At 67.4% G+C, this 113,228-nt stretch carries 108 protein-coding genes and 1 tRNA gene (2 of these 109 running past the window's edge); 70 read left to right on the forward strand and 39 right to left on the reverse strand.

The features are described from left to right. From V5F89_RS09910 to V5F89_RS09925, 4 genes are all read left to right on the forward strand, one after another. Window positions 1–704 carry the 3' portion of a class II 3-deoxy-7-phosphoheptulonate synthase gene (locus V5F89_RS09910; protein WP_338445489.1) on the forward strand. It extends 670 nt beyond the left edge of the window, so the window shows 704 of its 1,374 coding nt (coding positions 671–1,374); its start codon lies beyond the left edge, outside the window; the stop codon is at window positions 702–704. A gap of 1,053 nt (window positions 705–1,757) precedes the next feature. Continuing rightward, window positions 1,758–3,032 carry an ergothioneine biosynthesis protein EgtB gene (gene egtB, locus V5F89_RS09915; protein WP_425334347.1) on the forward strand — a complete coding sequence of 425 codons (1,275 nt, stop codon included), beginning with the start codon at window positions 1,758–1,760 and terminating at the stop codon, window positions 3,030–3,032. After that, window positions 3,032–4,018, forward strand: a complete 987-nt coding sequence (gene egtD, locus V5F89_RS09920; protein WP_338445490.1) for an L-histidine N(alpha)-methyltransferase — start codon at window positions 3,032–3,034, stop codon at window positions 4,016–4,018. Before egtB ends, egtD begins: the two co-directional genes overlap by 1 nt. Window positions 4,019–4,036: 18 nt before the next feature. Next, window positions 4,037–4,747, forward strand: a complete 711-nt coding sequence (locus tag V5F89_RS09925; protein ID WP_338445491.1) for a retropepsin-like aspartic protease family protein — start codon at window positions 4,037–4,039, stop codon at window positions 4,745–4,747. Between the two features lie 29 nt (window positions 4,748–4,776). Here V5F89_RS09925 and V5F89_RS09930 read toward each other — a convergent pair whose 3' ends face one another. The 9 genes from V5F89_RS09930 to V5F89_RS09970 form a co-directional block, all read right to left on the reverse strand. Then, window positions 4,777–5,157 (reverse strand): MerC domain-containing protein, encoded by a 381-nt coding sequence (locus V5F89_RS09930; protein ID WP_338445492.1) that lies wholly within the window; start codon window positions 5,155–5,157, stop codon window positions 4,777–4,779. A gap of 232 nt (window positions 5,158–5,389) precedes the next feature. Beyond that, window positions 5,390–6,646 (reverse strand): dicarboxylate/amino acid:cation symporter, encoded by a 1,257-nt coding sequence (locus V5F89_RS09935; RefSeq protein WP_338445493.1) that lies wholly within the window; start codon window positions 6,644–6,646, stop codon window positions 5,390–5,392. A 218-nt stretch (window positions 6,647–6,864) separates the two neighbouring features. Next, on the reverse strand, window positions 6,865–7,410 hold the full coding sequence (gene mobA / locus V5F89_RS09940) for a molybdenum cofactor guanylyltransferase (RefSeq protein WP_338445494.1): 546 nt from the start codon (window positions 7,408–7,410) through the stop codon (window positions 6,865–6,867). Window positions 7,411–7,416: 6 nt separating this feature from the next. Next, window positions 7,417–8,697: a molybdopterin molybdotransferase MoeA gene (locus tag V5F89_RS09945; RefSeq protein WP_338445495.1), complete on the reverse strand. Its 1,281-nt coding sequence runs from the start codon at window positions 8,695–8,697 to the stop codon at window positions 7,417–7,419. Further along, window positions 8,694–9,485 carry a uroporphyrinogen-III C-methyltransferase gene (gene cobA, locus V5F89_RS09950; protein WP_338445496.1) on the reverse strand — a complete coding sequence of 264 codons (792 nt, stop codon included), beginning with the start codon at window positions 9,483–9,485 and terminating at the stop codon, window positions 8,694–8,696. Before cobA ends, V5F89_RS09945 begins: the two co-directional genes overlap by 4 nt. Continuing rightward, window positions 9,482–12,046: a nitrate reductase gene (locus V5F89_RS09955; protein ID WP_338445497.1), complete on the reverse strand. Its 2,565-nt coding sequence runs from the start codon at window positions 12,044–12,046 to the stop codon at window positions 9,482–9,484. Before V5F89_RS09955 ends, cobA begins: the two co-directional genes overlap by 4 nt. Before the next feature lie 6 nt (window positions 12,047–12,052). Further along, the gene (gene nirD, locus V5F89_RS09960; RefSeq protein ID WP_338447556.1) at window positions 12,053–12,424 is read right to left on the reverse strand and encodes a nitrite reductase small subunit NirD; all 372 of its coding nucleotides are present in this window, start codon (window positions 12,422–12,424) and stop codon (window positions 12,053–12,055) included. Beyond that, window positions 12,424–14,910, reverse strand: coding sequence for a nitrite reductase large subunit NirB (gene nirB / locus V5F89_RS09965; protein WP_338445498.1), 2,487 nt, complete (start codon window positions 14,908–14,910; stop codon window positions 12,424–12,426). Before nirB ends, nirD begins: the two co-directional genes overlap by 1 nt. 292 nt (window positions 14,911–15,202) lie before the next feature. After that, complete coding sequence (locus tag V5F89_RS09970) at window positions 15,203–16,456, reverse strand: nitrate/nitrite transporter (RefSeq protein WP_338445499.1); 1,254 nt, start codon at window positions 16,454–16,456, stop codon at window positions 15,203–15,205. 98 nt (window positions 16,457–16,554) lie between these two features. Here V5F89_RS09970 and V5F89_RS09975 point away from each other — a divergent pair, with 98 nt between their 5' ends. Then, complete coding sequence (locus tag V5F89_RS09975) at window positions 16,555–18,243, forward strand: bifunctional protein-serine/threonine kinase/phosphatase (RefSeq protein ID WP_338445500.1); 1,689 nt, start codon at window positions 16,555–16,557, stop codon at window positions 18,241–18,243. Between the two features lie 446 nt (window positions 18,244–18,689). Here V5F89_RS09975 and V5F89_RS09980 read toward each other — a convergent pair. Then, window positions 18,690–18,764, reverse strand: a tRNA-Gln gene (locus V5F89_RS09980). Between the two features lie 67 nt (window positions 18,765–18,831). Then, on the reverse strand, window positions 18,832–19,677 hold the full coding sequence (yghU, locus tag V5F89_RS09985; RefSeq protein WP_338445501.1) for a glutathione-dependent disulfide-bond oxidoreductase: 846 nt from the start codon (window positions 19,675–19,677) through the stop codon (window positions 18,832–18,834). A gap of 96 nt (window positions 19,678–19,773) precedes the next feature. Between yghU and V5F89_RS09990 the strand changes: the two genes are divergently transcribed. From V5F89_RS09990 to V5F89_RS10005, 4 genes are read left to right on the forward strand one after another with little or no spacing between them, the layout of a single operon-like run. After that, window positions 19,774–19,968 carry a hypothetical protein gene (locus V5F89_RS09990; RefSeq protein ID WP_338445502.1) on the forward strand — a complete coding sequence of 65 codons (195 nt, stop codon included), beginning with the start codon at window positions 19,774–19,776 and terminating at the stop codon, window positions 19,966–19,968. Beyond that, complete coding sequence (locus tag V5F89_RS09995; protein WP_338445503.1) at window positions 19,965–20,480, forward strand: CinA family protein; 516 nt, start codon at window positions 19,965–19,967, stop codon at window positions 20,478–20,480. The genes V5F89_RS09990 and V5F89_RS09995 overlap by 4 nt, the downstream gene beginning before the upstream one ends. Then, on the forward strand, window positions 20,477–22,546 hold the full coding sequence (locus tag V5F89_RS10000) for an NAD(+) synthase (protein WP_338445504.1): 2,070 nt from the start codon (window positions 20,477–20,479) through the stop codon (window positions 22,544–22,546). Before V5F89_RS09995 ends, V5F89_RS10000 begins: the two co-directional genes overlap by 4 nt. A gap of 3 nt (window positions 22,547–22,549) precedes the next feature. Continuing rightward, window positions 22,550–23,437, forward strand: coding sequence for a DMT family transporter (locus V5F89_RS10005; RefSeq protein WP_338445505.1), 888 nt, complete (start codon window positions 22,550–22,552; stop codon window positions 23,435–23,437). A 15-nt stretch (window positions 23,438–23,452) separates the two neighbouring features. Here the strand turns inward: V5F89_RS10005 and V5F89_RS10010 are convergent, their stop codons facing one another. Continuing rightward, window positions 23,453–24,550 (reverse strand): branched-chain amino acid aminotransferase, encoded by a 1,098-nt coding sequence (locus V5F89_RS10010; RefSeq protein ID WP_338445506.1) that lies wholly within the window; start codon window positions 24,548–24,550, stop codon window positions 23,453–23,455. A gap of 488 nt (window positions 24,551–25,038) precedes the next feature. Further along, window positions 25,039–25,572 carry a hypothetical protein gene (locus V5F89_RS10015; protein WP_338445507.1) on the reverse strand — a complete coding sequence of 178 codons (534 nt, stop codon included), beginning with the start codon at window positions 25,570–25,572 and terminating at the stop codon, window positions 25,039–25,041. A gap of 54 nt (window positions 25,573–25,626) precedes the next feature. Here V5F89_RS10015 and V5F89_RS10020 point away from each other — a divergent pair, with 54 nt between their 5' ends. From V5F89_RS10020 to V5F89_RS10045, 6 genes are all read left to right on the forward strand, one after another. Beyond that, window positions 25,627–26,364, forward strand: a complete 738-nt coding sequence (locus tag V5F89_RS10020) for a TlyA family RNA methyltransferase (RefSeq protein WP_338445508.1) — start codon at window positions 25,627–25,629, stop codon at window positions 26,362–26,364. Between the two features lie 112 nt (window positions 26,365–26,476). Continuing rightward, the gene (locus V5F89_RS10025; protein ID WP_338445509.1) at window positions 26,477–27,028 is read left to right on the forward strand and encodes a TspO/MBR family protein; all 552 of its coding nucleotides are present in this window, start codon (window positions 26,477–26,479) and stop codon (window positions 27,026–27,028) included. Window positions 27,029–27,089: 61 nt separating this feature from the next. Beyond that, on the forward strand, window positions 27,090–27,341 hold the full coding sequence (locus V5F89_RS10030) for an accessory factor UbiK family protein (RefSeq protein ID WP_129523991.1): 252 nt from the start codon (window positions 27,090–27,092) through the stop codon (window positions 27,339–27,341). Window positions 27,342–27,371: 30 nt separating this feature from the next. Beyond that, a complete protein-coding gene (recO, locus tag V5F89_RS10035; RefSeq protein WP_338445510.1) occupies window positions 27,372–27,974 on the forward strand; it encodes a DNA repair protein RecO in 603 nt (200 codons plus the stop codon). Next, window positions 27,971–29,029: a 3-isopropylmalate dehydrogenase gene (gene leuB / locus V5F89_RS10040; protein ID WP_338445511.1), complete on the forward strand. Its 1,059-nt coding sequence runs from the start codon at window positions 27,971–27,973 to the stop codon at window positions 29,027–29,029. The genes recO and leuB overlap by 4 nt, the downstream gene beginning before the upstream one ends. Next, entirely contained in the window at window positions 29,026–30,117 is a 1,092-nt protein-coding gene (locus V5F89_RS10045) for a glycosyltransferase family 2 protein (protein WP_338445512.1), read from the forward strand. Before leuB ends, V5F89_RS10045 begins: the two co-directional genes overlap by 4 nt. A gap of 3 nt (window positions 30,118–30,120) precedes the next feature. On the opposite strand, the gene V5F89_RS10050 is transcribed toward V5F89_RS10045, so the two are convergent. Next, entirely contained in the window at window positions 30,121–31,392 is a 1,272-nt protein-coding gene (locus V5F89_RS10050; RefSeq protein WP_338445513.1) for a phospholipid carrier-dependent glycosyltransferase, read from the reverse strand. Window positions 31,393–31,470: 78 nt separating this feature from the next. On the opposite strand from V5F89_RS10050, the gene V5F89_RS10055 reads away from it, so the two are divergent. The 5 genes from V5F89_RS10055 (at window position 31,471) to V5F89_RS10075 (ending at window position 34,373) form a co-directional block, all read left to right on the forward strand. Further along, the gene (locus tag V5F89_RS10055) at window positions 31,471–31,767 is read left to right on the forward strand and encodes a hypothetical protein (protein WP_338445514.1); all 297 of its coding nucleotides are present in this window, start codon (window positions 31,471–31,473) and stop codon (window positions 31,765–31,767) included. A 155-nt stretch (window positions 31,768–31,922) separates the two neighbouring features. After that, window positions 31,923–32,150: a hypothetical protein gene (locus V5F89_RS10060; RefSeq protein ID WP_338445515.1), complete on the forward strand. Its 228-nt coding sequence runs from the start codon at window positions 31,923–31,925 to the stop codon at window positions 32,148–32,150. A gap of 114 nt (window positions 32,151–32,264) precedes the next feature. Further along, complete coding sequence (locus V5F89_RS10065) at window positions 32,265–33,470, forward strand: trans-sulfuration enzyme family protein (RefSeq protein WP_338445516.1); 1,206 nt, start codon at window positions 32,265–32,267, stop codon at window positions 33,468–33,470. A gap of 64 nt (window positions 33,471–33,534) precedes the next feature. Then, the gene (gene apaG / locus V5F89_RS10070) at window positions 33,535–33,933 is read left to right on the forward strand and encodes a Co2+/Mg2+ efflux protein ApaG (RefSeq protein ID WP_338445517.1); all 399 of its coding nucleotides are present in this window, start codon (window positions 33,535–33,537) and stop codon (window positions 33,931–33,933) included. A gap of 116 nt (window positions 33,934–34,049) precedes the next feature. Continuing rightward, complete coding sequence (locus V5F89_RS10075) at window positions 34,050–34,373, forward strand: HNH endonuclease (RefSeq protein ID WP_338445518.1); 324 nt, start codon at window positions 34,050–34,052, stop codon at window positions 34,371–34,373. Between the two features lie 21 nt (window positions 34,374–34,394). Here V5F89_RS10075 and V5F89_RS10080 read toward each other — a convergent pair whose 3' ends face one another. The 8 genes from V5F89_RS10080 to V5F89_RS10115 all read right to left on the reverse strand — a co-directional run bounded on the left by V5F89_RS10080 (window position 34,395) and on the right by V5F89_RS10115 (window position 42,192). Beyond that, window positions 34,395–34,958, reverse strand: a complete 564-nt coding sequence (locus tag V5F89_RS10080) for an SAM-dependent methyltransferase (RefSeq protein WP_338445519.1) — start codon at window positions 34,956–34,958, stop codon at window positions 34,395–34,397. 137 nt (window positions 34,959–35,095) lie between these two features. Beyond that, entirely contained in the window at window positions 35,096–35,353 is a 258-nt protein-coding gene (locus tag V5F89_RS10085; protein WP_338445520.1) for an ATP synthase F1 subunit epsilon, read from the reverse strand. Between the two features lie 147 nt (window positions 35,354–35,500). Beyond that, complete coding sequence (gene atpD / locus V5F89_RS10090; RefSeq protein ID WP_338445521.1) at window positions 35,501–36,958, reverse strand: F0F1 ATP synthase subunit beta; 1,458 nt, start codon at window positions 36,956–36,958, stop codon at window positions 35,501–35,503. Window positions 36,959–36,980: 22 nt separating this feature from the next. Next, window positions 36,981–37,331 (reverse strand): hypothetical protein, encoded by a 351-nt coding sequence (locus tag V5F89_RS10095; protein ID WP_338445522.1) that lies wholly within the window; start codon window positions 37,329–37,331, stop codon window positions 36,981–36,983. Between the two features lie 23 nt (window positions 37,332–37,354). Continuing rightward, window positions 37,355–38,233: a F0F1 ATP synthase subunit gamma gene (locus V5F89_RS10100; RefSeq protein WP_338445523.1), complete on the reverse strand. Its 879-nt coding sequence runs from the start codon at window positions 38,231–38,233 to the stop codon at window positions 37,355–37,357. A gap of 138 nt (window positions 38,234–38,371) precedes the next feature. Further along, the gene (atpA, locus tag V5F89_RS10105) at window positions 38,372–39,901 is read right to left on the reverse strand and encodes a F0F1 ATP synthase subunit alpha (RefSeq protein WP_338445524.1); all 1,530 of its coding nucleotides are present in this window, start codon (window positions 39,899–39,901) and stop codon (window positions 38,372–38,374) included. Between the two features lie 29 nt (window positions 39,902–39,930). Beyond that, window positions 39,931–40,485, reverse strand: a complete 555-nt coding sequence (locus tag V5F89_RS10110) for a F0F1 ATP synthase subunit delta (protein ID WP_338445525.1) — start codon at window positions 40,483–40,485, stop codon at window positions 39,931–39,933. Window positions 40,486–40,650: 165 nt separating this feature from the next. Next, window positions 40,651–42,192 carry a serine protease gene (locus tag V5F89_RS10115; RefSeq protein ID WP_338445526.1) on the reverse strand — a complete coding sequence of 514 codons (1,542 nt, stop codon included), beginning with the start codon at window positions 42,190–42,192 and terminating at the stop codon, window positions 40,651–40,653. A 102-nt stretch (window positions 42,193–42,294) separates the two neighbouring features. Between V5F89_RS10115 and ada the strand changes: the two genes are divergently transcribed. Both ada and V5F89_RS10125 read left to right on the forward strand, forming a co-directional pair. Then, window positions 42,295–43,347, forward strand: a complete 1,053-nt coding sequence (gene ada / locus V5F89_RS10120; protein WP_338445527.1) for a bifunctional DNA-binding transcriptional regulator/O6-methylguanine-DNA methyltransferase Ada — start codon at window positions 42,295–42,297, stop codon at window positions 43,345–43,347. Then, the gene (locus V5F89_RS10125) at window positions 43,344–44,114 is read left to right on the forward strand and encodes an isocitrate lyase/phosphoenolpyruvate mutase family protein (RefSeq protein WP_338445528.1); all 771 of its coding nucleotides are present in this window, start codon (window positions 43,344–43,346) and stop codon (window positions 44,112–44,114) included. The genes ada and V5F89_RS10125 overlap by 4 nt, the downstream gene beginning before the upstream one ends. Before the next feature lie 8 nt (window positions 44,115–44,122). Here the strand turns inward: V5F89_RS10125 and V5F89_RS10130 are convergent, their stop codons facing one another. Both V5F89_RS10130 and V5F89_RS10135 read right to left on the reverse strand, forming a co-directional pair. After that, window positions 44,123–44,749 carry a glutathione S-transferase gene (locus V5F89_RS10130; RefSeq protein ID WP_338445529.1) on the reverse strand — a complete coding sequence of 209 codons (627 nt, stop codon included), beginning with the start codon at window positions 44,747–44,749 and terminating at the stop codon, window positions 44,123–44,125. 11 nt (window positions 44,750–44,760) lie between these two features. Then, window positions 44,761–46,926 (reverse strand): primosomal protein N', encoded by a 2,166-nt coding sequence (locus V5F89_RS10135; protein ID WP_338445530.1) that lies wholly within the window; start codon window positions 46,924–46,926, stop codon window positions 44,761–44,763. 150 nt (window positions 46,927–47,076) lie between these two features. Here V5F89_RS10135 and fsa point away from each other — a divergent pair, with 150 nt between their 5' ends. From fsa to V5F89_RS10175, 8 genes are all read left to right on the forward strand, one after another. After that, entirely contained in the window at window positions 47,077–47,730 is a 654-nt protein-coding gene (gene fsa / locus V5F89_RS10140; protein WP_338445531.1) for a fructose-6-phosphate aldolase, read from the forward strand. 103 nt (window positions 47,731–47,833) lie between these two features. Continuing rightward, window positions 47,834–49,654, forward strand: coding sequence for a cobaltochelatase subunit CobT (gene cobT, locus V5F89_RS10145; RefSeq protein ID WP_338445532.1), 1,821 nt, complete (start codon window positions 47,834–47,836; stop codon window positions 49,652–49,654). 37 nt (window positions 49,655–49,691) lie between these two features. Continuing rightward, window positions 49,692–49,976, forward strand: a complete 285-nt coding sequence (locus tag V5F89_RS10150) for a ribbon-helix-helix domain-containing protein (protein ID WP_338445533.1) — start codon at window positions 49,692–49,694, stop codon at window positions 49,974–49,976. Next, window positions 49,973–50,272, forward strand: coding sequence for a type II toxin-antitoxin system RelE/ParE family toxin (locus V5F89_RS10155; protein WP_338445534.1), 300 nt, complete (start codon window positions 49,973–49,975; stop codon window positions 50,270–50,272). Before V5F89_RS10150 ends, V5F89_RS10155 begins: the two co-directional genes overlap by 4 nt. Then, window positions 50,269–50,946 carry a nitroreductase gene (locus V5F89_RS10160; RefSeq protein WP_338445535.1) on the forward strand — a complete coding sequence of 226 codons (678 nt, stop codon included), beginning with the start codon at window positions 50,269–50,271 and terminating at the stop codon, window positions 50,944–50,946. Before V5F89_RS10155 ends, V5F89_RS10160 begins: the two co-directional genes overlap by 4 nt. 34 nt (window positions 50,947–50,980) lie before the next feature. Continuing rightward, window positions 50,981–52,453 (forward strand): cysteine--tRNA ligase, encoded by a 1,473-nt coding sequence (gene cysS, locus V5F89_RS10165; protein ID WP_338445536.1) that lies wholly within the window; start codon window positions 50,981–50,983, stop codon window positions 52,451–52,453. 117 nt (window positions 52,454–52,570) lie between these two features. Beyond that, the gene (locus V5F89_RS10170) at window positions 52,571–53,509 is read left to right on the forward strand and encodes a D-2-hydroxyacid dehydrogenase (protein WP_338445537.1); all 939 of its coding nucleotides are present in this window, start codon (window positions 52,571–52,573) and stop codon (window positions 53,507–53,509) included. 57 nt (window positions 53,510–53,566) lie between these two features. Then, window positions 53,567–55,006 (forward strand): aldehyde dehydrogenase family protein, encoded by a 1,440-nt coding sequence (locus V5F89_RS10175; RefSeq protein WP_338445538.1) that lies wholly within the window; start codon window positions 53,567–53,569, stop codon window positions 55,004–55,006. 71 nt (window positions 55,007–55,077) lie between these two features. On the opposite strand, the gene V5F89_RS10180 is transcribed toward V5F89_RS10175, so the two are convergent. Further along, window positions 55,078–55,452: a hypothetical protein gene (locus tag V5F89_RS10180; protein ID WP_338445539.1), complete on the reverse strand. Its 375-nt coding sequence runs from the start codon at window positions 55,450–55,452 to the stop codon at window positions 55,078–55,080. Beyond that, complete coding sequence (locus V5F89_RS10185) at window positions 55,442–55,642, reverse strand: hypothetical protein (protein WP_338445540.1); 201 nt, start codon at window positions 55,640–55,642, stop codon at window positions 55,442–55,444. Before V5F89_RS10185 ends, V5F89_RS10180 begins: the two co-directional genes overlap by 11 nt. Window positions 55,643–55,779: 137 nt before the next feature. Here V5F89_RS10185 and V5F89_RS10190 point away from each other — a divergent pair, with 137 nt between their 5' ends. Together V5F89_RS10190 and V5F89_RS10195 are read left to right on the forward strand one after the other, a co-directional pair. Further along, complete coding sequence (locus tag V5F89_RS10190) at window positions 55,780–56,415, forward strand: S24 family peptidase (RefSeq protein ID WP_338445541.1); 636 nt, start codon at window positions 55,780–55,782, stop codon at window positions 56,413–56,415. A gap of 258 nt (window positions 56,416–56,673) precedes the next feature. Next, window positions 56,674–57,315 carry an MBL fold metallo-hydrolase gene (locus V5F89_RS10195; RefSeq protein ID WP_425334383.1) on the forward strand — a complete coding sequence of 214 codons (642 nt, stop codon included), beginning with the start codon at window positions 56,674–56,676 and terminating at the stop codon, window positions 57,313–57,315. 130 nt (window positions 57,316–57,445) lie between these two features. Here the strand turns inward: V5F89_RS10195 and V5F89_RS10200 are convergent, their stop codons facing one another. Then, window positions 57,446–57,838, reverse strand: coding sequence for an MAPEG family protein (locus V5F89_RS10200; protein WP_338445543.1), 393 nt, complete (start codon window positions 57,836–57,838; stop codon window positions 57,446–57,448). 241 nt (window positions 57,839–58,079) lie between these two features. Here V5F89_RS10200 and rpmF point away from each other — a divergent pair, with 241 nt between their 5' ends. The 5 genes from rpmF to V5F89_RS10225 all read left to right on the forward strand — a co-directional run bounded on the left by rpmF (window position 58,080) and on the right by V5F89_RS10225 (window position 61,101). Next, window positions 58,080–58,259: a 50S ribosomal protein L32 gene (gene rpmF, locus V5F89_RS10205; protein ID WP_047806539.1), complete on the forward strand. Its 180-nt coding sequence runs from the start codon at window positions 58,080–58,082 to the stop codon at window positions 58,257–58,259. A 19-nt stretch (window positions 58,260–58,278) separates the two neighbouring features. Further along, window positions 58,279–59,337 (forward strand): phosphate acyltransferase PlsX, encoded by a 1,059-nt coding sequence (gene plsX / locus V5F89_RS10210; RefSeq protein ID WP_338445544.1) that lies wholly within the window; start codon window positions 58,279–58,281, stop codon window positions 59,335–59,337. Next, window positions 59,334–60,299: a beta-ketoacyl-ACP synthase III gene (locus V5F89_RS10215; RefSeq protein ID WP_338445545.1), complete on the forward strand. Its 966-nt coding sequence runs from the start codon at window positions 59,334–59,336 to the stop codon at window positions 60,297–60,299. The genes plsX and V5F89_RS10215 overlap by 4 nt, the downstream gene beginning before the upstream one ends. A 117-nt stretch (window positions 60,300–60,416) precedes the next feature. Then, complete coding sequence (locus V5F89_RS10220; protein WP_338445546.1) at window positions 60,417–60,713, forward strand: integration host factor subunit alpha; 297 nt, start codon at window positions 60,417–60,419, stop codon at window positions 60,711–60,713. A gap of 4 nt (window positions 60,714–60,717) precedes the next feature. Then, window positions 60,718–61,101 (forward strand): MerR family transcriptional regulator, encoded by a 384-nt coding sequence (locus tag V5F89_RS10225; RefSeq protein ID WP_338445547.1) that lies wholly within the window; start codon window positions 60,718–60,720, stop codon window positions 61,099–61,101. Between the two features lie 46 nt (window positions 61,102–61,147). On the opposite strand, the gene V5F89_RS10230 is transcribed toward V5F89_RS10225, so the two are convergent. After that, window positions 61,148–61,600, reverse strand: a complete 453-nt coding sequence (locus V5F89_RS10230) for an Lrp/AsnC family transcriptional regulator (RefSeq protein WP_338447557.1) — start codon at window positions 61,598–61,600, stop codon at window positions 61,148–61,150. Between the two features lie 72 nt (window positions 61,601–61,672). Here V5F89_RS10230 and V5F89_RS10235 point away from each other — a divergent pair, with 72 nt between their 5' ends. Next, complete coding sequence (locus V5F89_RS10235; protein WP_338445548.1) at window positions 61,673–62,275, forward strand: LysE family translocator; 603 nt, start codon at window positions 61,673–61,675, stop codon at window positions 62,273–62,275. Between the two features lie 12 nt (window positions 62,276–62,287). Here V5F89_RS10235 and V5F89_RS10240 read toward each other — a convergent pair whose 3' ends face one another. The 4 genes from V5F89_RS10240 to V5F89_RS10255 all read right to left on the reverse strand — a co-directional run bounded on the left by V5F89_RS10240 (window position 62,288) and on the right by V5F89_RS10255 (window position 67,795). Beyond that, on the reverse strand, window positions 62,288–65,707 hold the full coding sequence (locus V5F89_RS10240; RefSeq protein WP_338445549.1) for a chromosome segregation SMC family protein: 3,420 nt from the start codon (window positions 65,705–65,707) through the stop codon (window positions 62,288–62,290). Between the two features lie 33 nt (window positions 65,708–65,740). Beyond that, window positions 65,741–66,490 carry a thioredoxin domain-containing protein gene (locus V5F89_RS10245; RefSeq protein WP_338445550.1) on the reverse strand — a complete coding sequence of 250 codons (750 nt, stop codon included), beginning with the start codon at window positions 66,488–66,490 and terminating at the stop codon, window positions 65,741–65,743. A gap of 94 nt (window positions 66,491–66,584) precedes the next feature. Further along, entirely contained in the window at window positions 66,585–67,262 is a 678-nt protein-coding gene (locus V5F89_RS10250) for a thioredoxin domain-containing protein (protein WP_338445551.1), read from the reverse strand. Then, window positions 67,259–67,795, reverse strand: a complete 537-nt coding sequence (locus V5F89_RS10255) for a DUF721 domain-containing protein (RefSeq protein WP_338445552.1) — start codon at window positions 67,793–67,795, stop codon at window positions 67,259–67,261. Before V5F89_RS10255 ends, V5F89_RS10250 begins: the two co-directional genes overlap by 4 nt. A 29-nt stretch (window positions 67,796–67,824) precedes the next feature. Here V5F89_RS10255 and mutY point away from each other — a divergent pair, with 29 nt between their 5' ends. After that, window positions 67,825–68,883: an A/G-specific adenine glycosylase gene (gene mutY / locus V5F89_RS10260; RefSeq protein ID WP_425334348.1), complete on the forward strand. Its 1,059-nt coding sequence runs from the start codon at window positions 67,825–67,827 to the stop codon at window positions 68,881–68,883. 108 nt (window positions 68,884–68,991) lie between these two features. Here the strand turns inward: mutY and V5F89_RS10265 are convergent, their stop codons facing one another. Then, entirely contained in the window at window positions 68,992–69,213 is a 222-nt protein-coding gene (locus V5F89_RS10265) for a hypothetical protein (protein ID WP_338445554.1), read from the reverse strand. 104 nt (window positions 69,214–69,317) lie between these two features. Between V5F89_RS10265 and V5F89_RS10270 the strand changes: the two genes are divergently transcribed. The 8 genes from V5F89_RS10270 (at window position 69,318) to V5F89_RS10305 (ending at window position 81,933) form a co-directional block, all read left to right on the forward strand. Continuing rightward, window positions 69,318–70,637: a serine hydrolase domain-containing protein gene (locus tag V5F89_RS10270; RefSeq protein ID WP_338445555.1), complete on the forward strand. Its 1,320-nt coding sequence runs from the start codon at window positions 69,318–69,320 to the stop codon at window positions 70,635–70,637. Next, complete coding sequence (gene nudC / locus V5F89_RS10275) at window positions 70,634–71,548, forward strand: NAD(+) diphosphatase (protein ID WP_425334384.1); 915 nt, start codon at window positions 70,634–70,636, stop codon at window positions 71,546–71,548. Before V5F89_RS10270 ends, nudC begins: the two co-directional genes overlap by 4 nt. After that, window positions 71,545–72,213 (forward strand): DsbA family oxidoreductase, encoded by a 669-nt coding sequence (locus V5F89_RS10280; protein ID WP_338445556.1) that lies wholly within the window; start codon window positions 71,545–71,547, stop codon window positions 72,211–72,213. The genes nudC and V5F89_RS10280 overlap by 4 nt, the downstream gene beginning before the upstream one ends. Before the next feature lie 517 nt (window positions 72,214–72,730). Next, on the forward strand, window positions 72,731–73,279 hold the full coding sequence (locus V5F89_RS10285; RefSeq protein WP_338445557.1) for a DUF4019 domain-containing protein: 549 nt from the start codon (window positions 72,731–72,733) through the stop codon (window positions 73,277–73,279). 63 nt (window positions 73,280–73,342) lie between these two features. Then, the gene (locus tag V5F89_RS10290; RefSeq protein WP_338445558.1) at window positions 73,343–79,945 is read left to right on the forward strand and encodes a YadA-like family protein; all 6,603 of its coding nucleotides are present in this window, start codon (window positions 73,343–73,345) and stop codon (window positions 79,943–79,945) included. A gap of 50 nt (window positions 79,946–79,995) precedes the next feature. Further along, window positions 79,996–80,820, forward strand: a complete 825-nt coding sequence (bamE, locus tag V5F89_RS10295) for an outer membrane protein assembly factor BamE domain-containing protein (protein ID WP_338445559.1) — start codon at window positions 79,996–79,998, stop codon at window positions 80,818–80,820. Beyond that, window positions 80,817–81,323 (forward strand): DUF4019 domain-containing protein, encoded by a 507-nt coding sequence (locus V5F89_RS10300; protein ID WP_338445560.1) that lies wholly within the window; start codon window positions 80,817–80,819, stop codon window positions 81,321–81,323. Before bamE ends, V5F89_RS10300 begins: the two co-directional genes overlap by 4 nt. Before the next feature lie 259 nt (window positions 81,324–81,582). Next, entirely contained in the window at window positions 81,583–81,933 is a 351-nt protein-coding gene (locus tag V5F89_RS10305; protein ID WP_338445561.1) for a hypothetical protein, read from the forward strand. A gap of 3 nt (window positions 81,934–81,936) precedes the next feature. On the opposite strand, the gene V5F89_RS10310 is transcribed toward V5F89_RS10305, so the two are convergent. From V5F89_RS10310 to V5F89_RS10320, 3 genes are read right to left on the reverse strand one after another with little or no spacing between them, the layout of a single operon-like run. Then, window positions 81,937–84,147 (reverse strand): CHASE2 domain-containing protein, encoded by a 2,211-nt coding sequence (locus tag V5F89_RS10310; protein ID WP_338445562.1) that lies wholly within the window; start codon window positions 84,145–84,147, stop codon window positions 81,937–81,939. A 3-nt stretch (window positions 84,148–84,150) separates the two neighbouring features. Continuing rightward, the gene (locus V5F89_RS10315) at window positions 84,151–85,383 is read right to left on the reverse strand and encodes a FecR domain-containing protein (protein WP_338445563.1); all 1,233 of its coding nucleotides are present in this window, start codon (window positions 85,381–85,383) and stop codon (window positions 84,151–84,153) included. Between the two features lie 53 nt (window positions 85,384–85,436). Further along, window positions 85,437–86,084, reverse strand: a complete 648-nt coding sequence (locus tag V5F89_RS10320; protein WP_338445564.1) for a response regulator transcription factor — start codon at window positions 86,082–86,084, stop codon at window positions 85,437–85,439. Here V5F89_RS10320 and V5F89_RS10325 point away from each other — a divergent pair. After that, on the forward strand, window positions 86,067–86,213 hold the full coding sequence (locus V5F89_RS10325; RefSeq protein WP_338445565.1) for a hypothetical protein: 147 nt from the start codon (window positions 86,067–86,069) through the stop codon (window positions 86,211–86,213). The genes V5F89_RS10320 and V5F89_RS10325 overlap by 18 nt on opposite strands. 452 nt (window positions 86,214–86,665) lie before the next feature. Here V5F89_RS10325 and V5F89_RS10330 read toward each other — a convergent pair whose 3' ends face one another. Further along, entirely contained in the window at window positions 86,666–87,826 is a 1,161-nt protein-coding gene (locus V5F89_RS10330) for a helix-turn-helix transcriptional regulator (protein ID WP_338445566.1), read from the reverse strand. Next, entirely contained in the window at window positions 87,823–88,578 is a 756-nt protein-coding gene (locus V5F89_RS10335; protein WP_338445567.1) for an SDR family oxidoreductase, read from the reverse strand. Before V5F89_RS10335 ends, V5F89_RS10330 begins: the two co-directional genes overlap by 4 nt. Before the next feature lie 138 nt (window positions 88,579–88,716). On the opposite strand from V5F89_RS10335, the gene V5F89_RS10340 reads away from it, so the two are divergent. From V5F89_RS10340 to V5F89_RS10445, 22 genes are all read left to right on the forward strand, one after another. Beyond that, the gene (locus tag V5F89_RS10340; protein ID WP_338445568.1) at window positions 88,717–89,601 is read left to right on the forward strand and encodes a CoA transferase subunit A; all 885 of its coding nucleotides are present in this window, start codon (window positions 88,717–88,719) and stop codon (window positions 89,599–89,601) included. After that, a complete protein-coding gene (locus V5F89_RS10345; RefSeq protein WP_338445569.1) occupies window positions 89,601–90,392 on the forward strand; it encodes a ketoacid CoA transferase in 792 nt (263 codons plus the stop codon). The genes V5F89_RS10340 and V5F89_RS10345 overlap by 1 nt, the downstream gene beginning before the upstream one ends. Next, window positions 90,389–91,300, forward strand: a complete 912-nt coding sequence (locus V5F89_RS10350) for an enoyl-CoA hydratase (RefSeq protein ID WP_338445570.1) — start codon at window positions 90,389–90,391, stop codon at window positions 91,298–91,300. Before V5F89_RS10345 ends, V5F89_RS10350 begins: the two co-directional genes overlap by 4 nt. 3 nt (window positions 91,301–91,303) lie before the next feature. Further along, the gene (locus V5F89_RS10355) at window positions 91,304–92,392 is read left to right on the forward strand and encodes a nitronate monooxygenase (RefSeq protein ID WP_338445571.1); all 1,089 of its coding nucleotides are present in this window, start codon (window positions 91,304–91,306) and stop codon (window positions 92,390–92,392) included. After that, the gene (locus V5F89_RS10360; RefSeq protein WP_338445572.1) at window positions 92,392–93,141 is read left to right on the forward strand and encodes an enoyl-CoA hydratase family protein; all 750 of its coding nucleotides are present in this window, start codon (window positions 92,392–92,394) and stop codon (window positions 93,139–93,141) included. Before V5F89_RS10355 ends, V5F89_RS10360 begins: the two co-directional genes overlap by 1 nt. Continuing rightward, a complete protein-coding gene (locus V5F89_RS10365; protein WP_338445573.1) occupies window positions 93,141–94,304 on the forward strand; it encodes an acyl-CoA dehydrogenase family protein in 1,164 nt (387 codons plus the stop codon). The genes V5F89_RS10360 and V5F89_RS10365 overlap by 1 nt, the downstream gene beginning before the upstream one ends. Beyond that, complete coding sequence (locus V5F89_RS10370) at window positions 94,304–95,236, forward strand: acyl-CoA dehydrogenase family protein (protein WP_338445574.1); 933 nt, start codon at window positions 94,304–94,306, stop codon at window positions 95,234–95,236. Before V5F89_RS10365 ends, V5F89_RS10370 begins: the two co-directional genes overlap by 1 nt. 7 nt (window positions 95,237–95,243) lie before the next feature. Beyond that, on the forward strand, window positions 95,244–96,395 hold the full coding sequence (locus tag V5F89_RS10375; RefSeq protein ID WP_338445575.1) for an acetyl-CoA C-acetyltransferase: 1,152 nt from the start codon (window positions 95,244–95,246) through the stop codon (window positions 96,393–96,395). Window positions 96,396–96,398: 3 nt separating this feature from the next. Continuing rightward, a complete protein-coding gene (locus tag V5F89_RS10380) occupies window positions 96,399–97,301 on the forward strand; it encodes an SDR family oxidoreductase (protein WP_338445576.1) in 903 nt (300 codons plus the stop codon). A 1-nt stretch (window position 97,302) separates the two neighbouring features. Further along, on the forward strand, window positions 97,303–98,313 hold the full coding sequence (locus tag V5F89_RS10385) for an acyl-CoA dehydrogenase family protein (RefSeq protein ID WP_338445577.1): 1,011 nt from the start codon (window positions 97,303–97,305) through the stop codon (window positions 98,311–98,313). After that, a complete protein-coding gene (locus tag V5F89_RS10390; RefSeq protein WP_338445578.1) occupies window positions 98,310–99,488 on the forward strand; it encodes an acyl-CoA dehydrogenase family protein in 1,179 nt (392 codons plus the stop codon). Before V5F89_RS10385 ends, V5F89_RS10390 begins: the two co-directional genes overlap by 4 nt. Continuing rightward, window positions 99,485–100,267 (forward strand): SDR family oxidoreductase, encoded by a 783-nt coding sequence (locus V5F89_RS10395; RefSeq protein WP_338445579.1) that lies wholly within the window; start codon window positions 99,485–99,487, stop codon window positions 100,265–100,267. The genes V5F89_RS10390 and V5F89_RS10395 overlap by 4 nt, the downstream gene beginning before the upstream one ends. After that, window positions 100,264–100,743, forward strand: a complete 480-nt coding sequence (locus tag V5F89_RS10400; RefSeq protein ID WP_338445580.1) for a MaoC family dehydratase — start codon at window positions 100,264–100,266, stop codon at window positions 100,741–100,743. The genes V5F89_RS10395 and V5F89_RS10400 overlap by 4 nt, the downstream gene beginning before the upstream one ends. Next, window positions 100,740–102,278 carry a FadD3 family acyl-CoA ligase gene (locus tag V5F89_RS10405; RefSeq protein WP_338445581.1) on the forward strand — a complete coding sequence of 513 codons (1,539 nt, stop codon included), beginning with the start codon at window positions 100,740–100,742 and terminating at the stop codon, window positions 102,276–102,278. The genes V5F89_RS10400 and V5F89_RS10405 overlap by 4 nt, the downstream gene beginning before the upstream one ends. Before the next feature lie 146 nt (window positions 102,279–102,424). Beyond that, window positions 102,425–104,773 (forward strand): TonB-dependent receptor, encoded by a 2,349-nt coding sequence (locus tag V5F89_RS10410; RefSeq protein WP_338445582.1) that lies wholly within the window; start codon window positions 102,425–102,427, stop codon window positions 104,771–104,773. 28 nt (window positions 104,774–104,801) lie between these two features. After that, window positions 104,802–106,025 (forward strand): MFS transporter, encoded by a 1,224-nt coding sequence (locus V5F89_RS10415; protein ID WP_338447559.1) that lies wholly within the window; start codon window positions 104,802–104,804, stop codon window positions 106,023–106,025. Window positions 106,026–106,142: 117 nt separating this feature from the next. Then, the gene (locus tag V5F89_RS10420) at window positions 106,143–107,336 is read left to right on the forward strand and encodes an amidohydrolase family protein (protein ID WP_338445583.1); all 1,194 of its coding nucleotides are present in this window, start codon (window positions 106,143–106,145) and stop codon (window positions 107,334–107,336) included. 75 nt (window positions 107,337–107,411) lie between these two features. Further along, window positions 107,412–108,317 carry a LysR family transcriptional regulator gene (locus V5F89_RS10425; protein WP_338445584.1) on the forward strand — a complete coding sequence of 302 codons (906 nt, stop codon included), beginning with the start codon at window positions 107,412–107,414 and terminating at the stop codon, window positions 108,315–108,317. A gap of 175 nt (window positions 108,318–108,492) precedes the next feature. Further along, entirely contained in the window at window positions 108,493–109,479 is a 987-nt protein-coding gene (locus V5F89_RS10430; RefSeq protein WP_338445585.1) for a Rieske 2Fe-2S domain-containing protein, read from the forward strand. A gap of 50 nt (window positions 109,480–109,529) precedes the next feature. Beyond that, entirely contained in the window at window positions 109,530–110,330 is an 801-nt protein-coding gene (locus tag V5F89_RS10435; protein WP_338445586.1) for an acetoacetate decarboxylase family protein, read from the forward strand. Continuing rightward, window positions 110,330–111,199 (forward strand): SDR family NAD(P)-dependent oxidoreductase, encoded by an 870-nt coding sequence (locus tag V5F89_RS10440; RefSeq protein WP_338445587.1) that lies wholly within the window; start codon window positions 110,330–110,332, stop codon window positions 111,197–111,199. Before V5F89_RS10435 ends, V5F89_RS10440 begins: the two co-directional genes overlap by 1 nt. Next, a complete protein-coding gene (locus V5F89_RS10445; RefSeq protein WP_338445588.1) occupies window positions 111,193–112,551 on the forward strand; it encodes an MFS transporter in 1,359 nt (452 codons plus the stop codon). The genes V5F89_RS10440 and V5F89_RS10445 overlap by 7 nt, the downstream gene beginning before the upstream one ends. A gap of 58 nt (window positions 112,552–112,609) precedes the next feature. Here V5F89_RS10445 and V5F89_RS10450 read toward each other — a convergent pair whose 3' ends face one another. Further along, a protein-coding gene (locus tag V5F89_RS10450; protein ID WP_338445589.1) for a CpaF family protein crosses the window boundary here: on the reverse strand, window positions 112,610–113,228 show its 3' end. It continues 893 nt past the right edge of the window; 619 of the gene's 1,512 nt are visible here — the last part of the coding sequence; its start codon lies beyond the right edge, outside the window; the stop codon is at window positions 112,610–112,612.

Consider the following 113,228-nt stretch of genomic DNA (forward strand, 5'->3'; position numbering starts at 1 on the left):
CGCAGCTCCAGGGCACCAGTTTCTACACCAGTCACGAGGCGCTGCTGCTGCCTTACGAACAGGCGATGACGCGGCAGGATTCGCTGACCGGCGACTGGTACGACACCAGCGCGCACATGGTCTGGATCGGCGACCGCACCCGGTTCGAAGGCAGCGCGCATGTCGAATTCGTCCGCGGAATCGGCAACCCGCTGGGCCTAAAATGCGGGCCGAGCCTCGAGCCGGACGTGCTGCTGGGTCTCCTCGACACGCTCAATCCCGCGCGCGAGCCGGGGCGGATCACGCTGATCAGCCGGTTCGGGCACGACAAGGTGGAAGCCGGTTTACCCCGGCTGGTGCGCGCCGTGGCACGCGAAGGACACCCGGTGGTGTGGAGCTGCGACCCGATGCACGGCAACGTCATCAAGTCCGAAAGCGGCTTCAAGACTCGCCCCTTCGATCGCATTCTGAGCGAGGTGAAGGGCTTCTTCGCGGTCCATCGTGCCGAAGGGACTCACGCGGGCGGCATTCATATCGAAATGACCGGGCAGGACGTGACCGAATGCACCGGCGGCGCGATCGCGATCACCGACGAGGCGCTGGGCGACCGCTACCACACCCACTGCGACCCGCGCCTCAACGCCGCGCAGTCGCTCGAACTCGCGTTCCTGCTGGCGGACATGATCCGGCTGGAGACCGGCAGCCGCCAGGCCGACGCGGCCTAGAGTCGTTTTCAGCAAGGCCGAAGCGGCACCGGCCCGGCCGGTATCCGGCGGGCATTGGCTGTTATGGTTTGCGCGTATGGGAAGGCATCCGGCGGCGAGCCCGGACAGTAACGCCTTGGAAGTGCCGGGAGTTTTTCCGGCAAGGGAACCGCGCGGCCGGCGCAGCACCAGAGTGTGCGCACGAATGGGGCAGGCGGGCGGGGATTTGTCCTGTCTGCGAACGGCCGGTGTACGCCCATCCCGCGGCGCGTCCGGCTCGGCTCTGTTCCCGTCGATCGGCAGGCCGGGGGGCAAGAGCTCGCGCACAGTCCCGTCCGGCCTTGCGGCTGATCCGCCGCACCACCGTTGCCCGCTCCGCCGTTCGGGGAGAGCCCGCCCGAAGAAGGGGGCAGGGTGCCCGAGGGCGCGTGGGCGCACATCCGATCGCGGGCTTCCGGCTGCGGTTCGGGTCGAGCTCGACGGTCTGACCATGACCGCCCGCCCACGCGCACCTGCGCCGGCCGCGTCGCCGCCCGGCCACTGTGGGCAGCCGGACAGCGAAGGAGGGAGGCAAGCCGGTCTCGCCCGCTCCCGGTCCTTGTTGCCCCTGTGAGGTGCAAGGGCGGGCATCACATAACCTAAATGGTTATGAATGTCAAGATGGAAAACCACCGGTGCATCTTCTTCGCCGCCGATCCCCTGCGCAGGCAGGGGTCTCAAGCCGCTGGCGCTCCGCCCGATAGCCTGAGACCCCCGCCTGCGCGGGGGATCGGAAGGGGTGGTCACGAGCCGCTGGCGCTTCGCCCGATAGCACGGACCCCTGCCTGCGCAGGGGATCGGAATGGGTGGTCTCGGGCCGCTGACGCTCCGCCCGATAGCATGAGACCCCCGCCTTCGCGGGGGATCGGAGGGGGTGGCCTCGGGCCGCTGGCGCTTCGCCCGATAGCCCGAGACCCCTGCCTTCGCAGGGGATCGGAGGGGGGGCGGAAGTGGTTCGGGTCAGCACCCACCCCCTTTTATTCGCAACCCAATTGCGCCATCATCGTTGCGGACTGGAAGCGACAGGAGAGTCCCGTGCCCCAGCCCGAGACGGTCCGTGTCCCCGAAGGATCGGGGCTGGCCGACGATTTCCGCCGCACGCGCCGGCTTACCGCAGCGCTTGCGGAGCCGCTTTCGGAAGCCGATGCGACGATCCAGTCGATGGAAGACGCCTCGCCCGCCAAGTGGCATCTGGCGCACACGACCTGGTTTTTCGAAACTTTCCTCCTGCGCGATCACCTGCCCGACTATCGCCTCTATCGCGAAGACTGGCCGTTCCTGTTCAATTCCTATTACGAGGCCGAAGGGGCGCGGATCGCGCGGTTCGATCGGGGAATGCTGTCGCGCCCGACCGTGGCCGAGATTCGCGAATGGCGCGACCATGTCGACGCGGCGATGGAGCCCCTGCTCGACGATCCGGCCTGCGCCGCGCTGATCGCGCTGGGCATCGCGCACGAGCAGCAGCATCAGGAACTGTTGCTGACCGACATCAAGCATGCGCTGTTCCAGAACCCGCTCGGCCCCGCGATGTGGGACGAAACCGCCCCCGCGCCGCAGCGCGCCGCAGCGCATGACGGCGACTGGCACCGCCACCCCGGCGGAATCGCGCTGATCGGCCACGATGGCAACGGCTTCGCGTTCGACAACGAGGGGCCGCGCCATCGCGTGCTGCTGGAGCCGTTCGCGCTGTCGCAGCGGCTGGTGACCAACGCGCAGTGGGACGCCTTCGTCGCCGACGGCGGCTATCGCGACGCGCGCCTCTGGCTGTCGGACGGATGGGCCTGGGTGAACGAGCACGGCATTTCCGCGCCGCTGTACTGGCGAGAGGGCGAAGCGTTCACCCATGCCGGCTGGCAGGAACGCGATCCCGATGCGCCGGTAACCCACATCTCCTATTACGAGGCCGATGCTTTCGCGACCTGGGCCGGGGCGCGCCTGCCGACCGAGTTCGAGTGGGAAGCGATCGCGCGCGGCCAGCACGCCGAGAGCGCGCCGGCGCACGATCCGGCAGGCGGCAACCAGCTCGACCATCCCGATCGCTGGGCGGCGCCCCCGCTGCCGCTGGGATCGGACGCGCTGTTCGGCGATTGCTGGCAGTTCACCCGTTCGGCCTATCTCCCCTATCCCCGTTTCGCGCCGTGCGAGGGGGCGGTGGGCGAATACAACGGCAAGTTCATGTCCGGCCAGTTCGTGCTGAAAGGCGCGAGCTGTGCCACGGTGCGCGGGCATTCGCGCGCCAGCTATCGCAACTTCTTCTACCCGCACCAGCGCTGGCAGTTCACCGGCCTGCGGCTCGCAAAGGATATCTGATGGCTGCCGACGCAGGCTTGACGCTGGTCGATCTCGACAGCGACGGGGTGGACCGCGCCTTTCGCGGCGACGTGCTCGACGGGCTGCGCCAGCCGCAGAAGGCGATTCCCGCGCGCTGGCTTTACGACGAGGCCGGGTCCGAGTTGTTCGAGGATATCACCCGGCTGGAGGAATATTATCCCACCCGCGCGGAGACCGAGATCCTGCGCGACCGCGGGGCCGAATTCGCGGCCGAGATCGGGCCGGGCCGCGCGGTGGTGGAATTCGGCAGCGGCAGCTCGGTCAAGACGCCGCTCCTGCTCGAAGCGATCGCGCCTGCCGCCTATGTCCCGCTCGACATCTCGGGCGATTTCCTGCGTGCGGCGGCGCGCGATCTCGCCGACAAGTTCCCCGGCCTGCCGGTCTATCCGGTGGAGGCGGACTTCATGCGCGAAGTCGCGCTGCCCGACGCGGTGGCCGACAGCCCCAAGCTCGGCTTCTTCCCCGGCTCGACCATCGGCAACATGGTCCCGCGCACCGCGGTCAACCTGCTGCGCACGATGCGCGCGACGCTGGGCGCGGATTCGAAGCTGCTGATCGGGATGGACCTGATCAAGGACCCCGCCGTGCTGGAGGCCGCTTACGACGATGCGGCCGGGGTGACCGCGCAGTTCAACCTCAACCTCGCGCGCCGCATCAACCGCGAGCTGGGCGGGACGATCCCGGTGGACGATTTGCGCCACGTCGCGCGCTGGAACGACGATTTCGCGCGAGTCGAAATGCACCTGGAGGCGCAGCGCGCGCTGACTTTCACCGTCGCCGGCGAGACGTTCACGCTCGCCCGGGGCGAGACGATCCATACCGAAAACAGCCACAAGTTCTCGCGCCGCAGCGCCAATGCCCTGCTGCTGGCCGGGGAGTGGACGCCGGTGCGGCGGTGGAAGGATTCCGAAGGGCGCTTCTCGCTGATCCTGGCCGAAGCGACCATTCCCCGCGCCGCGCCCTGACGTCGGGGCTTCGTTTGCATGGAACCGCGCGCCGATAGGCCCTATATCCTGCGCGTGGACCTCAATTCCCTCTTCGATGCCATTGCCGGCGTCATTGCCGACATCCCGCGATCCGGCCTGCTGATGGCGACGGTCGCCGCCTTGCTTGCCGGCTGGGCCGGTTCGATCATGGCCCGGCGCAATATGGCGCTGGGCGTGTTCGTTCGCCGGGTGAGCACGCTGGCGCTGATCGGCATTCTGGGGATGCTCGTGCTCCAGCTCTCGCGCTTCGACCCGCGGATCGAGCTGGCGGTGCCGCAGGTGGGCCTGCCCGAGCAAGTCGTGGAAGGGGCGGAAACGCGCATCCCGCTGGCGCCCGACGGGCATTTCTGGCTCCGCGCCGATGTCAACGGGCAGCCGGTCGCCTTCATGGTCGATACCGGCGCCACGCTGACCGCCGTGTCCGCCACCGTGGCCGAGCGGATCGGGCTGGAGCCGCGGCCGGGCGGAATCCCGGTGCGGCTCAACACCGCCAACGGGACGATCTCCGCCCGCATCGCGACGATCGAGGAAATGCGCTTCGGCAATGTCGCGGCGCGCGGGCTCGACGCGGTGATCGCGCCCAACCTGGGCGAAACCAGCGTGATCGGGATGAACCTGCTTTCGCGGCTGAAATCGTGGCGGGTGGAGGACAACACGCTGATCCTGGTGCCCAACCATCCGCAACCCGCGGTCGAATTCGCCAGCTAGCCCGGTTCAGACCGCGCCGGCCCGCACTCTCAGGCGTGGCGCGCCAGTCGCCAGTTGAGCGCGTGGCCGATGGCGAGTGCGATGGCGCCGGGCACTGTCAGAACGGTTTCGACAACCTCGTCCGGCGCGGCAAGCGCCCCCAGCGCCAGCAGCGCGAGGCCGAGCAGCGCGATCAGCACGGGCCGCGCGCGGCGGTGCCGGCGATAGCCGCCGGCAAGGGCGAAGGCGCTGGTCGGGACGGCGAAGGCCAGGGCCCCGACGTGGAAGCTTTCGGGAAACGCCAGCCAGGCGCCCAGCGTCGGCAGCAGGACCAGCAGCGCGGGGAGGACCAGGCAATGGACCAGGCACACGGCCGAAGCGCCGATGGCCAACCCGTCGAACAGGCGCTGGTGTCGGGAAATCGCGGGCATCCTTTACTCTCTTTGCAAGACGCAGCGCGCCGGGGCGCCGCCGATCGGGGGCGTGATCGATGATATAATGTATCATTTGATCGGCTGCAAGGGGCGGCTGCAAGGGACGGGCCGTGGTTATCGCGCGCGATCTGCAGCAGGCGACGATGGCGCTGCTGCGCCGCGCACGAAGGACGTGCCCCCTTCGCCGGGCCTGCCGGCGAAGGGCCTGGCTTCAACCGTGCCGCGGCTCCTATTCGGTGGGTAGCGCGTTGTAGGTGTCGCGGTCGATCTCGCCCTCCCACACGGCGACCACGGTCGCCACGGCCAGGTCGCCGGTGATGTTGGCGACGGTGCGCATCATGTCGAGAATGCGGTCGAACGGCAGGATGAAGCCGACCACGATGGCGGTTTGCGCCGCGCTCATCCCGATCACGTTCAGCACCGCGGCCATCAGGAACAGCGAGGCCGAAGGGACCGAGGCGGTGCCGACCGAAACGAGCGTGGTGGTGAGGCCGATCAGCAGATAATCGAACAGGTCGAGCGGGACGCCGAAGGCTTGCGCCGCGAAGATCGAGATCAGTGCGACATAGAGCGCGGTGCCGTCCATATTGATCGTCGCGCCCAGCGGCAGCACGGAGGATGCGACCGGTGGCTGGATGCCCAGGTTGTGCTCCGCCGCCGAAAGGCTGGCGGGCAGGGTGGCCGAGCTGGACGAGGTCGAATAGGCGACCAGCTGCGGTTCGCGCACCCCGCGATAGAACGGCAGGACCGGCAGGCGGGCGAGGAACTTCACGATCGCGCCGTGCACGATCAGCATGTGCAGGAAGCATCCCAGATAGACCGCGACCGCCAGCAGGAAGACGTTGAGGAACGTGCTCGGCCCCACGGTGCCCATGACCCAGGCGACCAGCGCGAAGACGCCGAAGGGGGCGAATTCCATGACGATGCCGGTCACTTTCAGCATCGTTTCCGATCCCGCCTCGAATATCCGGGCCAGCGGCTGCCCGCGTTCCGCGGCCATGATCAGCCCGGCGCCGACCATGATCGCGAAGAAAATCACTGCCAGCACGTTGCCTTCGGCAAAGGCGGCGAAGGGGTTTTCCGGCACGATGCCCAGCAGGCGGTCGGCCAGCGATCCGGCCTCTTCCAGCGTGGTCGCCTCGGCCCCCGAAAGATCGATCCCGACGCCGGGGCGGAACAGCAGCGCCAGCCCGATCCCGATCACGATCGCGCCGAATGTGGTCATCAGGTACAGCGCGATCGCCTTGCTGCCGATCGATCCGAGCCGTTTCGGATCCTTCATCGCGATCACGCCCGAAACCAGCGTGACGAAGACCAGCGGCACGATCAGCATACGGATCATGCGGATGAACAGGTCGCCGATCCACCGGATCTGTTCGGCGGCTTCGCCAAGCACGAGCCCGGCGATGGCGCCGAGAACGAGCGCGGCGAGAATGCGTTTCCACAGGACGATGGCGAACCATCGGCTGGCGATCGAGCGTATCATGTAAAAAGGTCCTCCCCGGGGCGCTGTGCAATGGATCGCGGCCGGCCAGCGCGCCGGTCTCGCGCGTGCGTTATCGAATGCCAGCGTTCCGATGACAAACGGGAATCGCTTTCCCTGTGGAAGAGCGCGTGGAAACAGAGCGATACGGCCATCGAACAGAGGCGAAATGGCAACATTGCAACGGCCTTGCGAGGGATTCGGAGCCGACGCACCGGTTTTCAGCACAGCGGGCCGAGCGCCTTTCGGCGTGCTTCGGCCAGGTCGCACGGGCGATTGATGTTCACCGGCAAAGTGTCGCAAGCGACGCGGACCGCCCCGGCTTGGGCAATCCACGACCGGAACGATCGCTCCCCGGATGCGAGGTGATCGACCAGCGCGTCGGCCAGGCGGGTCGGCCAGAATCCCGCCGCGTGCTGACCGTCGAGGATTGCAGGCGCATTCGGGCCGAGCCGCCGGGCCAGATCGTCGGGCAGGGGATGGAGATCGACCGGAACGCACAGCACGTTGGCGAACCTTTCCTCGCGCGCGTGCAGCAGGGCGGCGGCCAGGCCGCCCAGCGGGCCGAGGCCCGGGTGCGGGACATCGGGCAATGCGGGCAGAGCGGCATGGTCGCGCCCGCAGACGACGATTGCGTCCACCTGCCCGGCCAGCGCGTCGGCGGCACGATCCAGCAGGCTGCGCCCGCCGATCGTGGCCGCCGCCTTGTCGCTGCCGAAACGGCGCGATCGCCCGCCGGCCAGGATGGCCCCGAGAATCGCCGCCACCGGCCGTCAGATCCTGAGAGTTTCGACCGTCGCCCCGGCGGAAGCTTGCGGAGCCCCCGGCGCGCGGCGAACGAGATGGGTGGCGCGTGCGATCGCGCGCTGGCCCGATGCCTCCTGCCGCCGTGCGAGATCGACGCGCCCGCCATCGAGCGAGGCGAGGAGGAAGGCTTCGCGCGAGCCATTGGCGGGAACGGCGCGTGCCAGAGGCAGGGCGGTCCACTCCTCCCCGGCCGCGGCAGTGGCGCAACCCTGCAAACGCCCGATCAGCGGCGGCAGGAAGAGCCGGGCGACGGTCAGCGCCGCGGTGGGATTGCCCGGCAGCCCCACGATCGGCCGTTCGTTCAGTCGCGCACACCAGACCGGTTTGCCCGGTTTCATGGCCACCCCGGCGAAGACCGTGCGCGCCCCGGCGCCTGCCGCGGCCTGGCGGGCGAAGTCGCGATCCCCGCGCGAGGCGCCGCCGGTAATCACGACGGCATCGATCTGTTCCGCCTCCCCGCGTGGGCCAAGGCGAGCGGCCAGCGCGCGTTCGATGGCGTGCCGCGCATCGGGCAAGTGGACGATTGCAGCCACCGTTGCGCCGGCTGCCGCGAGCATTGCCACGACCGCGGGGGTTACGCTGTCGGGAATGGCGTGGGGATGCGAATGGGCCGCCCCTGTGGCCAGCAGCTCGTCGCCCGTCGCCAGGATTGCAACGCGTGGCCGGCGCCGGACGACGACTTCGCGCTGGCCCGAAGCGACGGCGGTCACCAGCGCCATGGGGCTCAGCCGCATTCCGGCCGCCAGCACGGCGTCGCCGGCGGCGAAGTCGGACGCGCGGCGCCGGATATGGGGCTTGTCGGCGGGCGAGACAGTCAGTGCCACGCCGCGGTCGGCGCGCACTGCCTGCTCGTCGATCACGACCCGTGCGGCGTTGGCGGGCAGGGCGGCCCCGGTCGTGACCCGGCAGGCACCGCCCGGGGTCAGGGGCGGCGGGGGCGGCTCTCCGGGAAGCGAGCGCCCCTCTATCCGGAAGATCCGCCGCCCGCCGGGCACGGTCGCGGCGATCGCGAACCCGTCCATCGCCGCGAGATCGCGGGCCGGCGTGTCCCGCATGGCAAGGACCGGCTCGGCAAGGACCCGGCCGGCAGCGTCTTCCGGGCGGAGCCGCTCCACTCCCGCGACTGGCCCGAAGCCGTCGATAAGCGCGCGCGCTTCGGCGAACGACAGGGCGGGCGAGGCGCAGCCGGGCCGGGGCCGCGCGTCTGCGGCGAGCGGTGCGGCGATGGTCGGTGCGGCGGCGGTCACGGGGCGCCTGCGGCGAGCGGGCGCTCGCTCGCCAGGTCGGGGCCGGACTGCGGCACCCTGGCTGCTTCCAGAGCCGGTCCGATCAGGATCACGGCGGGGCCATGGCCCAGCACCGACCGGGCGGCGATCGGCAGCAGGTCGAGCCGGCTATGGAATCGGCGCTCGCCGGGCAGGCTGGCGTTTTCCACCAGGGCGACCGGGGTTGCCGGGTCGAGTCCCGCCGCGATCAGCTGGTGCGCGATATGCCCCGCCATTGCCTTGCCCATGTAGATCGCCAGCGTGGCTTGGGGATCGGCCAGGGCTTTCCAGTCGATGTCCGCCCCTTCCCCGGCGCAGGCATGTGCGGTCATGAATGTCAGCGCCCGGGCCTCTCCCCGCAGCGTCAGCGGGACGGCGAGGCTCGCCGCGGCGGCCGAGGCTGCGGTAATCCCCGGACAGATGCGCACCGGAATGCCCGCCGCCCGGCACGCCGCGAGTTCCTCGGCCGTTCGGGCGAAAATTGCCGGATCGCCGCCTTTCAGGCGCACGACTCGTTGTCCGGCCAGCGCGGCGGCCACGATCATCCGGTCGATCGCCGCCTGGCTCCGCGAATGGCGGCCGGCGCGCTTGCCCACCGGAACCAGCCGGGCACCCGGGCCGACCAGTTCCAGGACGCCGGGGCCGACCAGCGCATCGTGAAAGACAACGTCGGCCAGGGCGAGCACCCGTTCCGCCTTGCGCGTCAGAAGGTCGGGATCGCCGGGGCCGGCCCCGACCAGCCATACGGTGTGCGGCTTGAAGTCGGTCATATGGCAGGCTCCATCGTGGGGCGGGATTCCAGCATCCGGGCAATTACGGGGCGACAACTGCCGCAGTTCGTCCCGGCCCTGGTCGCGGCGCCGACGGCGCCGGTGTCGCGGGCGCCGGCAGCGATCGCGGCGGCAATCTGCCGTTCGCCGACATCATGGCACAGGCAGACCAGCGGCCCGTTGTCGGGCGCGGGGACGGCGGGACGCCCGGCAAGCCACTCGGCCCCCGTGCCAGGCGTGCCGAGCCGATCGGCGATCCAGTCGCGCGAGGGCAGGGTGCCGCGGCGAGTCACGAACAGCGCGGCGGCCAGCGCCCCCGCGTCGTCGGGCACGGCAATTCTTCGCATACCGCGTTCGCGGTCGGCCGCTTCTATCCGGGGACCGGGGGGCAACAGGGCATCGCAGTCGACCGCGCCGAATCCTGCGAGTTCGGTCAGCCATCCGTGTGCGACCCGCGAGCGGACCCAATAGGGCGCCTGCGGTGTCACGGGCTCGCGCGAGGCGAGAAATGCGCGCCAGTCCGGCACCACTGGCGCAACGCGAGCGGGCGTGTTCTTGAACCCCGGCTGCCCGGACAGCGGATCTGTGGCCGGCTGGACCAGTTTCCCGGTCCGCCCGCCTCCGGCCAGCATATCGGTCCAGTGCATGGGGACGAAGATTTCGCCCGGTCGCTGGCTCTCGCTGGTCGCGATGCGGAACAGCTCTGCGCCGAATGGCGTCTCGATTCGCCCCAGGCCCCCTTCGACCAGACCGTAGCGGCGGGCGTCGACGGGGTGCATTTCCAGTATCGGCTCGCGTCGATGGTGCGAAAGCCGGGGGCTGAGACCGGTGCGGGTCATCGTGTGCCACTGGTCGCGATAGCGGCCGGTGTTGAGGCGGAGCGGGAACCCGGGATCGGGCGCCCGGGCGGCAGGCGGGCTCACGGCGACGATCCGCGCCTTGCCGTCGGCGGTGGGAAAGCGGTGGGCGAGGGGGTGCCGCCCACCCCATTGAAACGGCTGCATTTCGTTATAGCGGCGATCGCTGCATCCGGCCCAGTCGGCCAGATCCAGACGTTTCCCGTGCTGGCGCGCGAGCCGGGTCATTGCGGCATATTCGCGGAACACTTCGGCGGGCGAGGCCCATGCGAAGGCATCCCGCCAGCCCATGCGCGCGGCGACATCGGCGACGATGCGCCAGTCGGCCCGGGCTTCGCCGGGGGGTGGAAAGAGGCGGCGCTGGCGGCTGACCCGGCGTTCCGAATTGGTGACCGTGCCGTCCTTCTCCCCCCAGGCCAGCGCCGGCAGGCGGACATGGGCCAGGCGCGCGGTGTCGGTCTGCGCGATCACGTCCGACACGACGACGTGGGGGCAGCGCGCCAGCGCCTCGCGCACGAACCCGGCATCGGGCATCGAAACCGCGGGGTTGGTCGCCATTATCCAGAGGAACCTGACTTCGCCCGAATGGACCGCGCGAAACAGGTCCACCGCTTTCAGGCCCGGTTCGCGGCAGAGCCGGTCGGTGCCCCAGAAGCGGGCGACCGAGGCGCGCTCGGCAGCCGAGAAGCCGAGATGGCAGGCAAGCGTGCTGGCAAGCCCGCCGACTTCGCGCCCTCCCATGGCGTTGGGCTGACCGGTGATCGAGAAAGGCCCTGCGCCGGGCCGGTTGATGCGGCCGGTCGCGAGGTGGAGATTGATGATCGCATTGCCCTTGTCGGTGCCGCCGACCGACTGGTTGGCGCCCTGGCTGAACATCGTGATCGCGCGCGGGCTGGCGGCGAACAGGTCGGCGAGCTGCATGAAAAGCGTGCGATCGATGCCGGGATCGCGGTTGAGATCGTCCCAGAAGCCGGACGGCACCGAACAGCGGCTGCGCAGGAAAGCCTCGTCGAGCGCACCGCGGCGGCGCATCTCGGCGAGCAGCGCGGTGAACAGCGCCGTGTCGCCGTCGGGCGCGAGCGGGACGTGGAGGTCCGCCTGTTCGGCGGTTTCCGTCCGTCGCGGATCGATCACCACCAGTTTCGTGCCGCGCCGTTCGCGCGCCGCCTCCATCCGCTGCCACACGACGGGGTGGCACCAGGCCGTGTTCGATCCGACCAGCAGGATCAGATCGGCCTCGGCGATATCGTCATAGGAGCAGGGAACCACGTCTTCGCCCCACGCGCGATTGTGCGCGGCGACAGCGCTGGCCATGCACAGGCGCGAATTGGTATCGATGTTCGCGCTGCCGACGAAGCCCTTCATCAGCTTGTTGGCGACATAGTAATCTTCGGTCAGCAACTGGCCGGAAACGTAGAACGCCACGCTGTCCGGCCCGTGCCGTTCGATGCAGTCGCGCATATGCGCAGCGACCCGATCGAGCGCCTCGTTCCACGAGACGCGCGCGTCGCCGATCATGGGGTGCAGCAGGCGCCCTTCGAGGCCGACAGTCTCGCCCAGATGGGTGCCCTTGGAACAGAGCCGGCCGCCATTGGCCGGGTGGTCGTCGTCGCCCGCGATGGCGACCGAACGCGGGCCAGTGACTTCTGCGCGAATGCCGCAGCCGACCCCGCAGTAGGCACAAGTCGTGCGAACCGGGTCCATCGGGATTCAGGCCGCCTGCGGTTCGGCTGCCGGACCGTCCGCCGGTCGCGGCGCCACCACGGCTTCGCGCAGAAGATAGATCCGTCCGCAATCGATCTTGAGCGGGATGGTCGGGACGCAGCCTTCGTCGTCACCCAGGACCTGGCCGCTTTTCAGCGAGATGCGCCAGTTGTGCAGCGGGCAGGTGACGCTGTCGCCGTGGACGATGCCCTGGCTGAGCGGCCCCTGCCGGTGCGGGCACTTGTTGACGAGCGCGTAGAACTCGCCGCGCATCGTATGAAAAACCGCGATTTCCTCGCCGCCGATCACCGGCAACGTGGCCGCCATGCCCGCCTCGATCTGCGTCGTCGGGCCCAGGTCGAGCCATTTCGCTTCCATCATGCGTACTCCTTTCCGGCGGGGACGACGGTGGCGAGGTGGCCGTGCAGGTCGCGCCGCTCGCCGGCTGCGCGCTTCGCCCATGGGTCGTCCTGCATAAAGCGCTGCGAATGGCGGAACCGTGCCGCCAGCCGCCGCACCGCGTCGGGATCGTCGAACAGCTGCGCCTTGATCCAGTCGAGCCCCTTGCGCTCGAGCCAGGGGGCGGTCCGTTCGAGGTAATGCGCATCCTCGCGGTAAAGCTGGATGAAGGCGGCGCAGTGCTCCAGCGCCGCTTCCTCGGTTTCGACCTTGCACAGCAAGTCGGTGGCGCGGACTTTCATGCCGCCGTTGCCGCCGACGTGCAGTTCGTAGCCGCTGTCGACGCAGACCACGCCGAAGTCCTTGATCGTCGCCTCGGCGCAGTTGCGCGGACAGCCGCTGACCGCGATCTTGAACTTGTGCGGCATCCAGCTGCCCCAGGTCATCTGTTCGATCCTGATGCCAAGGCCGGTCGAATCCTGCGTGCCGAAGCGGCACCATTCGCTGCCGACGCAGGTCTTCACCGTGCGCAGCGATTTGCCATAGGCGTGGCCGGAGACCATGCCCGCGGCGTTCAGGTCGGCCCAGACGGCGGGCAGGTCTTCCTTGCGAATGCCGAAAATGTCGAGCCGCTGGCCGCCGGTGACCTTGACCATGCGGGCATCGTATTTCTCGACCACGTCGGCGATCGCGCGCAGTTCCTTCGGATTCGTAACGCCGCCCCACATCCGCGGGACAACCGAGTAGGTTCCGTCCTTCTGGATATTGGCGTGCAGGCGCTCGTTGACGAACCGGCTTTTCTGGTCGTCCTCGTACTCGCCCGGCCAGGCGCACAGCAGGTAATAGTTCAGCGCCGGGCGGCACGCGGCGCAGCCGTCGGGCGTGGTCCAGTGCAGTTCCTGCATGACCTGCGGGATCGCTTTCAGTTCCTTCTCCAGGATCAGGCGGCGCACGTCGTCGTGCGTGAAGCTGGTGCATTTGCACATGCTGGCCGGCCCGCTTTCGACTTCGCCGCCCAGTGTCAGCGACAGGAGGCTTGCGACGAGATCGGTGCACGAACCGCAGCTCGCGCTCGCCTTGCATTGCGAGCGCACGGCATCGAGGCTGTGCGCGCCGGCATCGATGCACCGGACGACCTGGCCTTTGGAAACGCCGTTGCAGCCGCAGATTTCTGCGTCGTCCGAAAGGGCGGCAACGGCGGCATTAGGGTCGGCAAGGGCGCCTCCGCTGGCAAAGGCCTGGCCGAAGATCAGCCCTTCGCGGATGTCCGAGACATCCTCCTCCTTCCTCAGCAGGTCGAAATACCAGCTGCCGTCCGCCGTATCGCCGTACAGCACAGCGCCGATCAGCTTGTTGTCTTTCAGAACCACGCGTTTGTAGACCCCGCGCGCGCCATCGCGCATCACGATGTCCTCGCAATCTTCCCCACCCGAGAAATCGCCGGCGGAAAACACGTCGATGCCGGAAACCTTGAGCTTGGTGGACGTGACCGAGCCGGCATAACCGGTGGACGCGCCGGTCAGGTGATCGGCCAGAGCGCGGCACATCTCCCACAGCGGGGCGACGAGGCCGTAACAGGTTCCGCGATGCTGAACGCATTCGCCGACCGCCAGAACGTCCGGGTCGGAAGTGACCATGTGGTCGTCGACCACGATGCCGCGCTCGCATTCGATCCCGGCGGTCCTGGCCAGTATCGTCGCCGGGCGGATGCCGACCGCCATGACCACGATGTCGGCGGGGATCTCGCGCCCGTCCTTCAAACGCACGGCGCCGACGTGGCCGTCTTTCTCGACGATTTCCTCGGTATCCGCGCCGGTCAGGATCGTCTGCCCGCGCCGCTCCAGCTCCTGCTTCAGCAGCCAGCCGGCCGCTTCGTCGAGCTGCCGCTCCATCAGCGTCGGCATGAGGTGGACGACAGTGACTTTCATGCCGCGCAGCGAAAGGCCGTGCGCCGCCTCCAGCCCCAGCAGCCCGCCGCCGATCACGACCGCGTTACCGCCGCGTTCCGCAGCGGCGAGCATTCTGTCGACATCGTCGAGATCGCGGAACGTCACCACGCCCGGCAGGTCGCGGCCCGGCACCGGGATGATGAACGGGTCGGAGCCGGTCGCAATCAACAGCTTGTCGTAAGGCGTGACGCGACCGGAGCGGCTGACCACCGTCTTGCGCGCGCGATCGATGTGATCGATCGGGTCGCCGGAAACCAGCGCGATGCCGTTTTCTTCATACCATTCGGCGGTATTGAGCACGATCTCGTCGAACGTCTTCTCGCCGGCGAGCACGGGCGAGAGCATGATACGGTTGTAATTCACCCGCGGTTCGGCGCCGAAGATCGTGATCTCGTAACGATCGCGGTCGCGCTCGAGGATTTCCTCCACCGCGCGGCAGCCGGCCATGCCATTGCCGATTACCACGAGCTTTTCGCGCGCCGGGATCATGTCCTTCAGCCGGGTCTGTGCGTTCATCTCTGCCTCCGCGGGGTCGAGCCCCGATTGCGCACGCAAAAAAGCCGCCAGGTCCTGCCCAAAGGCGAGACTGGCGGCGTCGTTGCCACGTTTTTGCGATTCTTCGTTCGAAAGCGACCGGAATCGTCCGGCGTTGGACGGGTACGCTTGTCGTCGTGCCGGCTAGATAACCGATCCCGGGGGAGCCCGGCAAGACCTTTTTGCGCTGCAGCATGGGCCTGTTGCAACCGCGCGGCCGGTTTGCTGCCGGCTCCGGCCGATCGTGTTGCAAGGGGGCGGGGGCCGTTCGCAATCAGATGCGCACGCCCTGCACCGCCGCGCCCCATGTTGTGCGCCAGCGGCTTTTCACGGCCGTCAGCCCGAGCAGGGCGATGAGGGCGATCGCGGCAAAGACAAGAAAGCCCAGTTGCGGACTGCCGGCATATTGCTTGGCCAGGCCGAGCGAGCTGGCGAGGAAGAAGCCGCCGATCCCGCCGCCGCAGCCGACCAGCCCGGTCATGACCCCGATTTCCTTGCGGAAGCGCTGCGGAACGAGCTGGAACACCGCCCCGTTGCCGGTCCCGAACGACAACATCGCGACCACGAAGAGACCGAGAGCGAGTGCCAGCGATGCCGGCCCGGTGCTGATCGCGACGAGCGCGCCGGCGGCGATGGCATAGACTGCGGTCAGCGTGCGGATTCCGCCAAACCGGTCTGCCAGAGCGCCACCCAGCGGCCGCACGAGCGAGCCGGCAAAGACACAGCCTGCGGCGCAGTATCCGGCCTGCACCGCAGTCAGACCGAACTGATCGACGAAATAGATCGAAAGCGAGGCTGCAAGTCCCACGAAGCCGCCGAACGTGACCCCGTAAAACAGCATGAACCACCATGCGTCGCGGTCGCCCAGCGGCTGGAGATAGGCCGAAAGGCGCATCGGGGCAGGCTGTTCGGGGGAATCCTTGGCCATCGCGAGATAGAACGCGAGAACGATGGCCAGCGGGATGCACGCCAGTCCGAGCACGCCTGTCCAGCCGACGGCGACGGCCAGCGCGGGGGCGAAGAGCGAGGCGATGACCGTGCCCGAATTGCCCATGCCGGCAACCCCCATGGCCTTGCCCTGGTGTTCTGGCGGGTACCAGCGGCTGGCGAGGGGCAGTGCAACCGCGAAGCTGGCACCGGCGAAGCCGAGCACCAGCCCGAGCGCGATCGTTCCCGAGAACGATCCGACCCCCAGCAGCCAAGCCGCCAGCAGGCCGGCGATGACGATCACCTGCCCGATTGCGCCGGTCTTCTTGGGCCCGATGCGGTCGCCGAGAAAACCCATCGGAATGCGCAGAAGCGCCCCGGCCAGAGTGGGGACGGCGACCATGAACCCTTTCTGCGCCGCGTTGAGGCCCAGGTCCGCCGCGACGAGCGGGGCCAGCGGGCCGAGTATGACCCAGACCATGAAGGCGAGATCGAAATAGAGGAAGGCCGCAACCAGCGTGGGCCAATGACCCGATTGCCAGAAACCGGCTTTGCCCGTTCGCGAGGAAGGGCCGTCGGAGGAAGCGAAACTTGCCATCATGCTGTCCTTTCGATGCTTGACGTGGGGCCCCCGCGGGAGAAGCTCGCGCGGGCGGGCGCAGCGCGCACGTGCACGTGAGAGGCGGGGGAAACCGGGCAATGCGGAATCGGAACGAACTGGTGTTCGCGGCGGGCTTTGCCAGCGAGGCCGGCCGGCGCGAGCAAAACGAGGATTTCGGCGCGGTCTATCTCGGCACGCCGCTGGAGCGCGCGCGCCACGGTGCCGTGGCCGCCGTGGCCGACGGGGTGAGCGAGGGGCGGGGCGGGGGGGAGGCCGCGGAACTCGCGGTCAGCGCTCTGATCGAAGGATTTTACGCCATGCCCGAAACGCTCGGCGCGGCGCGGGCGATGGAAAGGCCGATGGCCGCTTACAACCGGTGGCTGCATTCCCAGAGCCGCGGAGAAACCATGCGCGGGGCAGCGACGACGTTCACGGCCTTGGCGCTGCGCGGCCGCCGGGCGGATATCGTTCACGTCGGAGACAGTCGCGCTTGGCGTTTTGCTGGCGAACGCTTGGTGCAGCTGACGACAGACCACGTTCGGCCGGAGCCGGACCTGCGCCATGTCCTGATCCGGGCGATAGGCCTCGAACCGGAACTGCGCCTCGACCATCTTGCCATCGAACTGGCGGAACACGACCGTCTGGTTCTGACCACCGACGGGGTTCATGGCCCGCTGGGCGAACGCCGCATGGCCGCGGTCCTCACGGCGAACGGTTCGGCCGAAACCGCGGCCGCGGCGCTGGTCCGCGAGGCGCTGCACGCCGGCGGGCGCGACAATGCCACGGCAGTCGTGATCGATGTCGTTCGTCTTCCGCCGCCCGATTACGATTTCGTGCTTGCCGGGATCGAAGGTTTGCCGGCCGTTGCTGCTCCCCGCCCGGGCACGACGATCGACGGGTTTCGTATCGATCGGGTGATCAGCGAGGGGCGTTACGCCGTTCTCCTGGCCGGATGGGACACGGAAACGGGAGAACCGGTGGCGCTGAAGTTTCCGCGCCAGGGCGCACTGGCCGACCACGCCATCCGCATGGCCTTCGCCCGCGAGATGCTGATCGCCAGGCGAGTGGACAGCCCGTTCCTCGCCCCTTCGCACCCGGTGCGTCCGGGACGCCAGACCGCGCTCTACGGTGTCCAGCCCCTGCTCGAGGGGGAGACGCTGGAAGCGCGCCTGGCGCAAGGCAACCTTCCGCTGGCCAAGGCGCTCGACCATGCGATCGAGCTGACCCGCGCGGTGGCGGCGTTGCACCGGCTCGAAATCGTCCATCGCGATATCAAGCCGGAAAACTGCATCCTGACCGCAGACGGCTTGAAGCTGATCGACCTCGGCGTGGCGCGGTTGCCGCGTGTCGAGGACTTCCGTGGAGACGAGATACCCGGCACGCCGGGCTACATGGCGCCCGAACAGTTCGACGGGCACGGCGGCGATGCCCAAACCGATATCTTCGCGCTCGGCGTCACGCTCTACCGGCTTTTTTCGGGGGCCTGGCCCTTCGGCGAACAGGAGGCGTTCCAGCGCCCGCGATTCGCCACGCCGGCGCCGCCTTCGCGCCACCGCCCGGAGATCCCCAGCTGGCTCGACGATGCGATCCTGACGGCCATCGCACCCCAGCGGGAGGCGCGTTTCGACGACGCGGTGGGGCTTTTGCGCCGTCTCGAAGGCGGGGGGGCCGTTCCGCGCGCAATCCCGCGGCACGTCCCCCTTGCAGAGCGCGATCCGGTGCGGTTCTGGCAGGTCGTCAGCGCCGCCCTTGCGATCGCACTGGTCCTTGTCCTGATACTGCGCTGAATGCACCGGACGTTCCTCCGCCTGTTTGCAGCGCACACAAAAAAGCCGCCTCGGACCCGGTCTGGAAACCGGATACGGGCGGCGACGTTGCCACGCGCTGTCTGCAATATGACCGGCCGGCCGCGTGACCATCCGCCAGTGGATGGAAAGCCGGCAATCGCGCGCATGGTAGGCATGCGGGACGACATTTGCCAAGCCTCTTTTCGCAATTGCAGCATTATGCCGGTGCCGCGTTTCGTAAGGCAGGGCGGCCAGGGGGCCCCGACAGGCCGAAAATGGGCGGGGCGCCCGTTACAAAACGGTCAGGTTTTAAATGGCTTGTATGGCGGACGGCGGATCGGCAATCCGCGCCGCTTCGGCCTTGCTGAAAACGATTCCAGCGTACCGAAGGGCATACCGTCGCCGGGACGGCCACCGGCCTTGCAACGGTCGGCGGCAAGAATGGCTGGCTGGGGTGGCAGGATTCGAACCTGCGCATGGCGGTACCAAAAACCGCTGCCTTACCACTTGGCTACACCCCAGCAGGCGCGGGCTCCTATAGCGAAGCCCGCGCCGATGTGAAGGGGCGCTGGCTGCCGGTGCGCAGCGTCAGACGTTCTTGCCCGCGAAATCGCCGGCGGAATGGCGCTCGCGAAGCTGCTCGTCCTCCTCGCCCCAGGTCTTGTTGACGATTCGCCCGCGGCGCACCGCCGGACGCTGGGCGATCTGGTTCACCCAGCGTTCGACATGCTCGTATTCATGGATCGAGAGGAACTTGCGCGCCTCGCCATAGATGCCGCCCTGCACGAAGGGGGCGAACCAGGGAAACGTGGCGATGTCGGCCACGGTATAGTCGGCCCCGCCGAGGTATTCGCTCTGCGCCAGGCGCCGGTCGGCGACGTCGAACAGCCGCTTGGTCTCCATCGCATAGCGGTTGATCGGATATTCGTACTTCTCCGGCGCATAGGCGTAGAAATGGCCGAAGCCGCCGCCGATGAAGGGGGCGCTGCCGACCTGCCAGAACAGCCAGCTCAGCACTTCGGCACGGGTCCGGTCGGTCGGCAGGAAAGCGCCGAACTTTTCCGCCAGGTGCACCAGGATCGCGCCGCTTTCGAACACGCGCACCGGCTCGGGCCCGCTGCGGTCGAGCAGGGCGGGAATCTTCGAATTGGGATTGATGTCGACGAAGCCGCTGGCGAACTGGTCGCCGTCGGAAATGCCGATGTACCAGGCATCGTATTCGGCCGCGTGACCGGCCTCGAGCAGCTCCTCGAACATGATCCCCGCCTTCACCCCGTTGGGCGTGGCGGAGGAATAGAGCTGGAAAGGATGATCGCCGACCGGCAGATCGCGCTGTTCGCGCGCACCGGCCGTGGGGCGGTTGATCCCGGCGAACTTGCCGCCGCTTTCGGTGTTGGTCCAGACTTCGGGCGGGGTGTAGGTCGGATCGGCCAAGGCGGGTCTCCTGTCTGATGGATGCAGGCGAAATGGGTAGCGGTTCTTTTGCCGACAAGCGGAACCGCCCGAGCAATCGCGGAGTTTCGCCTTCGCATGACGAAGCTGATCTATGTCGCCGATGACCTGCCGGGCATTTCGCGCAAGCGCGCGGGGCGCGGCGCTTCGCTTCCGCTCGTGCGCAAACCGGGGGAAAGCGATCTCGCGGCGCGGACGCTGACGCGCGAGGAACGCGGGCCGATCGCGCTGTTCGAAGGCGCGCCCGGCGCGCGGGAGCCGCTGGCGGCGTGAGCACGACCGAAACGCTCGACCCGATCCTGCCGCCGGATCTTTCGCAACAGGCACGCGCGGTGCTGGCCCTGGCGTGCGATCGCGAAATGCCGCTGATCACTGCGGAAAGCTGCACCGGCGGATTGCTCGCCGCGCTCCTGACCGACGTGCCGGGGCGCAGCCATATCTTCGAACGCGGGTTCGTCGTCTATTCCGACGATGCGAAGTGCGATCTGCTGGCGGTCGATCGCGCGCAGATAGAGCGCTGCGGCGCGGTCAGCCGCGAAGTCGCGGTGGCAATGGCACGCGGAGCGCTGGACCGGTCGGGCAACGGTGTCGGCGTTGCCATCACCGGCTTTGCCGGGCCGGGCGGGGAAAGCGACGAGGAAGGGCTGGTCCACTTCGCCTGCGGCCGGTTCGACGGCCCGGTCGCCCACCGCGAGGAGCATTTCGGCGCGATCGGGCGCGACGGGGTGCGCATCGCGGCGCTTGCAGTTGCGCTGGACATGATGGACAACGCGCTCCGCGCATGACCGAGAAAACCGACCACCCCTTCTTCGATCGACGCACGCACGGCTTCGTGCGCGTCGCCACCGCCACCCCGCACGTTCGCACCGCCGACGTGGCCGGGAACGTGGAGGGCATTCTTGCCGAATTGCGCAAGGCGCACAGGGCCGGCGCCGACCTGGTGCTGTTCCCCGAGCTTTCGCTGTCGTCCTATGCGATCGACGACCTCCACCTGCAATCGGCGCTGCTCGATGCGGTCGAGCGCGGCGTGGCCGACCTGGTCGCCGCGAGCAAGGAGCTTTCGCCGGTGGCGGTGGTCGGCGCCCCGCTGCGGCGCAACGGGCGGGTATACAATTGCGCGCTGGCGATCGCCGGCGGGCGCTTGCTGGGCGTCGTGCCCAAGAGCTTCCTGCCAAACTACCGCGAATTCTACGAGAAGCGCTGGTTCGCGCACGGTCGCGGATGCATCGGGCTGGCGATCGAGGTGAACGGTGAGAGCGTGCCGTTCGGCACCGATCTGCTGTTCGAAGCGCCGGCGTTGCCCGGTTTCTGCTTCGCGATGGAAATCTGCGAGGACGTCTGGGCGCCCGATCCGCCCTCGACCCGGGCGGCGCTGGCCGGGGCGACGATCGTGCTCAATCTTTCCGCCTCCAACATTACCATCGGCAAGTCGGACGAACGGCACCTGCTCTGCCGCGCCCAGTCGAGCCGCGCGGTCTGCGCCTATGCCTATTCCGCCGCGGGCCACGGCGAGAGCACGACCGACCTTGCGTGGGACGGGCAGGGGATGGTTTACGAACTCGGCGACCTGCTGGTCGAAAGCACGCGCTTCGATCTCGAACCCGAGCTGTGCCTGGCCGACGTCGATACCCGCCGCATCCTGGGCGACCGGATGCGGATGCAGACTTTCGGCGACGCGGCGGAAGCGGCGGGCCGGCCCGAGGATACGTTCCGCCGCGTGCGGTTCGAACCATCGGCCGCGCCCGGGCCGGACGACCGCCTGCTGCGGCCGATCCGCCGCTTCCCCTTCGTTCCCAACCGCGCGCACAAGCTGGACGAGGATTGCTACGAAGCATTCAATATCCAGGTCGATGCCCTGCTCCGGCGCTTCCGCGCGACCGGCGGGAAGCACATGGTGATCGGGATTTCGGGTGGGCTCGATTCGACCCACACGCTCCTGGTCGCGGCCAAAGTCTGCGACCGGCTGGGCCTGCCGCGCACGACCATCCGCGGCTACACGATGCCGGGTTTCGGCACCTCCGAGGGCACGAAATCGAACGCCTGGAAGCTGATGAAGGCAATGGGCATCGCGGCCGAGGAAATCGATATCAAGCCGGCCGCCCAGCGAATGCTGGAAGATATCGGCCATCCGTTCGCCGATGGCGAGCCGGTTTACGACACCACGTTCGAGAACGTTCAGGCCGGCCTGCGCACCGATTACCTGTTCCGCCTTGCCAGCCAGCATTCGGGTTTCGTGCTCGGCACCGGCGATCTGTCGGAACTGGCGCTCGGCTGGTGCACTTACGGCGTCGGCGACCAGATGAGCCACTATGCGGTCAATGCGGGGGTGCCCAAGACCCTGATCCAGTATCTGATCCGCTGGGCCATTCGGACCGATCAGTTCGACCCGGAAACCGATGCCGTGCTGGAAGCGATCGTCGCCACCGAAATCAGCCCCGAGCTGGTGCCGGTGGGCGAGGATGGCGAGATCCAGAGCACCGAGAGCGCGATCGGCCCTTACGAGTTGAACGACTTCTTCCTCCACCATACGATCCGCTGGGGCCATGCGCCCAGCCACGTCGCGTTCCTGGCCTGGCATGCCTGGCGCGACGCCGGGCAGGGCCTGTGGCCCGCGGAATTTCCCGAAGCCGCGAAGAACGAATACGACCTGGCGACCATCGCCCATTGGCTGGAGCGGTTCCTGCAGCGGTTCTTTGCCTTCAGCCAGTTCAAGCGCAGCGCGCTGCCCAACGGGCCGAAGGTCAGCCCGGGCGGCGCGCTCAGCCCGCGGGGCGACTGGCGCGCGCCGAGCGATGCGACCGCCGGCCCATGGGTGGAGGAACTGCGGCGCGCCCTGCCGCCGCCTGCCTGACCGATGCCGGTCCGCGCGGTCGCCATACTCGTGCTGTGCAATGTCGTCTGGGCGTTGAACGTCGTGGTGAGCAAGATCGCGGTGGACCAGCTCGGTGCGCCGCCGCTCGCCTATGCTTTCGCGCGCTCGGCGCTGGTGATGATCGTTCTCCTGCCGCTGCTGCGCCCGCTGCCGTCCGGGCTGGGCCGGATCATGCTGGTCGGGCTGGCGATCAGCGGCGGATCGTTCGCGCTGCTGTTCATGGGGCTGGAAACCGCCAGCCCCTCTTCGGCCGGCGTGGTCAGCCTTTCGGGGGCGCCGATGACGGTGCTGTTCGCGATCCTCTTCCTGGGCGAGCGGGTGCGCTGGCGGCGCGGGCTCGGCATCGCGCTCGCCTTCGGCGGGGTGTCGATCTCGGTCATGTCGGACAGCGCGCTGGAGGCGGGGCCGGGGCTGATGCTGGTCTTCGCATCGGCCGCGGTCGGGGCGCTGGGCTCGGTCTTCGTCAAGCGGATCGAGATTTCCTCGATCCGCCTTCAGGCCTGGGCGGCAGTCGCCTCCAGCGTGGTTCTCCTGCCGTTGTCGCTGGCGATCGAGAGCGATCAGCTTGCCGCTTTCGCGCGCGAGCCGCTGCTGCTCGCAGGCTGCGTCATCTTTGCCGGGCTGGTGGTCTCGGTCGGCGCCCACACGGCCTATTTCCGCATTCTCCAGGAAAACGACACCAATGCGGTCGTGCCGATGACGCTGCTGACGCCGCTGTTCACCATTGCCCTTGGCGCCTGGCTGACGGGCGATCCGGTCGGCTATCGCCTGCTGCTGGGCGGCGCGATCGCGATCGCCGGGGTGGCGATCATCCTGATCCGCCCGAGCGATACCTTTACCAAGCGGTTCCTGGTTCGCAGCCGTCTGTAACGGCGCCGTCGCGGTTTACGAAAGGCGCGTCATCCAGTCGTAGGTATCGGCGACCCGCCCCCGCTGGATGCCGACCAGCTTGTCGCGCAGCTTGCTGGTCAGCTGGCCCGGCCCGCCGCTGCCGATGGTGAATTCGCCGTCCCGCCCGGCAACCGTGCCGACGGGCGTCACGACCGCGGCGGTGCCGCAGGCCATCGTCTCGACCAGGCGGCCGCTGTTCGCGTCTTCGCGCCACTGGTCGATCGAATAGGGTTCCTCGCGCACGTTCAGCCCCTCCTCGCGCAAGAGGCGGATCAGGCTGTCGCGGGTGATGCCGGGCAGGATCGTGCCGGTCAGCGGCGGGGTGACGACGGAGCCGTCGTCGAACACGAAGAACAGGTTCATGCCGCCCAGTTCCTCGATCCACTTGTTCTCCACCGCATCGAGGAAGACGACCTGGTCGCACCCCTTCTCGATCGCCTCGGCCTGCGGGACCAGGCTGGCGGCGTAATTGCCGCCGGTCTTGGCCGCGCCGGTCCCGCCCGGGGCCGCGCGGACATAGTCGCTGCTGACCCAGATCTTCACCGCCGGCGCGCCGGACTTGAAATAGTTGCCCGCCGGGCTGGCGATGACGAGATACTTGTATTGCCGCGCCGGCCGCACGCCGAGAAACGCCTCGCTTGCGAACATGAAGGGGCGCAAATAGAGCGATCCGCCCTCGACCGTGGGGAACCAGTCCTTGTCCACCGCGATCAGGCGGCGGATCGATTCGATGAACAGCTCTTCGGGCAGTCGCGGCATCGCCATGCGGTCGGCGCTGGCATTGAAGCGGCGCGCGTTCGCCTCGGGCCGGAACAGAGCAATGCCGCCGTCGTCCTGGCGATAGGCCTTCATCCCTTCGAAGATTTCCTGCGCGTAGTGCAGCACCGCCGCCGCCGGGTCGAGCGCGATCGGTTCGCGCGGACACACCCTCGCCGAATGCCAGCCGTCCCCGTCGGAACCAACGCGATCGGCATCGTAATCGATCACGACCATGTGGTCGGTGAACAGCGTGCCGAAACCGGGATTGGCAAGCGCCTCGTCGCGCGTGGCGGACGGGACGGGTGCGGCGTGGGGAATATGCTCGAAATCCATGCGGGCCGGGTAATGGGGTGCGGCGCGCAGGGCAAGTCCCTCTGCCGGGCCGGCGCCGCTTCATCCGTGCCGAAAACGCCGACAGGCAGGGTGGCGGGAAACCCGCCGGGCAGGAGCGCAAAATGAGAAGGGCAGCTCCGCCCGTCGGGGAACTGCCCTTCGCATGGTCAGCGGCCCGATAGCGCCGCTCACGAAACCTCTATCGCTGTCTGCTCAGCGATAGTGCCTCGCGCGGAAACGTACCGACCTCTCTGCTGAACCATGAGACATCGGATCACCTCCTTTCGCGCTATGAAAGCCAACCCCGCATCTCACTGCGGAGTGAGTGCCGCGTTCGCCGCTGGCCTCGAGGCTCAATTTGAGTCAGCGGATGGGCGAAAACAAGCCTTGAAAAAAACTTATCCCACGTCAGAATTGGTCGCTGTGGCTCGCGAGGTTCGGCGGGCTTTTTTGTCCCGGCCGTCCGCCGTCCCGGCTATCCGCGCCGTTCAAACGCAATCCTCGATCACCCGCGTCACCTCGGGCCAGCTGGGGATGTAGAGCGCGGGGAGGCCGGGGGTCTCGACCGCGAAGCGCCCTTTCGAAAAGGCCATGGCCGCCAGCAGCGGATCGTTCGCCGGCAAAGTCGCGGCAATCGTCGGCAACTCGCGCCCAGCCCTGCTCGCGGAGAGAGTCTGCTCGCGCGTTTCGGTGCGGATATGCATCGTGGTTTCGCCGTTCGCCGTTCCGGCCCGCGTCAGTGTGACCGCGCGCTGCGCCCGGTTGCAGGTGAGCGCGAAGGCCGCTTCGCTGCTTGCCGGGCCATAGACCGCCTGCGATCCGCCATCGACGGTTCGGAAATGCCAGTCGCCCGGGGTGGCGGGGGCATCCATCCAGTTCTCGTGGCTCGGCTGTGCGACCGGCGGCGGTGCCGGCTGCGGCGCCGGTGGCGGGGGCGGCGCGGGGGTGGGCTCGGGCGCGGGCTGCACACAGCTCGCCAGCGCGATACAGGCGGCTGCGGCAAGGACGCGGGTATAAGTCAAGCGAATCTCCAAGGTTTCTCGATCCGATAATGATCGCTAACCGCTTTCGGGTCCATGCCTGCCAGACAACGCCTCGACCAGCTCCTCGTCGCCCGCGGCCTCGCCGAAAGCCGCACGCGCGCGCAGGCATTGATAATGGCGGGGCTGGTTTTCTCCGGCGAGACGAAGATGGCCAAGCCGGGCCAGCAATTGCGCGACGATGCCCCCCTGGAGGTGCGCGGACGCGACCATCCCTGGGTGTCGCGCGGGGGCATCAAGCTGGCCCATGCGCTCGACCATTTCGCGCTCGATCCTTGCGGGGCGGTGGCGATGGACGTGGGCAGTTCGACCGGCGGCTTTACCGACGTGCTGCTGAGCAAGGGCGCGGCGCACGTCTTTGCGATCGACAGCGGGACCAACCAGCTCGCGTGGAAGCTGCGGCGGGACCCGCGCGTCACCGTGCTGGAACAGACCAGCGCCCGCATCCTCACGCCCGCCCAGATCGATCGCGAGTGCGACTGGATCGTTTGCGACGCCTCCTTCATTTCGCTGGCCAAGGTATTGGAAAGGCCGATGGAACTGGCCGCGCCGCGATGCCGGCTCGTGGCCCTGATCAAGCCGCAGTTCGAGGTCGGGCGCGAGGAAGTGGGCAAGGGCGGGGTAGTGCGCGATCCGGCGCTTCACACGCGCGTCTGCGACGAGGTGCGCGACTGGCTGACCGGCACCGGCTGGACGGTCGACGGCATCGTCGAAAGCCCGATCACGGGGCCGGAGGGCAATGTCGAGTTCCTGATTTCGGCTCTGCGCGGCTGAAACGCGGCCATCCCGCCGCGGCACAGATCGCGCGGGGCCGCTTGCGCGCGGCGGGGGCGACGGCCACTATCCGCCGGGCCGATTCGACAGGCCACGGTTTCGGGGGAAACAGATGACTTCTCTTGCCTCGCGCGGGCAGTTGCGCGCCAGCTTCATCCGCTGGGCGCTTTTCGCCGTGCCGGCCTGCCTGCTGCTGGGTATCCTGCCCGGACGCATCTGGACCGCCGACAGCGAATGGTTCCGGGCACTGGCCAAGCCCGCGATCTATCCCGAGCCGATGTGGTTCGGCATTGTCTGGACCGCGCTGTTCGTGCTGATGGGTCTGGCGCTGGCCCTGGTGTGCAGCGCCTGGGGCGCCCGCGGACGCAATGCGGCGATCGCCATTTTCGTGGTGCAGTTCCTGCTCAATTTGGCCTGGACCCCGACGTTCTTCGGCGCGCATCAGATCAGCGCGGCGCTCGGCATTCTCCTCGCGCTCGACCTGCTCGTTATCGTGACGATCGCCCTGTTCTGGCGCGTGCGCCGGCTCGCCGGCGTGCTGCTGCTCCCCTATCTCGCCTGGATCCTGTTCGCGACCGCGCTCAATTACGAGTTCCTGCGGATGAACCCGTCGGCCGACGGCGCGCGCGGGGGCAGCGGCGCGGTCGAGCGGATCGCGATCTGACCGCAAGCCCTGCTGCCCCTTGGGACTGGACAATAAATCCTCACAGGCCCATTTGGATCGAATGCAGAGCCAGAACCCGATGATCGCCGACTTCGTCAAGCTGCTGAACGGCGCGGCAGGTACTTTCGCGGGCATGACGCGCGAAGCGCGCGAGAGCGCGCGCGAGCGGGTCAAGGAAGCGATGGGCGGGATGGATTTCGTCAGCCGCGAGGAATTCGACGCGGTGAAGGCGATGGCCGCCCGTGCGCGCGAGGAGAACGAAGCGCTCGCCGACCGTATCGCCGCGCTCGAAGCGCGCATCGGCGGCGGGTAACGTAAGACACCTTCGACGCGGGGAAACGCGTTGCAACTGACAGCCCCGGCCATCGTCGTCGCCGCGCGCCTGCATGGCGAGACGGCGGTGATCGTGCGGGCGATGACCGAGGGGCATGGCCTGGTCGCGGGATATGTCGCGGGCGGCCGGGGGCGCGTGCTGCGTCCGGTGGTCATTCCCGGCAACCTGGTCGAGATCGACTTGCGCGCGCGCTCCGAAAGCCAGCTTCCTTTCGCCCGTCTCGAACTGGTCGAAAGCCGGGGGCCGTGGCTGGGCGAGCCCTTGCCGGCCGCGGCGATCGGCTGGGTCACCGCGCTGACCGCCACGGCCTTGCCCGAACGCCATGCCTATCCCAACATCTACAAGGCGCTGCAGGCGGTTCTCGATGCCATCTGTCATGCCCCTTCGGCCCGCGGCTGGTTCCCGGGTCTGGTCGCTTACGAAGCGCTGCTGCTGCGCGAGCTGGGATTCGGGGGAGCGCCGCCCCCGGCTGAAGCGGGGCTTGAGCCGCTGCTGGAAATCTTTGCCGCCAACGGCCCCATGCTCGAACGCTACCTGCTTGCCGACAGGCGGGGCGATGTTATGGCCGCGCGCACTATGCTGCACGAGCGACTGGGGCGGATGAAATCATGAAAATTGCGGTGTTTCCCGGCGACGGGATCGGCCCCGAGGTCACTCGCGAAGCGGTGCGGGTGCTCCAGGCGCTCGACCTGCCCGAACTGACCCTGTTCGAAGGCGATGTGGGCGCGATCGCCTATCGCCGCCACGGCCGCCCGCTGCCGGACGAAACGCTGGAGATGGCGCGCGCGGCCGATGCGGTGCTGTTCGGCGCGGTCGGCGATCCCTCGTGCGACGGGCTGGAGCGCCACTTGCGCCCCGAACAGGCGATCCTGGGCCTGCGCGCCGATCTCGGGCTGTTCGCGAACCTTCGCCCGGCGACCACCTTTGCGGGGCTGGAGGGGATGTCCGCCCTCCGCCCGGAGATCGCAGCGGCAATCGACCTGCTGATCGTGCGCGAGTTGAACGGCGACGTCTATTTCGGCGACAAGGGCACCCGCCGGCTGGACGACGGCCAGCGGCAGGGATGGGACATGATGGCCTATGCCGAAGACGAGGTGCGCCGTATCGCCCATCTCGCCTTCCGCGCGGCGCAAGGGCGCAAGGGGCAGCTGGTCAGCGTCGACAAGGCCAATGTCCTCGAAACCAGCCAGCTCTGGCGCGACGTGGTGGGCGAGGTCGCGGCCGATTACCCCGATGTCGCGCTCGAGCACATGTATGTCGACAACGCCGCGATGCAGCTCGTGCGCGATCCGGGCCGGTTCGACGTAATCGTGACCGGCAACCTGTTCGGCGACATTCTGTCCGACCAGGCGAGCATGTGCGTCGGTTCGATCGGCCTGCTGGCCAGTGCCTCGCTCGGGCAGCGCGAGACCGCATTCGGCACGTTCGGTCTTTACGAGCCGATCCACGGCAGCGCGCCCGACATTGCCGGGCAGGGCCGGGCCAACCCGATGGCGACGATCCTCTCGGCAGCCATGATGCTGCGCCATTCGTTCGGGCGCGAGGACGATGCGGCGCGGATCGAAAGCGCGGTTGCCCGGGCGCTGGCCGACGGCGTGCGCGGGGGCGATCTGGGCGGCGATGCCGGAACCGGCGCGATCGGCGATGCGGTGCTGGAGCGCCTTTGACGCTGCGCCTCGCCATCGTCCTGCCGACGCTCGACGAACGCGAAAATATCGCGCCGCTGCTGACGCGGATTGCCGAGGCGATGGGGCCGGAGGGTTGGGAAGCGATCGTCGTCGACGATGCCAGCGCCGACGGCACGGCGGACGAGGCGCGCCGCCTTGCGCGGAACGACCTGCGGGTGCGGGTGATCGAGCGGATCGGGCGCCGCGGGCTGGCCTCGGCCGCGATCGAGGGCATTTGCGCGACCGCCGCGCCTTTCGTCGCAGTGATGGACGCCGATCACCAGCACGATCCCGCGCTCCTGCCGGCAATGCTCGCCGCGCTCGAATCCGGCGCCTGCGAGGTGGCGGTTGCCAGCCGCTACGTCGCCGGGGCCAGTGCCGAAGGATTGGCCAGCACGCGGCGCGAGCGCGGTTCGCGCCTGGCGGTGCGGTTGGCCCGGCGTCTGGCGGGCGTGGACCTCAGCGACCCGATGAGCGGCTATTTCGCGCTTCGTACCGACACCGCACGCGCGCTTGCCCCGCGCATGTCGCAGATCGGATTCAAGGTCCTCCTCGACCTGCTCGCCAGCGCTCCCCGGCCGCTGCGGGTGCGCGAGTTTCCGCTCCATTTCGCCGAACGCCGCAGCGGTGTCAGCAAGCTCGATCGCGCGGTGGCGTTCGACTTTCTCGTCGGCCTCTACGACAAGACGTTCGGCAGCGTGGTGCCGACCCGGTTCGCGCTGTTCGGGACGGTCGGCGGGCTGGGCGTGCTGGTCCATCTCGCCGTGCTTGCCGCGCTCTATCGGGTCGGGGGGGCCGCTTTCATACCGGCGCAGGCGCTGGCGACCTTTGCCGCGATGACGTTCAACTTCTGGTTCAACAACTGGCTGACCTACCGCGACCGCCGGTTGCGCGGAGTCCGGGCCCTGCTGCGCGGCTGGGCGGGATTCTGTGCCGCCTGCGCGGTGGGGGCGGTCGCCAACGTCGCCGTCGCCGGCTTGCTCGAGGGATACGGCCTGCACTGGCTGCTGGCAGCGGGGGCCGGGATTCTGGTGGGCGCGGTGTGGAACTATGCCCTGTCGAGCCGCTTCGTCTGGAAGCGGCGCTGACGCCTATCGCCAGCCGTCAAGCCAGGTCCATGCGGTGAAGCTCTGCTCGTTCGCCAGCGGCGCGGCGCTGAGGATCGGGTAGAACCAGGCGAACAGCGCTGCGCTGGCGGCCAGGGTGCCTGCGGCCAGCCGGCGCCGCCCGCTCCGCCACAGCGCGTCGAGCGCCAGCGCCAGCGCGGCCAGCAGGAAACAGCTCGGCAGGAAATAGTGATAGTAGAACTGGATCGGCTTGTTCACGACGATCCAGAAACCGAGGCTGACCGCATAGAGAACGGTCACCGCGAGCGCTGCGCGATCGCCCGCGAAGGCGCGCCAGGCGGCCCAGGCCAGGGCAGGCAGACCGAGCAGCATCGTCAGCGGGTTGCCGATCAGCACGATTCCGCGCTGCGCCCCCTCGATCGGGTCGTAGAGATACCAGATCGCACGCAAATTGAAGATCCATTCGGGCCAGCGCGACTGGTACGGATGGGGTTCGACCACGCTTTCCTGCAACGCGATGATCTCGCGATGAAGGGCGATCAGGCCGTTTGCGGGGAGCGCGCCCCGATCGAAGAAATAGGCCGGAAGAAAGGTTAGCCAGTAAACCGCGAGCGGCACGAGGCCGAGCCACAGCGCGGCCTCGACCAGCGACACGCCGGGGACGGGGATACCCCGGCGACTGGTGAACAGGCGCCGTCGCCCGGCGGCGAACCGCGCGGCGAGGAAGGTGAGGCCGGGCAGTATCGCGATCGGCACCGCGTTCCATTTCGCCGCCATCGAGAGGCCCAGCGCCACGCCGGCCAGAGCGAGGCGCGAGCGCCCGGTCTCCGGCTCGCGCACCGCGGCCGCGCACTGCCACAGGGCAAGCGCGATGAAGGCGACGAAAAACGCCTCCAGCATGGCTATCCGGCTGTGCACGAAGAGCGCGAAACCGCTCGCCAGCAGGATCGCATAGGCGATCGCAGCGAAGCGCGAGAGCGTGGCGAACCACATCGCCCGCGCGAATGCGAATAGCGCCCCCGCCCCTGCCAGCGCCGGCATGATCCGCCAGCCCAGTCCATTGTCGCCCAGCAGTGCAATGCCGAGCGCGATCGCTTCCTTGCCCAGCAGGGGGTGTTCGCGATTGAGATATTCGCTGCCTTCGATCAGCGCCCGGGCTGCCGGGAGATAGTGGATCTCGTCGAAATAGGGTTCGGCCGGAACCGCGATGCGAATCAGGCACAGGCCGAAGAACACGACGGCGATCGCGGCGCTCCATCCGATCGGGTCCCGCGGATGGTCGTACACCTGGCTCATCGCGCGGATCGATAGGGGCTGTCCCGCGTTGGAGCAAGTGCACCGTCGGAGTGTTTTACACTTAAGCCGCCCCCGGACATGGTGTATGTAAAGTTTACCACAAGAACCGGCCGCCCGGCGATTCGCGGGCAGGCGGGACACATTATCGGCATGACGGGGCGCTCGGAACTGGAGGATGGTTCGATGGCTCGTCATTGGATGTGCACGGTATTCGGCCACAAGGTCAGGCGAAAGCGCGTGCGACGCGAAGGCAAGGTGTACGTCGGTCGCTGCCGCTGGTGTCGCACACTTATGGTGCGCACCGACGAAGGCTGGCGCGAAGGTTCGCCGGCCGAGATCGATCCGGGCGATTTTCGGAACGCGCAGTCGTCCTGAACCCGTGACCGGAGCTACCGGCGAGGCGAACCGTTGTTCTCATGGGACGAACCGTGTTGCGGTGACATGCAAGGGGTTGGAGGCAAGGGAACATTCTGCTTAGACATTTCGTTGTTCCTCGGTGACATCACCAAGAAACGGAAGGGTCAATATTTATGAAGCTTCGTAATATCTTTTTCGCAACCGCAGCGGCCTCGCTCGCGGCGGCGCCTATCGCTGCGCAGGCCGAGACGACCGCCCGCGTTTCGGAACCCGTCACCGAGGCCTCGGAGCTTGGCGGTGAAGGCATCGGTGCCGGCCTGATCGTCGCGGCGATTGCGGCCGTCGGCATGATCGTTCTCATCGTGAGCGACGACGACGACGAGGATCCGGTCAGCATTTAAGACCTGAACCGAATACGACAGGAAGGGCGGTGCCGCGGCGCCGCCCTTTTTCGTTGCACCGCCGTGCCGCGCACTACTAGTGCGTCGCGACGAAACAACGTTGGAACGGCGGCGATGAAGAAGACCGATGGAATGAACCGCGCGATCACGCGCACCTGGCGCCCGGCAACGCGGGCCGTGCGCGGGGGCACGTGGCGTAGCGAACACGGCGAGACGAGCGAGGCGCTGTTTCTCACCTCCGGCTACACTTACGACGATGCCGCGACCGTCGCCGCGCGTTTTGCCGGGGAAGCGGACGGGATGACATACTCCCGCCTCCAGAACCCCACCGTCGCCATGCTGGAGGAACGAATCGCCTTGATGGAAGGCGCCGAGGCCTGTCGTGCACAGGCCAGCGGCATGGCGGCGATGACCGCGGCGCTGTTGTGCCAGCTTTCGGCCGGCGACCATGTTGTCGCCGCGCGCGCGGCTTTCGGGTCGTGCCGCTGGCTGGTCGATCATCTGTGCCCCCGGTTCGGAATCGAAACCACCGTGATCGACAGCGCCGACAACGCTGCGTGGGAGGCTGCCATCCGGCCGAATACCAGGGTGCTCTTCTTCGAAACGCCGGCCAATCCGACGCTCGACGTGGTCGACCTGGAATATGTCTGCGGCCTGGCGAAAGCGCACGGCATCGCGACCTTGGTGGACAATGCGTTCGCCACCGCCGCATTGCAGCGTCCGCTGGAATTCGGCGCCGATATCGTGGCCTACAGCGCGACCAAGCTGATGGATGGGCAGGGGCGGGTCCTGGCCGGCGCGATCTGCGGCAATCGCGAATTCATCGACGAAGTCCTGCTGCCGTTCCAGCGCAACACCGGTCCCAACCTGTCGCCGTTCAACGCCTGGGTGGTTCACAAGGGATTGGAGACGCTGAGCCTGCGGGCCCATCGGCAGAGCGAAAATGCGCTCGAAATCGGCCGGTTCGTCGAAGAGCGCGGCCCCCGCGTGCTGCATCCGGGCCTGGAAAGTCATCCCGGCCATGCCCTTGCGGCCAAGCAGATGGATGCATTCGGGCCGATCTTCGCTTTCGATGTCGGCAGCCGGGAGAAGGCCTTTGCCGTGCTCGATGCGCTGGAGCTGATCGATATTTCGAACAACATCGGCGATTCGCGCAGCCTGATGTGCCATCCCGCCAGCACGACCCATGCAGGCATGAGCGAGGAGGCGCGGGCGGAGATGGGCGTTGCCGAGGGGCTGCTGCGGATCAACGTCGGGCTGGAAGATGTCGAGGATCTGCGCGAAGATCTCGACCGTGCGCTCGCCGCGGCAGGATACTGACCGCCTCCGGCAGAGCCATTGCACCCTTTACCGCACCTGCCGCTTGCCATTATCGTGGATGGCGATGAAACAGCTGTTCCAACATGCCGCGATTACCGAGGGGATCACCGTTCGCGTGGCGGTGAATTTCCTGCCCGAACAGTCGCAGCCCGATGCGGGAAAGTGGTTCTGGGTCTATCATATACGGATCGAGAACGGATCGAACGAGCGGGTGCAGCTCAGGACTCGCCATTGGCGAATCACCGATGCGCGCGGCGCGGTGAATCTGGTCGATGGGGAAGGGGTGGTTGGCGAAATGCCGATTCTGGCTCCGGGCGACAGCCACGATTACGTGTCGGGCTGCCCGCTGGCGACGCCGCACGGATCGATGGAAGGATTCTATACCTTCCACCGCACCGACGGCACACCGCTGGAAGTGCGGATTCCCTTCTTCCCGCTGGCAGCGCCGGCAACCGCGGATTAAGACGGGGAGCATGAAGGCCGGGCAAGTCCGCCACACCGAAAGCTCCCGCCGCTTCGGCGCGCTGCCAGCCTGTCCCGATCTCGTCATCCCCGATTTGAAACGGCGACACGGCGGCGATGGCCGGTTCGCCCGCGAAACCGCGCGTGCGGCCGGTGGCCTGTGACTGCCCCTCCATCTGCTGGCTTTGCCACCGCTCTCTCGGCACACGCGTTCAGTGGCACCATCCGGTGCCCAGGGCCAGAAAGGGGCGGGCGACGGTACCGGTCCATCCGATCTGTCACCGGACGATTCACGCCAACTTCACCAATGCCGAACTGGCCCGGATCGGGGCGGATCGCGACCGTCTGACGGCCGAACCCGCGATTGCCAGATTTCTCGCCTGGGTGGCTGACAAGCCGCCCGATTTCCACGCTCCCACGCGCGGAAGACGGGGGCGTTGACGCTGTTCTTCAAAGCCGACTCTAGTCGACCCCGCCGAAGCCGGGGATGAACGTGTTCGGCACTGTCCACTTGTAGACCGGGCGATTGGCGACCACCCGCCTTTCGTCCGGGGACCAGTCGCCCATGCCGAAATCGTGGCTGACCACGCGCGCGCCCGGTTCCAGCTGCTCCAGCAATTGCGGGCGCAGGCGCAAGTTCAGCGTATCGCCGAGATAGAGCGTGACGACGTCGGCATCGGAAAAATCGGTCGCGAACAGATCGGCTTCGCGGAATTCGACCAGGTGCGCGACGCCGGCCGCTTCGGCATTGGCGCGCGCCTCGCGGATCAGGCGCGGATCGATCTCGATCCCCACCGCGCGCACGCCGAACTCGCGCGCTGCGGCGATGGGGATGCGTCCATCGCCCGAACCGAGGTCGTAGAGCACGTTGCCCGGTTCGATCTCGGCCATTTCCAGCATGGCGTCGACCACCGGCTCGGGCGTGGGCACATAGTGGATGTCCACCCGCGGCCCGCACGATGCGAGCGTGGCGAGAAGCGCCGCGAGGATCGGCAGCAGGCGAAGCGGGGAGGATGCGGCCGTCATATGCACGAGAGTGAGCCGGTTCAGGTGACGACAGTATGAATATCGGCGGGATGGCAGCGCGCGCGCTCGGGGCAGGGCGCGCATACGAAAAGGGCGGCCATCGGCGGCCGCCCTTTCCTCATCCGGCGATAGAGCGCTCAGCCTTCGACATGTTCGGCGAGAACGGTCAAGCCGGCCTCGCTGACTTCGGCGAAACCGCCGCGAACCTCGATCTCCTCCGGCGCCGCGCCTTCGGTCTTGTAAACCTGGACCGCGCCGTCGCGGATCGTCGACATGAAGGGGGCGTGCCCTTCCAGCACGCCGAACTCGCCTTCGGCGCCGGGGACGACCACCATGTGGACATCCTCGCTGCGGACGAGCTTGGCCGGGGTCACGAGTTCGAAATGCAGTGCCATTGTTCCTACCTTGCTCCCCTCCCGCTCGCGGGAGGGGTGGGGGGTGGGCATGGGCCCGCAAGGGCCCACCCCGTTGCGACTAGGCTCCCCTGCGGGGTTCGCCAAGTCTCACTGCCCCTCCCGCAGGCGGGAGGGGAAATCCGTTCGTTACGCCTCGTCGGCCAGCCTCTTCGCCTTGGCGACCGCCTGGTCGATGCCGCCGACCATATAGAAGGCGGCTTCGGGCAGGTGATCGTATTCGCCTTCGACGACGGCCTTGAACGACTTGATCGTGTCTTCCAGCTGCACGAACTCGCCCGGGATGTTGGTGAACACCTCGGCGACATGGAACGGCTGCGACAGGAAGCGCTGGATCTTGCGCGCGCGGGCGACGGTCAGCTTGTCCTCTTCGGACAGCTCGTCCATCCCCAGGATGGCGATGATGTCCTGCAGGCTCTTGTACTTCTGCAGCGTTTCCTGAACCTTGCGCGCGGTTTCGTAGTGCTCCTGGCCCACGACGCGCGGTTCGAGCACGCGGCTGGTGGAATCGAGCGGATCGACCGCCGGATAGATGCCCAGCTCCGAAATCGCACGGCTCAGCGTGGTCGTGGCGTCGAGGTGGGCGAACGAGGTCGCCGGGGCGGGGTCGGTAAGGTCGTCCGCCGGCACGTAGATCGCCTGGACCGAGGTGATCGAACCCTTGGTGGTCGAGGTGATACGTTCCTGCAGGTTGCCCATGTCGGTCGACAGGGTGGGCTGGTAACCCACCGCCGAAGGAATACGGCCGAGCAGCGCCGACACTTCCGAACCCGCCTGGGTGAAGCGGAAGATGTTGTCGACGAAGAACAGCACGTCCTGCCCTTCCTGGTCGCGGAAGTATTCGGCCATCGTCAGACCCGAGAGCGCGACGCGGGCACGCGCGCCCGGCGGTTCGTTCATCTGGCCGAACACCAGGGCCACCTTGGAACCTTCGGACGTTGCATTGCCCTCGGCATCCTTGGCGATAACGCCGGCGTCGAGGAACTCGTGGTAGAGGTCGTTGCCCTCGCGGGTACGCTCACCCACGCCGGCGAAGACGGAGACGCCGCCATGGCCCTTGGCGATGTTGTTGATCAGTTCCTGGATCAGCACGGTCTTGCCGACGCCGGCGCCGCCGAACAGGCCGATCTTGCCGCCCTTCGCATAAGGGGCGAGGAGGTCGATGACCTTGATGCCGGTGACGAGGATCGCCGCTTCGGTCGACTGGTCGACGAATTCGGGGGCCTCGGCGTGGATCGGCGCGGTCTGCTCGGCGCCGATGGGGCCGCGCTCGTCGATCGGCTCGCCGACGACATTCATGATGCGGCCCAGCGTCTTCGGGCCGACGGGGACCGAGATTTGCGCGCCGGTGTTGATCACTTCCTGCCCGCGGACGAGGCCGTCGGTGCCGTCCATCGCGATCGTGCGGACGGTGTTTTCGCCGAGGTGCTGCGCGACTTCGAGGATCAGCGTGCTGTCGCCGTTCCTGGTTTCGAGCGCGGTCAGGATCGCCGGCAGTTCGCCGGGGAACTGCACGTCGACGACGGCGCCGATGACCTGGCTGATCGTGCCGTTGGTTGACTGGTTCAATACGGGTGCGGTGGCCATGATGCTATGTCCTGCCTTGCAATTATTCGGCGCCGGAAGCGCAGATCGAAGCGGGGTCGGCGAGCGTCCATTCCCCATCGCCGGGGGTCAGGGTCGCCTTGTTGCGGAGGTACGAATCTTCGCCGAGGCCATATTCGCAGATCACGTCGCTGGAGCCGAATCCGGCGCGTTTGCAGACCGCGGTGTTGACCGGCTTCAGCTCGGGGCATGCCTCTGCCAGCAGGCCCGAGAACAGTTCCTGGTCCGGGGCCGGGAGCGAAGGTTCCGGGGCCGGTTCGGGCGTCTGCGCGGGGGTCGGCTCGGGCGCGGGCTCTTCGCCGCAGGCGGCGAGCGAGAGGGCGAGGGCGGGAACGAGAAGAACGATCTTTTTCACGATTGTATTCCGGTAGCTGGGGCTCAGAGCGCTTCCGCGCCGGCGATGATTTCGATGAGTTCGGTGGTGATCGCGGCCTGGCGGCTGCGGTTGTACTGGATGGTGAGCTTGTCGATCAGTTCGCCCGCGTTGCGGGTCGCATTGTCCATTGCCGTCATCGACGCACCCTGTTCGGAAGCGGCGATTTCCAGCAGCGCGCCGAACACCTGCGTTTTGACGTAACGCGGCAGAAGCTCTTCCAGAATGGCTTCCTCGTCCGGTTCGTATTCCACCACGGCATCGCCGCCGGTGCGCGCCTTGCCTTGTTCGGGGGCGGGGACGGGGATCAGCTGCTGCACGGTGGGGTTCTGCACCAGCGCCGACTGGAATGTCGGATAGATCAGATGCGCGACATCGAACTCGCCCGCTTCGAACAGCGCGATCAGCTCGTCGGCGATTGCCTCGGCTTCCTCGAAGCCCGGATTGCGCACCGTGCTGGTGTCGAACTGGTGGCCGATCTGCTGCGCGAAATCGCGCTTGATCGGCGCCCGGCCCTTCTTGCCGACGAGGTAGAAGGACACGTCCTTGCCCTCGGCAGCCAATGCGCGGGCCCGGACCTTGGCGGCCTTGACGATGTTCGCGTTGAGGCCGCCGCACAGGCCCTTGTCGGTGTTGACCACGACCAGCAGATGCCGCCGATCCGCCCCGGTTCCGGCGAGCAGCTTCGGTGCGTTGTCGCCGCCGACTTTGCCCGCGAGCGAGGCCATGACCGCCGACAGCCGCTCGGCATAAGGGCGCGCGGCCTCGGCCGCGGCCTGCGCCTTGCGCAGCTTGGCCGCGGCGACCATCTGCTTGGCCTTGGTGATCTTCTGGGTCGACTTGACCGAGTTGATCCGGCCCTTGAGTTCCTTGAGTGAAGCCACTCTTCGGTCTCCAAACTCCCTCTCCCCTTCAGGGGAGAGGGCGGGGGAGAGGGGGCTTTCGCCACCTCGGTTGAACGGTTTCGGGAACGGGGTAATCCCCTCTCCCAACCCTCTCCCCTGCAGGGGAGAGGGCTATTCTCAAGCGAACTGCTTGGCGAAAGTGTCGAGCGCCTTCACCGTGCGGTTCTTCACATCGTCTTCGAACTTGCCGCTTTCGCGGATGTCCTTGAGCACGTCGGCATGTTCGCTGCGCATGTAGCTCAGCATTGCCGCCTCGTATTCGGTCACGCGGTCGGTCGGGATCGCATCGAGATAGCCGTTGGTGCCGGCGAAGATCGACACGGTCTGCTCCTCGAACGGCATCGGGCTGAACTGCGGCTGCTTGAGCAGCTCGGTCAGGCGCGCGCCGCGATTGAGCAGCTTTTGCGTCGCGGCGTCGAGGTCGCTGCCGAACTGCGCGAAGGCGGCCATTTCGCGGTACTGCGCCAGCTCCAGCTTGATCGAGCCGGAAACCTTCTTCATCGCCTTGGTCTGTGCGGAGCCGCCGACGCGGCTGACCGAAAGGCCGACGTTGATGGCCGGGCGAATGCCCTGGTAGAACAGGCCGGTTTCGAGGAAGATCTGCCCGTCGGTGATCGAAATCACGTTGGTCGGGATATAGGCCGACACGTCGCCCGCCTGCGTCTCGATGATCGGCAGCGCGGTCAGCGATCCGCCGCCGTTCGCCTGGTTCATCTTGGCCGCGCGCTCGAGCAGGCGGGAGTGGAGATAGAACACGTCGCCCGGATAGGCTTCGCGGCCCGGCGGGCGGCGGAGCAGGAGCGACATCTGGCGATAGGCGACGGCCTGCTTCGAAAGGTCGTCGTAAACGATCACGGCGTGCATGCCGTTGTCGCGGAAGAACTCGCCCATCGCGCAGCCGGTGTAGGGCGCGAGATACTGTAGCGGGGCCGGCTCCGACGCCGTGGCGGCGACGACGATCGAATATTCCATCGCGCCGTTTTCTTCGAGCTGGCGCACGATCTGCGCCACGGTCGAACGCTTCTGACCGACGGCGACATAGATGCAGTAGAGCTTCTTGGATTCGTCGTCGCCCGCGTTGACTTCTTTTTGGTTGATGAAGGTGTCGATCGCGACCGCGGTCTTGCCGGTCTGGCGGTCGCCGATGATCAGCTCGCGCTGGCCGCGGCCGACGGGCACGAGAGCGTCGATCGCCTTGAGGCCGGTCTGCACGGGTTCGGAAACCGATTCGCGCGGAATGATGCCCGGCGCCTTCACCTCGACGCGGCGGCGCTCGGTCGTTTCGATCGGACCCTTGCCGTCGATCGGATTGCCCAGCGCGTCGACCACGCGGCCCAGCAGGCCCTTGCCGACCGGAACGTCCACGATCGTCTCGGTCCGCTTGACGCTGTCGCCTTCCTTGATTTCGGCGTCGGAGCCGAAAATCACGACGCCGACATTGTCGGCCTCGAGGTTGAGCGCCATGCCCTGAACGCCGTTGGCGAATTCGACCATCTCGCCGGCCTGGACTTTGTCGAGGCCGTGGATGCGGGCGATGCCGTCACCGACCGAAAGGACGGAGCCGACTTCGCTGACTTCGGCTTCGGTGCCGAAGTTGGCGATCTGGTCCTTGATGACCTTGGAGATTTCTGCGGCGCGGATTTCCATGTGCGTGTCTTCCTTCGAGCCTTGTGGCGTCAGCCCTTCATGGCTTGGGCGAGAGAATTGAGGCGGGTGCGGATCGAACCGTCGATCCGCTTCGAACCGATGGTGACGACGAGCCCGCCCAGGAGGTCGGGATCGACTTTCGCGTCGATCTTGACCGTGCGCCCTTCGCGCGCGGTCAGCTTGTCCCTGAGCGCGCCGAGCTGCGCCTCGGTGAGTGCGTGAGCGCTGGCGACCTCGGCCGTGACTTCGCCCCGCTGGGCGGCGGCGATCGCGCGGAAAGCGCGAATAATGGTGGGCAGTTCGCCCAGCCGGCGATTGTTGGCGAGAACGCCCAGGAAATTGCCCGTCAGGTCGGACAGGCCGAGCAGCCGGGCAACCCCGGCCATGGCCGCGCCCTGCGCCTTGCGGCTCAGTTCGGGATTGGTGGTCGCGGCGCGCATCTCCGCCGATTCGGCGAGAGCGGCGGAAAGCTTCTCAAGGTCCGATTCGACGGCAGTGACCGTGCCTTTCTCGGCGGCCAGATCGAACAGGGCCGAAGCATAGCGCCCTGACAGGCTAGCCTGAATACCGGCGGAAATCTCCACGCGTCTCTCGTCCTTTAAAGGTCCGGAAAATAGCGGTGCATCGCCCATGCCGATGCGGGCGGAACGAGCCACCCCGGCAAGGCTGGCGCGCGACTAGCACCGGGTTTCCTACTATGCAACCCGCCTCGGCGGCGAAGGGATGGGTTTCGACGGTGCGCCGATCGCCTACCGCTTGGCCTCGCACGAATAGACCAGCCGTTCGTTGGGGGCGGAAGGGAGCAGCGCGGTCACCCCCGACTGGAGATCGCCCAGCGTGCTCGCGGCCCCTTCGGCGCTGCATTTGGGCGGGGAGTAGTTGCCGCGCGCCTCGCGCGCCGCGGCCATGTCCGCACGGCTCAGCAGATAGCGGTCGGTGCGGAATGTGCCCGTCGCGGGATCGAACACGTTCACCGAGACCGCCTGTTCCTGGTTCGGCACGAACACGCGCGACCAATCGCCCCCGGAAAAGCCGTATTGCGTGCGGCCGTTGACACAGCCGTCTTCGCGCCAGGAGAATTCCAGTTCGCGATCGGGCGCACCGATCACGCGGCTGCGCGACAGGTCGAGCGTGCAGGTCAGCATCCCGTCGCCGGTCGCGTCGGCGCCGGGGGCGTCGGGCGTCTCGTCGACCTCGCCCATCGCCGCGGCGATGCGGCGTTCCACTTCGTCCAGCCCGGGCCGCGTGAACCACAGCGCCAGCGCGGCAATGGCGGCCACGGCAGCGAGAGTGCCCGCGATCATCATGCGGCGCTCCCCATCTTCGTCCGCCTGCCGGGCCTGCCACGCGACCGCCACGCCGCCTGCGGCGACCAGCGCCAGCACGAAAGCCAGCGCCATCGCATTCTCGCGGTCGACCTGCACCGATTCGCGCGCTGCGTCCTCGGCGCGGGCGCGCCGCTCGCGGGTTTCCTGCGCGCGTGCGGCGAGCTGCTGCCGCGCTTCCGCCTGCTGCCGCTCGACCCGCGCACGCTCGGCTTCGTTCAAGTCTTCCAGGCTGCGGCACGGCAGGTCGGCGACACGCGCCTCGACATCGTTGGCGCGCAGGAAGGGGAGAAGCTCGCGAGTCGAAACCGCGAAGTAGAACTCGCCGTCCGATCCGCCCGAATCGGTGCCGAAGCTGTTCACGCCGATCACCCGGCCGCAGCCGTCCAGCAGCGGGCCGCCCGAATTGCCGCGCGCGATCGGCGCGGTGTGCAGGATCGTGTCGAACAGACGGCTTGGCCGCTGGCCCGACAGGAACCCGCGGCTCTTCACCGGAGGCTGAGAGCGAAAGATGTCGCCGATTTCCAGACCCTGCGCGCGATCGACGTTCATCGGGTAGCCGACTGCCGAAACCTCTCCGTCGCGCACGGCCCCTGCCGCGATGGTCAGCGGGGGCAGGCGCAATTCGCCGGTGATCTCCACCAGCGCCAGGTCGTTGCTCGGGCTGACCGCGAGCGGGCGGGCATAGTCGGCCGCCTCGCCGCCTTCGCTGGGCACGATGCCGATCCGCAGAGTATCGTCCTGCAAGGCTTCGCGCACGACATGCGCGTTGGTGACGATCGTGCGCGGGCCCACGGCAAATCCGGTGCCGTGGCTGACGGGGAAGACCTCGTCGCCGTCGGTCCCCATGATCACGACGCGCACCACGCCGCGCGCCGCGGCATCGATATCGGCCGGATCGGCCTGCGCCGCCGCCGGAACGATCAGCGCGAGCAGCGCGGCGGCAAGGGTGATCAGGCGCATCATCGCGGCTATGTAGGCGAGTGCGGCTTTTGACCGCAAGCCGCGGGATGTCCGGCGGCGCTAGATCGAACATAGCGGGCATCGCGAATGAAGGAGCTTGCCGCTATGAAGGGTGCCGCAATGATATCCGACGACACCGCCTGGGCCGCAGTCAAACGGCGCGACCGCAGTTTCGACGGGCACTTCGTGACCGGAGTGCTCTCGACCGGGATCTACTGCCGCCCCTCGTGCGCCGCACGCCATCCGCGGCGCGAGAACGTGCGCTTCTACGCCAGCGGGGCGGAGGCGCGGGCGAACGGGCTGCGCGCCTGCAAGCGCTGCCGGCCCGACGATGTCGCGCGCGACGAAGCGGCAGTGGTCGCCGCGATCGACGAGATCCGGCAGGCGGCCGACGGCCTCGAAGGCACGCCATCGCTCGATACGCTGGCGCAGGTTACCGGCTATTCGCCGAGCCATTTCCAGCGCGTGTTCAAACGCGCCATCGGCCTTTCGCCGGCCGCCTATGCCCGCGCCCTGCGCGAAGAGCGCGCACGCGATGCCTTGAGCGAGGGGGCGAGCGTAACCGGCGCGATCTACGATGCCGGCTTCTCCGGCCCCTCGCGCTTCTACGATTCGACGAGGGGGAAACTGGGTATGGCACCGAGTGCATGGGCAAATGGCGGCGCGGGCGTGGCGATCCGCTGGGCCGTGGTGGAGACCACGATGGGGCCGATGCTCGTCGCCGCGACCGACAAGGGCGTGTGCCGCCTCTCGTTCGGTGAAGGCGAGGCGGACTTGCGGCGGCGTTTTCCCAACGCCGAGCTGGTCGAGGGCGGGGCGGCCTTCGCGAAATTGCTCGCCGACGTTGTCGCCACGGTCGAATCGCCGGGCGATTTCGCCCACATCCCGCTCGACGTGAAAGGCACCGCCTTTCAGGAGGCGTGCTGGAAGGCGCTGCGCGAAATACCGCCCGGTGAAACCCGCACATATTCCGATATCGCCGCTGCCGCCGGCAACCCGAAGGCCGTGCGCGCCGCGGGCAGCGCCAACGCGCGCAACAACGTCGCCGTCCTGATCCCGTGTCACCGCGTGGTCCGGTCCGACGGCGATCTGGGCGGATATGCCTATGGCCAGGATATCAAACGTGAACTGCTCAAACGCGAAGGAGCGAAGACATGAGCGAAACGAGCAAAGTCGATGCGTTCCGCGCGCTGCACATTCCCGGCGATCCGCTGGTGCTGTTCAACATCTGGGATGCCGGTTCGGCCCGCGTCGTGGCGAAGGCGGGCGCCCCGGCGATCGCGACGGGCAGCTACGGCGTGGCCGAATCGCTCGGCTATTCCGACGGCGAGACCGTTCCGCTCGACCTCGTGCTCGCCAACCTCGCGCGGATCGTGGCGGTGACCGACCTGCCGGTGTCGATCGACATGGAGGCCGGCTATGGCGAAAGGCCGGAGGACGTGGCCGCCTCGGTCGCCCGCGCGCGCGATGCCGGCGCCGCCGCGATCAATATGGAGGATCGCGGACCGGGCCAGGATGCGCTGGTCCCCGTGGCGGAACAGGCCGAACGCCTCGCCGCCGCCGCGTCGACGGGTCTTTTCATCAATGCCCGCTGCGACGTGTTCCGCGGCCGCGACGCTGCGAGCGACGGTGCGGAGCTGGTCGCCGCAACGCTCGACCGTGCGCGCGCCTACGCCGATGCCGGCGCGGGCGGCCTGTTCGTGCCATTCCTCGCCGACGCGGGCTGCATTGCCGCAATCTGCGAGGCGTCGCCGCTCCCGGTCAATATCCTCTGGTCCCCGGCCTGCGGCGACCGCGCTGCGCTGGCGAAGCTGGGCGTGGCGCGGATCAGCCACGGGCATCAGCCGTGGGAAGCCGCGATGACCCTGCTTGAGCGCGAAGCGCGGGCCGTGCTCGCCGGCGGAACGCCCGGCTACGCGGCCTGACCGAAGGTCTAATCGATCCTGGGCGCCATTCCCGGCTCGCATTTCTCCATCGCGCGGCGGTAGGCCTCACGCCGGCCGATGCGCTGGAGATAGGCGGCGATATTGGGGAAGGCGTCCAGGCTCGGGCCGCCGAAACTGCGGGCGGTGGTGAGGCTGAAGCCCATCATGATGTCGGCGGTGGTCAGCTGCGCGCCGCCGAAGAATTCCGCCTCGCCCAGCCGCGCCTCCGCCAGCGCCCAGGCCTTTTGCGTCCGTCCGGTCACGAATTCGGGCACTTCGCCCATGCGCGCGGTGACAAGCGCCATCAGGCCATTGGTCATGAAGGTCGCGTTGGCGAAGTGGAACCAGAACAGATGCCCGGCGAAATCGGGATGGTCGGGCCCCGGCGACAGCTTCGCCCCGCCATATTTGCGATCGAGGTATTCGCAGATCGCGCCGCTTTCGCCCAGCGTCAGGTCGCCGTCGGTGATCACCGGGGCGATCCCCATCGGATGCAGCGCCTTGTATTCGTCGGGCGCGAGGTTGTTGTCCTCCCGCCGCGAATAGAGCCGGAGCGTATAGTCCAGCCCCAGCTCCTCGCACAGCCACACGATCCGTTCCGATTGCGAGATGCGAAGATGATGGACAGTCAGCATTCGGGGCTCTCCTAGACGAAACTGTATGGATCGATGTCGATCGATACCCGCACGCCGCGGGGGAAGTCGAGCGCGTTCAGCCAGGTTCGGATCGTATCCTGCAGGCGGGCGCTGCGGCGGGCGTTGATGAGCAGGCGATAGCGATAGCGGCCGCGCAGGAGCGAGAGGGGCGCGGGCGCGGGGCCGAAGATCGCGATGTCGGGCAAGTCGGGTCGGGTCCCGCCGATCGCGCGGGCGGCCTCTTTCGCTTCCGCCTCGTCCTCGCTCGACACGATGATCGCGGCCCAGCGGCCGAATGGCGGGGCGCCGGCGTGGCGCCGCGCCTCTGTCTCGGCGGCGTAGAACGCGTCGCGGTCGCCGGCGGCCAGCGCCGCGATCACCGGCGCTTCGGGATGGCGGGTCTGGATCAGGACCTGTCCCGGCTTCTCCCCGCGTCCCGCACGCCCCGCGACCTGAGCGACCTGCTGATAGGTCCGCTCCGCCGCCCGCAAGTCCCCGCCCTCCAGCCCGAGATCGGCATCGACCACGCCCACCAGCGTCAGCTCGGGAAAATGGAATCCCTTGGTCACCAGCTGGGTCCCGACGATCACGTCGATCGCCCCTTCCTCGACCTGGGAGACGAACTCGGCCGCGCGTTCGGGCGAATTGAGCGTGTCGCTGGTCGCCACGGCCACCCGCGCGCCGGGGAGGATCTCGGCCACCTCGTCGGCAATCCGCTCCACGCCCGGCCCGCAGGCGACGAGACAGTCCGGCTCTCCGCATTCGGGGCAGGTGGCGGGCGGCGCGGTCTCGTGCCCGCAATGGTGGCAGGCGAGGCGGCGGGTAAAGCGGTGTTCGACCAGCCAGGCGGTGCAGTTGGGGCATTCGAACCGGAAACCGCAGTTTCGGCACAGCGTCAGCGGGGCATAGCCGCGCCGGTTGAGGAACAGCAGCGACTGTTCCCCGCGCTCGAGCCGCACGGCCAGTTCCTGCGTCAGTCGCGGCGCCAGCCAGCGGCCGCGCTCCGGCGGGTCTTCGGTCAGGTCCACGGTCTCGATCGCCGGCAGCTCCGCCGCGCCGAAGCGGCTCGGCAGTTCGAGCCGTTCGTAAATCCCGCTTTCCGCCATCTGCAGGCTTTCGAGCGCGGGGGTCGCGCTGGCGAGCACGACCGGCAATGCCTCGAAATGCGCGCGCATCACCGCCACGTCGCGCGCGTTGTAGCGCACGCCCTCGTCCTGCTTGAAGCTGACCTCGTGCGCTTCGTCGACCACGATCAGGCCCAGCCGGGCATAAGGCAGGAACAGGGCCGAGCGCGCGCCGACCACGACTTGCGCCTCGCCGCCGGCGATCGCGCGCCAGGCGCGGCGGCGTTCGGTCGACTTGAGCGATGAGTGCCAGACGACCGGCGGCGCGCCGAAGCGATCCTCGAACCGGCGCAGAAACGCCTGGGTCAGGGCGATTTCGGGCAGGAGGACGAGGACTTGCCGCTCGCGTTCCAGCGCGGCGGCGACGGCTTCGAAATAAGTCTCGGTCTTGCCCGATCCGGTCACGCCGTCGAGCAGGAAGGGTGCGAAGGCGCCTTCGTTCACGGCCTCCACCAGCCGCGCCGCGACCGCGGCCTGCTCTGGGTTCAGTTCCACCGTCGCGTGGCCGGCGCGTGCGCGGGAGTAGGGGCGGTCGCAGTCGACGGTGATCGGCTCCAGCGCGCCCTGGTTCACCAGCCCGCGCAGAACGCCTTCCGAAACGCCGGCGGTGTCCGCCAGTTCGCGGATCGTCGCCTGCTCGCCCTCCAGCCGCTCCATCGCGCGTTCGCGCTGCGGGGTCATCCGCTCGGGCATTCCGCCGCTCAGCCGGTATTCGGTCATCGTCGCCGGGCCGCGCAGCGCGCCGCCGCTGGAAATCACCATTCGCGCGACGGCGGACAGCGGGGCGCAGTAATAGTCGGCGGTCCATTCGATCAGCCGCCGCAGTTCGGCGCGGAGCGGCGGCACCGGCAGCACCTCGACCAGCGGGCGCAGTTTGGCGTCGGGCACCGATTCGGCGGGCAGCCGCTCCTCCTCCCACACGATGCCGACGATCTGGCGCGGGCCCAGCGGCGCGGCCACGACCGACCCGGGCGCGACCGCCATGCCGTCGGGCACGCGATAGTCGAGGGCGCCGAGCGCGGCGTTGAAGACGAGGAGGCGGACACGGTTCATCTGTCCCGCCATATGAGAGCGCGGCCATGCGGGCGGCAAGGCGCGGGGCAAGAAATCCTGCGAATTGTATCGCCGCCGGTCCGCCCCGGCCTAGCTCCGCCGGCCAGCCTTCGTTAGAGCGGAACGGGAATCGCCAATCGGAGCCGACCCATGAAATTCTTCGCCGACACTGCCGACACCGCCGAGATCGAGGAACTGGCCGCGACCGGCCTGCTCGACGGGGTGACCACCAATCCTTCGCTGATCGCCAAGTCCGGGCGCGACTTCATGGAAGTCACGAAAGAAATCTGCGGCCTGGTCGACGGGCCGGTCAGCGCCGAGGTCGTCGCGCTCGATCACGAAACGATGATGAAAGAGGCCGAAGTCCTGCGCAAGATCGCCGACAATGTCTGCATCAAGGTGCCGCTGACGATCGACGGGCTGAAGACGTGCAAGGCGCTGACCGGCGAGGGCACGATGGTCAACGTCACGCTGTGCTTTTCCGCCAACCAGGCGCTGCTGGCGGCCAAGGCGGGGGCGACGTTCGTGTCGCCTTTCGTCGGTCGGCACGACGACAACGGGTTCGACGGAATGGAACTGATCCGCGATATCCGCCTGATATACGATAACTATTTGTTCGACACGGAAATCCTCGTTGCTTCCGTCCGTCATGCGACCCATGTGCTGGAAAGCGCGCGGATCGGGGCCGATGTGGCGACGATGCCGCCGGCGGTGATTAAGAGCCTGGTCAAGCATGTTCTGACCGACAAGGGCATCGACGGCTTCCTGGCCGACTGGGCGAAGACCGGACAAAAGATCGTATGATGATCTTTTGTCCGAGTCCCCGCGCAGGCGGGGACCTCGCGCCACTGGCGCTCCGCCTGTGGCCTGAGGCCCCTGCCCTCGCGGGGGCACCGAAGGGATAGCAATGGCAGACGAAACGCCCCTCGACCGCTTCAAGCGCGCGCTGACCGGAACGGCGCGGGCGATCGCGCGCGAGCCGGAAGTGGAGGTGGCGTGGAGCGCCGATGCGCCGGCCGCGTCGGGCCTGAATTTCCGCGTCCCGCTGCCCGGGCGGAACCTGCCGCCCGAACAGGCGCGCGAGGCACGCGGGTTCGCCGACAGCTTCGCGCTCCGCCTGCGCCATCACGACAGCGGCCTCCACGCCCGCAACGCTCCGCCGGAACCGGTGGCGCGCGCGTGCTACGACATGGCGGAGCAGGTCCGGTACGAGGCGCTGGGGGCCAATGCCTTCGGCGGGATTCGCGACAATCTGGATGCCGCGGTGGAACTGCGCACCGCGGCCGACCCGATTGCGCGCGCGCAGAGCGAGAACGACGTTCCGCTGCAGACTGCGCTGGGCCTGATCCTGCGCGAGCGGCTGACCGGGGCGCCGATACCCGAACGCGCACGCGCCGGTGTGGACATGGTGCGCGAATTCATCGAGGCGCGAGCCGAGCCGGATTTCGAGGCGCTGGCGTTGTCACTCGATAATCAGGAGGCATTCCAGTCGCTTGCACTCGATATGTTGCGCCATCTCGAACTTGTCCGCCCGGAGGAAAGCGACCGCGGCGACGGTGAAGAGGGCGACGATGAGGACGGCGGCGAACAGGACGAGGACGACAGCGAAGGCGATGACAGCGGCGAGGCGGACCCGCAGTCGACTCAGATCGCCGGCGAGCCGAGCGAGGGCGAAAACGACGGCGAGAGCGAAAGCGAAGCCGAATCGGACGAGGATATGTCCGACGGGGAGGCTTCCGAAGAAGGGGAGGAGGGCATGTTGCCGGTTCGCCCCAACCGGCCCTGGACCGACATTCCCGGCGATTTCGAATACAAGCATTTCACCGACCGCTTCGACGAAGTGATCGAAGCCCCCGAGCTGTGCGATGCGGAGGAGCTGGACCGCCTGCGTAGCTATCTCGACAGCCAGCTCGCCGGATTGCAGTCGGTCGTGACCAAACTCGCCAACCGGCTCCAGCGGCGGCTGATGGCGCAGCAGAACCGCAGCTGGGATTTCGATCAGGAGGAGGGGCTGCTCGATGCCGCGCGGCTGGCGCGCGTGGTCATCAGCCCCGGCCATTCGCTCAGCTACAAGGTCGAACGCGATACCGAGTTCAAGGACACGGTCGTCACCCTGCTGATCGACAATTCGGGCTCGATGCGCGGGCGGCCGATCTCGATAGCCGCGATCAGTGCGGACATTCTCGCGCGCACGCTGGAACGGTGCGGGGTCAAGACCGAAATCCTCGGCTTCACCACCCGCGCGTGGAAGGGCGGGCAGAGCCGCGAGGCCTGGCTCGCCGACGGCAAGCCGCCGCAGCCCGGGCGGCTCAACGACTTGCGCCATATCGTCTACAAGAAGGCCGACGAGCCCTGGCGCCGCGCGCGGCGCAATCTCGGCCTGATGATGCGCGAGGGGTTGCTTAAAGAGAACATCGACGGCGAGGCGCTGTTGTGGGCGCACCAGCGCCTGCTCGGCCGGCCGGAGGATCGGCGTATCCTGATGGTCATTTCGGACGGCGCGCCGGTCGACGATTCGACGCTGAGCGTGAACAGCGCCGGCTATCTCGAAAGCCACCTGCGGCGGGTGATCGACTGGATCGAGAAACAGTCTCCCATCCAGCTTGCCGCGATCGGCATCGGGCACGACGTGACGCGGTATTACAAGCGCTCGGTCACGATCATGGATGTCGAGCAGCTGGGTGGCACCATTATCGAGCAACTTGCGGACTTGTTCGAGGTGGAGTGACTTGGCCGGTCATACTCCGTGTGATAAAGTATGCGGCATGGGCAAGCTTGAACGCATTACCGTGACGATGCCGGAAGAAATGGCCGCGAAGCTTCGTGCAGCGGTCGATTCCGGCAGTTATGCCACCACGAGTGAAGTGGTGCGGGAAGCGCTTCGCGACTGGAGCGATGAACAGGATCGCAGGGAAGCCGCGATCGAGCGCCTCAAGGAGATGGTCGACGAAGCTGAAGCGGGGCCGTCTTATCCTGCCGAACAGGCATTTGCTGACATCCGCCGGTATGTCGCCGAACAAGCAGCCAAGTATCGCTCCGAAGATCGGTGAGAACCGTCGAGATCAAGCAGCGCGCGATGGACGATCTGCGCGAGATTTCGGATTATATCGCTCGTGACGATCCATCGCAGGCGGAAAGCTACATCGCCGAGCTTCTCAAACGAATTGCATGGGTCGGCGACAATCCCCTGCTGTATCGTGTACGGTTGCGCTGGAAACACGATCTGCGGATCGCCCATCATGGCCGGTATCAGATTGTCTATCGTGCAGACGACGTTTCGGTCGTGATCTTGCGAATCGCGCATTCATCGCGCGACCTCAATGCCTTGCTCGAAGAGATCGAATGACCCCCAGCCAAGCCGTCGCCTCCCGCCGTTCCGTGCGCGCCTTTCTCGACAAACCGGTCGAGCGCGAGACGCTTGCCCGCATCCTCGAACAGGCGCAGCGCGCGCCGTCGGGCGGGAACACGCAGCCGTGGCACGGGATCGTGCTGACCGGCGCGCCGATGCGGCGCCTGTTCGATCGGATCGCGCAGGAATTTCCCAAGGGCCGCGCCGCCCATGCGCCCGAATATCACATCTATCCGCCCGAGCTTGACGGTCCCTACGAACAGCGCCGCCGCGGCGTGGGGGAGGACATGTACGGCGCGCTGGACATCGCGCGCGAGGACAAGGCGCAGCGCCTGGCCTGGTTCGCCAACAATTTCCGCGCGTTCGGCGCGCCGGTGCTGATGCTGGTCCACACGCCGCAATACATGGGCCCGCCGCAGTGGTCCGACATCGGCATGTGGCTGCAGACGATCATGCTGCTCCTGCGCGAGGAAGGGCTCGATTCCTGCCCGCAGGAGGCATGGGCGGTCTATTCCCCGCAGATCCGCGAAGTGGTCGCGATCCCGGAGGATCACACGTTCTTCTGCGGCCTGGCGATCGGCTATCGCGATCCCGCTGCGCCGGTGAACAATTTCCCCGTCGCCCGCGCGCCGCTGGACGAGGCGATCCGGTGGGAGGGTTTCGACGCTTGACCGCGGGGCCGCGCGCGCGCCAAGGCTGGCAGCCATGACCGCGACCTCTCTCAAGCTCTTCAACTCGCTCACCCGCCGGCTCGAAACCTTCGAACCGGTCCATCCGGGAGAGGCGCGCGTCTATTCCTGCGGGCCGACGGTCTACAACTATCCGCATATCGGCAATATGCGTGCCTATGTCTTCGCCGATGTCCTGGGGCGCACGCTCGAAGCGCATGGCTATGCGCTCACCCATGTCATCAACATCACCGATGTCGGCCACCTGACCGACGATGCCGACGCGGGCGAGGACAAGCTGGAGAAAGCCGCGGCCGAACGCGCCCAGTCGATCTGGGACATCGCGAAGCACTATACCGAGGCCTATTGGGCCGATGTGAAGGCGCTCAACATCCGCGGCCCGATGAAGGCCGGGACGCCGGCGGCCGAGCACTGGTCGGTCGCGACCGACTATATCGACCGGATGATCGATTTCGCCCGGAGCATTGCGGACAAGCACTGCTACGAACTCGGCAGCGGCCTCTATTTCGATGTCTCCACCGTCGCCGACTACGGCCGGCTCGCCCGCGCGAAGACGGAGGAGGGGGAAGGCCGGATCGAGGCGGTCGCAGGCAAGCGCAACGCGGCCGACTTCGCGATCTGGCGCAAGACCCCGCCGGGCGAGACGCGCCAGATGGAATGGGACAGCCCCTGGGGCCGCGGCGCGCCGGGCTGGCATCTCGAATGCTCGGTCATGGGCGAGGCGCTGCTCGGCCTGCCGTTCGATATCCATACCGGCGGGATCGACCACCGCGAAATCCACCACCCGAACGAGATCGCGCAGAACCAGGCGCGCTGCTGCACCGATGGGCTCGACGACCCGCTGGCGAGCGGCGCGCGGTTCTGGATGCACAACAACTTCCTGGTCGAACGCTCGGGCAAGATGAGCAAGTCGTCGGGCGAATTCCTGCGCCTGCCGCTGCTCGTCGCGAAAGGGTACCACCCGCTCGCCTACCGCCTCATGTGCCTTCAGGCGCATTACCGCAGCGAGCTGGAATTTTCGTGGGACGGGCTGGGCGCCGCCCTGACCCGGCTGAAGCGCATGGCGATTGCGGTCGAGCGGATCGCCGATGCGGACGAGGGCGGCGATCCGAACCACCCGCGGCTCGCGCCGTCGCTGGAACGCTTCGATGCGGCAATGGCCGACGATCTCAACACCCCGCTCGCCCTCACCGCGCTGGAGGAAGTGCTGGCCGTGCGGAAAGTCGATCCCGCAGCCCGCCGCGCGGCGGTCGCCCGGATGGACGCGGTGCTCGGCCTCGACCTGCTTGCCCTCACCCGCGCCGACCTGCGCCTGCGCCCCGACACCGCCGAGCTGGACGAGGACGACGTGGAAGACGCCCTCGAACGCCGCCGCGAAGCCCGCGCCGCGCGCGACTTCGCCCGCTCCGACGCGATCCGCGACGAACTGTCGGCCAAAGGGGTGGAGGTGATGGACGGCGATCCGCTGGGGTGGGACTGGAAACTGTGACTCTTTTCCGTCACCCCGGACTTGATCCGGGGTCCCGCTCCTTCTGCGCAACACCAGACCAGCGGGACCCCGGCTCGGAGGCCGGGGTGACGATATAAATTCAGGAGGTCTCCGAACATGACTGTCGCCGTCCTGTCCGGCCTGATCCGGCCCCTTGTCGAGGGGCAGCTCCCGCCGGAGATCGCGCCGCGCTGGTACACTTCGGTCGAGGAGCTGCACGCGCTCGCGCCCGAGGCGGAGATCGGGTGGTTCGATCTCGACGCCAAGGACCCGATGGTCGAGGCGGTCCGGCGGGCGGAGAAGCTGCGCTGGCTGAACTCGATCTACGCCGGGCTGGATTTCCTGCCGCTCGACCTGCTGCAAGCGCGCGGGGTGACGATTACCAATGGCGCGGGGATCAACGCCATCACGATCGCCGAATATGTCGCGATGGGAATGCTGACGATGGCCAAGGGCTATCGGGACGTGGTGCGTGCGCAGGACCGGCGCGAGTGGCTGACCGATTCGCCGGGCAAGCGCGAGCTGGCGGGCAGCCGGGCGCTGCTGCTGGGCTATGGCGCGATCGGCAAGCTGATCGCGCCGCGGCTGGAAGCGTTCGGGGTGGAGGTTTCGGTCGTGCGCCGCTCGGGCGGCGAAGGGGCGCTCGGCCCCGACGAATGGCGCGCGCGGCTGGGCGAATTCGACTGGGTGATCCTGGCGGTGCCCGCCACGCCCGAAACCGACGCGATGATCGGCGCGGCGGAGCTTGCCGCGATGAAGGAAGACGCGGTGCTGGTGAACATCGCGCGCGGCGCGGTGGTCGATCAGGACGCGCTCGTCGCCGCGCTGAAAGAACGGCGCATCGGCGGGGCTTTCCTGGACGTCACGACGCCCGAGCCGCTGCCGGCCGATCACCCGCTGTGGCGGCTCGACAATGCGCATGTGACGATGCACCTTTCGGGCCGCGCGCAGTCGAAGATGTTCGTCCGTTCGGCCGAGCGCTTCCTCGCCAATTGCCGGCGCTATGTCGCGGGCGAGCCGCTGGAGCCGATCTTCGATCCGGTTCGCGGATACTGACGGGCGCGTTCGCGGACCTTTCGCCCGCCGGCGGGATTGTTGGGGGAGGAGGACGCCATGCCCACGCTCGACAAGACCTATCCGCTCTATCTGAACAACCGGCCGCAGCAGCCGAACACCGATCTCGCCGTGACCGACAAGTACACCGGCGAGGTCGCCTTCCGCACCGCGCTGGCCACGCCCGAGATCATCGACGCGGCGATTGCCGGCGCCGTGCGCGCGGCGCAGCCGATGGCGCGCCTCGCCGCGTTCGAACGGCAGGGCGTGCTGCAGCATTGCGTCGACCGGTTCCGCGAACGCTTCGACGAACTCGCCTATGCCCTGTGCGTCGAGGCGGGCAAGCCGATCCGCGACAGCGAAGGCGAGGTGACGCGCCTGATCGACACCTTCCGCATCGCGGCGGAGGAAGCGGTTCGCAACTATGGCGAGATCATGCCGCTCGACATTTCCGAGCGGGCGCGCGGCTACCAGTCGATGTGGAAGCGCTATCCCATCGGGCCGTGCAGCTTCATTTCGCCGTTCAACTTCCCGCTCAACCTCGCCGCGCACAAGATCGCCCCGGCCATCGCCATCGGCTGCCCTTTCGTGATGAAGCCGGCGAGCAAGACCCCGCTCGGCGCGCTGATCGTGGGCGAAGTGCTGGCCGAATGCGATGTCCTGCCCGAAGGGGCGTTCTCGATCCTTCCCGCGAGCCGCGACGGAGCCGACCTGTTTACCGAGGACGAGCGGCTCAAGCTGCTCAGCTTCACCGGTTCGCCCGCGGTCGGCTGGGCGCTGAAGGCGCGGGCGGGGAAGAAGAAGGTCGTGCTCGAACTCGGCGGCAATGCCGCGGTGATCGTCGATAGCGACGCCGATCTCGACGATGCGCTGGAACGGATCGTCTTCGGCGCCTTCTACCAGTCGGGGCAGAGCTGCATCGGGGTGCAGCGGATCATCGTGCACGAAAGCGTCTATGGCCGGTTCCGCGACATGCTGGTCGACCGGACGAAAACGCTCAAGGCCGGCGATCCCAAGGACCGCGAGACCTTTATCGGCCCGATGATCTCCGAGGGCGAGGCGCGCCGGCTGAAGGGCTGGATCGACGAAGCGGTCGCGGGCGGCGCGCGCCTGCTGTGCGGCGGCGGGCGTAAGGGCAATATGCTGGAGGCGACCCTGCTGGAGGGTGTCGACCGCGATGCCCGCGCTCTGAACGAGGAAGCCTTCGGTCCGCTCGCCATCCTGCAACCCTTCACCGATTTCGACGCCGCGCTCGACGAAGTGAACCGCAGCGAATTCGGCTTGCAGGCGGGCGTCTTCACCCGCGACCTGTTCAAGATGCTCGACGCCTGGGACCGGCTGGAAGTCGGCGGGGTCGTCGTCAACGACGTGCCCAGCACCCGCGTCGACAACATGCCTTACGGCGGGGTCAAGGACTCGGGGCTGGGCCGCGAGGGTATCCGCTTCGCGATCGAGGACATGAGCGAGATCCGCAACCTCGTCATCCGCCGCGGGCGCTGACGGCGGCGGCGGCGCGGCGATCTGGCAGGCGGGAATCCATCCGCGGCGCGCGGGGCGGGGGTAGAAGATAATCATGCGTCCTCCAGCAGCAGAAGCTCGCATTCCAGCGCCAGGCGCGGATGCGGCAGCAGGGTGTGATCGACCCGGGTGACGGTCGCGTCGGCGACGATCTGGCCGGGGATCGCGAATTCGTGTTCGGGCAGCTCGGCGATGAAATGCTCGGCCGCGGCGACGGCCTGCGCGCCGTCGAAATCCAGCTCCAGCGTATGGCGTGCGCCCTCGAACGTGATGCTGGCCCAGGCTTTTTCGGCATGGCGCCGGATCTGCCCCCGCCCGCCGGCAAGCGCGCCCAGCGCGGCGCGCAGGCGATCGGCCGTGGTGCGCCGCACCGTGCGCGGCGGGCGCGGTGGGCGCGGTGGGCGAGGGGGCGTGGATTCATGCAACATGGCCGGTCTCCTCTGCGGCGGCTTCGTATCCGGCCATGAACCCGCGAATGCGCGCTTCCATGGCGCCGCGCGGTTCGCGGCCGTTTCGCAGATCGAGCACGAAACGCGGGTCCTGCGCGGCGAGACGGCCGAATTTGGTCGGCGAAATCTCGTGCGCGCGAAGGAATTTTTCGACGGATCGGATCAGCATGGCTCTCCCCGGCAAGTGGTGGCGACTCGAATCGGATGTTCCCGATTCGTTCTCACCTTCGTTCCAGCTGAAATCCTACTTGTCTAGGAAAAATACATCGTGTAGGCAGGAAAAATGTTGGCAGAGGGATTTTCGGCATGAGCGACGCGCGCCAGCGCCTGCTCGAACTCGCCCGCGACCGCGGGGCGAGCCTGGCCGGGCTGTCCCATCTGATCGGCCGCAACCCCACGTATCTCCAGCAATTCGTGCGCAAGGGCAGCCCGCGCAAGCTGGAGGAACGCGACCGTCGGACGCTGGCGGAATTTTTCGGCGTGGCCGAATCCGAATTGGGTGCGCCGGGGGATAAATCCTACACGCCGGCGCCGACGCGGGGCGAGTGGATCGAGGTGCCGCGCCTCTCGCTCGATGCCTCGGCCGGGGCGGGGGCGCTTGGCGCGCGGGAGATTCCCTTCGACGTCTTCCGTTTCTCGCGCCGCTGGCTGCGCGAGATGGGGCTGGAAGGGGCGGACCTCACCGCGATCCGGGTCGAAGGCGATTCGATGGAGCCGCTGCTGCGTTCGGGCGACGAGATCTTCGTCGACCGCCACAAGCGCGGGGGGGAGGGCATCCACGTCGTCCGCATCGGCGACGCGCTCCACGTCAAGCGGCTCCAGGCCGCGGCGCAGGGCCGGATCAAGCTGGTCAGCGAAAACAGTGCCTATCCGCCGATCGAGCTGGCCCGCGAGGAAGTCGAGGTGATCGGCCGCGTCGTGTGGAAAGGCGGGCGGGTGTAAGCCCACCCCCGGCCCCTCCACCGCTCGCTGTGCGAGCGGTCCCCCTCCCCATCGCAAGACGATGGGGAGGACTGGTCCCGGCCTCGATCGTTCCTCCCCAACGACTTGCGTTGGGGAGGTGGCAGCCGCGCCAGCGGCTGACGGAGGGGCCGGCCGCCGAGCGCCGGGCATCATGAAATCGGGCCGACGCGCCGCTTGCAACCGGCCCTGTTCCCCGCCATCTCCCCCGCCATGACCGATACCGCAACCCAGCGCCCTATGCGCGCCGCGATCATGCCCGTCACGCCCTTGCAGCAGAACTGCTCGCTGATCTGGTGCACGAAAACGATGCGCGGCGCGCTGGTCGATCCGGGCGGCGATCTCGACAAGCTCAAGGCCGGCGTGGCCAAGTCGGGGGTGACGCTGGAAAAGCTGCTGATCACGCACGGTCATCTCGACCATTGCGGGCAGGCGGGCATTCTGGCGGAGGAGCTGGGCCTGCCGATCGAGGGGCCGCACGAGGAAGACCGGTTCTGGATCGCGCGGCTCGATGACGACGGGCGCCAGTGGGGCATGGCGGCGAAGAGCTTCGAGCCCGACCGGTGGCTCGACGACGGCGACACGGTGACCGTGGGCGAGCTGACGCTGGAGGTGATCCACTGCCCCGGCCACACCCCGGGCCACGTCGTGTTCTTTCACCGCCCGAGCAAGTTCGCGATCGTCGGCGACGTGCTGTTCAAGGGATCGATCGGGCGCACCGATTTCCCGCGCGGCAACCACCAGGACCTGCTCGATGCGATCACCGGCAAGCTCTGGCCGCTGGGCGAGGACGTGACGTTCATCCCCGGCCACGGCCCGACGAGCACGTTCGGCCACGAGCGCAAGACCAATGCTTTCGTGAGCGACGCCGCGCTGGCCTGATCGCCCGCCTCCCGAGTCCCGGCGAAGGCGGGGACCTCAGGCCGCTGGCGCTTCGCTCGATAGCCTGAGGCCCCTGCCTTCGCAGGGGATCGGGAAGTTATTTCAGGATTCGCGCCGAGCCGCGAACCGGTCAGAACAGCCGCAGCACCGCGCCCACCGCCACGCCGGCGAGGAAAAGCTGGATGGCCAGCGTCACCAGCACGCCGATCGCGCGCGCGGCCTGGGCCTTGCCCCCGTCCATCCCGAACGCATGGGCGACTCGCGCCAGGATGAACGCAGCGGCGACGTAGGCCAGCCAGACTTCGCCGATCCCGGCGATTTCGAGGCCCGCGATCAGCAGCAGCGTGATCGGCACGTTCTCCGCGAAATTGAGCTGGGCGCGCATCCGGCGCTGCAGCGCCTCGTTGCCGCCGTCGCCGACGCTGATCTTGTAGGTGCGGCGCAGCGCGCCGATCCGCAGGCTGAGCCAGATGTTGAGGATCGCGGCGGCGGCCACCGCGGTCAGAGTCACCGGAAGTATCATTGCATTCCCCCTTGTCGCGTCTTGCGTCGCGGTGCCCGTCTGTTACGGCCCGGGAACCTGGCGGGCAACGGCCAATCCTGCCGGCCCGGCAGGTCGCGCCGCTTGCAACGGGGGAAATATGCGCTATAGGGCGCGCCTTCCCGCCACGGTCGGGTCCATCATCAGGCGCGCGCTTGTGCGTTGCCGGACCTTCGCCTAGAGCGGCCCGCAACACACGGAATTTATTGGAACAGGTGCCGCAATGGCTGTCCCCAAGAGAAAAGTATCGCCCCATCGCCGCGGCAACCGTCGCGCGCACGATTCGCTGAAGGTCGAGGCATTCCACGAATGCTCGAACTGCGGCGAGCTGAAGCGTCCGCACAATCTCTGTCCGCATTGCGGGCACTACAACGGCCGCGAAGTTATCGCCGTCGGCCTCTGACGGCTGGCTGGGGAACGTCATGAGCCTGCCGCGTATCGCCGTTGACGCGATGGGCGGAGACGAGGGCGTGCGCGTCATGATCGAAGGCGCGGCGCTCGCCCGCCGCCGCCACGATCGGTTCAAGTTCCTGCTGGTGGGCGACGAGACGCGGATCAAGGCCGCGCTCGATACCCATCCGGGAATGCGCGGCGCATCCGAAGTCCTGCATTGCGACGATGTCGTGGGCGGCGAGGAGAAGCCGACCCAGGCGCTGCGCCGCGCCCGCACGACATCGATGGGCCTCGCGGTCAACGCGGTGAAGGCGGGCGACGCCGGCGCCGCGGTCAGCGCGGGCAACACCGGCGCGCTGATGGCGATGAGCAAGCTCGCGCTGCGCACCCTGCCGGGGATCGACCGCCCGGCGCTCGCCGCGCTGATGCCGACGCTGGGCGACAACGACGTCATCATGCTCGACCTCGGCGCCAATACCGAGGCGGACGCGCGCAACCTGGTCCAGTTCGCGATCATGGGCGCGGCCTATTCGCGCATCGTCACCGGCCTCGCCGAACCGCGCGTGCGCCTGCTGAACATCGGGACCGAGGAAACCAAGGGCACCGATGCGCTGCGCGTCGCCGCGGCGCAGCTCCAGGCCGCGACCGGCCTCGCGCTCTCGTTCGACGGCTTCGTCGAAAGCGACAAGATCAACCGGGGCGAAGTCGACGTCGTCGTGACCGACGGATTTTCGGGCAATATCGCGCTCAAGGCGATCGAGGGGGCGGCGCGCTTCGTCACCGATCTGCTGCGCAGCGCCTTCACCAGTTCGCTGCGGTCCAAGATCGGCTTCCTCGTCTCGCGCCCGGCGACCGAGCTGCTCAAGCATCACCTCGATCCCAACAATCACAACGGCGCGGTCTTCCTCGGCCTCAACGGCGTGGTGGTGAAAAGCCACGGCAGCGCCAATGCCAACGGCGTTGCCAATGCCGTGGCCGTCGCCGCGCGCCTGCTGGAGGACGATCTGACCCACCGCATCAGCGCCGATCTCGCCGCCCTGGGCGAAGCCCGCCTGCGCACCGGCCAGTCCGCCGGGGAGGCGACATGATCCGCTCGCAGATCAGAGGCAGCGGCTCGGCCCTGCCGCGAACCGCGGTCAGCAACGCGCAACTGGCGGAGCGGGTCGATACCAGCGATCAGTGGATCGTGGAGCGGACCGGCATTCGCCAGCGCTATATCGCGGAAGACGACGAAACGACCGCTTCGCTGGCGGTGGAGGCGTCGCGCAAGGCGCTCGAAGCCGCCGGGATCGCGGCCAAGGATATCGACCTGATCGTGCTGGCGACCGCCACGCCCGACCAGACGTTCCCCGCCACGGCAACGATCGTTCAGCACGAACTCGGCTGCAACGGCGGGATCGCGTTCGATGTCGCGGCGGTCTGTTCCGGGTTTCTCTACGCGCTGGCGACCGCCGATTCGATGCTGCGCACCGGAATGGCGCGGCGGGCGCTGGTGATCGGCTCGGAAACCTTCAGCCGCATTCTCGACTGGAACGACCGCGCGACGTGCGTGCTGTTCGGCGACGGCGCCGGGGCGATCGTGCTGGAGGCGCAGGACGTGGCCGCAGACGGGCCGGGCGTCCTGGCGTGCAAGCTTCACGCCGATGGCGAGCACAACGGGTTGCTCTATGTCGACGGCGGGCCCTCGACCACGCAGACCGTGGGCCACCTGCGGATGCGCGGGCGCGAGGTGTTCCGCCATGCCGTGGTCAACCTGGCCGAAGTGCTGGAGGAGACCCTGGCCGAAGCGGGCTATACCGCGTCCGACATCGACTGGGTCGTGCCTCACCAGGCGAACGCCCGCATCCTCGATGCCACGGCGCGCAAGCTGGGCCTGCCGGCGGAAAAGGTGATCGTGACGGTGGACCGCCACGCCAACACTTCGGCCGCCTCGGTTCCGCTCGCATTCGACGTCGGCGTGCGCGACGGGCGGATCAAGCCGGGCGACCTGGTCATGTTCGAGGCGATGGGCGGCGGGTTTACCTGGGGAGGCAGCCTCGTTAGGCTCTAGCCATAAACGCCGGTCGGCGATTTTCGGTGGTTCGACCGCAACACGTTGCGAAGGTGCGTTATCCTCGTTAGGGCGCAGCAGAGTCCGAAGTCGGGTCGCGATGGAGGAGAATGCCGCATGCGTTCGGTGGGTACGCTGACACGCGCAGATCTGGCCGAAACGATCAATCGCAAGATGGGATTGTCGCGTGCCGAATCGCTCGACCTCGTCGAAGCGATCCTCGCACATATGTGCGAAGCCATGTCCAATGGCGAAAACGTCAAGATTTCGGGGTTCGGCAGCTTCGTGCTACGCGACAAGAAGGAACGAATCGGGCGCAACCCCAAGACGGGGGTGGAAGTGCCGATCACGCCGCGGCGCGTGATCACCTTCCGCGCAAGCCAGCTCCTCAAGGACAGGATCGCGAAAGGCTGAAACGATGGCGGCGGAATTCGACGATGGCAAGGATGCGGGCGCGCTCAGGACCATCGGCGAGGTCGGCCAGGCCCTGGGCATAAAGCCGCATGTCCTGCGCTATTGGGAACAGCAGTTTCCCATGCTCCGCCCGCTCAAGCGCAGCGGCGGGCGCCGCTATTACCGTGCGGAAGACGTCGCGCTGGTCGAACGGATCGACCGCCTGGTCAATCGCGAAGGCTATACCCTGAAAGGCGCGCTGGCGGCGCTGAAAGCGGGCACCGACGATCGCGCGCGACCGGGGCAGGCGCCGGCGGCAGGCGATGGCGGCTCCGCGGCGGAGAACGCCGAGGTGCTCGCCCGGCTCAAGGCCATTCGCGCCGATCTGAGCGCCGCGCTGTCCCGCTGATTGCCGCAGCGGCTTCGCCCCGTGCGGCGGGCCGCCGGCCGCCCGATCAGGCGCGCATATCCTTGGGCGATCCCATCACGACGTAGGATGTGATCGACTGCACTTGCTCGACGGTGCCGAGCGTTTCGGTATGGAACCGCTTGTAGGCCGCCAGGTCCGCCGCCTCCACCCGCAGGAAGTATTCCACCGCCCCGGCGACATTGTGGCATTCCTTCACCTCGGGCGCTTCGGCCATCTTGCGTTCGAAAGCTTCCTGCGCCGCCTTGGTGTGCCGGTTCAGCCCGACCGCAACGATGGCGGTGAACCCGATTCCCAACTGGCGGGGATCGAGCACCGCGCGATAGCCCTTGATCGCGCCCGACTGCTCCAGATCCTGCACCCGGCGCAGACAGGCCGAAGGGGAGAGGCCGACTCGGGCGGCAAGTTCGAGATTGCTGACTCGCCCGTCGCGGGATAGTTCTTGCAATATTTTCCGGTTTATCCGGTCCAGCTTCACCATAAGTTGCAAACGATCTGCGATTATCGCGGTATTCGCAACCCTGTTCGGCCCTGAATCGAATATTCTTGGGCCATGTCCAGCGAACTTGTCGCCGCCCTTGCCGGCTTTGCCTTCGTGGCCTCGATCACGCCCGGCCCGAACAACCTGATGGTCATGGCGTCGGGGGCCAATTTCGGGTTTCGCCGGACGATTCCCCACCTGGCCGGCATTTTGATCGGCTTCATGGTCATGATCTTCCTGGTCGGCATCGGGCTGGCGCGGATTTTCGAGGCGTTCCCCGCTGTCCGGCTGGCACTGGTGGTGGTCAGCTGCGCCTATCTGGGCTGGCTGGCCTGGAAAATCGCCACCGCCGCACCGGCGGAGGAAGGGGAGGGGGTGGGCCAGCCGTTCACGTTCCTCCAGGCCGCGCTGTTCCAGTGGGTCAATCCGAAAGCCTGGATGATGGCGCTGACCGCGGTGACGCTCTACGGCGCGGATGGTTCCACGGCAGCGCTGGCGCTGGTGGCGCTGGTGTTCGGCGCGATCAACGTCCCGTGCGTCGCGGCCTGGGCGGTCGCCGGGCAGCAGGCGGGGCGCTGGCTGTCGAATGCCGGACGCCTGCGGATCTTCAACCGGACAATGGCCATACTGCTGCTGGCATCGCTGGCCCCCGCGATCGCCGGCGAGTTCGGCTAGGTCGGCGCCGCCCTACTCCGCCGCCAGCAGGTCTTCCGCGGCGCCCAGGTCGACGCTGACGAGGCGGCTGACGCCCTTTTCGATCATCGTCACGCCGAACAGGCGGTGCATCCGGCTCATCGTCACGGCGTTGTGCGTCACGATCAGGTAGCGGGTGGCGGTTTCCTTCACCATCGCGTCGAGCAAGTCGCAGAAGCGGTCGATATTGGCATCGTCGAGCGGCGCGTCGACCTCGTCGAGCACGCAGATCGGCGCGGGGTTGGTCAGGAACAGCGCGAAGATCAGCGCGATCGCGGTCAGCGCCTGTTCGCCGCCCGACAGCAGGGTCAGCGATTGCAGCCGCTTGCCCGGCGGCTGGGCGTAGATTTCGAGGCCCGCTTCCAGCGGATCGTCGCTGTCTATCAGCGCCAGGTGCGCCTGACCGCCTTCGAACAGGCGAGTGAACAGGCGCCGGAAATGGGTGTCGACCTGCTCGAACGCGGCGCGCAGCCGTTCGCGTCCCTCGCGGTTGAGATTGCCGATCGAGCCGCGCAGGCGGGCGACCGCTTCGGCCAGTTCCGCCTGCTCGGCCGCGCTGTTGCCGTGTTCCTCCTCGATCTTCGCCAGTTCCTCGGCCGCGACGAGATTGACCGGCCCGATCCGTTCGCGGCTGGCGACCAGGCGGTCCATTTCCGCCGCTTCGGTGGAGGAATCGCCGACATCGCCCTCGTCGAAATCGAAGCGGCCGGCGAGCAGGGGCGGCGGGCACTGGAAACGCTCGCCCGAAATCCGCGCCATTTCCGCGCGCCGCGCTTCCTCGTTTTCCGCCCGGGCGGCGAGGGCGGCGCGGCTTTCGCGCGCGCTGGCCAGCGCCTCGTTGGCCTCGGCAAAGGCGCGGTCGGCCGCCTCGGCCGCGTCCTGCGCTTCGGCCACTGCCGTCTCGGCCGCGGCCAGCGCCTTGCCCAGCCGTTCGCGCACGGCATCGCCCTGCTCGATCTCGCGCATCAGCCCCTCGGGCTTTGCCGCGGTGATCGCGCGTTCCTCGGCAATTTCGGCAAACCGCTGCTCCATTCCCGAAAGCCGCTGCGCCGCCTCGCCCGCGCGTGCTTGCCAGCTCGCCATGTCGCTGCGCTGCGCCGCGGTGCGTTCGCGCGCGACGGCCAGCCCCTGATCGTGCGACGCGAGTTCGGCCGCGGCGGCGAGCTGCGTGGAGCGGGCGGCCTCGTTCTTCGCCTGCGCCGCTTCCAGCGAGGCGCGGCCGGTCGCGGGATCGGGCAGGGCGTCCAGCCTTTCCTGCGCCGCGGCGAGTTCGGCCGCCGCCTGGGCGCGCTGTTCCGCCAGCTCGCGCTCCGCCTCGTCCAGTTCGGCCCGGCGCGCCGCGAGCCGCTCGCGCGCACCCTCCGCCTGGTCGAGCGCGCGCAGGGCCTGCCGCTCGCGCTCGCTCGCCTCGGCGATTTCGCGCTCGGTAGCGACGAGGGCGCGCTGGAGGGCGGAAAGCTCGTCCTGCGCGCGGGCCTGCCCGGTTTCGGCGGCATCGACCGCCTGCCGCAAGCCGGGGAGCTGGTTTTCGAGATCGGCAAAGCGATTCTCCGCCTCGAGCCGGGCCGCTTCGGCCGCACCTTCGCCGCGCGCGACGAACCCGTCCCAGCGACGCAAGTGCCCGGCCGTGGTCACCAGCCATTCGCCGGGGCCGAGCGTGCGGCCGTCGTCCTCGTCCGCGACATGGACGAGGGCAAGGCGCGCGGCGAGTTCGCTCGGGCAATCGGGCACATGCGCGGCGAGGCTGTCGGCGACGCTCGCCGGCGCCGGTCCGCCGGTCCAGAACCGGCCGTCGCCCTCGGCCGCGCCCAGCGGCGCCCTGGCATCGCGACCGAGGACCGCCGCCAGCGCGCGCTCGTACCCTTTCGCGGCGCGCACTTTGTCGAGCGCCGCGGGGCGGCCCTTGCGCCCGGCGGTCTGCCGTTCGCGCGCCTCGCGGTCGCGCTTGAGCGCGGTCCATTCGCGCTCGACCCCGGCCAGTTCGGCGCGGACCGAAGCGAGCGCGCTCGCCGCTTCATCGCGCGCGGACTGCAGCGCATCCTTGCGCGCACGCTCCGCATCGAGCGTTTCGCGCAGCCGGGCGAGATCGCGTGCGGCATCCTCCGCCGCCTTGCGCGCCCGTTCGACCGCTTCGTCGCAATCGCCCGCTTCGGCCAGCGCCCGGCGCGCGTCTTCCTGCCGCCGGGCTTCGCCATCGAGCCGTTCGAGCCTGGCGCGCGCCTGGTCGATCGCCGCCTCGGCCACGCGCCAGTCGGCCTCCACCCCGGCATGATCGGCGGTCGCACGCGCCAGCGCCAGCTCCGCCGCACGCCCGGCGCTTTCGCTTTCCTCCAGCCGCCGGGCGAGGGCGGGGCGGCGTTCCTCGGCCTCGGCCAGGGCTTTCTCGTTGGCGGCCAGGTCCTTCTCCAGCCGGGCGAGGGCTTCGGCCGCGTCGCGCGTCAGCCGGTCGGCATCGGCGCGGTCTTCCTCCAGCCGTGCCTTTTGCCGATCGAGATCGGCGAGCCGCTGCTCGGCCGCTTCGAGCTGGCTGGTGAGCGCGGCCATGCGGTGCCCGTGGGCGGAGGCATCGTCGCGCCGGTCGGCCAGTTCGTCGCGCGCTTCGGCCAGCGCCTGGGCGGCGGCGTGCTGCGCCTTCTGCGCCGCGTCGCTCGCTTCCTGGGCCGCGGTGACGCTTGCTTCGGCGGCCTGCGCTTCGCCCCGCGCAGCCTCGGCCGCGGCGGCGGCATCGCGCCAGCGGGCGAACAGCAGGCGCGCCTCGGCCACGCGAATCTCGTCGGACAGCCTGGTATAGCGCTCGGCCTGCCTGGCCTGCCGGCGGAGCGAGGCGATCTGCGAATCGAGCCCCGCCATCAGGTCTTCCAGCCGGGCGAGGTTGGCCTCGGTCTGGCGCAGCTTGCTCTCGGCATCGCGGCGGCGGACGTGGAGGCCGGCGATTCCCGCCGCTTCCTCCAGCATCATGCGCCGCTCGGCCGGCTTGGCGGCGATGACCTGGGCGATCTTGCCCTGGCTCACCAGCGCCGGGCTATGCGCGCCGGTCGCCGCATCGGCGAAAGTCAGCGCGACATCTTTCGCGCGGACATCCTTGCCGTTGACGCGATAGGCGCTGCCCGCGCCGCGCTCGATCCGGCGCATGACTTCGAAATCGCTGCCGTCGTCGGCTTCGGCCTGGAGCGAGACTTCGGCGAAATCGCGCGGCGGGCGGCTGGCGGTGCCGGCGAAGATCACGTCTTCCATCCCGCCCGACCGCATGGATCGGGGCGAGTTTTCACCCATGACCCAGCGGATCGCCTCAAGCAGGTTGGACTTGCCGCAGCCGTTGGGGCCGACGACGCCGGTAAGGCCCGGCTCGATGGTCAGGGTCGCAGGCTCGACGAAGCTCTTGAAACCGCTGAGCCTGAGCCGCCTGATCTGCATCGCCGTTCCCTGATGCCCCTCCCGCGCGGCGGCCTATCGCGCGCCGGCGTCTTGCAGCATCGGTTCCAGCGTCGCCCAGCTTTGCGTGCCGACGTTGCGGCCGTTGATGATGAAGGTCGGCGTGCCGGTTACATTGAGTTCCTGCGACTGGCTGTCCGAATTGTTGGCGATCGCCTCGACCGAATCCGCGTCGGACAGGCACTGGCGCGCCTGATCGCGGCTGACCCCGCGCGTGGCGAAGAAATCGAGGAAACCGGCGGCTTCGGCGACCGCGACGAAGCGCTGGTCTTCCGGCTGCTGCATCGCCGCCTCGAGCGCCTGCGGATTGGCCTGGGCGCCTTCCATAAGGCTGGGCAGGTTGAGCCAGACCTGTTCCGACAGGGGGTGGTAACTTTCCGGCGCGCCGCACCGAACGAGGCGAGCGAGGGTGAGGTCGAAGGCGTTATGGACCTGGTTGCGCAATTCGTAGCTGACGCGGCCGGTGGCGACGTATTTCTCCTTCAGCGGCTCCATCCCCGTGGCCGCGAAATTGGCGCAGGCACCGCAGGTCAGCGAACCGTATTCGATCAGCTTGATCGGCGCGTCGGGGTTGCCGAGCATGTAGCCGTCCGCCTCCGTCACGGTGACCGTGTCGACCCACTGCGTTCCGTCGGGCGCCGCCACGTTCTCGACCGGTTCGCCGGCCGGCGCCTCCCCTTCGGCCGGTTCCGATCCACAAGCGGCGAGGCCGAGCGCGAGCGGCGCAGCGAGTGCGGCGAGGGAGATCTGGCGGAACGTGGTCATGGCAATCCTGCTCCTTTGCGGAATTGAACGAGGCTATACGAAGGGGCGGCGGGGTTGAAGCGGGTGGGGACACTTTCCACAGCTTGTCGCCGGTCTAGAAATGCGCGTCGATCTGCGGGGCGAGCATCGACCAGTCGTGCGTTCCGGCCAGCGTGACGCCGTCGATGGCGAAACTGGGGGTGCCGGTAATGCCGTATTTCAGGCTCGCCGCCTGGCTGCTGGCGATCAGTGCCCGCGCGCCGGCATCGTCGGCCAGGCAGCGGTCGATTTCGCTGCGCGAATAGCCGCGGCTTTCCATCAGTTTGTAGAACCCGAGGTCGGACGCGATCGCGCGGCGGCGCGCGGCCTGGCTGCCGTTTTCCCATCGTGCGCGCTGCGCCGAAGTCGCGCGCGTATAGCGCTCGAGCCATTCGTCCTGCTTGTTCATGAACAATGTGTGGTTGCGCATGAATTTCGCGGGCGCGCCGCAGTTCACAAGCATGGTCGCCACCAGATCGGCCGCATTGCGGATCACCGGCTGGATTTCCAGCTCGACCCGCCCCTGGCCGATATAGGCGATCTGCAATGGCGCCTCGCCTTCGGTGGTGAAGCGCGCGCAGTGCGAACAGCTGTAGCTGACGAAAGCGGTCAGGTGGACTTTGGCATCGGGGTTGCCGATCCGGTGCGCGCCATCTTCCTCCGCCACGCGGGTGTTCCAGTTTCCGGCATTTCCCAGTGCCAGAAGCGCGGCGGCGGCAAGCGCCCCGGCGCGGGCAAGACGCGAAACCTTCATTGTCCCTCTTCCTCCTTGCTGCCCATGCTGCGGGCAAGCGATTCCAGCACCGTGCGCAGCTCGGGATCGCCGATATCGCGCAGGCTGTCGCCCAGCTCCATCGGAATCGGCTTGAGCGAAGGCGGCGCCTTGGCCGGTTCCCGAGCACGCGGCGGCTTAACCTCGCCTTGCCGCAGCTTGACCCGCGAGACGGCCTTGTATCCGAAAAAGCGGTTCACCCGTTCGATGATCTCCGGGATAACGTGCTGGATCAGCGGGGCATGGGCGGGCAGCACGACCAGCTGCAGTATCCCCTCCGCCTTCTCCCCCGGGGGAAAACGGATCGCCTCGGGCATGCACACGCGGGCGTGCTGCTCGCCGACGATTTCCGGCCAGCGCGTGACCACGCTCGACTGGACGAAGCCGAAGCGGCGGAAGGCGGTTCGTCCGATCTGCGGCATAAGGTCCGCGATCTGGCGCGCGGGCCCGCCGCGAGGCCGTTCGTAGGCGCGCGGCTGGGCGCGCGATGTCTTTGGTTTGCCGTCCCGTTCCATTGCACCGATGCCCATGCCATAGGCGGCGCGTGACTGCCAGCGGGGAGAGAACCGGAACGGATGTGGCGAGCGCGTTGCTCGCCTGGTACGACCGCCACGCGCGCGACCTGCCCTGGCGCGCGCCGCCGGGCGATCCGCCGCCTGATCCCGGTCGCGTCCGGCCCTATCGCGTCTGGCTGTCCGAAATCATGCTGCAGCAGACCACGGTTGCCGCGGTGAAGCCCTATTTCGCGACGTTCGTGCGCCGGTGGCCGACGGTGGAGGCGCTGGCCGCCGCGCCGGAGGAGGAGGTCCTCGCCGCCTGGGCGGGCCTGGGCTACTATTCGCGGGCGCGCAATCTGGTGAAATGCGCGCGAGCGGTGGCCGATCTGGGCGGTTTCCCCGACAGCGAAGCCGGCCTGCGCGCCTTGCCCGGCGTGGGGGAGTATACGGCAGCCGCGATCGCCGCGATCGCATTCGGCCGGCGCGCGGTCGTGGTCGACGCCAATGTCGAGCGGGTGGTTGCGCGGCTGTTCGCGGTGGAGGACAGCCTGCCCGCCGCGCGCAAGGCGATCCGGGCGGCGGCGGACGCGATCACGCCGCAGACGCGCAGCGGCGATTTCGCGCAGGCGATGATGGACCTCGGCTCGGCCGTCTGCACCGCGCGCCAGCCGAAATGCCTGCTCTGCCCGCTTTCGGCGAACTGCGCGGCGCAGCGGACCGGCGATCCCGCGCGCTTTCCGGTCAAGGCGCCGAAGAAGGCGAAACCCCGGCGCACCGGCACCGCCTGGTGGATCGCGCGCGGGGGGCGCGTCTGGCTGGTCCGCCGGCCGGGCAGGGGGATGTTGGGCGGAATGCGCGCACTGCCGGACGATGGATGGTCCGCGCGGGCGAGCGGCGACGGCGCGCCGCCGGTCGCGGGCGAGTGGCGCGCTGCGGGCGCGGTGCGCCACGGGTTCACCCATTTCGATCTGGAGCTTCGCGTGATGGCTCTGGTCGACGGGCCGCCACCGCCCGGCGAGGGCGAGTGGTGGCCGCTCGCCGATCTCGAGTCCGCAGGACTGCCGACCCTCTTTGCCAAGGCCGCGCGGCGTGCCATCGCGCGCTGAACCCGGCCGGCGCAAACTTCGACCATGGATGAGGTTTATGCGCGGGAAATATCTAAAGCTCGCTCGAACTTTTGCTCTTCCCCGAACCGCCGTTTTTGCGGTGCGGCGCTAGATGATTCCGCCGCCGAGCATCAGCCGGATCACCGCGATCGCGAACACGATCAGGCAGAAATTGCGGCCGCCGTTGGAAGACGACAGCGCGCCGAGACCGATGCCGACGACCACGATCGGCAGGGCGAACCAGTTGCCCCAGCCGAGCAGCGGGATCGTGGAAGGGATGACGATCACGAGCGCGACTATCCCGACGAGGATGGAAAGCAGGTTCAGCATGTGTTCTATATTAGTAACACAGTCGTCTTGTGCAAGGGGCAATTGACCGTTCGCGCGCGATGCCGCAAACCTCCGCCCGACCGATTGCAAAAGAGGATCGTTCGATGGGATCGAGGACGTTCGACGATGCGGTGCTGTCGCGCCGCGCACTGCTTCGCGCCGGAGCCTTGCTGGGGGCAGGGGCTGCGCTGGGGACGCTGCCCTTCGGGCGCGCGGCGCTGGCCCATGCGGGCCACTGGCCTTCGGTAATGGCACTGGCGGACGATTACGTTTCCGCGCGCAAGGTGGCCAACATGGTCGCCGTCATGGGCTGGCAGCAGCGCGAGCCCGACGTGATTGCGCGCGGCACGCTGGCGATCGGGCAGGCGGTGCCGGCCGGGCTCGACAGCCTCTATCGCATCTATTCGATGACCAAGCCGATCACCGGCATGGCGACGATGATGCTGATAGAAGACGACAAGCTCGGGCTCGATCAGCCGCTGGCCGAAATCCTGCCCGCTTTCGCCGACATGCAGGTGCAGAAGACCTACGACGGATCGATCGCCGAGCTGGAGCCGGCGGAACGGCCGATCACCATTCGCCATCTGCTGACCCATACCGCCGGGCTCGGCTATTCGATCATCCAGAAGGGGCCGATCAAGGCCGCATACGAACGTGCGGGCGTGGTGCCGGGGCGGGTGACCAGGCTGCCGCTGGGCGCGATCTTCGGCCGCGGCGAGGCGGCGCCCAGCCTGAAGGCTTTTGCCGACAACCTGGCGCGCCTGCCGCTCGTCGCCCAACCGGGAACGCGCTGGAGTTATTCGGTCTCGCTCGACCTTCTCGGCCGGGTGATCGAAGTGGTCTCGGGCAAGCCGTTCGACGCTTTTCTGAAAGAGCGGCTGTTCGATCCGCTGGGCATGACAAGCACATGGTTCCACGTCCCGGCGAGCGAAGTCGGGCGCCTGACGACCAATTACGGCGTCGTGAACGGCCGCCCCATGCCGCTCGACCCGGCGCGCGCCTCGATCTATCTCGACCCGCCGGCGTTCCCCTTCGGCGGCGCGGGCCTGGTGTCGAGCCCGCGCGATTACGACCGTTTCCTGCAAATGCTGGTCGGCTACGGCCGGCTGGGCGGCAAGCGGGTGATGAGCGAAGCGGCGGTGCGCCTCGGCACCTCGAACCTCCTGCCCGACGGGGTGAGCACGGCGGGCACGTTTGCCGACGGGTCCGGCTTCGGCGCCGGCGGGCGTGTCGGGCTGGGCGAGCAGGCGGGCACGTTCGGCTGGGGCGGCGCCGCCGGCACGGTCGCCTTCGCCGACTTGCGGCGCGGCCTGCGCGCGGCGCTGTTCACCCAGTACATGCCGGCCGAGGCCTATCCGCTCCACAGCGCCTTCCCCGCGGCGGTGACGAAAGATCTGGCGGCCCTGGCCGCGGCGCAGACCTGACGGTGCCAGCGGCAGGGAAGACGCTGGCGTTTACCGGCTGCACGCTCGACCGGGCGGACAACGTGCGGGCCGACGCGGATGCGCTGGCCGGGCACATGAACTGGCGCGCGCGGCTCCTCGCGCTCGACGGCATGATGCCCGCGCTCGACGATACCGGGCGGCTGGCCTGGGGCACGCTGGCCGATGCGCCCGAAGATGCCGAACTGGTCTTCCTGGGCTTCGATGCCGGCGAGAACGGCGGGGGACGCGCCTGTTTCGCGGCCGTGCCGCCGCAGGGCGATCCGCGCCCGCGCATGGCCAATCCGCAGCTGTGGAACCTCATGGCGGCGCTCTCGCCCGAAGACCTGGCGCTTTACGGCGGCGCGCGCAGCCTGGTGGACTGGCACGCGCGGCATCGTTTCTGCCCGGCGTGCGGCGGCCCCACGCGGATCGCCAAGGGCGGCTGGCAGCGCGACTGCGTGGCGGAGAGCGGCGGCTGCGGCGCGCAGCAGTTCCCGCGCACCGACCCGGTCACGATCATGCTGGTCGAACATGACGGGCGGCTGATGCTGGGCCGCGGGCTCGGCTGGCCGGAGGGGCGCTTTTCCGCGCTCGCCGGGTTCGTCGAGCCGGGCGAAAGCATCGAGGAGGCCGTGGCCCGCGAAGTGCTGGAGGAATCGGGCGTGCGCGTGCGCGACGTGTCCTACGTCGCCAGCCAGCCCTGGCCGTTCCCCAGCCAGCTGATGATCGGCTGCCATGCCCACGCCGAGAGCGACGCCGTGACCGTCGACGAGACCGAACTGGCGGAAATCCGCTGGTTTACGCGCGACGAGGTTTCCGCTGCGCTCGCCGGAACGCCCGATGCGCCATTCACCGCGCCGCCCCCGCACGCGATCGCGCATCACTTGCTCGAATGGTGGATTGCCGAATGAAGACGCTGACGATCGACATCTGGTCCGATGTCATGTGCCCCTGGTGCCTGGTCGGCTGGGGCAATCTGCGCCAGGCGCTCGACACGCTGGAGGGCGAGATTGCGGCCGAGGTCCGTTGGCGCCCGTTCGAACTCAATCGCGACATGCAGCCCGAGGGCGAGGAACAGCAGGCGCATCTGCGCCGCAAATACGGCCGCAGCGAGGCCGAGGGGCAGGCCGTGCGCGAGCGCATGCGCGCCATGGCCGACGAAGCCGGCGTCTCGCTCGACTGGAACGGGGAGGGCGAGGCTCCGCCGGCGATGATGTGGAACACGTTTGCCGCGCACCGCCTGCTCGGCTGGGCGCTGGAAGGTGCGGGGCCGGAACGTCAGACCGCGCTCAAGCTCGCGCTGTTCCGCGCCCATTTCAACCACCGCCGGCGGATCGGCGACGAAGCCGTCCTGCTCGACATTGCGGAAGAAACCGGGTTCGACCGTGCTGCCGCGCGCGCGGCGTTGGACGATGCCGCGCTGGCAGCCCGCGTGCGTGCCGAGGAAGAGCGGGCGCTCGATCTCAACATCACCGGCGTGCCGGCAATGGTGGTCGAGGGCAAGTTCCTGATCCCCGGCGCGCAGCCGGCCGCAACCTATAGCGAGGCGCTGCGCCGGGTTGCGGCGAAGACATAGGGCCGATCGGCCGACGCCGAGCCCGCTTTTCCCCGTTTCGCGCCTGAGGCCGCCTGGTCTCGCATCTCCTGTCGTTCGATCCATCCGGGGCCGCTGAACGTTCGCGGCCCGATTCGCGCGGACAGGCGCCGTCTCGCGCCTTGCCCCATACCGAATTGCTCTTCCCGCCATCGCTTTGCGGCGGCGGGATCGCCGTCCTGCGCAAGTGCCGGCGCCCTCGCGGACGAGGCCGGTTTCCGCTCGCGAAACGCGGGCCGGACTCGGCTCCCGGTGAGACAAATCTAGGGTTTTACAGTTCGAGATGTAAGTAAAATGTTGTAAACATAGAGACTTTCTCTTTGTGATTATCATTGTGTGGATGTAGGCAACAATTATTAATTGGATGCCTTCGGTGAGAGAGGGTAATTTCCCTCATACCAATTTCAAAGATGGCAGCAAGTTTTCAAACTATATGAAAACCAGGCCAGATATCTGCCACCTCCAATCGATTACTATTTAATAATAGTTGGGCAATGAAATGAATATTTTGAAGCTGAAATCCGCACTTGTCGCACTTCCCCTCCTGCTGGGAGCGGCCGCTATGCCCGCCTCCGGGGCGGAGGCGCAAGCTCAGGGGCCGCAGGTTTCGGCTCAGCCTTCGGATGCAGCCCGGGCGCAGCAATTGTCGGGCGATATCTTCATTCGCAATGCGCTTGCGACGGTCCAGGCGCTCGATGCGGGTAGGGCCGCGCAGGTTTACGATGCCGGTTCGGCGGCGCTGAAGGCGGTTTCCACCAGGCAGCAGTTTGTCGAGGCCGTGGCATCGACCAATGCCCGCACTGGCGGCGTGGTTGCACGCGAATGGTCGCGGCTCGAACGTGTCCGGGTGGCTCCGCCTGCGGCCGATGCGGCCGCTCCTGCGGTGCCGGAGGGCAGCTACGTCACCGTTTACCTGCTTGCGCGCACCGCTCGCGGCCAAGCGCATCTCGAGCAGGTCAGCTTCCGGCTCGACGAAGACAACCAGTGGCGCCTTGCCGGCGTCACCGCGGCGCTGCCGCAGCAGCAGCCGCAGCAGCCGCAGGGCTGATTTCCATTCTGCTCCGGCCCGACGGCCGGAGCCGTGCCTGACGTCGACTGAAAAGGACGAATCATGAGCAACAACCGCAACGCCCATTCCATCTGCCAGTACGGCCACGATGCCAGCCAGATGCTCACGAGTTCGAACGGACTCGGCAAGGGCGTCCGGCGGCGGATCATGGCGATCCTGCGTCTTTCTTCCGCCTGCGTGGCCTTCGGCCGCCAGCGCGGGCTCGGCGCGCTGGGGCATTCGTCTTCGCGCGTGGCCTTTGTCGTGCCTGCCGCGCTGGGCTCGGCCCTCGCGCTCGGCATTGCCGCGCCTTCGGCTGTGGCGGACACTCTGGAGTCCGGCGGCACTTGCGTTTCCGCCGGGTCGGGTGTGGTCGGCAATGAACCGAACCAGGGCAATACGACCGACCAGCCGGCCGATGGCAGCGGCACCTATTCGACGGTCGCCGGCTGCAATGCCGACGGTCACAACCAGCTCGGCGTCACCGTTTTCGGCACCCGGGCCGATGGCTTTGGAGCAGGTGCAGTCGCCGTCGGTTACAACGCCGATGCGGTGAAATGGGCTTCGGCCTTCGGTCTGGACGCCAATGCCTCGGCGACCGGATCGGTGGCGCTGGGCTTCAGCGCGGTGTCGAGCGGTGCCAATGCGGTTGCCATCGGCAGCGCGGGCGGCGATGGCACGACCCCGCTGACCGTCGCGAACTCGACCACCGCCTCGGGCGCCGGCGCGGTGGCGATCGGCAGCAATGCGACCCGCGGCGCGCAGGCCCGCAGTGCGAATTCGATCGCGCTCGGCGGCGAGGCGACGGTCGGTTCCGGCGCGACTTCGGGCATCGCGATCGGCACGGCAGCCACGGCGAACGGCAACGGTTCCGTCGTTATTGGCGCTTCGGCGGAAAATGCCGCGACGATTACGGCGGTCGTCATCGGCCCCGATGCGACAAGCATCAGCACGGCCGGTGTGGTTATCGCGCATGCGAGAAACGATGAATTGGGAGTTCCGACGGCCTTGACGACCGACGGAGCCACGCCATCCATCCTCTATTCGGTTGCGGTTGGCGATAGTGCCGAAGCGGGGAACGGCGGAACGGCGGTCGGGTCGAAGGCGAGTGCCGTTGGAAACGGCGCCCTCGCCCTGGGGGCAGGCACCAGCGCCAGTGGCACTGTGGCGACGGCAGTTGGTTTCGCCAGCTATGCAACGGGCGAATATTCGCAGTCCTTCGGGTACGAAAGCGCTGCAAGCGGCGACTTCGGGACGGCTATCGGTTCGACTTCGACGGCTTCTGGCATCTCCTCGGTGGCGCTTGGCACCTCGGCATCGGCGACGGGCGAGCACGCGGTGGCGATAGGGTCGTCGCCCACCAACAGCCCGCAACAGGACAGCACCACGAATACGCGCGCCAGCGGGGCCAACTCGCTGGCCCTCGGCACGTCGGCGGTCGCGGCAAACAGCAATGCCATCGCGATCGGCACCGGTGCCGAAGCCACGGGTGCGCAATCGATCAGCATCGGCACGGGCAATCAGGTCAGCGGCGACAACTCGGGCGCGATCGGCGATCCGACGACGATTACGGGGACGGGCAGCTATTCGCTGGGCAACGACAACACGATCGATGCCGACGAAGCGGGCGTGTTCGGCAACAACAACGTCCTGACGGCAGCGGCAGATGGCAGCCGGATCATCGGCAACGGCAACAATGTCGATGTTGCCGATGCCTTCGTGATCGGCAATGGCGCCGATGCGACCGTCGCGGGCGGTGTCGCGCTGGGCAGCGGCTCGGTCGCCGGTACGGCAGCCGGTGTCGCCGGTTACGACCCGGTGACGGGCGCGCCTTCCACCGACGCGACGCCGACCTGGCAGAGCACTGCCAGCGCGGTCGCCGTGGGCGACGCTGCGGGCGGGGTGACGCGCCAGATCACCGGCGTCGCCGCCGGCACCGAACTGACCGACGCGGTCAATGTGGCGCAGCTCCAGGCGGCGCAGGCTGCGGCGACGACGCATTACTACAGCGTCAACGATGGCGGCGTGATCGGCGGCAACTACAACAACGACGGCGCCACGGGCCTGAATGCCCTGGCAGCGGGGGTCGATGCCTCTGCCGCGGGCGTGGATGCCGCCGCCATTGGTCTGGGTGCCGATGCCTCGGCGGAAAAGAGCACTGCCATTGGCCCGAATGCGACCGCCTCGGGCGATTTCTCGGTGGCCATCGGCAGCAACTCCGAGGCGCTGGGAGTCCATGCCGTCGTCCTGGGTGCAGACAGCCGGGCCGACGCGGTGTCCACGGCGCTGGGCCAGAACGCCAATGCGGAAACGGTCGACGGACAGGGCTTCGCCACGGCGGTGGGCAACAGCAGCCTGGCAAACCAGGTCGGCGCGGTCGCGCTGGGTGCGGGTGCGAACGCGACCGGCGAGCGAGCGACGGCACTGGGTGCCGATACTACGGCTTCCGGCGGCTACAGCGTGGCTCTGGGGCAGAACGCGCTGGCGACCGCAGACCGTGGCGCTGCGTTGGGCGTCGGGGCGCAAGCCCTGGCCGAGGGTGGCATTGCGCTCGGGGCGGGGTCGATTGCTGACACTGCCGCAGGCGTTGCCGGCTACGACCCCCTCACCGGGCTCGGCTCCACGGATCCGTCTTCCACCTGGGTCAGTACGCTTGGCGCCGTCAGTGTCGGCGGCGCAGGCGATACGCGCCAGATCACCGATGTCGCGGCGGGCACCGAACTGACCGACGCGGTCAATGTCGCGCAGTTGCAGGCGGTCGAATCGCTGGCGACGTCCGGCTGGAATGTGACCGACGGCACGACCGGGGCGAATATCGGCCCGGACGGGACGGTGACCTTCACCGGCGATACGAACATCTCGGTGGCGCAGACGGGTGTGGACGACAACGGCGCGGTCGAGATTGCGCTGAACCCCGATGTCGACCTGACCGCTGCGGGCAGCCTGACGGTGGGCGATACTCTGGTCGACACCAATGGCCTTGCAGTGACCGACGGTGTGACGACAACGGCCGTAGGGGCCGACGGCGTAACCAGCGGAACGGTGGTGCTGAGCGGGGTGTCGAACGACATCACCGGTCTCGGCAACACGACGCTGACCGATCCGAGCTTCGGCACGGTCGGCCGCGCGGCGACCGAGGAGCAGCTGGCGATCGTCAACCAGACCGCGAGCGCGGGCTGGAACGTCAGCGCGCAGGGCGCGAACGCGACCAATGTCTCGGTGGCAAGCGCGACCGGTGCTGACGTCGACCTCAACAATGCCGACGGCAATATCGAGGTCACGAAGGCGACCGACAGCAACGATGTCACGTTCGACCTGGCCGACGATATCACGGTCGACAGCATGGTTGCGGGCAACACCACGATCGACACCGATGGCCTGACCATCGCGGGCGGGCCCAGCGTGACCAGCGGCGGCATCGACGCCGGCGGCACGGTGATCTCCAACGTCGCCCCCGGCATCGCTGGCACCGATGCGGTCAACCTCGACCAGCTTCAGGCGGCACAGGCGGCCGCGACGACGCATTACTACAGCGTCAACGATGGCGGCGTGATCGGCGGCAATTATAACAACGACGGCGCGATAGGAACGAACTCGCTTGCAGCGGGTGTGAATGCCCAAGCCCAAGCAGCCGACAGCGTGGCAATAGGCCTGAATAGTCAAACGACGGATATAAATGCCACGTCAATAGGTGCTTATTCTACCACTCAGGGAGTGAACGATACGGCGCTGGGGGCCTTCGCCGCCGCCAACGGACACGAATCGACGGCCCTCGGTGCTGGAAGTTTTGTGTATGACAGCGGAACCGGTGTCGGCTTCAACACCTCGGTCGAGGGCCGCGGTGTGGCGGTCGGGCACAGCGCTTCGACGGTCGTGGACGGCACGGCGCTTGGTTCGAGCAGTAGTGTCACAACTGCATATGGTGTGGCGCTGGGCAGCGGTTCGGTCGCCAGCACGGCAGCGGGCGAAACGGGCTACGTTCCGACCGGTGCGCTGGCGGGCGATGCCGCGGCCATTGCCGCTACGGATAGCACGACGCTTGGCGCCGTCAGTGTCGGCAGTGCCGGCAATACGCGCCAGATCACCAATGTCGCCGCTGGTACGCAAGACAGCGACGCGGTCAATGTCGCGCAGTTGCAGGCGGTCGAATCGCTGGCGACGTCCGGCTGGAACGTGACCGATGGCACGACCGGTGCGAATATCGGCCCGGACGGGACGGTGACCTTCACCGGCGATACGAACATTTCGGTGGCCCAGACGGGTGTGGACGACAACGGCGCGGTCGAGATTGCGCTGAATCCCGATGTCGACCTGACCGCTGCGGGCAGTCTGACGGTGGGCGATACTCTGGTCGACACCAATGGCCTTGCAGTGACCGACGGTGTGACGACAACGGCCGTAGGGGCCGACGGCGTGACCAGCGGGACGGTGGTGCTGAGCGGGGTGTCGAACGACATCACCGGTCTCGGCAACACGACGCTGACCGATCCGAGCTTCGGCACGGTCGGCCGCGCGGCGACCGAAGAGCAGCTGGCGATCGTCAACCAGACCGCGAGCGCGGGCTGGAACGTCAGCGCACAGGGCGCGAACGCGACCAATGTCTCGGTAGCAAGCGCGACCGGCAGCGATGTCGACCTCAACAATGCCGACGGCAATATCGACGTGACGAAGGCGGCGGACAGCAACGATGTCACCTTCGACCTCGCGTCCGATCTGGTGATCGACAACAGCATCACCGTTGGCGACACGGTCATCGACGGCGACAGCGTGACGACGACCAACCTGACGGTGACGGGCGACACCCAGCTGGGCGACAACTTCGTCGTGAACGACGGCGGCGTCTACTACGACGGCCCGGTCACCGAGGGTAACCACATCGTCAACAAGACCTATGTGGACGACTCGGTCACCGCGGTTACCGAAGCGGGGCTGAACTTCGCCGATGCTGCGGGCAATCTGGTTCATGTCGATCTGGGCGGCACGCTGCCCGTGATCGGTGCGACCACGCAGGTCGTGACTTCCCTATCGACCTCGGCCCCGACAGTGGGCACTTACTCGTCGGCCAATGTCCAGACCATCGCGGACGCCGCGACCGGTCAGGTCCAGGTCCAGATCGCGGACAGCCCGAAATTTGGCGATGTCACCATCAACGACAACGGCACCGGCCGGATCACGGGCGTGACGGCGGGCACGGCGGACACCGATGCGGTCAACGTCGCCCAGCTGAACGAAGTGAGCGATATCGCCAATGCCGGCTGGAACGTGACGGCGCAGGGCGCGAACGGCACCAATGTCGGTGTCAACAGCCCGACGGGTAACAGCGTCGACCTCAACAACAGCGACGGCAATATCGAGGTTACCAAGACTGCCGACAGCAACGATGTCACCTTCGACCTCGCATCCGATCTGGTGATCGACAACAGCATCACCGTCGGCGACACGATCATCGACGGCGACAGCGTGTCGACGACCAACCTGACGGTGACGGGCGACACGCAGCTGGGCGACAACTTCGTCGTGAACGACGGCGGCGTCTACTACGACGGCCCGGTCACCGAAGATAACCACATCGTCAACAAGTCGTATGTGGACGAGTCGATCACGACGGCCGTCAGCAACGTCAACATCGGTTTTGCGGGCAATTCGGGCGGTGCGGTGACCCGTTCGTCCGGCCAGGTTCTGACTATACAGGGTGAGGGCACGACTGCGGGCGATTATTCGGGGGCGAACATTCGCACGGTTACCGATCCGGCGACGGGTTCGGTCAACATCGAGATGGCGGAGAGCCCGCAGTTCGGCAATGTGACGGTCAACGCCGACGGCACCGGCAAGATCACCGGCGTGACGGCGGGCGAACTGTCGTCGACCAGCACCGATGCGGTGAACGGCAGCCAGATCGTTGCCCTGGGCGACAGCATCGCCTCTTCGCTCAGCCCCGGGTCGAGCTACGATCCGGCGACGAACACCATCAACACGCAGATCGCGGTGGGCGGCAACGTCTACAACAACGTCGAATCGGCGATCCAGGCGGTCAACAGCAACGCTTCGGCCGGGTGGAACGTCACCACCGGCGCGACCGGGTCGGGCGTGGCCACGGGGTCGAGTGTGGCCAATGTCGCACCGGGCGCCACGGCCAGCTTCACCGCCGGCAACAACATGATGATCCACCAGAACGGGACCGAGGTTCAGGTTGCGCTGAACCCCAACCTGACCGGGATCGAGAGCATTGCGATCGAGAACGGGCCGACCATCGACGGCAACGGCATCGATATGGGCGGCACGCGGATCACCAATGTCGGCGCCGGGGTCGCACCCACCGACGCGGTGAACCTGGGCCAGCTCAACGCCGGCCTGGCCGATACGCTCAACCAGGCGAACCACTATACCGACGCGATGATTGCGGATCTGCGGTTCGACCTGTCCGACTATCGCAGCGATGCGAACGGGGGCACGGCCTCGGCCATGGCCATGGGCATGGTCCCGCAGGCTTTCGAGCCGGGCATGGGGATCATGGGCTTCGGCATTTCGCACTGGCAGGGCGAGCAGGCCATCGCGGTCGGGTTCTCGAAGGCTTCGGACAACGGCCGGTTCGTGATCCGCGCCACCGGCACCTACAACACCCGGAACCAGGCCGGCGCGGCGATCGGTGCGGGGATCCAGTTCTGACACGCCGGACCCGCATCCCCCTTCGGCCTAACACATTTGGAGATCGTCAGGTGAACATTCGTAATCCCGTGATCGCAGCCGCCCTTGCCATGACCTTTGCCGGCTCTGCCGGAGCCGCAGAGCCGGGCAACGGCACCCCGACCTATCGCCCCGGACACGACGCTTCGGTGGAGTTCCCGGCACCGCGCAAAGCCACGCGCAAGGACGGGGCCTTCGTGCCGCCGCGCAACGTCGCGATGGTCGCCCCGGGCATGACCAAGAACCAGATATACACCCTGCTGGACGTGCCGCACTTCCACGAAGGCCTGTTCTTCGTGCGGAAGTGGAACTACATCCTCAACTTCTACACCGGCAAGGGGGACGAACACGTCGCCTGCCAGTACCAGATCCGGTTCGACAAGAAGGCGCGGGTCGAAAACACGTTCTTCCGCGATGCCGAATGCGTGCAGTTGCTCGACCGCCTGCTGGCGCCCGACGTCGTCACCGTCGCAGGGCCCGCCACGCCGGCCAAACCGGCCAAGACCTATCGCTTCAACTTCGCATTCGACAGCGCCGAGATCGACGATCGGGGCCATGCCACACTGCGCGAAGCGGCCGAGGAAGTCCGCGCCGGCGACTACCGGGAGGTTATCGTGACCGGGTTTACCGACACGATGGGCGATACGGATTACAACGATGCGCTTGCCGCCCGCCGCGCGGCCGTGTCGGCCAGTGCCTTGCGCGGCATGGTCGGCGGGATTCCCGTCTATGCCCGGGCCGCGCGCGATCTGGAGGTTCCGACCGGCTCGCAGAAACGCGAGCTGCGCAACCGCCAGGTCCTGATCGAGCTGTACACGACCACCGTCGATCGTCCGGCGCCGGTAACCGATCGATGATGGCCCGGCCGCATCTGCCGGGGCTTGCCGCCCTGACTTTCGTGGCCGCGTGCTGCGCGGCCCTGCCCCCGGGCCTTGCCGCGCAGGGCCGCGACGGGCCTTCGGCCCAGGCAGGCTCGCCCGCTGCGGCGCCCGCGCAGCTCGGGCCGAGCGATTTCCTCAACGCAGCGCTCCACATCGTGGCGGCGGTCGACCGCTACGAAATGGGCGAGATCTGGGACAAGTCCTCGCCGATCATGAAAGCGAGCATTCCGCGCGACCGCTTCGTCGGCAATACCGCGCAGCAGCGGGCCATGCTCGGCGCCGTCAGCAACCGCGAATGGCGCGCCATCATGCGCGTCGTGCTCGACACGGGCGACGGACCTCTGCCCCCGGGACGATACATGTCCGTCCGCTTCGCAACGGCAGGACAAAGCGGCATCACGATGGAAGAAGTCGTCTCCTTCCATCTCGACGCCGACGGACAATGGAAACTCGCCGGTTACACCATCAACCGGATGTAGCACGACCCGCGGCATCGCCCGGGCGCCAGCGCCGAAGCGGGCGGACGATCCCATACGAAGCTGGACGGGCCTGTCGCGGGAGCGTATTTCGATGCCATAAGGCTTCGGACCTTCCGAAGATTTCGATGGGAACCCGTTTCACTTGCTACGCAGAACCATTCTCGCCCTTGCATTGGTCGTCGCCGGATGCGCCACGCCCGCGAAAAGATTTGGCGAGATGCCGTTTGCCTTGTCCGAAGCGAGCGACCGAACGTTCCGAATGAGCGAAGAAAGCGCCGCTGCGGAGGCGGTGCGGCAAGTCCTGCTAGGCGCCGGCTTCAGCGAACGTCCCGACGCCGATCTGATCGTCGAGACGGGTTTTTCCGTCAGGCCGAAGGAACTGGCGATAGAAGCTGTCGGCGAGGACGGAGAGACGAAAGCAATTTCTCCACCTGCCGGCGGGATAGCCATGTTCTGCACACCGAAGGCATATGTTCTCAATATTGCGTTTGTCGATGCGCTTTCGGGCGAGGTGAATGCACGCAGCGGCGCTATCGTACGGAGGTGCCGGGCAGACGAGGATATCGTTCTCAGGGACCTTGCCGAGACCGCACTGACGGCGAGCGGCTGAAGCTCAGTCGATCGCCGAAAACGTCATGGTAACGCGCGTTCCGTGCGGCTGTCTGGCTTCGTAAGCTATCGTGCCGTTGTGGTGCTCGATCGCTGCCGCCACATAGGCAAGGCCCAGACCTGCCGAGAGCCCACCACCGCCGTTGCGGCCCAACCGTTTGCCGAAGCGCGCGAACGGAGCGTCGCGCCGCGCCGCGGGCATCCCGGGCCCGTCGTCTTCGATCGAGCATTCGATCCTGTCGCCTTCGCGCTTGACCGAGCACCGGACCAAGCCGCTCTCGGGGCTGAATTTTATCGCATTGTGGAGCAGGTTCACGAAAGCGCGCGACAGGCTGTCGCGTTCGGCCTCGATGAAGAGGTCGTGGGCCGAGCGATCGATTTCAACCTTGACGTTGCGGCTCGACGCGAATGGCCAAAGCTCGTCGGCTGCTTCCATGAGAAGATCGCAGAGTTCGACTTCCTCGGGATCGAACGAAACCGCCGAAAACCGCGCCATCTGAACAAAATCGTCCGAGAGCCGAAGCGTCTTTCGCGCCAGCGACTGGATACGCTCGACCAGCGCCTTGTCTTCGATCGCCGCCTGATGCTTTTCGAGGAGCATGATGATCGAGCTTTGCGGCGATCGCATATCGTGGCTGAGGAATTCCAGCATCTCGTCCCGTTCGCGCTGTGCCCGGCGAATTTCGCTTATATCGGCAAGCTGGAGGATCCATCCACGCTGCTCGCCCGAATGGTTCCGAAGCGGAAAGTGCCGTCTCGTATAGGTTTTCCCGTTTCCGAGACGCAGTTCGACAAGGTCCTCGTCGTCGGGGTTTGCATTCCCTTCCAATTCGCCAAGCCAGGCACGCAGCGGGTTGTCATCGCCCGGGGCGGCAAGAAGCGACCGGGCCGCCCGGTTGGCCAGGACGGTTTGCCCCGCATTGTCGGTAACGAGAATGGGATCGACGACGCTGTCGATCGTATCGGACACCAGCCGGCGAAGGTCGCGCATTTCCGAGATCGCCGACTGCAGCCTCGCCGTTTGTCCGCCGATCGGATCGAGATAGGATTCCTCGGACATGTCGGAGCCGAGCGGCGTCTCCTCTTTCGACAAGGCATCGAGTTCTTTCGCGATCGCCCGGTCCACGGTTTGCAGCCGGCGCCAGCTCCACAGGGGGTAGGCAACCACCAGCCCGGCCAAAGCCGGGGTCGGAGGAATCCAGATATCGGCGGTTACCAGCAGTGCGGCAGGAATCGCGAGAGCCAGGACCAGCGTTGCGATCCAGGCAGAGAAGGCACCGGAAGGGCGCAGCCACCAGAACGAAACCAGCAGGAAGAAGGCCGGGAGCACCGCGGCCATCGTTCTGATCCTGTTGCCCGGCACGTCTATCGCCCGGTCGGCCAGCAGGCTGTTGAGCAGGTTGGCCTGCAGTTCGACACCGCTGCTGAGCGCCCCGGTGGTGTTCGGCACCCGGAACCGATCGCCCAGTCCCGCCGCGGTCGCCCCGACCAGCACGATCCGGTCCTCGATGAAATCGGACGGCACTTCGCCTGCGAGGACACTGGAAAAGGATGCGGTGCGGAAAGCGCCGGTGCCCGGCTGGAACGGAATGGTCGCGAAGGTTTCGTTCCTGTCGGCGAGGCGCTGGAAGACCGGGGAAGGATGGCCCAGAGCAGTGCGATAGGCGTGCTCCATCAGATGGACCCATTCGCGGCCCGATGCCGAAAAGGTGAGCGGCACCGACCGTGCCACGCCTCCCTCGTCCGGGATCAGGGCGACCTGCCCCAGATTTCGCGCCGATTGCGCGAAGGCCGGGACGGGCAGTACCGCATCCACTACGCGCCCGTCCGTCCCCGGTGTTTCGAAGAGGACCGGTAGCGAAACGTTGCCGAGACGCTCGATCGATTGGGCGAAGTGCCGGTCTTCTTCGGCAGTTCCCGGTTCGGTAAACAGCACGTCGTAAGCGACCGCCGCGGGTTGCGCCCGGGCCAGCTGATCCAGGAGCCGCGCATGAATGTCGCGCGACCACGGCCACCTGCCGAGCGTGGCCATGCTTGCATCGTCTATCGCAACGAGGAGGATCCGATCGGATACCGGCGGAGCCGAAAGGCCGACGAGGAAGTCATAGACGATGTTGTCGGCGCGCACGGTCGTGCGGCCTGTGCCGAGCATCGCCGCAATCGCGAGGGTGATTGCAAGGACTGCACACCACTCGAGCAGAAACCTTACGCGCAACGATCATCCACCATCGGGCCGCGTGATTGTGAGCTTTTCATCATCCGTCCAGTTTACGAACGTATCCCCCGAATCGGTTCGATAGACTCCGACGCGCCAGAAATACACTCCGGGCGGAAGTTTCCGGACCGACACTTCGGTATCGGTGAGGCCGGTTTCATCGATCACGGGCGTTCCGCGTTCGCCGTCACGGAAGAGTTGCAGCCGATAGCGCCGCGTCCTGTCGCCTTCGTCGCCCCACCTGAACAGGTAACCGTCGCCCGAGCGTTCCACTTTCGCAGCGATCGTCTCCAGACTTCGCCTGAAAGAGTAGGTCTGCCGCATCCCGCGAAGCCCGCCTTCGCCAATCGCCGATACGCGCAGGAACAGGTTGCCGTTGGGCACCTGCGTAAACGCGAAATGCGGGGTGGCGGATTCGAGTTCTGCGAAGGCGTCGACGAAACCCGCATCGGTTGCCAGAAGAGCGTAATAGCCGCTGGCACCCGCCACGGGCGTGACGTCGAACGACACGATCTCGCCGGCCTGCAGACGATCGGGATTCTCCAGGCTGGGGGCAGGCAGCAGATCGACCTGCTCGCCCCGGTCGTCTGCGTCGGCGATGAAGCCAAATCGTTCGGCCACTGTCCATGCCGAGCGCGTGCCTGGTTGCGAAACCGACACGCTGCCTTCGAATACCGCGGTGCCTGCCGTTCGGGAGTCCATGTCGTAGGACACCGTGAACTCGGTCCCCCGGACGGCCGTCAGCGAAATCGGCGTTTCGACATCGACGCTGCCTTTGCGCCCGGGGAAAGGCCGGACATTCGCATCGATCCGCCCCTTGTCGAGCTTGAACCGATAATCGATCGCGTTGTCGATCAGGTATTTCCGCAGCCGGACGAGCTGTGCGCGGCTTTGCGACGGCATTGCGATACGCGATCCGTCCGACAGGGAAAGCGTCAGGAAACTGTTCGCTGCGGTGGAGATCCGGGCGCCTTCGCGCAGCCGCATTCCCACCGCCGGAGCAATATTGCGACCGCCCATTTCGACCGCCACCGACCCGCGCACGCTCGCGATCCTGGCTTCTTCGGGGACCCAGCGAAGCCAGTGACGGGGGATCGAACGGTGGCGGTTCGCCGTCAGCCGGCGGGCGTCGCGCACCCGCCAGATTCTCTGCAAGTCCCGCCAATCGTATTTGGGCAGGATATAGCGTTCGGCCAGTTCGGAAAGGGTATCGCCGGGCTTTACCTCGTACCGCACAGGGGCATCGTGTGCCGGCTGAGCGGCGGCCGCGGCGGCAAGATAAAGCAGGCTCAGCCCTCTTCTCCTCGCAGGAAACGTTCCAACCGATAGCCGAAGCCCGATATCGCCGCAATTCGCAGGCCGTTTTCGGGGACCAGCCGCAACTTTATGCGAATTCGTGAAATATGCACGTCCAGCGTCCTCGTCGGGAGGTCGGGATTGGCCTGCCAGATCGTTTCGAGAATATAGCCGCGCGAAAGCGGGCGATTGATGTTCTCGAACAGCATGAGCGCGAGGGCAAATTCCTTGCCGCTCACTTTCACGCACTCCTTATCCATCCAGATCGACTGGGTGAGGCGATCGAATTCGTAGCGGTCGAACACGAGGCGGCGCGATTGCTGCTGCTGTTGCTGTTGCGATCGGCGATTCACCGCCTCTACCCGTGCGCCGATGACGGAAGCGGATTCGGGCTTGACGATATAGTCGTCCGCCCCGGCCCGCAGCGCCTGCGCGATGGCGTCCTTGTCCGATCGGTTGGTCAACATGATGATGCCTGCCGAGGCATTGTGGCCCGAACGAAGCTGCTGCAGCAGGTCGAACCCCAGAATATCGGGCAAATGCCAGTCGAGCAGAATGACGTCGAAAGTGTCGCGGCGCAGGGCAGAGATAAATTTCTGCCCGTTGGAGTAGATCTCGCAGGCATGGCCAAGATCGCGCATCGAATCGCACACGAAAGCGGCAAGGTCATCGTCATCGTCAACAACAGCTATGCGCATGGTCACCTCACCAGGCTGCGGCTCGAACGCCGGGCCGCTTTGCCGAATATCTCAAAGCTGGCGCCTACCTAGGGGACTTTACAACAAATGTAACATGCGATCCGGGAGACGTTACAATGATTTACAGCCCGCACCCGCCCGATCCGGCTATCCGTTCGGAGTATGCTTTCGCCATACTGTCGATATCCGCGGACGTGAGGTCCGGCCGATCTCGATCGCAAAAGAGCGGTCGAAACAGCGTGCGGCCTCGCGATGAAAAGGGGGGCCATGCTCCAGTACCGAACGCCTCGGCGTGTTTTTCAGCCGATCAGTATCCCGCTCTATCAAGCAGGAGGGGAGAATGCGTGCTCCTCTTGCGGCCATCGCCAATGGTTCATCGGGCGGACAACGGCGGAATGCGCTTTCTGCGGCATGGCGCTGCCGCTTACCCATGGGGCAGCGCTGCCGTCCGTTCCCGCAATCGAGCAATGGACGCGCTGACGGCTCGTCGGTGCGCAGCCGGTGCCGGCTCGACGAAAACGATTCTACCCCAATATCGCGACGCTTCGAAGTATGATCCTCACCAGTTCCGTCTGTCTGCTCACGCCGACTTTGGCGAAAATTCTTTTCGAATAGGATCGCACCGTGCTTTCCGTCAGACCGAGCTGGTCGGCGGCTTCGGTCAGAGTGAATCCCTGGGTCAGCAAGCCCGCCAGGCGCGCTTCCGAGGGCGACAGATCGAACAGCGTCGCTATGATTTGCTCGAACGTTTCCCCGGGGGCAGGGTCGGTGGCGTATATGATCGCCCCGGGGCTTGCGTCGATGGGTGCCGAGCGCCCGCGTTCGATCGCGCGGATCAGAATGCCGAGCCCTTCGTTGTCCGGATCGGCGCATCGGAACGCGCGGACGAGGTTGCTCCGGCCGGTGCCGTCGATTCGATCGCTCAGCGTCTCTTTCAGGATTCGATCGAACCTGCGCGAGTCCGTGCGGCCATGGACCGCGAGACGTCGGTCGACGAGATGGAAGGTCTCGCCCCTTCGGACACGCGATTCAGCGGCCCTGTTCATCCGCAGTACCCGGCCACGCCCGTCAAGAATGAATGTCGCAATTGTCAGCCGGTCCAAGGTGGAGGTCAGCACGCCGATCTCGCTCTCGTCGCGCTGGATGCGTGAAAACAGCTCCAGCGCGATCTGCACGTGCGGCCGCAAGGCGGCCATCAGGGCCTTGTGCCGGGCCGTGAAGCGGAAGCTTTCGGAATGTGCGATGAGGCCGAGGTTGCATTCGATCCCGCCAGGCTCCGCGACATACATGCCGAGCGCCTGCGCGATTCCGTAAGGTTTCATGACTTCCAGATAGAACTCGTCGCGTTCCAGCCCCTCGCGCGGGGCGACTTCCTCGAGCAGGAGGATCTCGCCGGTCCGCTTCAGCGCGTTGCTCATCGGGTCGAGATCGCCGAGCGCCGCCTGGCGCGAGTGGATCGTGCGCGCCACCTCGGGGTCGACCGCGGGAGGCTCCGCCCACAGCGTGACCGAGGCGAGCCCCTTGCGGCTGAGCTGGAGCGAGATCGCCGCATTGTCGCACCCTGCCGTCTCCGCCAGCGCCCGCAGGAAGGCGCGCCAGGGTTCCAGCTCGATCGGACCGCGATAGAGCGTCGCCAGCAGCTCGGGGTCGAGTGCCACGGTTTCGGTCTTCGCCCGCGCCGTCATCCGCCGCCGTCCTGTGCGAGTGCGAGAAACGCAGGCACCTCCCCCCCGCCGTGCAGCTCGATCGCCGCGCCCGAGACGTAGGCGGCCTCCGCCGAAGCCAGCCAGGCCACGCAGGCGGCCACGTCGCTCCCGCGCGCCATGCGCTTCATCGGCAGTGTGGCGCCGAGCCGCGCGACGCCTTCTGCACCGCCGTAATGTTCGACCTGGTCGGGATTCTCGACCAGACCGATCACGATCGCGTTGACCCGAACGTGAGGGCCCCATTCCATCGCCAGCCCCTTGGTCGCGCTGATCAGTCCTGCCTTGGCCGCGCCGTAGGCGACCGTGCCGGGCGCTGCCCGCAGGCCGGAGATGCTGGCGATGTTGACCACCGAACCGCCCGTCTCGCGCAAGGCGCCATAGGCCGCGCGTGCGAGGACGAGCGGCGCGGTCAGATTGAGCGCGATCACTTTCTCGAGCAGTTCGGGCGAGGAGTCTGCGACCGGCGCCGCCGGTGTGCCCCCGGCATTGTTGATCAGGAGGTCGAGGCGCCCCAGTCGCTGCGTTGTCGTCGCCACCAGCGCTTCGACGGCGGCGGGATCGCGCACGTCGGTTGGCAGGAACAGTGCCTCCCTTCCTTCGGCCGCTACCGGTTCCGCGGGCGCACGGCGCGCGCAGACGGCGACCTGCCATCCGTCGGCGAGCAGCCGTTCGGCAATCGCGCGTCCGATGCCGCGCGTTCCCCCGCTGATCAATGCGACGCGTTCGCTCATATCCGTTGTTCGTCCTCTCCCGCTCCGGTCTGGAGCCTATCTTCCGGCCCTGCAAGTCGCCGTCACCAAATGGGGGTATCGGCCGATCGCGCGCAGCCGCATCTGTCGGTCCGGGAAGAGAGGATCGAACGACCGGCCATGCCGACGATTGACAAGACGATGGACCCTGCCGCGGTGGTCTCCCGGTTGCGGAGCGGGATGACGCTTGGCATCGGCGGCTGGGGTCCGCGCCGCAAGCCGATGGCGCTGGTGCGCGAGATTCTGCGCTCCGATCTCGAAGACCTTGTTCTCGTTTCCTACGGCGGCCCCGATGCAGGGATGCTGTGCGCTGCAGGCAAAGTCAGGAAGCTGGTCTTCGCGTTCGTCTCGCTCGACGAGATCCCGCTCGAACCCTGGTTCCGCAAGAGCCGCGAAGCCGGCGCGGTCGACGTGCTCGAGCTGGACGAGGGCATGTTCCAGTGGGGCCTCAAGGCCGCGGCGCTTTCGCTGCCGTTCCTGCCCACGCGGGTCGGTTTGGGGACCGACTTGCCCGAGTTGGGCGGGTTGAAGACTGTGACTTCGCCCTACGACGACGGCGAAGTCCTGGTCGCGATGCCCGCGCTGAAACTCGACGCCGCGCTGATCCATGTCCATCGGGCCGACCGGCGGGGCAACGTTCAGGCGCTCGGGCCCGACACCTATTACGACGAATGGTTCGCCAAGGCGGCGGACGAATGCTTCGTCTCCTGCGAGGAACTGGTCGATGCGATGGAAGTCGCCCGCCCGCAGGATGTCTGGGCCAATCTGTTCGAGCGGTGCTTCGTGACCGGCGTTACCGAGACGCCGGGCGGTGCGCATCCGACGACCATGCCGCCCGCCTATGGCTGGGACATGGGCTGGCTGAAGAAATACGCCGCGGCGGCCAGGGACCCGGGCGACTGGGGCGCCGTTGCCGAGTGGGCGGTGGGCGCGAGCGAGGCGGACTATCTCGCCTCGGTCGGCGGGCGCGAGGGCGTGGCGGCGCTGCCGCTGCCGGTGTTCTGATGGGCGCTACGCTGGCAGAACTGTGCATCGTCGCCTGTGCGGAAACCTTCCGCACACGCCGCGAGATCGTCGCCACCGGCATCGGGCCGATCCCCCGCATCGGTGCGGGCCTGGCCAAGCTGACCCATTCGCCGGGCCTGATGATGACCGACGGCGAAGCGTTCCTGGTCGAGCAGCCGGTGCCTCTCGGCGCGGCGGGCGGCGAACGCCCGGCGCCCGCCGGATACCTCCCGTTCTCGCGCTTCTTCGACAGCGCGGTGTGGACCGGGCGGCGGCATGCCATGGTCACCCCGACGCAGATCGACCGGTTCGGGCAGACCAACCTCTCGGCGCTCGGTGGCACCCATGCGCAGCCCAAAGTGCAGATGCTGGGCGCGCGGGGTTTCCCCGGCAATGGCATCTATCACCCGAACTCGATGTTCATTCCGGCCCATTCGCCGCGCGTGTTCGTTGCAGGCGAAGTCGATCGCGTTTCCAGCCCCGGGTACAACCCGGCGCGGCGGGTGCCGGGCGGGAACTACCGCGGCATCGACTTGCGCCGGATCGTCACCGACTTGTGCGTCATGGACTTCGGCGGCCCCGATCGCGCGATCCGCGTGATCTCGCTGCACCCCGGGGTGACCTTCGCGCAGGTGCAGGACGCGACCGGCTTCGAACTGATCGACGCGGTGGAAAGCGAAACGCCGCTGCCGGGCGAGGAGCAGCTGGCGCTGATCGAACGGCTCGATCCGCGCGGCTTTCGCGCCCGGGTGTTCAAGGACAATCCTCCGGCAGAAAGGGGCGCGTCATGAGCGAACCCGGCAACGACGGCCTCGAGCCGCCGACCCCCAGCGAGCACGTTTACGAGACCGACGAGCCGGTCCTCTACGAGGCCGCCGGCGGGATCGCGCGCGCGACCCTCAACCGTCCGCGCTATCACAACGTCCAGAACAGCCAGATGACTTACGCGCTGGACGACGCCTTCCGCCGCGCGGTCGACGACGATGCAGTCAAGGTCATCGTGCTGAAGTCGGACGCCAAGCACTTCAGCGCGGGGCACGACATTGGCTCGCCGGGGCGGGACTTCCACGCGAGCGTCGACCGGCGGCTGATGTGGTACGACCACGCCAACAAGGCCGGTGCCGAGAAGGCCTATATCCGCGAGCAGGAACAGTATCTCGGCATGTGCAAGCGCTGGCGGGACATTCCCAAGCCGACGATCGCGCAGGTTCACGGCGGTTGCATCGCCGGCGGCCTGATGCTGGCCTGGGTCTGCGACCTGATCGTCGCCTCGGACGACGCCTTCTTCCAGGATCCGGTGCTGCAGATGGGCTTCCCGGGCCTGGAATATTTCGCCCATTGCCACGAACTCAACGTGCGGATCGCCAAGGAATTCCTGTTCCTGGGCGAGCGGATGAGCGCGCAGCGCGCCCACGAGATGGGCATGGTCAACCGGGTCGTCGCTCGCGCCGATCTGGAGGCCGAAGTGGCGCGCATCGCCGGCCGTATTGCGGAGCAGCCGCGGCTGGCGCTCCAGCTTGCCAAGCAGGCCTGCAACCATATGGAGACGCTCGCCGGCAAGAACGCCGGGATCGACGCGGCCTTCGGCTATCACCACTTCGCCCACGCCAACAACACGCTGGTCAAGGGCGACTACATCGCCGGGTTCGACGGCAAGACAATGGCCGAGAAGAACAAGCGGCAGACGGGCGAGGACTGACGCTTGGCCGACCCGCTCGCCACTCCGCTGACCGAACAGCTCGGCTGCCGCCTGCCGGTGGTGCAGACGGCGATGGGCTGGATCGCGACGCCGCAACTCGTGGCCGCCAGCAGCAATGCCGGGGCGTTCGGGTTCCTGGCAGGCGCGGTGATGAAGCCCGCCGAACTCGCCGAGGCGATCGCGGAGACGGCTTCGCTCACACCGCATCGGTTCGGCGTCAACTTCCACAGCTTCCAGCCCGGCGCGCGCGAGATCGTCGAGGTGATCCTCGCCAACTGCGAGCGTGTCGGCGCGGTGAGTTTCGGGCGCGGGCCCGACGCCGGGATGATCGCGCGGTTCAACGAAGCCGGGATCGTCTGCATGCCGACCGTCGGCGCGGTGAAACACGCCGAGAAGATGGTTGCGCTGGGCTGCCGGGCGATCACCGTCCAGGGCGGCGAGGGTGGGGGGCACACCGGTTCGGTCGCAACCACCGTGCTGCTGCCGCAGGTGCTCGATGCGGTGAACGTGCCGGTCGCGGCGGCCGGCGGGTTCGCCGATGGGCGCGGTCTGGCGGCGGCGCTGGCCTGGGGCGCGAGTGGCGTCGCCATGGGATCGCGTTTCATGATGACCGCCGACAGTCCGGTGCCAGAGGCGGTCAAGGCCGCCTATACGCGCGCGGGGACCGGCGACATCTTCGTCACCGACCGGATCGACGGCATTCCGCAGCGCATGATCCGCAATCCGATGCTCGACCGCATCGAGAGCGGCGGCGCGCTGGGCAAATGGAGCCGTGGCCTCGCCGCCGCTTTCGCGATGAAGCGCGCCACGGGGGCGAGCTGGCGTGAGCTGCTCGCCAGCGCCCGCACGATGCGGAGCGAGGGGGGCAAGTCGCTCCCCGAAGCCATGCTCGCCTCCGCCGCGCCCATGCTGCTGCAAAAGGCGGTGGTCGAAGGCGATGCGATCAATGGCCTGATGGCCTCCGGCCAGGTTGCCGGCCGGCTCGACGATCTGCCGACCTGCGCCGACCTTCTCGCGCGGATCGAAGCCGAAGCGCGCGAACGGATCGCGGCGCTCGCCGGCAACCCCACCGCGATCGAGGGAGCCGCCTGATGTCGATTGTCTGGTCCGTGGAAGAGCGCATTGCCGAAGTCGTGTTCGATGTGCCGCCGGTCAATGCGTTCGATTCCGCGACATGGCTCAAGCTGCCGGGCATCATCGCTTCGCTGGCCGTGCGGCAGGACGTGCACTGCATCCTGATCCGTGCCGAGGGGCGGGGCTTCTGCGGCGGTGTCGATATCAAGGAGATGCAGGCGCACCCCGAGCGTATCACCGAGCTGAACCGGGGCAATTATCTCACCTTCAAGGCGATCCGCTCCGCCGAAGTCCCGGTGGTGAGCGCGGTTCACGGCTTCGTGATCGGCGGCGGGATCGGCATCTGCGGCGCCTCGGACACGGTCATCGCTGCCGAGGACGCCTATTTCTCGCTCCCAGAGATCGACCGCGGCGCGATGGGCGGGGCGAGCCACCTGTCGCGGATGTTGCCGCTGCACAAGGTGCGCGCGGCGTTCTTCACCGGTGGCAAGATCCCTGCGGAGGAGGCCTGGCGGCTCGGCGCGATCGAGAAAGTCGTTCCACGCACGGAGCTTAGGGCTGAAGCACGCGCGTTCTGCGCCACGATTGCCGCCAAGAGCAGAAAGGCACTGACGGTAGCCAAGGAGGCGCTCAACGGCCTCGAGGAGCGCGACGTCGACCGCGGCTACCGCTGGGAACAGGGGTTCACGCTCGAGATGTACATGCACGAGGACAGCCAGCGCTCGCGCGATGCGTTCGTCGAGACCGGCGGGGCGGCAAAGTTCTGATGGACCTCGCCTATACCCCCCGGCAGCAGGCCTTCCGGCAGGAAGTGCGCGAATGGCTCGCCGCGCACGTCCCGGCCGAGCGGCTGGTCACGCTCGAGCGGAAGGAAGGATTCGACCAGCACGTCGCGTGGGAGCGCGAGCTGGCGAGCGGCAATTGGGGCATGGTCACCTGGCCGAGCGAATATGGCGGGCGCGGGCTCGACCTGATCGAGTGGCTGATCTTCGAGGAGGAATACTGGGCCGCCGGCGCGCCGCTGCGGGCGAACCAGAACGGCATCTTCCTTCTGGGCCCGACGATCATGGAATTCGGCTCCGACGAGCAGAAGGCGCGCTTCCTGCCGCCGATGGCCAGGGGCGAGGTGATCTGGGCGCAGGCCTGGTCGGAGCCGGGTGCGGGCAGCGACATGGCGGCGATCAAGGCCACTGCCCGGCGCGACGGCGATCACTACGTCATCAACGGGCAGAAAACCTGGTCGAGCCGCGCGAGCTTCGCCGACTGGGGCTTCGGCCTGTTCCGCACCGAGGAGGGGAGCCGGCGGCACAAGGGTCTCTCGTTCCTGCTGTTCGACCTCGAGGCGCCGGGCATCACCCGCCGCCCGATCCGGCAGCTTCACGGCGATCCGGGCTTCGCCGAGCTGTTCTTCGACGAGGTCCGCGTGCCCGCGGAGAACCGCATCGCGGGCGAGGGCGAAGGCTGGAAGGTGGCGATGGCGACCGCTGGCTTCGAGCGGGGGCTGATGCTGCGGTCGCCCGGCCGCTTCCAGGCGACCGCCGCGCGGCTGATGGCCCTGCTGCGCGAAACGGCGGAGCGCGCCTCGCCGGGGCTGCGCGAGGACGTCGTCCGGCTGTGGATGAACGCGCAGGCCTATGCCTACAACACGTACCAGGTCGCTGCGCGGATCATGGCCGGCGGCTCGATCGGGGCCGAGGCGAGCCTGAACAAGATTTTCTGGTCCGAACTCGACCGCGCGATGCACCGCGCGGCGATGCACCTGCTGGGACCCGCCGCCGAGCTGCGGACGCTGCCCGATGGCCGCGCGAACGAATGGCTCGAGGGCTACATCTTCTCGCTCTCCGGCCCGATCTACGCTGGCTCGAACGAGATCCAGCGCAATATCACCGCCGAGCGCCTGCTCGGCCTGCCGCGCGTGGGAGCGGGCTGATGGATTTCAGACTTCCGCCGGAAAGCGTCGAACTGGCCGAGGCAGTGCGCGAGTACCTTGCCGGAACGCATGGATCGGACGTGCTGCGGCGGCTCGACGCCGGCGGCAACCGCGATCTGCGCATCTGGCAGGGCCTCGTCGAGATGGGCCTGACCGGACTGCTCGTGCCCGAGAGTCATGGCGGGTTGGGCATGAGGCTGCTGGGCGGCGCCCTGATCGCCCGCGAATGCGGCCGCGCCTGTCTCGCCGAGCCGCTTGTCGATACCGCGCTGGTCGCGGTTCCGTGGCTGATAGCGCGGGGTGAGACCGGCGATCTCGCCGCGATCGCGGCGGGTGAGAAGCTGGTTGCCCTGCCGCACACGATCAATCCGTGGGTTGCGGACGGGGAGGGCGCGGAACTCGCGAGCGTCGACCCCCTGCGCAACCTCGTGGCCGCGCCCGAGGGCGCCGGCGACGATCCTCTGCTGCTCGATCTCGGCGCACTGACGAGCGCGGCGCAGCTCGTGGGGCTCTCGGAGGCCATGCTCGACCAGGCGGTCGCCTATGCCCAGGTGCGCGAGCAGTTCGGCCATGCGATCGGCGGGTTCCAGGCGATCAAGCACAAGCTGGCGGACGTCGCCGTTGCGCTCGAATTCGTGCGCCCGGTCCTCTGGCGCGCAGCGCAGGCGATGGACGACGGGCTGGCGAGCGCGCCGCTGCACGTCAGCCACGCCAAATATGCCGCGACCGATGCCGCCTACCTTGCCGCCGAGAGCGCGATCCAGATCCACGGCGCGATGGGTTATACTTACGAGGTGGATCTCCACTTCTGGATGAAGCGCACCTGGGCGCTCTCTGGCGCCTGGGGCGACCGCAATTTCCACTATCGCCGGATCGAGGACGCCGCGCTCGGCGGCGCGCACCCCCTCGGCCCGCAGCACACGTTCGCCTGAGGAGCCGATGGCCGAAGCCTATATTATCGACGCAGTCCGAACCCCGATCGGGCGCAAGAAGGGCTCGCTGGCCCAGGTGCATCCGGCCGATCTCGCAGCGCATCCGCTGCGCGTGCTGGTCGAACGGACGGGCATCGACGCGAATGCGGTCGACGACTGCGTGTGGGGCTGCTGCGACACGATCGGCCCCCAGGCGGGCGACATCGGCCGCACGGCATGGCTCGTCGCCGGCCTGCCGCAGCACGTGCCTGGCACGACGGTCGACCGCCAGTGCGGCTCCAGCCAGCAGGCGATCCATTTCGCCGCGCAGGGCGTGATGAGCGGTACGCAGGACCTTGTGGTCGCCGGCGGAAGCCAGGCGATGAACGCGATCCCGATCTCCGCCGCGATGTTCGCCGGCCAGCCCTACGGCTTCGACAACCCGTTCAACACCGCGCGCGGCTGGGTCGAGCGCTACGGCGACGGCGTTCTCAACCAGATCGATTCGGCCGAGATGATCGCCGAGAAGTGGAACATCTCGCGCGAGGCGATGGAGCGGTTCGCGCTCGCCAGCCACGAGAGGGCGCAGGCGGCGTGGGACAAAGGCTGGTTCGATGCCGAAGTGGCGCCGCTGGAGGGGCTCGACCGCGACGAGACGATCCGGCCGAACACGACGCTGGAAGGGCTCGCTGCGCTCAACCCCGTGCAGGAAGGCGGGCGCATCACCGCGGGGGTTGCGAGCCAGAACTGCGACGGCGCGGCCGCGCTGCTGATCGCCTCCGAGCAGGCGGTGAAGGACCACGGCCTCACGCCGCGGGCGCGCATCCACCACATCTCGGTGCGGGCGGACGATCCGGTGTGGATGCTCACCGCGCCGATCCCCGCGACCCGGTACGCGCTGCAAAAGGCGGGAATGACGGTCGCGGACATCGACCTGTTCGAATGCAATGAGGCCTTCGCCAGCATCCCGATGGCGTGGATGCAGGAACTCGGCATTCCGCATGAGAAGGTCAACGTGCAGGGCGGCGCGATCGCTCTCGGCCACCCGCTCGGGGCGACCGGCGCACGCCTGATGACGACGCTGCTCGGCGCGCTGGAGCGCACCGGCGGCCGCTACGGCCTGCAGACCATGTGCGAGGGCGGCGGCCAGGCCAACGTGACGATAATCGAGAGGCTTTGACGAATGGGGATCTGCCAAGGCAGGACTGTAATCATCACCGGCGCGGCGCGCGGGCTGGGCCGCGCCTATGCGCTGGCCTTCGCCGCCGAGGGCGCCAACGTGGTCGTCAACGACATCGGCGCCTCGCTGGGCGGCGAAGGGCGTGACACGTCGGCTGCCGACGCGGTGGTCGAGGAGATCGTGCAGAGCGGCGGGAATGCCGTCGCCAATTACGACGACGTGACCGACTGGGACGCGGCCGGGCGGATCGTCGAGGCCGCGGTAAATGCGTTTGGCGACCTCCACGTTGTGGTCAACAACGCCGGGATCGTGCGCGACCGGATGTTCGTCTCCGCCACGCCGGAAGAATGGGACGCGACCATGCACGTGCACCTGCGCGGGCATTTCTGCGTCAGCCGCCACGCGGTCGATTACTGGCGGGCCAAGGCCAAAGGCGGCACGAACCCCGACGCGCGCATCGTCAACACGACCAGCGGCGCGGGGCTGCAGGGGTCGATCGCGCAGGCCGCCTATTCGACGGCCAAGGGCGGGATCGCCACGCTCACCCTCGTCCAGGCGGCCGAGCTGGGCCGCTACGGCATCACCGCCAATGCGCTGGCGCCCGCCGCGCGGACGCGCATGACCGAGCAGGCGTTTGCGGAGAAGATGGCGACCGAAGGCGAGGCGTTCGACACGATGGACCCGGCCAATGTCGCACCCGCGGTCGTTTGGCTCGGCAGCGCGCACAGTGCGCAGGTCACGGGCTGCGTGTTCGAGCTCGAAGGCGGGAAGATCATGCTCGAAGACGGCTGGCGCGAAGGGCCGTTCGTCGACAAAGGCGCGCGGTGGGCGCCGGGCGAAGTCGGCGAAGCGGTGGATCGGCTGCTCGCCGAACGCGTGCCGCCGCGCAAGGTCTGGGGCACCTGAGATGGCATTCGCGCTCGACGAGCAGCAGCAGATGATTGCCGAAACGGCAGCTGCGTTCTTCGCGGAGAACGCAGAGGGCGAGCGCACGCGGGCCGCGATGGCCAACGGTATCGATCGCGATCTCTGGCGCGCCTATTGCCGCGAGCTCGGCTTCGGCGGCCTCATGGTACCCGAGGACCTCGGGGGCCCCGGACTCGGTCATGTGGAACTGGCGGTCGTCACCGAGCAGGCTGGCCGCACCCTGGCGGCGATTCCGCTGCTGGGTCACGTGATGGCAACCGCCGCCCTGCTCGCGAGCGATGATCGGGCGGCGATCGAGGCGCACCTTCCCGCGATGATGGCGGGGGACCGTATCGTCGCGGCGGGCGAGCGAGGAGGCGAGGGCACCTTCGTGCCGCACGCGGCGCAGTGCGATTTGCTCCTCTTGCTCGGCGAAGGCGGCGCGGATCTGATCGAGGCTGGCGCGGCCACGGTCGAGCCGATGAAGTCGCTTGATGAGACCCGCCCGCTCGCGCGGGTTCACGCATCCGCCGGCGATCCGCTCCCCGGCGGAACGGTACCGTGCGAGGCGGCCCGCGCGGCCGGCGTGCTCTGCCTCGCCGCCGAAGCGCTCGGCGGTGCGCAGGAGGCGCTCGACCGGACCATCGCGTTCGCCAGGGAACGCGAACAGTTCGGCCGGCCCGTGGGCTCGTTCCAGGCCTACAAGCATCGCCTCGCCGACCGCGCGGTCGAGATCGAGCAGGCGCGCTCCGCCGTATGGTGGGCGGCCTGCGCCCTCGACGAAGGGCACGAGACGCGCGCGCTGGCGCTCCATGCCGCCAAGAGCTTCTGCGCCGATACCTACCTGCGCATCGCCGGCGACATGATCCAGCTCCATGGCGGCATCGGCTTCACCTGGGAGCACGACGCGCACCTGTTCTTCAAGCGCGCGCGCGCCATTGCCAACATGCTCGGCGACGGGCCGCATCACCGCGAGCGCGTCGCGCGGATCATGCTGGACGAAGCGGCATGAAGCTGGGGTTCTCCGACGTGGAAGAGGCGTTCCGCCGCGAATGCGCGAGCTGGTTCGAAGACCAGATGACCGGCGAGTTCGCCGACATCCGCGGGATCGCGAACCTGGTCGACAAGCCCGAGCGCCGGAAGGCGTGGGAGCGACGACTGGCCGAGCATCGCTATTCATGCATCGGCTGGCCGATCGCCTGGGGTGGTCGCGACGCGACGCTCAACGAGCAGGTCATCTTCGCGGAGGAATACGCCCGTGCCGGGGCGCCGAACCGGCTCAACCACATGGGTGTCGAGCTGCTCGGGCCGACGCTGCTCGCACTCGGCAGCTCCGAACAGAAGGCGCGCTTCCTGCCGGCGATCGCCGAGGGCACCGCGATCTGGTGCCAGGGCTATTCCGAACCCGGTGCCGGCTCCGACCTTGCCGCCATCCGCACCCGCGCGCGGCGCGACGGCGGCGAATGGGTGATCGAGGGGCAGAAGATCTGGACCAGCCTGGCCCAGTTCGCCGACATGATCTTCGTGCTCGCAAGGACCGAGGATGGGACCGGCGGGCGCGAGGGGCTGAGCTTCCTGCTCGTCGACCTCGACCAGCCGGGCATCGAAATCCGCCCGATCCGCCAGATCAACGGCGAGTCCGAGTTCAACGAAGTGTTCTTCGACGGTGCGCGCTGCCCGGTGGAGAACATGGTCGGTGCCGAGGGAGAAGGGTGGATCGTCTCCACCACGCTGCTCTCGTTCGAACGGGGCATCTCGACCCTTGGCCAGCAGATGCAGTTCCGCAACGAGCTTGACGCGGTGATTGCCGCGGCCAGGCGCAACGGCAAGGCGGCCGACCCGGTGTTCCGCCAGCGGCTTGCCGAGGCCGAGATCGGCCTGCGCCTGATGCGCTACGGCGCGCTTCGCATGCTGGCGGACGGCAAGGGCGGGGCGCTGGCGGGCGCGGCGCTGACCTACAAGATCCAGTGGGCGAGCTGGCGCCGGGCGCTGGGCGAGCTGGCGATGGACGTGCTCGGGCAGGAAGGCGAGGTCGCGCCCACGGATGCCGAAGGCTGGCCGTTGCTCACCAATCTCTATCTCTATTCGCGCGCCGACACGATCTACGGCGGCACCAATCAGATTCAGCGCAACCTGATCGCCGAGCGCGGGCTCGGCCTGCCGCGCGAACCACGGGGGAACGCATGAGCCTGACGCCGACATATCCGCCCGGGCGCAACCTGCTTGCGGGCAAGACGGTGCTTGTCACCGCCGCAGCGGGCACGGGCATCGGCTATGCTGCGGCGAAGCGCGCCGTCGAGGAAGGCGCGCGGGTCATGATCAGCGACTGGCACGAACGGCGCCTGGGCGAAGCGGCGGCGCGGATTGCGGAGGAGACGGGAAGCGAGCGGCCGGCGGCGTTCGTCTGCGACGTGACCGATCAGGCGCAGGTCGACGCGCTGCGCGGTGCGGCCGAGGCCGAACTCGGCGCGCTCGACGTGCTGATCAACAACGCGGGCCTCGGCGGGGAGCGCGCGGTCGTGGACATGACCGACGACGAGTGGCACCGCGTGCTCGACGTCACGCTCAATTCGGTCTTCCGCATGACGCGCGCCTTCCTTCCCGGAATGTACGCGCGCAAAACAGGTGCAATCGTCAACAACGCTTCGGTCCTCGGCTGGCGCGCGCAGAAGGGGCAGGCGCACTACGCGGCGGCCAAGGCGGGGGTCATGGCCTTCACCCGCTGCTCCGCGCTCGAGGCGGCCGAGCACGGCGTGCGGATCAACGCCGTTGCGCCGTCGATCGCGATGCACGCCTTCCTCGCCAAAGTGACCAGCGACAAACTGCTCGCCGAACTGTCCGCGCGCGAGGCTTTCGGGCGGCCGGCGGAAGTGTGGGAGGTCGCCAACGTCATGCTGTTCCTCGCTTCCGACCTCGCCAGCTATATGACCGGCGAGGTCGTCTCCGTGTCGAGCCAGCGCGCATGAGCGGGCCGCGGATCTTCGCCCGCCCCGCCGACCTGCTCGGCAGCGAGGGTGTGCAGCTCGGCCCCACCGAGTGGCTCGCAATCGAGCAGAGCCGGGTGGACGGGTTCGCCGAAGTTACCGGCGACCATCAGTGGATCCACGTCGATGTCGAGCGCGCGAAGGACGGCCCGTTCGGCGGCACGATCGCGCATGGCTATCTCACCCTCGCGCTCGTGAACCGTTTCCTGCCCGATCTGGTCGAGGTGCGCGGCTTTGCCCACGCGGTGAATATCGGGGCGGACCGCCTGCGCTTCCTCGCGCCGGTGCCGGTCGGCAGCCGCATCCGCGCGGCGGGCGAGATTGTCAAAGTCGAGGACATCAGCGGCGCCATTCAGTCGACGGTGCGGGTGACGATCGAGATCGAAGGCGGCGACAAGCCGGCTTGCACGATCGACACGATCAGCCGCTACTATCCCGAAAATGGGGGCGCCGAATGATCGATCCGCTGCCTCCGACCGTTCCGCATCTCGTCGCCGCGGCCGCGCGGACATGGGGCTCGCGCACTGCGCTCGTCGAAGGCGAGGTGCGCTGGTTGTTCGCGGATCTCGAACGGGAATGCCGCGCCGCCGCCTCGGCCATGCTCGCGAGCGGCGTGGGCGAGGGGGACCGGGTTGCGATCTGGGCGCCCAACGGCCGCGACTGGATCGTCGCCGCGGTCGGGACGATGACGACGGGGGCCGCGATCGTGCCGCTCAACACTCGCCTGAAGGGGCGCGAGGCGGCGGAGATGCTGCGGCGCACTTCGGCCAAAGTGCTCGTCACCTGCGGCGATTTCCTCGGCATCGACTATCCGGCGCTGCTGGCGGGCAAGGACCTTCCTGCGCTGGAGCGGACGGTGCTGCTCGATTCCGATTGGCAGGCGTTCGTCGCCGAGGGGAAGGGCGCGGACGATCCGTCGATCGACGCGGCGCTGGGCCGCCTGACCGCCGGGCATGTCTCGGACATCATGTTCACCAGCGGCACGACCGGGGCGCCGAAGGGCGTCGTCTCGACGCATGACCGGATCGTGCCGATGTTCGCCGACTGGGGCCGCCAGATGGGGCTGACGAGCGACGACCGTTACCTGATCGTCAATCCGTTCTTTCACAGCTTCGGATTCAAGGCCGGCTGGGTCGCGGCGCTGATAGCCGGCGCGCCGATCTATCCGCTCGCGACCTTCGACATTCCGCGCGTGATCGAACTGATCGAGCGCGAGCGCATCTCGTTCCTGCCCGGCCCGCCGACGATCTACCAGTCGCTGCTGGCGGCGAAGGCGGAGAGGGACTTCGACACGTCCTCGCTGCGCGGCGCAGCAACAGGCGCCGCCAGCGTGCCGCCGGAACTGGTCCGCCGTATGCGCAGCGAACTCGGCCTGGTCGACACCGTCACCGCCTACGGCATGACCGAATGCGCGACGATCACCTCTTGCCGCCGCGGCGACGATGCGGATCTGATCGCGGAAAGCTGCGGCCGCCCGCTGCCGGGGCTCGAGCTGCGGATCGTCGACGACGAGGGGAAGCCGGTTGCGCAGGGCGATGCGGGCGAAGTCCAGGTGCGCGGCTACGGCGTCATGCTCGGCTATCTCGACGATCCGCAGGCGACTGCCGAAGCGATCGACCCGGACGGATGGCTTTCCACCGGCGACATCGGCTGGCTCGGCCCGGAAGGATATCTGCGGATCACCGATCGCAAGAAGGACATGTTCATCTCGGGCGGGTTCAACGTCTACCCGGCGGAAGTGGAGCGCCTGCTCGCCGAACACCCGGCCATCGCTCAGGCCGCGGTGATCGGCGTGCCCGACGAACGCATGGGGGAGGTCGGCAAGGCCTTCGTCGTGCTCCGCCCGGGGGAGGCGCCGGGCGAAAGCGAACTGGCCGAATGGGCGCGCGGGCGCATGGCGAACTACAAGGTTCCGCGCGCCTTCGCCTTCGTCGAGAGCCTGCCGCACAACGCCGCAGGCAAGGTGACGAAGGAGGCGCTGCGCAATGGCTAGCCTCCTTCCGCTCGCGCCGGCCCGGCCATTCGCCACCTTCAGGGACAGTGTGGTCACGCTGCCCGGCTTAATCATCGTGCGAGGCGAGCTATCGTGATCGACAACGTTGCACGCAGATGCGCGTAGACAACAAGGGAGAGGATACAATGAGGCGCTACAACAAGGCGTTTATACTGGCGACGACGGCGCTCGCCTGCTCGCCCGCGCTGGCGGGGGCGCAGGAGGCGGGGGAGGCGCGGGACGGGCCGATCGAGGAGGCCGCCGCCGTCCCCGCACCGGCCCCCACGGTCGATGGTGCCGAAATCGTCGTCACCGCACAGCGTCGCGAAGAGAGGCTGGTCGACGTTCCAATTTCGGTCAGCGCGGTCAACCAGGAGGCGCTCGACCGGGCGCAGGTGCGGACCGTCACCGACATCGCAACGGTCGTGCCGAATATCCAGATCAACGAGACGATCGGCAATACTTACGGCCCGCTGATAACGATCCGCGGTCTTTCCCCGTCGGCAGACACCAGCCTGGCGCGCGACCAGCCGGTGGGCCTCTATATCGACGGCGTGCCGATCGGGAAATCGACCGGTGCGGCCTTCGACATCGTCGATCTCGAACGGGTCGAGGTTCTGCGCGGCCCGCAGGGGACGCTTTACGGCAAGAACACCATCGGCGGTGCGGTGAACCTCATCACCCGCAAACCGAGCGGCGAGTTCGGCGGGCAAGTGTCGGCGAGCTATGGAACCTACGACAGTTTCGTGGGCAAGATGGTGGTCGATCTGCCCGAAGTCGCCGGCTTCAGCCTCAAGCTGAGCGGCGTGACCAAGCAGTATGGCGGATACTACCGCAATTCCGCCACGGGCGAGAATTTCGGCGAGCAGGATCTGTGGGCGGGCCGCGTCGACCTGCGGTGGCAGCCGGCGGCGAATTTTAGTGCGCTCTACAGCTACGACATTTCGAACAGCAAGGGAACGCCGAGCCAGCTTGCGCTGACGGCTGTGACGGGTGCCGGACCGGTGGCGTTCATCAATGACCTTCTGGCACCATACGTGGTCGATGGCCGAACCCGCACGACCGGTGCCAACAGTGCGCGGCAGAGCGATTTCGAAACCACCGGACATGCGCTCACCCTCGAATGGGAGCCGGGCCTGGGCGACCTCACCCTGAAGTCGATCACCGCGCGACGCACGGCGAAGACCCGTTCGAAGAGCGATTTCGACGGTTCTCCGATCGATCTTCTGCGCTTCACGCTCAACAACGACTACGAGCAATTCACGCAGGAAGTGCAGGCGCTCGGCACTCTGGGCGACTTCAAGTACACGCTCGGGTTCTTCTACCTCGACGACAGCTACGATGTCTTCAATCCGCGCTGGAACTTCCAGTTCGGCGGCAACGACAGGTTCGATGTTTCGGAGCGGGGCGGGGAGAGCAATTCCTACGCGGGATACGGCCAGATCGCCTGGACGCCTTCGGCGCTCGACGGACGGCTCACCCTCTCTGCCGGGGCGCGCTACAGCCACGAGGAGAAGTCGGCCCACGAACTGCTGCTGGCGAACTCCGCCTACGCGGCCAATCCGGCGAGCCCGAATTCCGGCGTGTTCCTGCGCGATGAAGACGGCAATCCGATCACCCGCAGCGGCCAGCCTGCCGCGGGTGCGCGACCGGGTGCCGGCGGTATCGGCTATACCGATCTGATCCCGTTGGAGAACAATGGAACGTGGAAGAAATTCACACCGGAGTTCAATGTATTATACAAGATTCAGCCGAGCTTCTCGGTCTATGCGCGCTATGCCACCGGCTTCAAGAGCGGCGGCATCAACGACACCGCGGCGACCAACGCAGCGTTTCTGACGCCCTACGACCCGGAAAAGCTGACGTCTTACGAAGCCGGCCTCAAATATGCCGGGTGGAACGGGCGCGTGCAGCTCAACGCGGCCGTCTATCATTCGATCTACAAGGACTTCCAGGCCGGGGTGTTCGTGCCGACGCTTGTTACTACGAACATCATCAACGCGGGCGAGGCGCAGTTCACGGGCTTCGAGATCGACGGCGCGCTGCGGCCGGTCGACTCGCTGACGATCAACTTCGGCGGCGGCTACGTCGATGCGCGCTACACCGATTTCGTGCTGCCTGACGGGACCGATGTGACCGATACATATGTCCTCTCGCGAGTGCCGAAATGGAACTGGCAGTTCGGGGCGGTGCATCAGGCCGATCTTGGTTTCGCAATGCTGGAGATGAGCGCGAACTACTCGTGGCGCTCCTCCCAATACGCCAGCATCGTTGCCGATCCGCTGTCGAAGATGCCGTCCTACGGCCTGCTCAACGCCCGCATCGCCTTGACCGATATCGAACTCGGCAACGGCTCGACGCTGGAGTTGGCGGCCTGGGGCAAGAATCTGACCGACAAGGAGTATCTCGTCTCTGCCATCAACCTGTCGATCCTGACGGTCGGGCAGTTCGGTGAGCCGCTCTCGGCCGGCGTCGAAGCGCGCGTCAAGTTCTGACGCGGCTGAGGAGCCGGCCTTGGAAGACGTGCCGTTCGCGCGCGGGCGGCACGTCTTCGCCTTTCTCGGTGTCGTCACTTTTCTGACGGCGATCGGGAATATCGGGCTGGTTTCCGTCATGCCGACGATCGGGCGGGCGGTGGGCATGCCCGACTATCTCGTCGCGAGCGTATTCTCGCTGTCGGCGCTGACCTGGGCGGTCAGTTCGCCGTTCTGGACCCGCCACGTCGCGGGCGCCGGACCGAACCGCTACATCCGCGCGGGGCTGGTGGGATTTCTGCTGTCGATGGCGGGCTGCGGTGGCGCGGTCGCCTTCGGGCTTGCCGGGCTGATAACGCCGTTCGCGTGTTTTCTCGCCTTCTTCGTCCTGCGCGCGGTGTTCGGCTTTCTCGGCTCGGCCTCGGCGATTGCGACCCAGTCGCTGATAGCGCATGCGACCGCCGGGGAGCAGCGCACCCGCGTGCTCACCGGGTTGGCCGGAGCGCTTAGCCTCGGCACGATCGTCGGGCCCGCCGTCGCGCCGTTCGCGATTGTGGAGCCTTTCGGCCTCATCGGACCGATGGTGCTGTTCGCTGCGCTGGGGGCCCTGGCGCTGGCGGGGACTTACGTCTTCCTTCCGCGCGGAGCGAATGCGGCAGCGCCGTCGCGGGCGCATTCGAGTTCGGATAACTCGATCCTCGCGGTATGGCGCGGACGGGGAAGCGGGCCGGCACTCAGCTTTGGGCTGCTGCTCTGCAGCGCGCAGGCGATCAACCTCTACACCATCGGTTTCGTCTTGCTGGACCGGGTGCAGGCTGGCCCGCTCGTGGCGCAGGAACGGATCGGCGTGACGATGACTCTGGGCGCGGCGATGGCGCTGGTGGCGCAATGGGGGCTGCCGCGGATCATGCGGCCTGTGCCGATGCGGATGATGCTGATCGGGACCGCATTGTCGCTCATGGGCAACCTGATCGCGCTGCTCGATCCGAGCGAACTGGCGGCATCGGCCGGATTCGTCGTCGCCTGCTTCGGCTACGGCCAGGCGCGGCCGGGGTTCAGCGCTGCGGCATCGCTCGGCGGCACGGACGCAGAGCAGGTCGCAATCGCCTCCGCGACATCGTTCATCGCCGGAGCCTCGATCATGCTCCCGCCGGTGGTCGCCGCGGCCGCTTACGAGGGGTGGGCGGGGGCACCGTTCGCGCTCGCGATCGGCTTGCTGGTGCTGGGGATCGGCGTGCTCGCGGCCGGGCCCATTGTCTTTCGCGAGCGATAAACAGTTTGCTGCAGGGCGCTTTATCGCGGGCCCGGCGCGGCCTTATCCTCCCTGTCTGATTTCGAAGACGAATGCGCGCGCCCGCCGAGGCGCGGCACGGATTGTGGAGACGGATCAATGGATCGCTACCTGGTAATTTCCTCCGATGGACACGTAGGCCTGCCGCCGGAGCGCTATCGCGACTATCTCGACAGCAAGTATCATGAGCTGTTCGACGAGACCGTGCAGAAGGAGATCAAGGCGCGCGAGGAGCACGAGAAGCGTTTCCTGATCGACGATTTCAACAACAAGTGGCGCGCCAAGGTCGGCGACGGCCTCGAAGGCGCGTGGGACGGCGCGATCCGCAATCGCATCCTCGACGGCGACGGCGTCGCTGCCGAAGTCCTCTTCCCCGACGGCATCACCGAGCGCAACGCCCCGCCGTTCGGCGCCGATATCGGGCTGCGCCCCAATGCCGACCGGGCGGAGCTGCAATGGGCCGGCGCCCGGGCACATAATCGCTGGCTGGCCGAATTCTGCCGGGACGATCCGCACCGCCGCATCGGTCTGGCGGTGATCCCGGCGCTCTACGATCTCGACGAGACGATGAAGGAAATCCGCTGGGCGGCGGACAACGGGTTGAAGGGCGTGTTCTTCCCCGCCTTCACCGAAGGCTTCGACATGTACAACCACACCAAGTATCACAAGGTGTGGGCGATGCTGGAAGAGATGAACCTCCCGCTGCATTTCCATTCGGGCGCGGCACCGGCCTACGACACCACCCAGCCGGGCTGGATCGGCACGTATCTGTGCGAATTCGCCTTCTGGATGACCCGCCCGCTCTGGGGCCTGACCTTCGGCGGCGTGTTCGAGGAGTATCCCAGGCTCAAGGTCTGCTTCACCGAAGCCGGCGGCGAGTTCTGGTTCCCGTGGATCATGCAGCTCATGGATATCCGCGCCTCGGCCAAGCACACGAGCGGCAAGCTGGGCGACTACTATGCCAACATGAGCATGAAGCCGAGCGAGTACTTCGCACGCAACGTATGGGTCGGCTGCTCCGCATTGCCCGACGAGGAGACCACCCAGTCGTACTACGACATCGGCATCGACCGGATCCTGTGGGGCACCGACTACCCACACCCGGAAGGCACCTGGCCGAACACGGCGGAGAAGATGATGGAAAGCCTCGGCGGCCTGCCCGAAGACGATATCCAGAAGATGCTCGGCACCAACGCGCTTGAGGTTTACGATCTCGACGAGAAGGCGCTGTGGGACATTGCCGCGAAGATCGGCCCCCGGCGCGAGGCATTCATCAAGGAAGCGGCCGAGTAAGCCGCGCTGCCCGAGAAGGCCGTACCGATTGTTTTCCCGCGTGGCGATGCTAAGCGTCGCCGCACGGGAGAACGCATGTCCAACTGGCGCGGCATCGAGGAATTTCTGGCGGTCGTACGCCACGGCAGCTTCACCGCTGCCGGCGAGAAGCTCGGTGTCTCCAAGTCCTTCGTCAGCAAGACCGTGCAGGAGCTGGAGCAGCGCCTCGGCGTACAGCTTCTCGTGCGCACCACCCGCCGGCTGTCGCTGACCGGGGCAGGCAAGAGCTTCTATGCCGAATGCTCCGAGCTTCAGGATCGGCTCGAACAGGTGGAGCGCCGGGTCGCGCGCTACAGCTCGGAGCCGGTCGGCCGCTTGCGCGTCGGCCTGAGCGACATCTTCGGCTCCGACTTCATGTCGATGATGCTGGCCGAATTCAGCCGCGAGAACCCGGCGGTCGTGATCGAGGCGATCGCCTACCTCGACGAGAACGAGGTTTCGCAGGAACAGTACGACGTCGTCATCCGCTACGGCAATCTGCCCAGCTCGAGCCTGCGGGCCCGCATGTTCGGCTATCTGTCGTACTGTCTGTGCGCCTCTCCCGATTATGTCGAGCGCAAGGGATGGCCTTCCAAGCCTGCCGACTTGCGGCATCACGACTGCCTGACCGATCTGACCGCCACCATGCGGTTCAATGACGATGTCGAGGTCAAGGTCTCGCCACGCTGGCGCAGCAACAGCGGCCTCTCGCTGCGCAGCGCGGTGCGGCAGGGGATCGGCATAGCGAGCCTCCCGGTCACCATCATGCGACAGGGACTGGCCGACGGGACGGTTCTCGCGCTCGAAGAGGACTGGGCCTACTTCGACCGCGAATGCTGGGTCGTCTATTCGCCCGGAATCATGGCCGCCTCGACCCGCGCCTTCATCGATTTTCTGGTTCGCTACGTGAACCGCGAGAAGGTTCGCCCGTCGCTCGCAGCCAAGCTGGCGGCGCGTTACTGAACCTTTCGTGCGATTGTTCGCTGACATGCACGAAGAGTGCGTGATCGAAGCCTTCCGCACTCCGACCCAGCGGCTATTCTGCCATCGAATGAACAGACAGGCGATCTCGCCCGACGGGTGAGCAGCGCCGGAGAAGAGAGGACAAGCGATCGTGCCCCAGGTGGAACGTTTCCCCATGCCCATCCCGTTCGGCTGGTTCTGCGTGGGCTATTCGTCGGACCTTGCCGAAGGCGAGGTGAAGCCCCTCCACTATTTCGGCCGCGATCTGGTGCTGTTCCGCAACGAGCAGGGCGACGCAGGGCTGCTCGACGCCTACTGCCCGCATCTCGGCGCACACCTCGGCTACGGCGGGCGGGTCGAAGGGGATTCGATCCGCTGCCCGTTCCATGCCTGGCAGTTCCGGCCCGACGGGTTCTGCTCGAAGATTCCCTATGCCAAGGCCTTCCCGCCGCGGGCCAAGCGCGAGCCGTTGGCGCAATCCTATTCGGTAACCGAGAAATCCGGGGTGATCTGGGCCTGGTATCATCCCGATAATGTCGCGCCCGAGTTCGACGTCCTCGACTATCCCGAATTCGTCGATCCGGAATGGGCCGAGCCGACCAGGCGTGAATGGCGCTTCGCGAGCAATCCGCAGGAGATCGCCGAGAACGGGGTCGATGTCGCCCACTTCGCCTATGTCCATTCGATGGATGCGGTGCCGGAAGGCGAGACGACCTACGACGGCGTCCGCCGCCGCTCGGTCGCGCGCGGCCATCGCACGATCCCACTCCCCTCGGGCGAAGTGAAGCAGGTCCCATATTCGGTCGAGACCGTGCAGAACGGGGCTGGGCAGAAGTTCACGCGCCTCAAAGGCCTGGTCGAGCTGAGCCTGCTGGTTCTGGCCACGCCGGTCGAAGCCGACGATGTCGAGCTGCGCTTCTGCTTCACCCATCCCAAAGTCGAGCCCGGATCGATGGAAGAAAAGGCGATCCAGGAAGCGATCGCCAATACCTGCGGCCAGAAGGGCGTCGAAGGCGATATTCCGATCTGGGAGCATAAGATCCATCGCGCGCAGCCTTATCTGTGCGACGGCGATGGTCCGATCCTGCGCTTCCGCCGGTATTTCGAACAGTTCTACGCCGAAGGCCCGGAAGGCGGCAGGCTTGGCATTGCCGCTGAATAGGCGCGACGCCTTCGGTGCATGCAAAAAACGAACGAGAGAGGAGAAGTCTTATGTCCAGGCTCCGCTATGTCGAGGGTCCGAGCGATAACCGCGGGGCCGGAATGCTGCGCAATACCGTGTACGGTATCCGCGCGACTTACGAGACCAACCGCGAAGTGATCGATGCGCTGCTGCCGCGTCCGCTCGAAGCGCTCGAACGGCCGCAAATCTGGCTGCAGATGGTCCACGTCGCGATGCACCGGAGCGAAGACGAGACGATCGAAATCGGCGCGCTCACGATGACAGTGCCCTGCACGCACGACGGCGCTCCGGGCGCCTATTGCTTCCACATGGCGATGGAGGGTGAGAGCGTCGTCACTTCGGGCCGCGAACGCTACGGCGAGCCGAAGAAGATCGCCGAGACCCATTTCGAGCGCGACGGCGACCGCATCCGCGCGACCTGCACGCGCCACGGCATCCCCTATTTCGAGATCGAAGGCACGATCGGCGACAGGATCGACGAGCCGCTCGAGTTCGAGGAGCACATCTTCTGCTACAAGGGCCTGCCCTCGATCAGCACACCGGGCGAGTTCGACGGCGATGTGTTCCTCACCCGCCTCAACTGGCAGCGCAAGTACACCGACCGCCGGGCGATGAACGGCACGATCACGCTGCGCGAATCGCCGTGGGATCCGCTCGCTGACATTCCGGTGCGCAAGCTCGTCGACATGCAGTACGTCGAAGGCGGCACTGCCACCGGCGGCCAGATCCTGCGTACGGTGCCGGGCGAATGGATCGCGCCGCATTGGGTGGGCCGAATGGACGAGCCGCGCAACGCCGGCGTCGAACTCGGGCAGCGAAAGGCGGCCTGATGCGGGATTTCTCAGGCCGCGTTGCGGTCGTTACCGGCGGGGCCAGCGGCGTGGGTAGGTGCATCTGCACGCAGCTTGCGAAGCAGGGCGCTCATGTCGTGATCGTCGATATCGATCCGAGGCGGATCGAGGAGACGCGCAGTGCGATCGAGGGCGTCGGCAGCGGCTGCGTGCTGGGCATGGCATGCGACGTGACACGCGAGGATGACGTGCGCGCGCTGGCGGACAAAGTCTTCGCCGAGTTTCCGACCGTCCACCTGCTGTTCAACAATGCAGGGGTCGGGCTGGGTGAGGCGGCGAAGAAGATGTGGGACATTCCCATGAGCGACTGGCGCTGGGGCATCGACGTCAACGTCCTCGGCGTGGTTCATGGTATTGCCGCCTTCGTGCCGCGAATGCTGACCGCCGGAGAAGAGGGGGTGGTGATCAACACGTCCTCCACCAACGGCGGGCTCCGCTCTTTGCCCAACACGCCGATCTACGCGGCGACAAAGGCCGCGGTGACAAGCATCTCCGAAGTGCTCCACCAGCAGTTGCTGCGCGAAGGCGGCAAGCTGCGGGCCGCGATCCTGTTCCCGGGCCCGCATACGGTGAACACCGGCATTCTGGCCTCGGGTGAGGTCCGCCCTGCGCAATATGTCGACAACGAAGATCAAAAGAAGGTCGCTTATCGTACGATGGACGATCTGCTGAAGACCACGGGCTTGCAGATGAAGCTCACCGAACCCGAGGAGGTGGCTGATTTTGCGCTTGCGGGCGTCAGGTCGGGACGTTTCTGGCTGATCCCGGAAAGTGCCGAAAACGACAGGCTGATTGCGGCGCGGACCGACCAGATTCTGGCGCGCCGGGATCCTCCTTCCGCATGGTAGCCGCGTCACCCGCCATGGCGGCAGAGGAGAGCGTCGCACCGGGCCGCGGTGGCGCCTTCCGCTGGCTGGTCGTCGCGATCCTGTTCGTCGGTTACTGCTTCAGTGCGATCGATGCGCGCGTTCTCACGCTCATGGTCGAGCCGATCCAGGCCGATCTGGGCCTTTCCGACTTCGAAATGGGGCTGCTGCAAGGCTTTGCCTTCTCCATCCTCTATTCGATGGCCGCTCTGCCAATCGGTCGCTATGTCGACCGCGCAAAGCGGCGCTCGATGCTGATCTTCTGGGGCGTGCTTTTCTGGTCGTTGATGACCGCGCTGTGCGGCTTCGCGAGCAGCTTCGTCGGGCTGTTTGTCGCCCGTGTCGGCGTGGGTGTCGGCGAAGCAACACTCAGTCCGACGGCCTATTCGCTGATCAGCGACTATTTCGAGCGAAAGCGGCGGGCGCTGGCGATCAGCTTCTATGCGATCGGCTATCCGATCGGCGGGGGTCTGGCGTTGCTGATTGGTGGCTGGCTGATCACCCACTTCACGGAGCAGGGTGGGCTTGTCCTGCCGTTTCTCGGCGATTTCGAGCCATGGCAGGCCGTGTTCCTGTGCGTTGCCGCTCCCGGCATTCTGGTGGCTGCAGCCATGCTCCTGATCCGCGAGCCGCCACGCCGCGAAATGGCCAAGGAACTCGCTGCGCAGAGCACCTTGCGCGAGGGGTTCGCTTACGTGATGGAGCGCAAGGTCCTGTTCGGCTCGCTGATCGGATCGCTCGGCCTCATCGCACTCCTGGCGATCGGCACGGCTCTGTGGTTCCCGACCTTCCTCATCCGCACTTATGCGATGAGCCCTGGCGAGGTCGGCATCTACTATGGCGGCGTAATGTTGGCTTGCGGAACGGTCGGCACCCTGTTCGGCGGATGGCTCTCCGGCCGGTTGATGCATTCCGGCCGGGCCGATGCCAACATGCGGATCGTCCTGTTCTCGACCCTGCTCAAGGGCTTTCCGCTCGTTCTCGCGCCGCTCATGCCGTCGGCCATGCTCGCTCTCGCCATGATGGCCGTGGGCACCCTGATCGGACAGGCATCGCAAGGCGTCATGCTCGCCGCAATTCAGGACGTAACTCCGAACCAGTTGCGCGGGCAGGTGACAGCGATCGCCCTGCTCGCGGTCAATCTGCTGGGGATGGGTCTTGGCGCCAGCGTTATCGCGGCGATCACGGATTTCGGCTTCGGCGACCAGGGGGCGTTGCGATATTCGATCGCGATCACGGGCGCGATCACCTTGCCCCTGATTCTCGTGATGCTGGTATCGGCCTTGCCGCACTATCGGCGAGCGGTCGAAAGCCTGTCCAGCCAGGACGCCTGAGCCTCGGGAAGGGGCAGGCGCCCCGCCCCGAAGGCGTGCCGGCGAAACCCGGCAATCTCTACAGGCAGGCTTCGAGATAGGCTTGGTCGAAGCCGAACTGGCGGGCCTTTTCCAGGGTGTAGGGGCGCAGGCCCGAGCTGCGGAATTCGCCGAGGATCTTGCCTTCCTCGGTTTCGTCCAGATACTCGAACTTGAACAGTTCCTGCGTGACGATCACGTCGCCTTCCATCCCGATGACCTCGGTGATGTTGGTCGTTCGGCGCGAACCGTCGCGCAGGCGCTTTACCTGCACGATCAGGTCCACCGATTCCGCGATCTGCCGGCTGATGGCTTCCTTCGGGATCTTGATGTCGCCCATCATGATCATGTTTTCCATACGCCCCAGGCATTCGCGCGGACTGTTGGCGTGCAGCGTACACATCGATCCGTCGTGCCCGGTGTTCATCGCGGCGAGCAGATCGAAACATTCTGCGCCGCGAATTTCGCCCAGAATGATCCGGTCGGGGCGCATGCGCAGCGCGTTCTTGACCAGGTCGCCGATGGTGATCGCGCCCTGACCCTCCAGGTTCGGCGGCCGGGTTTCGAGCGGCAGCCAGTGCGGTTGCTGCAGACGCAGTTCGGCCGCATCCTCGATCGTCAGCACGCGCTCGCCCGGGTCGATCATCTTCGACAGGGCA

The sequence above is a fragment of the Pelagerythrobacter marensis genome (genome assembly GCF_036700095.1).
GTDB classification, from domain to species: domain Bacteria; phylum Pseudomonadota; class Alphaproteobacteria; order Sphingomonadales; family Sphingomonadaceae; genus Pelagerythrobacter; species Pelagerythrobacter marensis_A.

Coding starts and splice junctions, on each gene's coding strand:
- V5F89_RS09970 (WP_338445499.1), bottom strand. CDS start 16,456: ATGATGGCAAGTTTCGCTTCCTCCGACGGCCCTTCCTCGCGAACGGGC.
- rpmF (WP_047806539.1), top strand. CDS start 58,080: ATGGCTGTCCCCAAGAGAAAAGTATCGCCCCATCGCCGCGGCAACCGT.
- V5F89_RS10175 (WP_338445538.1), top strand. CDS start 53,567: ATGCCCACGCTCGACAAGACCTATCCGCTCTATCTGAACAACCGGCCG.
- V5F89_RS10440 (WP_338445587.1), top strand. CDS start 110,330: ATGCGGGATTTCTCAGGCCGCGTTGCGGTCGTTACCGGCGGGGCCAGC.
- plsX (WP_338445544.1), top strand. CDS start 58,279: ATGAGCCTGCCGCGTATCGCCGTTGACGCGATGGGCGGAGACGAGGGC.
- V5F89_RS09930 (WP_338445492.1), bottom strand. CDS start 5,157: ATGCCCGCGATTTCCCGACACCAGCGCCTGTTCGACGGGTTGGCCATC.
- V5F89_RS10190 (WP_338445541.1), top strand. CDS start 55,780: ATGAGCGACGCGCGCCAGCGCCTGCTCGAACTCGCCCGCGACCGCGGG.
- V5F89_RS10270 (WP_338445555.1), top strand. CDS start 69,318: ATGGGATCGAGGACGTTCGACGATGCGGTGCTGTCGCGCCGCGCACTG.
- V5F89_RS10055 (WP_338445514.1), top strand. CDS start 31,471: ATGGTGTATGTAAAGTTTACCACAAGAACCGGCCGCCCGGCGATTCGC.
- V5F89_RS09975 (WP_338445500.1), top strand. CDS start 16,555: ATGCGGAATCGGAACGAACTGGTGTTCGCGGCGGGCTTTGCCAGCGAG.
- V5F89_RS10240 (WP_338445549.1), bottom strand. CDS start 65,707: ATGCAGATCAGGCGGCTCAGGCTCAGCGGTTTCAAGAGCTTCGTCGAG.
- V5F89_RS09955 (WP_338445497.1), bottom strand. CDS start 12,046: ATGGACCCGGTTCGCACGACTTGTGCCTACTGCGGGGTCGGCTGCGGC.
- V5F89_RS10340 (WP_338445568.1), top strand. CDS start 88,717: ATGCCGACGATTGACAAGACGATGGACCCTGCCGCGGTGGTCTCCCGG.
- V5F89_RS10245 (WP_338445550.1), bottom strand. CDS start 66,490: ATGACCACGTTCCGCCAGATCTCCCTCGCCGCACTCGCTGCGCCGCTC.
- egtD (WP_338445490.1), top strand. CDS start 3,032: ATGGCTGCCGACGCAGGCTTGACGCTGGTCGATCTCGACAGCGACGGG.
- V5F89_RS10180 (WP_338445539.1), bottom strand. CDS start 55,452: ATGTTGCATGAATCCACGCCCCCTCGCCCACCGCGCCCACCGCGCCCG.
- V5F89_RS10170 (WP_338445537.1), top strand. CDS start 52,571: ATGACTGTCGCCGTCCTGTCCGGCCTGATCCGGCCCCTTGTCGAGGGG.
- V5F89_RS10360 (WP_338445572.1), top strand. CDS start 92,392: ATGTCGATTGTCTGGTCCGTGGAAGAGCGCATTGCCGAAGTCGTGTTC.
- nirD (WP_338447556.1), bottom strand. CDS start 12,424: ATGGAAGCGAAATGGCTCGACCTGGGCCCGACGACGCAGATCGAGGCG.
- nirB (WP_338445498.1), bottom strand. CDS start 14,910: ATGAACGCACAGACCCGGCTGAAGGACATGATCCCGGCGCGCGAAAAG.
- fsa (WP_338445531.1), top strand. CDS start 47,077: ATGAAATTCTTCGCCGACACTGCCGACACCGCCGAGATCGAGGAACTG.
- V5F89_RS10225 (WP_338445547.1), top strand. CDS start 60,718: ATGGCGGCGGAATTCGACGATGGCAAGGATGCGGGCGCGCTCAGGACC.
- V5F89_RS09925 (WP_338445491.1), top strand. CDS start 4,037: ATGGAACCGCGCGCCGATAGGCCCTATATCCTGCGCGTGGACCTCAAT.
- V5F89_RS10390 (WP_338445578.1), top strand. CDS start 98,310: ATGAAGCTGGGGTTCTCCGACGTGGAAGAGGCGTTCCGCCGCGAATGC.
- atpA (WP_338445524.1), bottom strand. CDS start 39,901: ATGGAAATCCGCGCCGCAGAAATCTCCAAGGTCATCAAGGACCAGATC.
- V5F89_RS10410 (WP_338445582.1), top strand. CDS start 102,425: ATGAGGCGCTACAACAAGGCGTTTATACTGGCGACGACGGCGCTCGCC.
- V5F89_RS10010 (WP_338445506.1), bottom strand. CDS start 24,550: ATGGATTTCGAGCATATTCCCCACGCCGCACCCGTCCCGTCCGCCACG.
- V5F89_RS10445 (WP_338445588.1), top strand. CDS start 111,193: ATGGTAGCCGCGTCACCCGCCATGGCGGCAGAGGAGAGCGTCGCACCG.
- ada (WP_338445527.1), top strand. CDS start 42,295: ATGAAGGGTGCCGCAATGATATCCGACGACACCGCCTGGGCCGCAGTC.
- V5F89_RS10430 (WP_338445585.1), top strand. CDS start 108,493: ATGCCCATCCCGTTCGGCTGGTTCTGCGTGGGCTATTCGTCGGACCTT.
- V5F89_RS10080 (WP_338445519.1), bottom strand. CDS start 34,958: ATGACGGCCGCATCCTCCCCGCTTCGCCTGCTGCCGATCCTCGCGGCG.
- V5F89_RS10185 (WP_338445540.1), bottom strand. CDS start 55,642: ATGCTGATCCGATCCGTCGAAAAATTCCTTCGCGCGCACGAGATTTCG.
- V5F89_RS10370 (WP_338445574.1), top strand. CDS start 94,304: ATGGATTTCAGACTTCCGCCGGAAAGCGTCGAACTGGCCGAGGCAGTG.
- V5F89_RS10290 (WP_338445558.1), top strand. CDS start 73,343: ATGAGCAACAACCGCAACGCCCATTCCATCTGCCAGTACGGCCACGAT.
- V5F89_RS10235 (WP_338445548.1), top strand. CDS start 61,673: ATGTCCAGCGAACTTGTCGCCGCCCTTGCCGGCTTTGCCTTCGTGGCC.
- V5F89_RS10020 (WP_338445508.1), top strand. CDS start 25,627: ATGCCTGCCAGACAACGCCTCGACCAGCTCCTCGTCGCCCGCGGCCTC.
- V5F89_RS09990 (WP_338445502.1), top strand. CDS start 19,774: ATGACGAAGCTGATCTATGTCGCCGATGACCTGCCGGGCATTTCGCGC.
- V5F89_RS10345 (WP_338445569.1), top strand. CDS start 89,601: ATGGGCGCTACGCTGGCAGAACTGTGCATCGTCGCCTGTGCGGAAACC.
- V5F89_RS10220 (WP_338445546.1), top strand. CDS start 60,417: ATGCGTTCGGTGGGTACGCTGACACGCGCAGATCTGGCCGAAACGATC.
- cysS (WP_338445536.1), top strand. CDS start 50,981: ATGACCGCGACCTCTCTCAAGCTCTTCAACTCGCTCACCCGCCGGCTC.
- V5F89_RS10130 (WP_338445529.1), bottom strand. CDS start 44,749: ATGCTGACTGTCCATCATCTTCGCATCTCGCAATCGGAACGGATCGTG.
- V5F89_RS10350 (WP_338445570.1), top strand. CDS start 90,389: ATGAGCGAACCCGGCAACGACGGCCTCGAGCCGCCGACCCCCAGCGAG.
- V5F89_RS10065 (WP_338445516.1), top strand. CDS start 32,265: ATGAAGAAGACCGATGGAATGAACCGCGCGATCACGCGCACCTGGCGC.
- V5F89_RS09935 (WP_338445493.1), bottom strand. CDS start 6,646: ATGATACGCTCGATCGCCAGCCGATGGTTCGCCATCGTCCTGTGGAAA.
- V5F89_RS10085 (WP_338445520.1), bottom strand. CDS start 35,353: ATGGCACTGCATTTCGAACTCGTGACCCCGGCCAAGCTCGTCCGCAGC.
- V5F89_RS10335 (WP_338445567.1), bottom strand. CDS start 88,578: ATGAGCGAACGCGTCGCATTGATCAGCGGGGGAACGCGCGGCATCGGA.
- atpD (WP_338445521.1), bottom strand. CDS start 36,958: ATGGCCACCGCACCCGTATTGAACCAGTCAACCAACGGCACGATCAGC.
- V5F89_RS10000 (WP_338445504.1), top strand. CDS start 20,477: ATGACCGAGAAAACCGACCACCCCTTCTTCGATCGACGCACGCACGGC.
- V5F89_RS10215 (WP_338445545.1), top strand. CDS start 59,334: ATGATCCGCTCGCAGATCAGAGGCAGCGGCTCGGCCCTGCCGCGAACC.
- V5F89_RS10200 (WP_338445543.1), bottom strand. CDS start 57,838: ATGATACTTCCGGTGACTCTGACCGCGGTGGCCGCCGCCGCGATCCTC.
- V5F89_RS10280 (WP_338445556.1), top strand. CDS start 71,545: ATGAAGACGCTGACGATCGACATCTGGTCCGATGTCATGTGCCCCTGG.
- V5F89_RS10435 (WP_338445586.1), top strand. CDS start 109,530: ATGTCCAGGCTCCGCTATGTCGAGGGTCCGAGCGATAACCGCGGGGCC.
- V5F89_RS10135 (WP_338445530.1), bottom strand. CDS start 46,926: ATGAACCGTGTCCGCCTCCTCGTCTTCAACGCCGCGCTCGGCGCCCTC.
- V5F89_RS10025 (WP_338445509.1), top strand. CDS start 26,477: ATGACTTCTCTTGCCTCGCGCGGGCAGTTGCGCGCCAGCTTCATCCGC.
- V5F89_RS10285 (WP_338445557.1), top strand. CDS start 72,731: ATGAATATTTTGAAGCTGAAATCCGCACTTGTCGCACTTCCCCTCCTG.
- V5F89_RS10050 (WP_338445513.1), bottom strand. CDS start 31,392: ATGAGCCAGGTGTACGACCATCCGCGGGACCCGATCGGATGGAGCGCC.
- V5F89_RS10375 (WP_338445575.1), top strand. CDS start 95,244: ATGGCCGAAGCCTATATTATCGACGCAGTCCGAACCCCGATCGGGCGC.
- V5F89_RS10395 (WP_338445579.1), top strand. CDS start 99,485: ATGAGCCTGACGCCGACATATCCGCCCGGGCGCAACCTGCTTGCGGGC.
- V5F89_RS10330 (WP_338445566.1), bottom strand. CDS start 87,826: ATGACGGCGCGGGCGAAGACCGAAACCGTGGCACTCGACCCCGAGCTG.
- V5F89_RS10150 (WP_338445533.1), top strand. CDS start 49,692: ATGGGCAAGCTTGAACGCATTACCGTGACGATGCCGGAAGAAATGGCC.
- V5F89_RS10115 (WP_338445526.1), bottom strand. CDS start 42,192: ATGATGCGCCTGATCACCCTTGCCGCCGCGCTGCTCGCGCTGATCGTT.
- V5F89_RS10425 (WP_338445584.1), top strand. CDS start 107,412: ATGTCCAACTGGCGCGGCATCGAGGAATTTCTGGCGGTCGTACGCCAC.
- V5F89_RS10320 (WP_338445564.1), bottom strand. CDS start 86,084: ATGCGCGATCTTGGCCATGCCTGCGAGATCTACTCCAACGGGCAGAAA.
- V5F89_RS10075 (WP_338445518.1), top strand. CDS start 34,050: ATGGCCGGTTCGCCCGCGAAACCGCGCGTGCGGCCGGTGGCCTGTGAC.
- V5F89_RS10365 (WP_338445573.1), top strand. CDS start 93,141: ATGGACCTCGCCTATACCCCCCGGCAGCAGGCCTTCCGGCAGGAAGTG.
- V5F89_RS10385 (WP_338445577.1), top strand. CDS start 97,303: ATGGCATTCGCGCTCGACGAGCAGCAGCAGATGATTGCCGAAACGGCA.
- V5F89_RS10195 (WP_425334383.1), top strand. CDS start 56,674: ATGCGCGCCGCGATCATGCCCGTCACGCCCTTGCAGCAGAACTGCTCG.
- V5F89_RS10380 (WP_338445576.1), top strand. CDS start 96,399: ATGGGGATCTGCCAAGGCAGGACTGTAATCATCACCGGCGCGGCGCGC.
- cobA (WP_338445496.1), bottom strand. CDS start 9,485: ATGACCGACTTCAAGCCGCACACCGTATGGCTGGTCGGGGCCGGCCCC.
- V5F89_RS10325 (WP_338445565.1), top strand. CDS start 86,067: ATGGCCAAGATCGCGCATCGAATCGCACACGAAAGCGGCAAGGTCATC.
- V5F89_RS10300 (WP_338445560.1), top strand. CDS start 80,817: ATGATGGCCCGGCCGCATCTGCCGGGGCTTGCCGCCCTGACTTTCGTG.
- V5F89_RS10265 (WP_338445554.1), bottom strand. CDS start 69,213: ATGCTGAACCTGCTTTCCATCCTCGTCGGGATAGTCGCGCTCGTGATC.
- V5F89_RS10400 (WP_338445580.1), top strand. CDS start 100,264: ATGAGCGGGCCGCGGATCTTCGCCCGCCCCGCCGACCTGCTCGGCAGC.
- V5F89_RS10005 (WP_338445505.1), top strand. CDS start 22,550: ATGCCGGTCCGCGCGGTCGCCATACTCGTGCTGTGCAATGTCGTCTGG.
- V5F89_RS10030 (WP_129523991.1), top strand. CDS start 27,090: ATGCAGAGCCAGAACCCGATGATCGCCGACTTCGTCAAGCTGCTGAAC.
- V5F89_RS10255 (WP_338445552.1), bottom strand. CDS start 67,795: ATGGAACGGGACGGCAAACCAAAGACATCGCGCGCCCAGCCGCGCGCC.
- V5F89_RS10230 (WP_338447557.1), bottom strand. CDS start 61,600: ATGGTGAAGCTGGACCGGATAAACCGGAAAATATTGCAAGAACTATCC.
- V5F89_RS10250 (WP_338445551.1), bottom strand. CDS start 67,262: ATGAAGGTTTCGCGTCTTGCCCGCGCCGGGGCGCTTGCCGCCGCCGCG.
- V5F89_RS10125 (WP_338445528.1), top strand. CDS start 43,344: ATGAGCGAAACGAGCAAAGTCGATGCGTTCCGCGCGCTGCACATTCCC.
- V5F89_RS10405 (WP_338445581.1), top strand. CDS start 100,740: ATGATCGATCCGCTGCCTCCGACCGTTCCGCATCTCGTCGCCGCGGCC.
- V5F89_RS10305 (WP_338445561.1), top strand. CDS start 81,583: ATGAGCGAAGAAAGCGCCGCTGCGGAGGCGGTGCGGCAAGTCCTGCTA.
- leuB (WP_338445511.1), top strand. CDS start 27,971: ATGAAAATTGCGGTGTTTCCCGGCGACGGGATCGGCCCCGAGGTCACT.
- V5F89_RS10160 (WP_338445535.1), top strand. CDS start 50,269: ATGACCCCCAGCCAAGCCGTCGCCTCCCGCCGTTCCGTGCGCGCCTTT.
- V5F89_RS10060 (WP_338445515.1), top strand. CDS start 31,923: ATGAAGCTTCGTAATATCTTTTTCGCAACCGCAGCGGCCTCGCTCGCG.
- apaG (WP_338445517.1), top strand. CDS start 33,535: ATGAAACAGCTGTTCCAACATGCCGCGATTACCGAGGGGATCACCGTT.
- V5F89_RS10420 (WP_338445583.1), top strand. CDS start 106,143: ATGGATCGCTACCTGGTAATTTCCTCCGATGGACACGTAGGCCTGCCG.
- cobT (WP_338445532.1), top strand. CDS start 47,834: ATGGCAGACGAAACGCCCCTCGACCGCTTCAAGCGCGCGCTGACCGGA.